This window comes from Paenibacillus sp. JT22N15, from assembly GCF_059383755.1.
On record NZ_JBXENV010000002.1, the window covers coordinates 403,700 to 519,042 of the forward strand.

The window sequence follows — 115,343 nt, forward strand, 5'->3', positions numbered from 1 at the left end:
CAAAATAACAAATACTCCCTAACCTTCAAGCGTTCATAAAGTCCTTCGTCCAAACAGCTGAATCCGACCTGTCCAGCTGCTTCGTTGCTGCCCAAAGAAAGCAGCTTCCCGCGATAGGAGATTTTGCAGCCAGAGGATACGCCCTCTCCTCTAACCGACCGAATGAACGTACGACCAATATCGTGATGGCATTGTATAACTACGCATTGCCCCGCCTCCAGCTCAATGACATCTGAGCCAACTCCATTGCTTAAGGCTGTATTCGCAGCTAATTTATTCATATATATAGCGCCTCCTGCCGAGTTGATTTTTCAGGTTACCCATTTGCTTCCTTATCTGCCATTGTACCACCGACGCACGCATCGGAGCAGCAAGCAAAAGTTCAGCAATAGCTTCGGCTAGGGGGAAGCTTCGACAGCGAGCAGCGTTAGCGCTGAGCGGACGAGCAGATGAAATAAAACAGGGCCGGCAGCCACTCGTTAGAGTTGGACTTCCGGCCCTGCTTGTGTTTATGCAAAGTGAGAGGGAGCAATAGGAGCCACTTAGTCCCTTTTTGATTCATGCTTTATTTCCGTAATTTATACCAATGGATGTGGAACATACCGTTCTTCTAAACTTGTGATTTCTTCAGGGTTCCATTTAACCAATAAGGCCGAAACCGCATCCTCGAAATGACTGATTTTAGTCGACCCGATAATCGGGGCTGCATCTTCTTTTTGCAACAGCCATGCAAGACCCACCTGTGCGCGTGAATTCCTCGATTAGCGGCTACCTCCGCAACTCTTTCCACGACTTTGCGATCAGCCTCTTCCGTTTTAGCAAATAACGCATTAGCTATCTGGTCATTCTCTGAGCGCGGGGTCTGCTCATTCCAATCGCGGGTCATTCGGCCTGCAGCCAGAGGCAAGTATGGAGTGACGCCAACGCCCTCGTACCTTACGATCGTGATCTAGGGCCTCTCTCTCACTGCCAAACGAAATCGCTGTCAGAATCACACTCAAATTTTAAAGCGAACAACCAATGTTTGCAGATTTTGGGCCAAATGAGCCAGCTCTTCCGCCGACGAAGCGATTTCTTCAATGGAAGCGACCTGCTCCTCTATTGAAGCTGAAATACTTTCTGTTCCTGCAGCGTTCCGCTCGGACACCTCACTAAAGAACTGAATGGCCTGAACAACCTCGACGGTGCTGGCGGACATTTGTTCCGAAGCGGCAGCAATCCCTTCTACCTGGGAAGTCAGGTCATCAATAGCCGCGTTGATGCTCAAGAAAGCTTCATCTGCTGTGTTACAGCGCTCTGAATTTTAGCAGTACCCGTACGTACTAGCCCGGTCGCTTGCTGGGCAGCCGCGCTCACTTCGCTATCGTCGATAACCCCCACCAGCACCCAGCTTGTTTTTTCATTTGTCGTAATAAATGCATGCTGCTTGCTTCCATCCGTAGACCATAGGCGAGACTTCCTTGCTTTTGCTCGAAAATATCAGGATACGGCGAAGCTGTCGCTTCACTGCCTGCTTTTTCATTGGGATGCACAATAAATTCATTAGATTTATCCAGCACATATACATAGCCCTTCGTCCCGATATTGGTGGAATTCACTAAATCGCTCAACGCCTTGAGCGAGAGGCTGACCGAAACAACACCATGCCCGTCCTTGGAAGTCTGGGCGACCGACACAACCACATTGCCCGTATTGCTGGAAATGTACGGCGAGATAATCGTAGGCTTTCCTTTATTTTCCTAAGCGCTTATGTACCAGGGCCTCTTGCGCGGATCATAATCTGCCGGATTTACCGCACTTTTCGGAACGTTGGCGTATACGCCTTGATCGGTGCCCACCGAAGCCAGTTCCACGTCGTCGTGTTTTTGTTTGTAGGCGTCCAGTACCGCCCGTACGAATGGGTCCTCATTTCCCTGAACAGGACCGATATTGCCGGCTGGCAGCTGATCAGCCAAAAAATCCACATTTTTTTCGGTAGCTCCAATCATCTGATTAATCGTTTCATTAAGCACCGCCAGCTTCCCCGAAGCACTTACAAACATTTCCTCCTGCACCTTGGCGCGGGCAGTATTAACATCAAGCGCCCGCCCCTGTATTTTGAGAGCAGCTTTCCGCGCCAAACAAGCGGGGGATGCTGAAAATTTCGCCCGGCTTGCGGTACGGTTCAGTCCGCTGTTTGCAACGGCAAGTTATTGCTTTATTGCATATAAATTAATTGCTTTCTTTGAGAGTCCCAGCGCCATACTAAATCACCATTTAGTCGCAAACCGCCATACCACTCATTTATTCCCTTCACCTTTATCCAGTCCTTCAATCCCGCGACTACCTCCACCCCAATCTCAGTTAATGCAATTTTGCCATTTTCAAAGGAGGGGGTAGTTTTCTTCCGATAATCAGGAAACGTATGGGATGATCCTAGTATTTTTATCAGTGCATGCGGTTGTTCTGACATACTCCTTAACCGATACCATAATTCCAAATCACCCATGCCTAGTACACTTAAGCGGTTCCCGATCTCTTGCAATAACTTGCATGGGGTATCCACACCTTGCCGAATAAGCTCCAAAATGGTTTGCTCTACGATTCCCAGCCCATTTATTGGGGAAGGCAGGCGTGATAAGTGCAGTTCAAGCGCCGCGTGAGCAAAGGGCAGCACCGATGTGTCTTTATTCAAAATTTCAACATGTGATTCAATATTTGGCGATGTGTACGCCTCCCAGATTATGCTGCCCGTCTCAAGCTCCTTCTCTCCCACCCTTTGCCAAGTACCTGACAATGTTTCCAACTGCTTTGATGTAAGTTGCCCCAATCCCCTAAACAAATTAATACCTGGGTAGTCGCCGATGCACAGCAAATTCAGCTTGGTATGACCTAGGGCCTGATTTGAAAACCAGTGCAATAAATAGCTCAGCATGAGTTGGTCAAACAAATCATGCTCGAACCATAGTACGATCTCATCGTATTTGTGAAAGTTCCGCAGAATCTGTTCTTGCGACTTACAATTTGTCACATAGTCATCTGCTGGAATGCCTAGAGTTCTCTCTAAATATTCCACTCTGGGCGACCTCTGATGGAGCTCCCCCGTTTCTACGAATACCGGACCTACCGGATATACTTCTCTCCAAACCAAGATATCTCCGCGAACGTTTCCCTTCCTTAACTTATCGCTGACGATATCTCCATTTACTATATGGAGCATGGATACTCCTCCTTCGTAAAGATCATTGAACATGGATACAAAGTCGGTAACAAGCAGCGACGTTCTTAGCTTATTACGGGCGTCGAACAACCGTTTTTTTAATGCAGAGGGAGATACTTTAAGGTAACCTGATATTTCTTTTATCGAATATCCATGAAAATAAAATAATTGGACTACCAGTTTTAAATTGCCCGACAAACCCTCGATGGAATGGTGAATCCTCTCCTGCCATTCCTTTCTTTCAATAATGGACTCCACATTCAATTCCTCTGCATCCATTATAATTGTTTCATCCATTGGCATTGTGGCATGTATTTTTCGGCGGAGAATACGCTGGCATTGCCGTTCGACTATAGTCTTGAACCATCCCGGGAATGCATCCGCCTCTTGCAACTTAGTGAGATTGGCGAAAGCCTCCGCGAACGCTTCTTGTACCGCATCCTCCGCATGCCCCCAGTCACCTAGCTTTCCATATGCCACAGAAAATGCCATGCCACTAAAATGCTGCACGATCCGCTCCCAGGCGATTTGGTCGCCAAGCCGGGCTCCCTCGATCCACTCCCGCACCTCTTGCACCTCCGCTGTGTTCAGTTTCTATATACAAAGTGCCAGTATCGTTGCAAAAGGTTACTTGGTTCTATTGATAAGATAGTAGTAACATGCCGCTGCTTGTGGCACGGTTCTCTTCTATATAATTTTAACCTTCATATTCTTTGCATGAAATTTCAATTACTCGGTAATACCCCTTACAAAACACAGTTCTATTAGGCTTGATTAAAATTAATACTGAGTTTATTACATCCGAGGAAGATATAATAAAATTTATCCAACAAATAAACAAATTTCATATAATGCTCTCGAAACCAAGTACTGTGTATGAATGGCGGCCATTCTGCTTCATCCATATACTTATACGGCAAATGTCGAAACCAATGAATCATATCTTTTCCCCTTTCTCGGGCTATTGTATTGAGATAACCTTCCACGCCGTGTTCAACCAAGTTATCTGATAACATTCTGATCTCACATTAACTCGTGAAAGCAATTTTTGTCTACATCCTTGGCAAGGAGTCTTTCACTATGAAAAGCACGAAGCACAAGGTCGGCATGGCTCGAACGAATATTGAAATTCCCCCTCATTTTTCAACCTAGTTTTGGTGCGACCCGAATGCATATTTGACAAAGGATAGAATGCTAGAAGCCCGGGAAGCATGATTAAGCAGCTATGCAGACAAATTGCTCGGAGCCGCCAAAAAATCAGTTGTCAACGTTTAACCCCCATGCGTCAACGACGGCAGCAGCGCAACAGCCTCCGAGCCAGCGGCGACCGTTGCTCCCACGGAAACAGCAGATGCAGCAGCAGGCGATGGCGAGACCGTTACGTTCAAAGCTGCCAACGGGGATATCGAAGTCTCGCGCAATCCGTAACGCATCGTGGACGGAACTGCGTTTTATACAGGCTACTTCCTCGCTCTCGGTGTCACGCCGGTCGGCGTTCAGTAAGAAGTTCTAGCCAGCCCTTATTTGAAAGATGAGCTTGCTGGCGCGCAAAGCCTGGGCGACACGCCGATGCCCGAGAACGTGCTTGCTCTGCATCCCGACCTGATCGTCGTGTTCAGCGGTACGGAAGGCATCGACGAGCTGCAAAAAATCGCTCCGGTCGTTGCCATCGACTACGGCGCCAAGACGTATAAGGATCAGCTGATCGAATTCGGCCAGTTGACGAACAAGGAAGCCGAAGCCCAAGCTTGGATCGAGCAGTGGGAAGCCCAAATTAACGAGTTGAAGCCTAAGGTACAGGAAGAAGGAAGTCATCGACAGCGGCACGGGCTGGGCATCCATTTCGCTGGAGACGCTCCCGCAATTCGCCGGCGATATCATCTTCACTTCACCCTGGTCCGGCGATACAGCCGATCCGAAGCTCGTGTATGAGAACGCGGTGTGGCTGGGCCTTCCTGCCGTCAAAGCGGGTAACGTATTCCAGCTTGATTCCAAGGCGGACACGTTCAACGATCCCATCACCATGCAATCCCAGCTGCAATATATCGCGGATAGCTTGATCTCATCGAAGTAGACGAATAAGGGGCGTTCCAGAAGTCAACAGCGACTTCGGAACGCCCCTTCTTATTGCGCTGGTGTAGACTTTCGCGCCCCAAAGCACAACGCTAAGAAGTACATCTCCTCATAATCAATGTACTCCTTGCACCGTACTATGCTTTTTTTCAAGTTTTCTCCTCATCCCCCATTCCGCAGCCACCGGATTCCCCTTATCTGAACTCCCATCGCTTCAGCGAAAAATCTCCTTTCATCGTATTTTTCCGACCTATGCTAGGTATGAATAGAAACTGACAAAAAAGGATCCCCACCTTATAATTGTTCAATATATCCTATAGCGGAACTGACCAGGAGGACGGCATGCAATTTGAACCAGTGTATGATGATGGGGAACTATTTCTACCAAAGATTGAATTAAATTTGACATCGAACCAATCGATTGGCATTATAACGGACTTGAAGCGAAAGCAGCTTTTAATGAATCAATTAGTGAATCATTCCCACTATTATTTATTTCGAGCTCAGCAAAACGAGTATATGCGTTTAACGGTGGAAGAGCTAATCACTTTTCTAATCAAAATAACCGAGAAGAATGAGCGTGTCGCTTCGTTAATGGATTATTTTGCTTTAAAAGAAGAACGGAAGGTAAAAATCAAGGATCTAAGCTCATCGAAAAGGATGTATGTGACATTGCTGCGTGTCTATTTTGCGCATCAGCCTACACTTGTACTGGAGGAGCCCTATTTTTACTTGGAAGAACAAGATCGTCGTCAGTTTAAACGGATTTTGGATGACCTTTCGAAGGAAAAGCAAATTTTAATTTTAACTTCGAATTTAGAGGATGCCCTCATTTCCTGTGATGTCATTTATCGATTGAACGAGCTCGGTTTTCATTCATTGGATATTCGGGACTCAGACGAGGATAAACAGGAAGTGCAGGAACAAGATCGGGCCAATATAACGTTGCAGAAGATTTATACGAAAAGAAAGGACAAAGTGATTTTATTTAATCCGCCTGAAATCGATTTTATAGAAAGTGTAGATGGTTCGATTCTTGTTCATGTGGATGGAGAAAACTATGACTGTGCTTTGACGCTAACCGAGCTTGAGCAGAGATTATTAAATTTCGGATTTTTCAGGTGTCATCGATCCTATATCGTTAATCTGCAAAAAGTAAGAGAGATTATTACATGGACGAAGAATAGCTACAGCTTGCGATTAAATACAGGTAAAGATGCCGTAGTTCCATTATCCCGTTCAAAATTGCAGGAATTAAAAGCACTTCTTAACCTTTAATTCCGAGGGACATGTGGAACCAATCAAGCATTTGCTGGTACCATTCAGGCGATAAAAGCTACATTTCGGCGGGTTTTGATGGCTGGAAGCGTGCAATCTTTATATATTTAAGCCATCAACTCTAAGGAAGTGGTATTAATGGATGTTATCCAAGTCGAACATATTCGAAAGAGCTTTGGAAATAAGGATGCATTAGCAGATGTGTCTTTTTCAATTGCGTCAGGAGAAATTTTTGGGTTTCTAGGTCCGAGTGGTTCAGGAAAAACGACATTAATAAAAATTTTAACTGCGCAATTAAATTCGACAAGTGGACAGGCAAGTGTATTTAACAAGCCAGCAGAGATGATGAATCAGTCTGCACAGAAGATGCGCTTTGGCATTTTGACGGATAATAGCGGTCTATATGAGAGATTATCAATTGAGGAAAATCTGGAGCTGTATCGTAAGTTATATGATCTTCCTAGATCTTCGATCGATAAGGTGCTGCAATTTGTAAACTTAAGCGGAGAGCGCAAAAAGAAAGTCAATCTCTTATCGAAAGGGATGCGTCAGCGTGTCCTGTTGGCAATCGCGATTATCCATGAGCCGGAATTATTATTTTTGGATGAACCTACTTCGGCTTTAGATCCGGTAAACTCCGCACATATTTATAAAGGGTTGCGCCGCTTAAATGAGAATGGGACAACGATTTTTTTAACGACGCATAATATGGCCGAGGCAGAATTGCTATGCAACCGTGTAGCGATTTTGTATAAAGGACAAATCCAAACCATCGGCTCGCCCAAGGAGCTTAAAAAACAGCATCGTGAAAACGTCGTTTGTGTGGAGTTAATCAATAGGCAAGCCTATGAGCTCCCGATTAATAATGGAACGGCTGATCAAATATCCGACTGGATGAAACGAGGGTTAATTGATCGATTAGAAACGAAAGAGCCTAGTCTAGGGGACATTTTTATTAAAATGACAGGAAGTGAGCTGCTATGAGTATCTCATTGAAACGTGCGCAAGCGATATTTGTGAAGGATTACAAAGAGTTTTCACGCAATTATGCCCTCTCCATTATGTTGATTTTCCCAATTATCCTCGCACTTCTTCTTCGAGCTGCTGGCGCCGCCTCGTCTTTGCCTGGATCTTTCGCTACAGTTCTTAATCTTTCGTTTGTGTTCCTAACATGTTTCGTACAAGCATGCTTGATTGCGGAAGAAAAGGAGCGTAACACTTTACGATCATTAATGATGACTCCGGCCACGACCATGGATGTTTTAATCGGTAAAAGCACTTTAGTCTTGGTCATGTCTGTTGTTGTTCTGGTTATTGCTACGTACCTATTTGGCTATGAACCAGCTAGTATATGGGCGTTTGTGGCAGCAATCCTTCTTTCGATTATTTTATACACAGCAGTCGGGACGATATGTGGTCTATTCTCCAAGACGTTGCTTGATGCGTCATTATCTATAATTCCTGTGACGATCGTATTCTCTGGAGCACCATGGGGAGCATTTATTGTGGATGAGTATCCAGTCTTCAAAGTGCTGGATTACATGCCCAGTAGCCAGCTTGTTCATTTGCTAGGTTTACCCCCTACAGACTTTACGACGGGAGAGTTATTAAAACCCCTCCTTATTATTTTGGCATGGACGGTTGTATTAACGATTGTATCGGTTGTTTTGTATCAACGACGGTTAAAGGATGAGTAGGGAAAAATGACAAAAGAACGGCCACACGGTCTTATGGATTCGTCGATGCCGTTAGCCACTATAATCGTGTATTTCTACCGAGGAGGGATCAAATTCCGATGAATTTAGCCGTCAAGTTGATGCGAGAATTCAAAGACCGCGATACCCGGCATAAGCTGAAAGGCTATCGGGACAAAGCGGAGCTCATCAGGAAACGGAATTTGGGAGCTTGGGACGATCAGCGGCTGCAAGCGGAGTCTCTCCGGCTGAAAAAGGAAGCTGCATCGGGTACGCCTTTGGACGGGCTGCTTGTCGATGCCTATGCGCTAGTCTGCGAGGCAGCGAAGAGAACGCTCGGATTGCAGCCCTACGATGTCCAGATCATGGCTGCCATCGCTCTGCACGAGGGATTTTTGATCGAGCAGCATACCGGTGAAGGAAAAACGCTCTCTGCTGTTATGCCTGCTTATCTACATGCTCTAACCGGTGAAGGCGTTCATGTGCTGACTTTCAACAATTATTTGGCAAATCGGGATGCGGATTGGATGGGGCCGATCTATCGTTTCCTCGGGTTAACGGTAAGCGCGGTTCAAGCGGGCATGAGCTTGCCCGAGAAACGGGAAGCGTACGCCGCCGATATAACCTATGTTACGGCCAAAGAGGCGGGATTCGATTATTTGCGCGACACGATTGCTTTAGACGAAGCCGATACCGTGCATCGTCCCTTCCACTACGTCATCGTCGACGAAGCGGATTCACTGCTTCTTGACGAGGCGCGGGTGCCGCTAGTCATCGCTGGCGAGCCGGGCTCTTCCGACAACAACGGCATTCTTTTTGCAGAAGTAGCTAGGCAGCTCGCGCAAGATGAGGATTACGATTTCGACGAGTTCCAGCGGAACGTTTACTTGAATGAAGCAGGCTCTGCGAAAGCAGAGTCGCTGCTCGGATGCGGTAATTTGTACGATAGCCATAATAGTCATTTGTTAATGTCGTTAAATAATGCGCTGCATGCGGAATTGTTATTGAAAAAAGACGTCGATTACATCGTCCGGGACGGTAAAATCGAGCTGATCGACGAATATACCGGCCGCGTGGCGGAGAACAGGCATTTGCCGGACGGGCTGCAAGCCGCGCTTTCGGCCAAAGAAGGGCTGCAGGCGAAAGCCGGCGGGATCATTCTCGGTACGATCACCCTTCAACATTTCCTTAGCCTATATCCAAAAATTTGCGGAATGACGGCTACCGCGCAAGCTTCCGCGGTGGAATTCGAAGTTATTTATGAGCTTCAGGTCGTGCATATTCCGCCGAACCGGCCAAACATACGGATCGATCATCCACACCGGATTTATACCCATAAAGAAGCTAAATTTAAGGCGCTTGTACAAGAAATCTCGTCCGTCCATAGGGCAGGGCGTCCGATTCTCATTGGTACGTCAAGCGTCGGGGAGTCTGAAATGCTGGCGGAAGCGCTAGCAGTTGCCGGCGTACCTTGCCATGTTCTGAATGCGAAAAACGACGCAAAAGAAGCCGAGCTCATCGCCAAAGCGGGAGAGATCGGCGCCGTGACGGTGTCCACGAATATGGCGGGACGCGGCGTCGACATTCGGCTCGGCGGCGGCAGCCCCACGCAAGCAGAAGCTGTCGCCAAGCTGGGCGGGTTGTACGTGATTGGTACGCATATGCACCAAAGCGTCCGGATCGACAACCAGCTGCGCGGGCGATCCGGACGCCAAGGGGATCCGGGAGCTTCTGTATTTTTCGTAAGCTTGGAAGACGAGTTGCTGCTTAGGTTCGGCATCGATAAAGCGATACGGGGTCTTAGGCAGGATGAGACTCTCGAAGAGTCGGTGCTCCATAGCAAAATTGACCATATTCAGCGTGTAATTATGGGTCAAAACTTCCATATCCGTCAGGAGCTGAACGGTTATTCGGATATGGTGGAGGATCAGAGGCGTATGCTATACGAGGAGCGGCTCGGAATTTTGAAAGGCGAGACACCGATGAGCCCTTCGGAGCAGCGGGTACGGCTTTATTTTATCGACAAGCTCTGGGCTGACCATCTGGCATATGTTTCTTACATTCGCGAAGGCATCCATTTAACGAGCCTTGTTAACCATAATCCGCTCGACGAATTTCATGCGCAAATCATCCAAGCCTACGAGCAAATTCCGGCTAAAATAAATAGAGAGTCGGCGAATATGCTCGCAAAGCTCGGAAGTTCGAATGATCCGGCGATGTGGGAAAAATTCGGACTGAAAAGCCCTGCTTCCACTTGGACTTATATCATCACCGATCAATACAAGCAATACTTGCAGAATCCCGGTACATGGACCCCGGAGACAATAATTGCTTACTGGATGCGCAAGATTTTGAGGCAGGTATTCGGGTGGTCAAAATTTTGATGCAGCGTAGCTTTTTCGAGGAATAAGAGATAATTAAAGCAACCAAATAAAGCCGGTATAGCTCCCCCAAGTATAGAGGCTACCGGCCTTATTTGTGTGCTGCAGCACTTACTAGAACATCGATTGGTCAATCCCATGCCAATAGGTTCACATTATATGCCATTATTGTAGCTGCTGGCTGATTATTGAAAACAGAATCCCTGGCTCTTAATAACGGCGTAAAGCTCGGGACGCAAACGGTTCTGACGAAGCCTCGCCTCCATCTCGCCTGACCAACTGGCCTGCTTGCCTTCACCAGTTCGACTGGAATAATACTGCCCCAGTGTCTCATCATACGCATGAATATCGCCGGCAAATCCAGAGTCGCTATAGCGCTCGTCATGATAGACTGACTGTACAGGAAGGCGCGGGCGCTTCGTTGGCATCTGGTCCGAGATGCCAATGCACATGCCGAATACCGGGTAGACAAGCCGCGGCAAGTGAAGCAAATCGACAACCTGCTGCATATCGTTGCGAATACCTCCGATGAAAACAGTGCCAAGCCCTAGCGCTTCTGCCGCTACGGCTGCATTTTGCGCAGCCAAAGCGGCATCCACTGTCGCGACAAGAAATGTCTCGACGTTCTGATGCAGTTCAAGCTCGAAATCGGATGTATGCATTCGCACAGCAACTTGTGCGCGATGTAGGTCAGCGCACCAGACCAGAAACAGTGGGCATTCCTCAACATGCCGCTGCCCTCCGGCCAGTTTCGCCAGATCGCGCTTCTTGCTGGTATCGCGAACGCCTATAACACTATAGGCTTGTATATTTGAAGAAGTTGAAGCAGCCTGAGCACTAGCCATAATCTGCCCTAACTGCTCCTCCGAGATTGTATCCGGCTTGAATTTGCGAATGGAACGATGGGATTGCAAGTGCTTGACTATGTCATTCATTGTGACTCCTCCTTCACCAGGATCGTAACGCTAGACACCAGGCTCTTCAAGCGCTCTTCGGGCGAGCTCCCTCAGCACAAGGTCATCGAGCGGCGGGTTGTGCACACCTGCCCGGATGTCCCTGTATATTCGTTCCAGTGGATTGGAGCGGAACATGCTGGAGCCGCCAACCACCCGCATGGCACGATCAGCAATCTGCAGGGCGCGATTCGTCGCCATATACTTGGCAAGCCCAAGATCGGCCTTCAACTGTGCGCGTTGCTCCGGTTCCTGATCCCACCTTCTCGCCATCGTGTACAACATCGTTCGTACGGTGATCAAATCCGCCTCTATTAAGCCAATCTGCTGCTGGATGAGCGGCAGCTCTCCAATCGCAGTGCCCAGACTGTCAGGCTTATACGTGCGAGCGAATGTTACTGTATAATCCCTTGCGGCAGAGGCTAGCCCTGTGTAACAAGCAGCTATGAACAATAGATAGCCCAACCCGTCATTCGGACGCTGGCGACTCTGCCCGTCAGGGGTTAGCGAAATGAGCGATGACTCGGGGACGAACACCCGATCCAGCAGCAGGTCATGGCTGCCTGTCGAACGCATGCCAAGCGTATCCCACGTCTCCTCCATGCCCACTCCCTCCGAGCGGTCCACGTAGAAATCCCCTGTAGCCCCCTCGCCTTCCAGACTGGCACTGACACTAAAATGATTAATAATCGGGAGAAGCGTGCTGTACGTTTTCCTGCCGCTAAGCAGCCATCCCCCTTCTGTGCGCGAGGCGACTGTTCTTGGCTTCATTCCACGGCTAGGACTGCCGACCCCGGACTCGCTAGCGTATCCGTTGTACAGCTCGCCAGCCGTCACTGCCCTTCTGCACAAGCGTTCAAACAGATGCGCCGGCCAGTGGCGTGTCGTACGAAAATGAAGAATGGAGCCCAAATGCCAGCCGAGAGCGATTGCCGTAGAGCCATCGCCCTTGGCGATTCGCTCCAAGAACAGCACCAGCTCATAGAGCGATAATTCATCACCGCCGAATTCACGAGGGACAGTCAGCTTCATGCAGCCCTCTTGCCTCAATTCCTCGAAGTTCTCGATTGGGAAGGAGCCTTCCCGGTCATGCTTGGACGCCCGCTCGGCGAATCGTACAGCGAGGCGGTCAGCCAAGGCCACCAGCTTCGCTTCCCTCTCCTTTTGAACAAAATCCTCTACCTCAATCCTCTGATACATTTCCAATTACCTGCTGCGGTAGTCTTGCAGACTAACGTCTATTTGTTCAATATGGCCCTGCAGGTGAGCGATTTGGCCAGCAATCAACCCTTCCAGCGTTATCAAACCATTCTCAGGATGTTCTCCGGTACGAGTCCATGCTTCTTCATTTAATCGCTCCAGCAGTTCGCTGTTGGCCGCCCTCAGCAACTGGAAGCGCTGCAGTGCAGCCTCAAGGTCAAGCGCCTCATAATCAAGCGTATTGGTCCAATTATCCTGTTCAAAGACTTGCAGAGGAGGAGAGTTCTCCGAGAGAATGTTGCGTACGCGGAAGGATACTGCCAGCTCCGCATCCGCCAAATGAATCGCGATTTGCTTAATCGACCATTTCTCCGGCAATCGATGGTGAAGCAGTTCCCCTTCGTTCAGGCCCCGTACCGCCTCTGCCAGCGCTTCTCCTCCCGAACGATAATTGGCAATTAATTGTTGCAGTTGTGTTTTTATAGCCATAACAATAGCCCTCCTTGAAGTTGTCTTCTTGTAATTAACTTTCTATATAGGCATGCGCCGTGTTATAAGCGCTTGTCCAGCCTGCTGACGAGATAGTTTCCCGTAAACTGGAATAGCTGTACGCACACCACAATAACGATGATTGTGAAGGCCATCGTATACGTCTCATAACGTTGGTAGCCGTAACGCAAGGCAAAGTCCCCTAGCCCTCCTCCTCCAACAAGACCCGCCACAGACGAGTAGTTAAGGAAGCTAACCAAAATAATGATAATGGAGTTGGCGATACCTGCCCTCGCTTCGACATACAGCACGCTCCAGATGATCCGCGGCCAGCTTGCGCCCATCGACTCGGCCGCTTCGATGAGCCCGCGATTGACGTCCAGCAAGCTTTGTTCAACGAATCTGGCAAAATAAGGCGTGGAGGCAATAACGAGCGGTACAATGACAGCCGTAGTCCCAAGCGCCGTACCGACAATTAATCGCGTTAAAGGAATAATGGCCACCAGCAGCACGATAAACGGGAAGGAACGAATTATGTTGACGATCCCGTTCAGAATGACGTAAGTTCTAGGCGCTTTAATCCTTGAGCCAGGACGAATAAAATAGAGGATTGTGCCCAGCGGCACTCCTATTGCGACCGTAATTGGAATCGAAATTAAAAGCATGTACCATGACTCGCCAAATGCAACCCAAAAGTCAGGCATTGCCTTTGAAATCTCTTTAATGGCCTCATCCATGCAAGCTTACCCCCACTTCGTCCGCATAAAAATTATCCCGTTTAAACAGAAAGCTGGCAATTTTGGACTTTGGCAGATAGTTCTGATCATTCATGGAAAAATTCTCTACTATGATGCCTTGCTCCATAACGGCTACCTTATTGCATATCGCCCTGACCACATCCATCTCATGCGTCACAAGTACAATCGTAATGCCAAGCTGGCGATTAATTTGCGCAAGGTACTTTAGAATATCTCCCGTTGTCTGCGGATCCACAGAAGAGGTAGGCTCATCGCATAGCAATACCCCAGGGCGATTAGCAATTGAACGGGCGATTGCCACACGCTGCTTCTGCCCTCCGCTCAGCTTGGATGGATAGGTATTGATTTTGTCGGCTATATCCAGGATTCCTAAGCACTCCTCGACGCGCCTCCTGCGCTCTGCCTTAGGCATGCCGGCAACCTTCAGCGGAAAGGCGACATTATCAAATACGGTAAGGTTGTTCAACAAGTGAAAATGTTGAAAGATCATGCCGATTCCCTGCCGTTCCTGCCGCAATTGCCCCTTGCTAAGCTCTGCGAGCGGCTTGCCATCGACGATGACCGTGCCGCTATCCGGACGCTCAAGCAAGTTAATCGTGCGCAGGAGGGTTGATTTGCCCGCCCCGCTAAAACCTATGATTCCGTATATATCCCCTTTCTCAATATTCAGAGATACATCCTTCACTGCAGCAAGAGACCCGGAAGGCGTGTCAAAGCTCTTATTAATATTGCGAAGTGTAATCATCTGCCGCTATCCTCCAATCTATACATGTATGGCTAGCGCAGCTTCTACTTAATGGGGACCATCGAGTAACGATTCGGAGGAACAGTCAGCCCCAAATGCCCCCGCAGCGTTCCTGCGCTGTACTCCGAGCGAAATAGTCCACGATTCTGCAATAGGGGGACTACCAGATCAACGAACTCATGGATGCCTTCAGGGACTATCGGCCCTGAACTGACAATGAAGCCATCCGCCGCCTCTTCTTCGTACCATTGCTGAATCGTATTTGCTACATGCTCAGCCGTCCCGGCAAAAGGATTGCGTCCTGACCGTGCAGCAAGACGCAGAGCCAGCTCGCGAAGTGTCAGATTCTCCGCGCGAATCAGCTTCTCAATACGCAGCACCTCAGACTGAAACCCATCCGTAATTAACGCATCCAGATGGGGCAGCAGCGGTGCATCAAGCGGAATGCGGCTGAGCGCCGTATCCTTGAAGTACTTTCCAAGGTCCTTCAGTGCCTCCTCAATATTAGCTAAGCCGTCGATTTCCGCATGCTTGCGTTGCAAGTCTGCTTCATTGTCCGCTACGATGGCGCTTATGCCCGGGAGGACAAGCACCTCTTCCGGGTTGCGCCCGAATCGCGCAACCCTCTCCTTAATGTCCTGATAGAAGCGCTTGGCATCTTCAATTCCATGCTGATGTGTGAAGACGATTTCCGCATGCTTAGCCGCGAAATCCTTGCCTGCCTCCGATGAACCCGCCTGAACGATGACCGGTCTGCCTTGCGGGGTACGCTCCAGGCTCAGAGGACCGCGAACCGAAAAGTATTTGCCCTTGTAGTTTAGAGTGTGCAGCTTGCTTGGATCATAATATCTGCCGCTATCCTTATCTCTAACGAAGGCCCCTTCCTCCCATGAGTCCCACAGACCCTTGACCACATCAAGGAATTCATCAGCAAGCTGATAGCGTTGATCATGCTCCATATGACTGTCACGGCTAAAGTTGGCTGCCGTCCCCGGAAGCGCGGAGGTGACGACATTCCAGCCAGCCCTCCCCTTGCTAATGTGGTCCAATGAGCCAAACATCCGGGCAGTATGATATGGTTCATGGTAAGTTGTCGACAGCGTGCCGACAAGCCCGATGTGCGAGGTCGCACCAGCGATTACCGAGAGCAATGTGAGCGGCTCCAGCCGGTTAATAAGCTGCGGCGCGGAGAGATCATTCACAAACAGGGTATCTCCGACAAAGACAAAGTCCAACTTCCCCTGCTCCGCCTTCTGTGCAGAGGAAACAAAGTAGTCAATGTTACTGGAAGCATCAGACCAGTAGCTAGGATGCCGCCACAGCCCGGAGTGGTTGCCTCCGACGCTTAATGAGCAAGCTAGAGCCAAACGTCTAGTGCGATTCATGCTCAATCCCTCCCTCTCTACCAGGCATAGTAGATGCTTCCTTCATCATATCTGGTCTTATAAAACTCCTTAACGGCATCAGAGTAGTAAGCTTGCTTCAAAGCCTCAATCTTGGGCGTGCCGACAAGCTCGGGCCGAGTAGCGGCAATAATATAGAAATCCTTAACCTCATCCGTTTCAAGTCCCAGCGCATCCTCCAGCTTAAGTCCGCCACTGACGCGCTGGCTTTGGTAGAGGAAGCCCGCTTCCACATCATCGAGAGCGCGCAATAGCACCCCGGTATCCAGCGTTTTAAATTTGAACTTGTGATTGTTTTCTATAATATCCGAAGGGGTAATTTTCGTTACATCGACGCCTTCCTTAATCTTGATCAGACCGGCATCCTGCATAATAAGGAGCGGGCGACCTCCGTTGGCCTGGTCGCCAGGAATGCTGATCGTCGCTCCGTCCGGCAGTTCGTCGAATGAAGCGTATTTTTTGGAATAAATGCCGTTTGGCGCAAACGTCGTTAGAAAAGCCGGAACAAGATTGCCATTATTAGCTTCATTAAACGAATTAAGCGCAGCCGTATGGTTTCCTATTGCAACATCGTAGAAGCCTTCAAGCACTTCCTTGTTTGCAATAATACTGTCGGTCGGCACCTCGAATTCTAGCTTAAAGCCGAGCTTCTCCACTTCCTTGGCCAAAATCGGCGCCACCTCGTCATTGTGATTAGGCGTATTGGCCAGCAGTTTAATGATACGATCCTCTGGGTTGGTCTCCTCCGTTGCAGCCACGCTTGCAGGAGCATCCGTCTGGACAGGAGGCGAGGCTGAACTTCCATTGTTTGGCGCTTTTGTTCCGCATGCTGCCAGGGCAAGGATGACGATAGTAAGAAAAATAGCGGCAAAGACTGGTTTTTTCAACATAGTTCTCCCCTTAAAAGATGATGGTTTGTGTGAGTAAGGTTAAGGTGCGAACCTCTCCTTCGAGGAGTACGTCCAAAATTAATACCAAGTTATCCGCTGCGAATATTTATAGTATATCAGATTTTTTTCATTATAATAGTCTATGTTATGTAATATCTATCATTAAATATTTTAATGATTGCGATAAACCATACCGCCTATTGCGATCAGTACGCCGAGCATAGCCAGTCCCCAGAACAGCCATACGAAAGCAGCCCCTGCCGAACCGGCAAACATTGCTGCCATCAAGCTGCCGCACACAGCGGCACTCCCCGCTCCTCCTATGAACTGGAAAAGTTGCTGCAGGCCAACCGCCCCGCCCAGGCGAGCCGTGGAGACGAGCTTGGGCAGCTCGGATGCTACGCCAGCATTCAATGCCGTACAGCAGACGATGGTCAACAAATAAGCCGCGCCCGCTACCCATGCATAGCGGGTACTGAGCAGGGCCAGCAGGGCATCCCCCAAGACGATCCCCCATGGAGCAAGCATCATCACCCTGCGCTCGCCATAGCGTATGAGCGCCAAGCTTATAGAACGGGCAAGAATGACCGAGAGTAACGCTCCCGGAAATATCATTAGCCCGGTCTGGAGCGGCGACAGACCATGGATATCCGCCAGCATTTGCGGCAGCAGAAAAAGCAGAGTGAAATTATTCATATGGGCAGCCATGCCAATGCCATTCAATAGCATTAAGGGACGGTCTGCCAGAAGCGAAGGATCGATGAAGGGATGGGCACTGCCCTTGATATGGCGGCCTAACCATGCCACAGCCAATATGAATGCCAACGTTGCAGCAAGCGAGCCATGCGAGATAGCCAGCATTAACATTGAACTGCAGCAGGCAACAAGCCATGCGCCGCCCCAGTCGAATTGTCCGGGACGACCCGCTTCGCTTGGGAGACTTCGGTATAAGGGCACGATGAGTAGAAGCACAACTGCCGTCACGATAAAGAGACTCCGCCATCCGCCGATCTGGGCCAGGATGCCGCCAGCGAGCGGACCAAGACCGAAAGCCAGCGAAGTCGCGGAGACAATTAACGCTACTGCCTGCCCTCGCCGGGCTGCCGGGACATGCCGGCCGATTAGCACAAGCGCAAGTCCTTTGACGCCTCCGGCGCCGATAGCCTGAATTAGCCTGCCTGCCAGTAATAAACCGGCATTCGTGCTGCCATAACCAATTATCGAGCCAATGCCGAAGCATAACAGGCAAGCAACAAGCAGCGCTCGCAGCGAGCGGAAATCGGCCAGCCTGCTATATGTAATGGAAGCAATTGCGTACATGATGGAATACCCGCTGACAATCCAGGATAAGGATGATCCCCCCATGTTAAAGGCTTTCGAAATTTCCGGCAGCGCCACATTAAACATAGTGGTGTTCATAATAGCCAGCAGCACGGCCAGCGCAAGAAGCGGGACGGCGGCCTTTTCACGAAAAAGAGCTGTAGTTGCAACTGAATCACGCATAATGAAATCCCTCTCTAGTTCGCTATAGTTCGCTATGGATTGCTCTTCCCGAGCGTTCATGTCATACTATAACGTAAATAGATTCATATGTAATCTCTATGGTTTGCAATATTATTCATTGCCAATTTTAATGATTGAGGCGGAGCTTATGGACATTCAATATTTCATTACTTTTCGCGAGGTCGCGCGCTGCCAGAATCTGACGAAAGCTGCCGCGCGGCTCGGTTACGCGCAACCGACTGTCAGTGTACAGGTACAGCGGCTTGAGCATCATTTTGGCATAAAGCTATTTGAACGCAGCAGCAGAAAGCTGAAACTGACAGCAAGCGGCATGCAAATGCTTGTCTACGCCGATCAGATCGTGGAAGGCTATAACCAAGCGCAGGAACACTTTAGTTCAGGGGCTAATATTAGTCTGGCAATCGGCACGACCGAAACTCTTGCCGCCTTCTTTTTGCCCCCTTATTTCCAGGCGTTTCGCAGCCGCTATCCCCAAGCGAACGTCGTCTTCTTCCCTACATCCGATCATGAAGTTATTCGCAAGATCAAGAACAATGAGTTGGATATCGGCATTTTACTTGATATGCCTGTAATAGACCCGGAGCTTAAGTCTATCACCGTGCGCAATGAGGAGCTTATCTTCATCTGCTCCAAGGATCACCCGCTGCATGGCAGAAATAACATAGGCATTCATGAGCTTGAGAACAGCTCTTTCATTTTGACGGAAAAGGGATGCTGCTACCGCAGCGCCTTGGAGAGGTCGATGGACAACAATGGGGTATCCTACAAGGTCGTCTCTGAGATGGGCAGCCTGGAGGGAATCAAGCAATGCGTGCAATATGGGATGGGCATTGCCATGATTCCGAAAATCGCGGCGGCAGACATGCTTCGTAAGGAGCAGTTGGCAGGATTCACGATACACGAGGACGCACTGTCCTCCTTCTACACGCAAATCATCCTTCACAAAAACAAGCATTTGGCTTCGCCTATACGTTATTTGGTTGATCTGCTGACCGCTAAGCCGCCCCAAGCCTCTGTCCAATCGTTACTCCAAGCGGAGCCAACGGAACTGGGCAAGCAACCACCGTCTGCTATTAGCACATAATCTTTTTGGGTCGGAAGCAAGCCATTTGAACAACGCCCCTTACCTTAAGCAAACTCTTCCGGCTTGCAACTTCCCCGTACCCGTAGCCCTAAACTAAAGAGAAAAAAAGCGCTAAGTCGTCTGTGAAGAACGACTTAGCGCTTTTTTCGGGTTTGTTATTATCGCATCAAGCTCCTCGTGCTTAACGAGCCAAACTTAATAAGTCCGAATGAAGGTCAAGCCTTTCGGCTAATCTGGAAGCAAAGCCTCCATCACTTGCTCAATGCCTACGAGGAAAGCAACACCATTATGATGGAAGGGCGCTTTCAAAAAAGAAAGGGACTTAAAACAGCAGTTGAGCCGATACTGGCTCCATCCCAACATCATGACTGAGGAAACCTTTCGATCAGAGGTTTGCCAAGTTTACAACTTGTATCAAAGCAGCCCCTGCCTTGTGCGAAGATCGCATCCACGTGCATTAGATGATCGGCATTCAAGTCAAACGCTGTCGCACAAGCACGAAGCCTTGTCGTACAAGGGGGAGAGCAGCGACATGCGAGAGTCTGTACGATGTATAAGAGAGCATACAAACAAGCGACCGGTCCAAAGATTCATGAAAGCGTGTTTAGAGAGCGAGCGTTGACTTTTTGTTGACTTTAAGAAAAAAACACACATCGCCGTGAGCATTCAGCCCACATTACGATGTATTCAAATCTTAAATACTATTTTACGCTTTTCGGAGTTTGCTCGTCTCCGGTAGCGATTGGGTTAGATGAGTCCGCACTCCAATCGCTCCAGCTAAAGATTCTTCCTCGGGCATCCATGCTGCCTTCACTATGTTGAAGATATGGCTTCGTATACCTCAAAATCATAAATTCTTGCCGCAGCGTTTTGGGTTTGGGTAGGCGTCGTAACGACCAACTTAATATATCGAGCTGGTACTACAGTAATTTTGTCTACGGTAATGCCGCTCGTATTATTAGTTACGTTCACTACTGTAGTCCAATTTGTACCATCAGTACTGACCAGAATCTGTACAGTGAACTATAGCAGAGAACATAAGAGCATACGCTCAGTTTCGGCCTCTATGAAAATATTTTCAACGGTTACATGTTGATTCCATGTTAACTCAAAACATAAAGAATATATCGCCTAAGGCACGAAGTCCACATGGTGATGTATTATACTTTTACATACTATTTTATGCTTCTCAGTTCTTATTGTTCCCCCGGAGCCACCAGATTCCCGCTATCCGAGCTCCAAACACTCCAGCTATGGGATTCATTTCTTCTCCGGATCTCTGCCAACTTTTTTGTGAGTGCATTCTCCATATTCAGATACTCATTGCGCGCTTCAAAATCCCTTGATCTGAAGCTTTAAGCGGTCCTGTTCATTGAGCTCCTCTAGCGGCTTCTTTCGGCCCCGGAGGTCCTGTACAGCCTCTGCGCCACTTGCTTAATATTTACGAATCCATGCACATACCTGGTAAGAGACACTGTATTTATCTATTTATTTCTTTTAATTAAAAAAATTCCCATAACGATAGAAGTAGGGGTTTTGTTTTTCTTCTGTCTACTATGATGGGAGCATATCACAAAGAGAACGGCCCAGATTTATTTCTAGTAATATGCATTTCTATTTTGAGAGGTATGCCCTCTCCTCATACAGCCTCGTCTTAGGACAACCGATGAATCGACCATACCGCATCCATATTGAGATTAATGGTAAGACCGTTAGCTTCATAATATAATCCAACTTGATCGCCTGCTTGCAACTGAACATCACCAGATAGTGTCACCGTTGCGCTCTCAAGTAGGGCTCTCATAGTTAAGACTAAAGGCATATTAACATTTAAAATAGGCAAGTTACCTTTTATTAAATCAGAGTTGGCATTTTTCTTTACGGTGAAAATTGGGTTGACACCGCTGCCTAGGCTTACGCTGAGTGAAGCAGTTGTATTATAGTTAACAGTTGCATTTATGGCATACTTGCCGGTCTCCGGCGCCGTAAATATCCCAGTAGCAGCATTAAACGTAGGACTCGAATAATGTGGGGAAGCCACACTCCAACTTATAAATTGCATACTACTATTTGCAGTGGTTGCACCAGCAGCCGAAAACCCTTCAGATGTATAAGAAGTCCCTGCTGGTCCAGTTGCACCAGCAGAACCCGTCTCGCCTATCGGACCCGCTGGGCCTACTGGACCTGCTGCACCTGGATCGCCTTTATCTCCCTTATCACCTTTGGCACCTGCCGCTCCTGTTGCACCCGTTGCTCCCGGATCGCCTTTGTCTCCCTTATCACCCTTGGCGCCTGCTGCCCCAGTTGCTCCCGTTGACCCCGTTTCGCCTTTGTCACCTTTATCGCCTTGGTCGCCTTTAGCTCCAGGCAGAGCAGGCTCCATTGCTTCATCCATTGTAATATGTAATGTTTGAAGCGTCTGATCCCACACCACCTTGCCTCCGTATAACTCCACTAGGAAACGAGCTGGAACCATCAAGCTGCCATTCACTATTTGTGCCGACTGCTCTAATGCTACCTCCGTAGTCTCCGTACCGATAGTAACGATTGCCGATGCGCGTTCAAGAACGAATAACACGGTAAACTTGTCATCAGACAGCGTCAATGTCTTGGTTTGATTGTCCCAGCGATACTTAGATTCAAACATATCCGCAGCATTTTTAACGGAAATAAGAACCTTCCCATCCTTTACGACAGGAGGAACCTTCTGTTCTATTGAACTTCCATTCACGATCAACGATATTCCAGCTGCCTGCACATATTGCACAGAGATCATCATTAAAGCTAATAATGCGATTCCTACAGTACTTAACCATTTCTTTTTCAGCAAGTTAATTTCCCCTCTCAAATATACAAGCTATAATTAATCTTAATAAATTGTACCATATTCTTATCTTTTTCCCCGTTATTTCCGTAAACCGATAGCATTATCAAGTTACATTGAAATTTATGAAACTTTATTGCATATTATCATTTGCTAGAATTGCTCCGTAATTGGGTTGATCGCAAAAAGAGAGTGAACATTGCCATCAGGATCGGCAGCTATTGACTGTCCCTATTCAGCTTATTGATCATGCTGTTGCCGCTCATTAATATCAGGAGTTGCATAACCGTTCCACAGTGCAACTTTTTCTTTCGAGTTTAATTTCCTTTTTACATTCCCACCTACTTGTCAAATTCTTTTTCTCATTTTTCACACAAAAAAAAGAACGGGCTATCTTTTCGATAACCTGCTCTTGTTCTTGATAGTGAACGTCCTAGATGCCTAATATGTTCTTCTAATTCTTGTGGAATCTTCAATGTAATCAGAAGGTTATCATTTAAAGCGTCTTAATCAGCTCTTCCAACTCATCAACCAATACTTTTGCAAGTTCAAAATCAGTATCTTTTAAAGCCAACTCTATTTTCATTTCAACTAATCTTTTATTTTGTTCCGATTCAAGATAGTCCCTATCGAAATGACTAGCATAAATCATCTGTCTAAATTTTTTAATCGTCATTTTCCTAATCGTCTTATTCTCAATGATTAAAACATAATCCATACCATTTACAACAGAATAAAAATCATGAGAAATCATCAGAATCGCACCTTTATAGCCTTCAATAGCTTTCTCCAGTGCTATTTGGGAATAGATGTCTAAGTGACTTGTCGGTTCATCAAGAAGCAATACGTTTGCTTTACTGGCAGCAGCTTTAGCCAATTGAAGCATATTTTTTTCTCCACCAGATAGAGATTTTATCTTTTGATTAACGATTTCTCCTTCAAAACCATAGTTTGCAATATACGTTCTAACTTCATCATAACTCTTAAATCCAGCGTCGATGAATTCTTCTAGTATTGTATTAGATACCTTTAGCACTTCGCCTTGATTTTGAGATAAATAAGCCTCTTTAACATCAGCATTTATTTCAATTGATTCATGATTATTTTTAAAGATATCTCGGAGTAAAGTCGTTTTCCCGGTACCGTTCGAACCAATAATGGCTACTTTATCCGTAGATTTTATCTCGAAGTTAACATTGTCTAAAAGCAATTCATCAAAGGCAACACAATAATTTTTTACATTTACAACAATGGCGTCTTCAATTTCATTATCGATACCAAAGCTAATATTCGGTTGCTTAATATCAACAAATGGCGCTTTAATTCTACGTGCTTCCAATCTTTCTTGAAACTTGACTCTAGCTTTTAATGCTTTGCCTCTAGAAGCTTCTGAATTATAAGTTGCGATAGCTCTAAGATTATCAATGATTTGCTCGTTTCTCTCTATTTCTTCATCCTCAGCAACTTTGAGCTCTTGCAACTCAACTTTAGTCTGAAGTAATGAGAAGGTATAATCCATATATCGCCCATCAAACTCTTGGATTTCTGTATTTTCAAGGTGTATAACTTTGTTGAAGCAATGATTCAAAAGATATCGGTTGTGCGTAACAACTAGCAGCATTCCCTTGTGAGAATTAATAAGATTCTTAAGCGCATTTAGGTTTTCAAAGTCTAGAAATACATCTGGTTCGTCCATAATCATTAAGTCTGGACTACTAAGCATTTCCTTCATCACTTGAATGAGCTTGAATTCCCCACCGCTCAGGTCAGATACGCTAAGATTTTTAAGCTTCATAAGGTTGGCTAGATTAAGTTTTTTATTAAGGTTGCTTTCAAAATCCTCCCCGCCAATTAAATCCAATGCGTCTAAAGCTAATTGATATTTTTCTAATAAGGAATCAATATCCGATGATGTTTCCATCTCCGTACAAATAGCTGTTATTTCATTTTGTATCTTAATAAATTCTTCCCCTATATATTCATAAACGGTTGTTTCTTTCGTTGTGTCGATTTGTGGAAATTGACTTACGTGTCCAATCTTGCAAGTCGGGTCTATTACTAACTTGCCTTCGAACAAGTATCTTTCTGGATCCATTAAAATATCTATTAATGTACTTTTACCATTCCCGCTTGTTCCTATAAAAGCGCAATGTTGTGCCTCCTCAAGCGTAAATGATATGTTTTTATATAGTTCTTTTTGCGGAAATGAGAAGGATAAGTTATCAACTTTTATCATAGTATTTCCTTTCTCTATAACTAAAATAGTGACTATTACTAGGTGTATGGCAAGCTATAGATCTTTAGTTTACCGTTGTTAGAGTAACACTGTTCACAACCAACTTCAATCGGTTTATATCCTATCCCTTGGTGGTCCAAGTGGCATATTACTTTGAAAGTATACTAACACGCTTAGGAGAATAAAAAGAATTGGTAAAAATCACGCTATACTGACAGCCCGATTTATCCGATAAAGTAAGAAGAGCGGCATGGGGCATCCAATCCACTCATTCTGCATCAATACCACCTAAAGGAGATGTCTGCGCATGCAATACCAGTTTTGCCAACAGGTCACGATTGTGGATATGAACGATGAAATTATTTCGGAAGTGTTGTTCGATCATGGGAAGTTCGAAACGGCTGCCTTGTCGATCGGGTCCTCCGTTCTGATTCAACAAGTAGGATTGAAGGAATTCAATGTCGTTTACGATAAAAGGGATGGTAAAATCGCTCGTTATAAAATCACGGATATCGAAATCGATCTCATCGCGCGACCGCCGCTCACGCGAGTTTACCTCGAGCCGGTGAAGCTTATCGTCGGCCAGCATGATATCGGAATGATGCTTTAAACGAATTAGCAAATTTGGGCCGCTGCAGCCCTTCAAACCGCGTCCGGCGCGGTTTTCCATCTCTTATTATTAGAGCAAGCAAGTCCGATCAACATGCTTACATGAGAAGGACCGCGTGCCGTCTAGACTGCACGCGGTCTCTTTGTTGATTTCAAGCATAAAAATACATCGCCCCAGGCACTCGGCCCACATAGCGATGTATTCAAAATCCGCATACTATAGTCGCCTGTGGCGACAGAGTTCCGCGGGTCGCTACTCCAATCACTCTAGCTCCCCGCATAAAGCTTCACATTCTTAAACCCGGCTTCCTGCACTGTTGATTATCATTCGTGTGATGCAACAATACAATACCTAATTGTATTTAACTATGACCAAGTTATACCCAGTATCGTATAACCCCTCATTAAGCCTATTAAAAAAGCGAATACCAAAAACGTAACAAGCAGGATGTACCTCTGTCAATAGAGTAGACACAAGAAACCGAGAGAGTTAAGCAGCCATTCGGTACCTGCGTTCGCATTCATTAGGTGTGAGATACCCGATGGTCGAATGAATACGTTTGGCATTGTAGAAGCAGAGAATGTATTCAATGATGCGTCTGCATGCTTGTTCGAGTGTCTTGAACCGCTCCAAATAAATGAGTTCCTTTTTAAGAACGCTATGGAACGCCTCGATGCAAGCATTGTCATAGCAGTTGCCTTTGCGACTCATACTAGCCTTCATTTTGTTTATTTTTAGACGGGCTTGGTAGTCATGAGAAGTATACTGACTGCCTCGATCGGAGTGATGCAACACCTCACCAGATGGACGCTGCTGATTACACAAACCAAGTTTGGCTGTCCAGTAAATCCGTACTATTTTGAATCCCGCTGGCGTGATATGCTTCAAAAATCTAGACTACCTAGAATCCGATACCACGATCTTCGCCATACGCACGCGAGCCTTCTGCTCCAGCAGAACGTACACCCTAAGCTAGTTAGTGAGCGATTGAGCCATTCAAGTGTGGGCATCACTTTGGATAGGTACAGCCATACATATGGAGTGGACTATAAGGCTGCAAATGAGTTAAGCAAAATACTGACTGGCAGGTAAAATAACTAAGAAACTACAGTACGTATTGAATTAAGGTGGAAAGGAGGATCTAGTCGGCTGATTAGTTACGAAATCAGAGGCTCTTGTAAAACTCTTATATAATAAAATTAGCGATCAGGAATATTATCCACAATAAACCACTTATTATTATTCCTACCTTCTCTTTTTTTGTTTTATATTTCTTATATATAAGTGTATATAAAATAAACAAAGGCCATATACTAACCAAAATAATCATTAATATTTCCGAAGTAATATCCATTCACCTCCAACTTATTTAAGTATTTTTCCATTTCATAACACTTGATTTACCTGATTCCAATATGTGTAGTTTAACATGAAAATTGCACATAAGTAAAAATGATTAGCTAATCAGTTTTACTTATGTGCTTGAAATTACCGTTTTCTATTCATTAGATGCTTTGTAGAATTGCATAAGCGCTACCCATCGAACTATTTGCATCGCTACCCGCAGACCAAATAGCAGTAGCGAATCCAGCAACACCTATTGCTCCTCCAATAGCACCAACGACACTAGCTGCTGTCAAAACTGTTAACCCTAATGCGGCCATAAGTAAGGGAGCATTTATATTAATGGTATTTCTAGCTGCGACAACATCGCCAGCATAATGCTTGAAATTTATTACTGCTAATTTATTCGGACCATCTGTAAGTACTGACTTGGTGACTGCATCATCTTTTGCTCCACCAGTATCTAAAAACATTGCGCCGTCGATTGATAGCCTATTTTTAATTCCAGAAGCAGTTGTCATAGTTGTAGTATATGGAGTAGGGAGAAGTATATGAGTATAACGATCCTCCCAAGTAATGTAAGAGTAGCGTCCTCCGCTCCCGAGAACTGTATATGAAAATCTTTGATTCATTGGTGTGTTCTCATAGCTTGAATCACTGTAAATCACCTCATTTAGATCGTACTTTTCACCATTTATTTCTGCCTCATTCTCATTAATTACTTCGATTGTTGTTACATCTGAATTTTCTGTAACACTACCATCATTAAAGTTATTAATTTCTTTAGTATTTAATAGGATCTTATTATCAATAATAGTTCTAGTTATAGTTCTATATGTTGTTCCAATAATTTCTCCATCTTTAAAAATCTCCTTCTGTTGTTCCAGTAGCACTAATTCTTGACTTTTCGCTGCAAAAGTCTGCATGGGAGACAGCGCAAATATCAAAGATAACGTTAAAATAAATGCAATTGCTCTTCTCATATTTTATTCCTCATCTCTTCATTTTTTGCATTCAGTTCCACAAATAAATCAACATCCCCTCATCGTGGATAAATTAGAATGTTAGCTCAATTTTCCCATACTTATCCATAAATTTCAACAAAGTATATTTGTATTTCCGAAAGACCGCATGCGGGACACAAAATGGAGTTTTAGCTTATTCAAGCTCACACGGTTGTTGATTTCTTGTTGATTGGTTTTGAAAATGTGAGGGCTATTGAATCGCTTCTGAGTTTATAATTTAGTTACAATGCATGAAACAACGCCTGTATCGTGAATAAGGGGCCCATACAGCATTTTCCTACGAGGAGGTTGGCAGACCGGCCTTCTTTGTGTGCGTACAACGGCAAAAATGCTCATGTCTGGTGGCCTGTACGATACATGAAGAAACACACAAACAAGCGCTCGGTTCTGGGCTTTCTGAAAGTATTTACAAGAAGCGAGCGTTGACTCCATGTTGACTTCGAGCGTAAAAAAATACATCGCCCCGAGCATTCAGCCCACGTGACGATGTACTTCCAGACACATACTATAAATGCTTCTCGGCCCTTACTCCTCCCCCGTAGCCACCGGATTCCCGCTATCAGAACTCCAATCACTCCAACTCCCCGCATAAAGCTTCACATTCTTAAACCCTGCCTCCTGCAGCGCAAAAAAGTTAGGCGTAGCGGTCACACCTGATCCGCAGTACACGATAATTTCATCGTCCTTCGACAGCGCGGCAAAGCGTTCCGCCTGCTCCTCCGGCGACTTCCACATGCCATCCACATGGCGGCTTTCCACCCAAAAATGATTAATCGCCCCCGGAATATGCCCGGCCGCCGGGTCCATCGGCTCGACTTCCCCCCGATAGCGAGGCGCTTCACGCGAATCAATAATGACGATCCCGTCCTTGCCAATGCTCTCCTTCACATAAGAGCGGCTTACCAGTATCTCGTCCCGCAAAGCTGGTTCAAAAATAACCCCTGCCACCGCCTCCGGCTCTTCTGAGCTAACGGGATAATCTGCTGCCTGCCAAGCGGTGAATCCGCCCTCCAGCACATACACTTGCCCCTCATGCCCCATCCACTCAAGCAGCCAGCGCAGGCGTGAGGCCATAGCCCCACCTTGGTTATCGTAAGCCACTACTGTCGTATGATTGCCAATTCCAATCCGTCCCAAAAAAGCGGCCAATACTTCCGTCTCTGGCAGAGGATGGCGTCCACCTTCTCCGTTCGGGCGCTTCGGTCCCGACAAATCATGGCTTAGATCGGCATAATAGGCTCCCGGAATATGGGCCTCTTCATACGATTCTCGGCCTGTTTCAGGCTCAGTCAGCAAATAACGCGTATCGACAATTACTGTATTTTCAGCACCCAAACGCTCAAGCACCCAATCCGCCTTTTTAAAATAAGTCATCCCGCTCAGCTCCTCCAACATATTTTCTGGCTTAACCCAGCTATATACCGCCATCGTACCCGATAAATCCCTTGAGGAGCAACCATTTGCCCACTATTTCCTTTGCAAAATCACATCTTCCAGCGAGCCCTCTTTGTCTATTACCCTGGCAGCCTTGCCTTTAAGATATTTATCGAAAAAATCGACCAGCAGCGCATTCATCACGCTCTCCATCCGCTCCGGATCAATGGTACCCAGCAGTGCAATCTCGACCTCTACATCGCCAATTTTGCTTTTCGAAATCAGATTCTCCGCCATAATCTCGCTGTAATCGGTAAAATTGCTGTGAGTGCTGTTTAAAATCGTTGCTAAATAAGCTTCGCTGGCCGCATTTTGAAAAGGAAAGCTGAGATAATGTCCGGCTAGCGGGCTGTCATTTTGCAGCAAAAGCACGGGCTTATTCATCGGCCTATGCCACATTGAGCTATAGCAAAAACCATCCAAATTGGCAATGGCTTTGACCCGCTCAGATACGAACGCCATATTTAAAGCCGCGCTTCCTCCGAAGGACATGCCGAAGGCACCAATCTTTTCAGCATCAATATGGCTGTAAAACGCAGCATTCTCCTGCTCGGCATCCGCCAAAAAATGCTCAAGAGCAGTAAGGCTATCCGTCACCCACAGTTCATTGCGATTGATCATATTGGGCTGGCTATCAATGATTCGCTCATAGTAGTCATGATGCTCCTCGAAGCTCGCTTCTTTCCCTTTTCCGCCAAGCCATGCTGCGTATGTCCGGAATATCTCCACGCCTTTTGTCGCGTCCGCGACCACAGCCTCCGGCAGCCCGCTCACATCAAACTTCGAAATGCTGCCATCAGGCAGCTCATAAGACCCATCCCCCAAATGCCCGATGCTGAGCACGATATAACCGTGGGACGCAAGCTCCTCGAACTGAACGGTGTTAGCTTCACAAGAAAGGCAGTAGCCATGGCTAAAAAGCAGCAGCGGATGCTTGCCGTCAGCAACGGGCGCATTCATATAGGAATTCGTTTCAATGCCGCTCGTGCCGGGCAGAATCTCTTCGCTTATATATTTTTTCAAGCGCCCTTCCTGAGTCTCTCCTGCTGGATAAAAGCATAGACAAGGAATCAATCGTTTTTCATCCTGTTGTTCATCCCGTTCATACTCATAATATAAGCTAGAGCAGCCTACGTCATAAGCCCCGCTAGGTTTTCTGAGCTTGTGTTTCTCTTTGATTTTCATCGTTTTCCCCTTCCGGTATGAGAAATGGCGGAGCTGCAAGCTTTGGACTGCAACGACAGGTAGAAAGCGACCACTCACACTATCTATTCAGTCGTTCCTCATCCCTCAAACCCACGCATCATTCGCGTATCCGCGTTGTTCCCAATAACCGACATGCTCCCCTTCGATCAGCTCAATGCGGTTCAGCCATTTGACCGACTTGTAGGCGTACATTTTCGGCACAATGAGCTTAACCGGGCCTCCGAGATCGCTTGGAATCGGCTTGCCGTCGTGCATGACCGCGACCATCACATCGTCCATATCCGCCTGCTCCAGCGTCAGCGTATCGGTGTACACGCCGTCGCCGGAATAAAACTTCACCGTCCGCGCTTTCGTCTGAACGCCTGCGGCTTTTAGCAACTCCTTAAGCGGAATGCCTTCCCACGTATTGTTGTAAACGGACCAGCCCGTCACACAATGAAAATCGCTCACCTGCACCGTCCGTTTCAAAGCGACAAATTGCTCCCAATTCCACTGCAAGCGCTGGTCAACCAAGCCATCAATTATAAAAGACCAATTGCTATTGTCGAATTTCGGAATCGGCGTTACCGTATATACGCGAAAATTCCCCTTTGCCCCGCCGCCCGTTGGCGGCAGAGATGCAGGAAGCGGCTGCGGCGCAGGCAGCAGCTGATTGTCATCCTCCGCAACGATTTCATCCAGCGACTTCGTTCCGCCAAAGCCTGTCCCAAGCGCCCCGCCAAGCCACTTGAGAAAAGAAGGCCCTATCGCAATCGCGATCCCCGCGCCCAGCGTCCATTTTATTACCTGTCGCCGTGAATATACCGCCTGCGGCCCTGCCGCTGGGTGAATCTCTTCCTCATGAACCGGCTTTATCGTACGACGATGAGGCTGCTTGAGCCATTTTGTCCGCGTAATGGAATGGTAGATAATATAAGGCAGACCGATCCAGGTGAGCAAATCATGCACGAGCAGCGCTGCGTTCGATATTCCGGGCCCTACTAGTCTAAACTGCCACAGCAATACACCAGACAAAAACCATCCCGCGAGCAGCGCCAGCACGACGATTACATTAAATTTTTGCCACGGCTTTTCCTTTATTTGCTTCCAGTGCTTAGCGGCAAGAAATAAGTAATAAACGACGGGCAGAAGCGAAGCGATGCCAACGACGATATGGAGTCCTTTTAGCCATACGCGGCCTTCGCCCAGAAATCCGCGCCAAAAACCGCCCAGCAGCATCAGTCCCGTCAATGCCAAAATGACAACGATCCAGCCATTCCATGCGTGGAGCGAAACCAGCTTTTTCCCATAGCCCTTGCGCAAACGCTCAATGAATGAACTCATTTGAAAACGTCCCCTTCCCAAGCTCCATATGTATAACTAAAATGTGCGGCTTTTCATTCTCGTTCTCATTCTCATTTTCGTTCGTCCCAGCCTTCTTAATTCTATTATAACGCCTGACGCACAACATTACGAAACGATGGGTCAAGCATAGCAATCTGCGCTAAACAGCTAGCAACGAAGCGCTTACAAAAATATCAACCGCTGTTTTTAGCATGAGCCTGCTCTTAAATAAAATAAATTCGGTCTTGCTATAAGGCGCAATTTAAGATACATTATTAATTAATTGATCAGTTATTTAATTAATTAAAACTTCGTTTAAAGAGAGGGGAATCCATTTGGCTAGACCCGTCAATGAAGAAAAAAGACTGGAGCGGCGCAAACGCATCCTAAAAGAAGCGGTTATCCTGTTTGCAGAAGGCGGCTATTCTAATACCACAACGGCCATCATTGCGGAGAGGGTGGGCGTGACTCCTGGAACCATTTTTCAATATTTCGCTAGCAAAGAAGCTTTATATTACGCCGCCGTCCTTGAGCCGCTTGCTGATATTCAGCTGAAGTCGCTTGCTTGTCTCCAACAAGAGGGGACACCGGGCGCATTGATTAAGAACATGGTGAAAGAACAATTCAACGATATCTATTCCTATACCAATGAATTGCGGCTTGCCCAATCTGTTTTAGGACAACGAACCAGATTTCCTGAACTTACACAGAAGGTTCTTGAAAGCATAAAGGTCATGACCGATGCGATCGAATCCGTCTATGCCAAGGGTCAGCTAATGGGAGAGTTCGACAAAAGCTTTTCTCCAGCAATGATCTCTCGCAGCTACATCTCTTTTTTAAATGGAGTGGGCTTAACTCTTGGAGAAAATATTATCCATCATCCCGAGTGGGAAAATCTGAAGGGGCATGCCTATTATTTGTTCGCCCCCATACAACCTAGAGAATAACTGGAGGAGTCAGAATGAGCCAACTATCCTTACAACCGGACCAGACAATTAATGTGCGTGTGAAAAAACGGAAGAAAATTTTATGGAGCCTAGGAATTGCGCTTTTGCTTGTGGCGGCTCTTGTATTTTTTATCTCTTATAAAGTAGTAGACACTTTGCTGCACCATCCTAGAGACACTAATGTCAGCTACGAATTGAATATCGAGAAAACTCCCTTCGAAGAGGTCGAGTTCCCAAGCTTGAAAAATGATAATACGATTAGAGGCTCCTTTTTTCCTGCAAATAATCTTTCTGGTGAAGCAAGCAATAAGACCATTATTGTCGTCCATGGCTATACGAGCAATCGTTTAGTTAAAGGGCGGACCCCAAAGCTAGTAGAGCATTTCGTTCCGAAGGGCTACAATGTATTGGCATTTGACCTCAGCTCGCAAGGAAATTCCAATGGTGATTTGATTACACTGGGCCTCAATGAAAAATACGATCTGCTAGGAGCTGTAAGCTATTTAAAATCCAGAGACCATACGGGTGATAGCATTGGCGTTATCGGCTTTTCAATGGGTGCTGCTACTTCCTTGCTAGCCGCAAGTGAAAGTGATGACATTAAAGCCGTCATTGCCGATAGCCCTTTTCGTAATGCTGGTCTATTTTTGAGAGAAGGTTTGCCTTTCTTTTCAGGCTTGCCTGCGTTTCCATTCAGTTATACATCTACATGGATGGCAAATTGGGCCTTTAACGTTGATCTAAATTCCATATCTCCGATGGATGCGGTAAAAAAGATGCAAAACAAGCCCGTTATGCTCATTCATGGTACAGGAGATCAGCAAATTAGTTATAAAAATACGGAAGTGATTTTCGAGTCCATAAAAGATAATCCAAGTGCAGAAGTATGGTACCCGCAAAATACGGAGCACATCGATGCTATTAACCATTACCCTACTGAATATTTTCAAAGAGTAGATCTCTTTATGGATGAGTATTTAGGGAAATAAAATACCCTTCCTTATATAGAAGCAAGGTACAGACTCCTCAAGAAATGGAGAAGAGCTGTACCTTGCTTTTGGTAAATGGGCTTTTAATGGTCTCTGGGCATTCTATGAAAAGACGACATGCAGCTTTTATGCAAGCAAAAGAGTTCCTAATTCAGCACCTTTATTGCTCACAAAGAGCGCGAACGGGACGCATATTGCAAAATAGCGGCGGCTGCCCGTTCCCGGCGCTCTACATCTTCACTCTGCATCGCCAGTCTTAAAATGTCCACCGCTTCCCTTATTGTCGCATGATCTATGGCAAAAGTCTGCTCACTCTGTCCGCCGCTTTCCCCAGCACCGCTCAACCAGAGCTCCATCTGCCAATCGGTTACGGGATGCTCGTACATAGCGGGAAATTGCCCTTCGGCTATAAATGACTTTAGCTCTGGGGCGGCCATGGCTTGCGGCAAGCTTTTGAGCCAGGTCACACCTCTTCGATGGCAGCTGCCGTCCTCCCTATTATCCGCGTCCAACACATAATAATAGTCGCCCAAATCGCCAAAATGCACCTTGTCCCCATCCACTAGAAGCACATAATCGCCATCAGCCATCACTTCCACGAACAAACGAAGCTCCACGATACGGCTAACAAGCGCCGCACCCTCCAGAGCATCGGCCTCAATCAACCGTGCCTTGCACGCTTCCTCGTCGAATGGCTCCAAATTTCCAAGCCCCGGGCCATACAAGCAAACGAAGTTATCCTCCAAAAACGCCTTGCTCCGGCTTATTCCGCCTACATCCGCTTGCATCACAAACAACTGCAGCCTGCTCACCTCCGCTTCATTCTCTTTGAGCCTATTATATCTTTTTATCCGCTTCAGGAAAAAGCCGCTCAAACTAGGGCGTGCATGAAAACGTAAGTAAATCCTATCTAATAGAAGCCGGCGTCAAACGTATCGCCTCTACTACCATGCCTCTACTGGGAATGTCACACCTCATATTTGTAGATTTACGTACCAAGAGGCAGCATTATCTTCTTCGTTTCAAGGGTTTTATATTGCGGCTTGCACAAATATAAATTTGGCGGACACAGCAGCAGCTATTTTAACAGAAACAGGGTTAAACCACAGTTCGCGGACTCAGGAGCAGCTATTTCGCTGCAAATGCCCATTTTGCCGGGATAATGAGGGCAATAACGGATCTCCTGTCCGCTTACGGCCTGAAATCGGTTCAAAAGCCAGAATAGCGGAACCTCAGTCCGCCAAAAGCATCAAGTGCCTCGAGCTGCCGGGAATCAGCAACAGTAACAACAACAATCACAAGTTGCGGTTCACAAGCCTTGAATCGGCGGATGTGATTGCCCTTGAATCATGGCGAACCTATTGAAGTTAACCAACGACCTCTGCTGGGAAAAATAAATCCCGCGCGTTCCCCATCATACGAGGAAGCGAGCGGGATTTTAGAGCCTGCAAGCTGCGATGCTGACCTGTCTTGCCGATTATCCTTGAAGCATGGAGCCTATAGGCACATGCTTGCTTAGTTCTGTTCCGAGCATGCAGTCTATCGCCGCATTTTTGCTTATTTCTGCTTCAAGTATGCGATCTACTGCCCTATTCTTGCTTATTTCTGCTTCGAGAATGCGGCCTATCACCCGCATTCTCCTGCTCCTAAAGCTTCAGCAGCTTGAAAATCACAGCTGCTGCCTGCGCTCTAGTCGTCTGCCCTTGCGGACGGTAGCTGCCGTCTTCGAAACCGTTCACTAAGCCCGCCTGCTGCATTGCGCTGACGGCCTCCTGAGCGAATCCGCTAATGGACTGCTCATCTGCAAAGGAAGGGAAAGGCTTCGTGCTTGCTGTGCTTTCCCATGCGATCTGCTCCGTTGCACGGGCCAAAATAACAGCCATTTCCTCGCGCGTAATCGCGTCATGAATGCCAAACGTCCCATCTGGGCGCCCTTTCACGAGGCCCAGCTTCTCTGCCGAAGCAACGGCCGCTTCATACCAAGCGCCCTGCAACACATCCCGAAGGCTGCTAGTCGCCTGCTCGTCAATCAACCCAAGCGCGCCCAGCAGCAGCTGGACGAACTCCGCTCGCGTGACAGCCCGCGCCGGCTCAAACCTGCCGCCGCCCGTTCCGCTCACGATTTCGCGCGCTGCCAGCGCTTCAATCATCGTTTGGGCCCACTTCGCTTGGCCCAAATCTCCAAAAGCCACATCCGCATAAGCGATCGCATAGCGGCTGAAATGCTCCGGCTGGAAGCGAACGACTCCAGCCGCCTCATCAACCTTCACGTTGCGCACGACTTCCAGTGCGCCGTCCTCGCCTACATAATAGACGACGACTTTGTGCGCTTTTTCGCCTGCTTTTAGCGTATATGCAAGCTCCACCGTTACTGGCGCATTATGCTTCTGCCCAAAGGCATGAATTTCCTTGCCGTCTACACTCAGCTTGAAATCATAAACGGGGTGATCGCCTAATTTCGTCTGCACATTAGCCGGCAGCTCCGCAGCTGCCACTTGGACGGCTTCCAGCGTTAATTTCTTGGCGCCTGCCGCCACAATTCCCCCGGCCTTCGTAATATCCACTGTAATCTGCACAGCACCCGCCTGTACGATGATGAACCGTACTTTGGGCTGATCCCCTGCCAGCATCAATTCCATAGGAATCTCCACTTTCGCTCCTGCTACGGCTCCCGCCTTGCTTGGCTCAAGCTGAATGCGCAGCGTATTAGCCGATTGCAGGCTAGCTAGCGCTTTCGCCATATCGCTTGCGCTCAGCTGCGCTTGCAGCAAGCCGCTCGCATCTGCTGTCACCTTCACGGTAAGCCCGTTCGCTCCCGCTTCAACGCTCGCTCCACTGCCCGTCGAGCCTGAACCTGATCCGCTCGACGTACCGCCACCCGTTCCACCACCCGGCGTACCCGGATCTGTTCCACCACCCGGCGTGCCCGGATCTGTTCCACCACCTGGTGTTCCCGGATCTGTTCCACCGCCCGGTGTTCCCGGATCTGTTCCACCGCCCGGCGTGCCCGGATCTGTTCCGCCACCCGGCGTGCCCGGATCTGTCAGCGTCTTCGCCGTCAATACGGCTGATCTATCCGATTCGCCCGCAGCGTAAAGGGCGGACACCTGATAAAAATAATCCGTATTGGCGCTCAGGCCACTATCCGCATACGATGCTGTGCTGATTGGCTGGGCGTTTGCCAGCACGTACGGCCCATTTTCATCCGTCGCACGATAAACGTTGTAGCCGCTCACGCCAGAGAGCGCTGTCCATGCCAGCTCAATCGCTTTGCCCGTCGCCGCGTTCACTTTCAGGCCAACTGGCGTCTCCTTCGTCTGCTCCTCCTGAACCGTCGTCCCATACACCTTCACCTCGCCAAACTGCGGCGTATACCAGTTGCTTGGATTGTTGCGCAGAACGGCATCGACCATCTGCACCCTTACGTACCTTGCTTTGCCGCTCAGCTTATCCGAGGTAAAACCATAGGTTTTATTGTCCGTCTTATCTAGCGCCGTCGTAAAGGTAACGCCGTCCAAGCTCGTTTCGATTTTGTATCTGTGATAGCCCTCCGAGCCATTATGCAAATACCACGAAAGCTGAATGTTCGTCAGGCTGTACACATCGCCAAGATCAACCTGCCACCATGATGGCCAGCTGTTATTCGCTGCGATCCAGCTTGTCGTGTAATCGCCATCGTTGGCGTAGGTGGCTGGACTGTTTTCCAGCTCGCTCTTCGCTATGGCTGGCTTGCCCTGCGACAGCAGCTCGCCGTTTTGCTCGGGAACGACTTCGCCCGTTGCCTGGTTGTAGTACACTTTTTCATAATAATCATATTTCGCATAGCCATTGCCCAGTGTAATCGGCAGCCAGTGCTGCTTCGCCTCGCCCGCCCCTGCTACCCAGCGGTTCGCCATATTCACAAAGCTGATCCCCGCGGAGTCTTCCATTTTCCAAATAAAGCCGGATTGCGCCGAGAAGTTCGAATTATTGCCGATTCTGCGCAGGTCCGTCCAAGGCCCTGCAAGCGAAATGGCGGAAGAATACATGCCCTTGCTCGGGTACCAGCCTGCCGCCTCAGAGGTGAACAGGTAATAGTAGCCGTCTTTCTTAATGAGCGAAGGAGCCTCCCGATGCTTGCCCTCATATACCTTGAGCACGACGCGCTCTACCGACAAATAGTCCGCAGACAGCTCATAAATAAACAAGTCCGCATTCGTGTTGCCCGAGGAAACGATATAGCCTTTGCCGTCATCATCCTTGAAGAAGGTAATATCGCGGGAATCGTTGCCTGCCGGACGCACACTGCCATGGAACGTCAGCACCCCGCCGGGATCGCCGGACAGCACCGCCGCTCTGCCGAGCGAGTAGTCCTTGTTATTTTCATAATGCAGCCAAATGACGATTTTGCCCGTTGCTTCGTTGTACGTGAAATTCCACGCCTCGAATTTGCTAGCCGCAAGCTCTGGATGAGAATCGCGGGTCAGCACCGTATCCACGAACGTCCAGTTGACTCCGTCTGCCGATTGATGCAAATTCACCTGCTTGAATCCGTCTGTATCTGATACATATTCATAATAGTAATACAGATTTCCCAGCTTCAAAAAGCCGTCATGCGTTATCGTTGGCGTGTGCGTCACATTGCCCGCATCATCAAGCCACACATTTTCCTTCGTATTATCGTACGTATCCAGATCAGCTGATGCAATAAATGTCCTCGCATGTGCGGACTGCGAAAGCTCCGAGCCGCCGCCCGGATGGGTCGCCTTCACCTTATAAAAATACGTTTTGCTGACCGCAAGCCCGTTGTCGTCATACGCCATCGCTCTTCCGTTATACACCTGCTCATACGTGCCGTTTTCACTTTCCGAACGATATAGCGTGTAGGCCGTTGCACCCGGCACGCTTTGCCAGTTCAGGCTGATGGTCGTAACCTCGGCAGCAGCCGATGTTTTTACAGCAGTCGCCAGCAAACCTTGCGGCACATCCAGCTGCATGTCGGACGAATAAATTTTCACCTCATGCAGGCCTCGGTACCAGGTAACCGGCTTATCGGCGTTGTTCGTATGTCCAAACTGCCCCAAAATCGTCAGCTTCACATATCTGTATTTGCCTGTAAGCTTGTCGCTGTTGAAGGAAGGCGTCTTATTGCCGCTCTGGTCAATAATCAGATCATACTGCTGATCATCTACGCTGCCTTCCACCTTATACGTGTAATAAACCTCCGAGCCATTCCACTCTTTCCAGCTCAGATCAATGCGGCTCAAATCATATTCCCGCTGCAGATCGACCCGCCACGTTGTCGGGAACGAGGTGCTGCCAGAATCGAAGAAGTTATCATTGCCGCCATCATTGTTCGTATCCTGAAAATACATCCCGTCATTCGCCATCGTCGCCGGGTTGCTGGACGCTTGCGAGCTCGCCACTACAGGCTTGCCCTGCGACACAAGCAAATCGGTCGCCGTCTCAAAAAGTCCCGTCGCCGCATTCAAATCCAAATCTCCGCTGTTCGTAATGGATGCGATGCCTTTATCCATTTCTAGCGGCAGCCAAATATATTGCGAGTTCATCAATGCCGACGGATTCCAGCGGTCACCTACATAGACGTAGGAGGTCGTTTCGCTGCCGTAGACGCTGAGAATGAAAGACGGCTGCGTGTAATACGTCGCCGGATCACCGAATCGCTTAAGCTCGGACCAATCGCTAAGGCTGTTAATCGACTTGGCGCTTGAATAGTAGCCTTGATTCGGATACCAGCCGGACTGCCCCGAAGTGAACAAGTAGTAGTACCCGTCCTTCTTCACAACGGCTGGCGCTTCCCTTCTGACACCCGGGAACAGCGTATACATATACTTCTCCGTGTACAAATAATCGTCCGTCAGCCTGAACACATTCAGGTCGGCGTTATTGTTCGAGGATGCGAATAAATACGCGCTGCCATCGTCATCCTGGAACAGCGTAAAGTCACGAGCCTGCATCGCCCCCGGCTGGAAACGATTCACGTACTTGTAATCGCCGTCTACGGTGTCGGATACGGCTACGATCATATTCGCCTGATTGTAGTTGCCCGCTTCCTCCCAATGTCCCCATAACACATATTTGCCTGTTTTTTCGTTGTACAGCACTTTAGGCCGCTCGATTTTCGCTGATGCGAGCTCCGGATGGGAGGCGGTCGTCAGCACATTGTTGCGGAACTCCCAATGCTTAAGATCCTTGGATGCATATACCGAGACGCCTTTCAGCACCGCCGAATTATGCCCTTTATCCTCGCCGAACCAATAATACGTGTCCGCTACTTTGAGGATATAGCCGCCGTGAGCCTGAATCATGCCGCCCTCGTCATCAAACCAGTATTCGCCGTTGCGAATAACGTCTGCTTTGCCAGTATTGTCCTGCACCTTAATATCTGCCTTGATGCGGGTAGACGTGCCTGTCACGGTTCCCTCAGCCTTGAAGCTGCCCACACCTGCATAAGCGGAAGGAGCGAGGGTATCCCACTGTACAGGAAGCGTCGTATACTGATTGTTCGTATAATCGATTTTCACCCGATCCGGGAGCCTTGGCGCGCTGCCCTTTTCCGTATAGATCGTCATGATCGGATCAAGCGTCCTCGGTACAGATAGGCCATGTACTAGTCGGCTCCAAGCCGCTTCATCGATGCGCTTGAAGCTGCCCGCCAGCGCACCGGACGGGAGCGTATAGGAGCTAGCTGCCTCCTGCGTCCACACGCCCGCCACATCCGTAGCGGAAGCTAGCGTCCACGCGCCGCCTGAATACGTATATTTCAGCCATTTATCTTCGGAATTCAGCTTGAACGTATCGGCTCCATCCGCGATAGGCGAAACGAATGCCGCGTTCGTGCCCAGCTCCGTCCAGCTTTTCCCGTTGCGGCTCACCGCATAATGCAGCGTTTCCGTGCCGCTGACCAGCTTGTTATAAGCAAATAAATAAGCGGTATTTGCATCCTGTTCCAAAATTTTAACGTCGAACACTCGCGTTTTCGATACGCTGCCGCGCGTAATGGTCGCCGTCAGCTTAACGAGCAAATCTCCTTCGCCAATAGCGGGACGGCTAACCATGCCGTCTGGGCGCAGATTAACCGGATGATCCGACTGCCACGAAATTCTCGTGCGGTTCGCCCCTGCATCCGGCAGGCTGAGCTTCGCTGTCGCCCCATCGGCATGCGCGACCGCAAGCGCGTCCTTGTCGTTTTCGACCGCTGCCTCGTCTGACAAATCTGCCAGCACCTTGAGCTGGAACAGCTTCGTGTCTGACGCATTGCCTCGCTTAATCGTCATAGTCAACGTTACGTCCACGTCTGGCTGTCCAAAGGCAGGACGCGTGACCTTCCCAGCCCTATCAACAACTGCCGGCTGGTCAGATTCCCATGCGAGTGTCGTGCCGTTAGCACCTTTAGCTGGCAGCGCAAGATCGGCCATCACCTTGGCCAAATCGCCGGGCAGCGTCACAGCCGCCTTATCTGCCGCTACTTTAGCCTGATCCTCCGGATACGTGAACAAGGCCACCTCCTTCGGACCCAACGCCCGATTGAACACATAAAAATCATCGATTTTGCCGTCAAAATACGGATCAGAGCTAAACATCGATCGGCCGATATAGTTCAGCGTCGTTTGGCCCAAATCCTTAGGCTTCAGCGTCATATTCGCATTGCGCCCCACCTCTACGCCGTCCACGTACAACACGCCTGTAGAGCCCGAAAGCGTCATCGCATAATGAACCCAGCGATCAGTTGCCTGCTGTGCAGGGCTGACGCCGACAATTTGCTCGCTGCCGCCATTTTTCAAGACGAATCGCGACTCATTAGCGCCCGTTGCTGGGGTAAAGAATATATAATTGTTCGTGCCGAGCCCGATATCGAACACACGAGTCCACTGCTTGAGCGTGTCCTGCTTCACCCAGAAAGCAAAGCTGACCTCGTTCAAATCCTTCAGCATGCCCGCAGGAAGTGATACATAGCCATTCGAGCCATTGAGATCGACGGCTCCGCCCGATCGGCCGGTTGTCCACGATGCCCCGCCGGTAAGCGTTGCTTTACCCTGATTGCTGCTGGCGCCAAGCGGCGATACCTGCGTCCCTGACGTTTCATTGAACGGGTAAGCCGCTACTATGCCCGGCAGCAAATCTGGCGATTCCGGCAGTACCAGCACCGTCGTCAACGAGATGGTTGAAGAAACGACCTCATATTTGTTGACCTCCGCTGCAACCTGATAGTAATAGGTGACGCCGGAAGCCAATCCCTTGTCCTCATAGTGCTTATCTGTTCCGACATACACTGGAGTAAAGCCCGCGGCCGCATCGGTCGAGCGGTACACACGATAGGTAGCTCCCGTTACCGTACTTTCCCAGCTAATCGTTGCCGCAGACGATGTGATGCCCGTTGCCTGCAAATCGCTCGGAGCCTCCGGCTTCGGACTCGGAATTTGCCAGATGCCTACATCATCCAGCGCGCTTTTTTCCCAGCGGGAGCGGAAGCCCGCTTTCCCTGACGTAAGGGAAGTATCTGTTACATTAAAAATAAGCTTATCATCCACGTAGGCTTTCATTTTGCTGCCTTCGACGATTATGCGCATCGTGTACCATTGGTTCACATTAATTGTAATCGGATATTCTCCAAGCGTTGTTGTAGTACCGCCTACCCGTTTGGATAGGGAGAACCGATTATCCCCCAACTGGAACATATAAAAATTGTTCACATCGCTGTATCGTGCCAAAATGCCGGGAAACGCTCCCGCAGCCACTTTTTTCACCTTGGCCTCGTACACGTAGTCGCTGCCAATATCCTGATTGACGGATGCAATGGCCTCGTCCCCCGCGCTTACGTACAGCACCTGATTGCTAGCCGAAGCCGGATCAGCTGCTGCTTTAATAATGCTGCTGTTATTAACCGTCCACCCTTGCAAATCTCCATCCTGAAAATCATCCGTAAACAGCGGTTCGTTGGCAACAGCTGCTGCCTCCTGAGCGACGAGCAACTGCTGCTCTACCGCTCCTCCTTGTCCCTCTTGCGACTCCCCTGTTTCACTTTGCTGCTGCGATTGTTGAACTCCTTCTGCTGTAGTTACCGTTTCTTCTAAGGCCAGCGCAGATTCTGCCGATGCCGTTGCCGTATAGACAGGCATGATCCCAGGCAAAACGATCATCAGTGCCAGCATAAGCTTGGATAGTGCAGCTATGGATTTTTTCAATTGCGACCCTCCCCAATTTTTTTCACGTTGACCTTCAACCCAGATAAATGGTAAGCGCTTACAATTGTTGGAGGAAGAGAATGGCTTTCCCCCAACCCGGCGCCTTCCGGTCTGTATTTAGCTTAGCCCAATGCTTGTACAACCCGGAAGAGCAACAATACAAGCCTAGTGAACAATGTGGCGTTTTCACGACTGAACTATTTTAACTTTGGTGAACTCTTGAAGTATGTTGTACAGCCTTTCCCATGTTACTATAATATGGCTTCTATCAGCACTCTGTTTATTAGGAGGAAAATGCCTTATGAAAGCTGTAAACGCCACAAAAGAAGATATACAGAGCTGGCTGGCACTGGCTTCCGAGGTCGAGCATCTTTTTGGCCCAATGGTAGACAGCCCCAAATTCCTGCAAGCTTTGGAGAAGAACATACAGCAAAATCGTGCATTTTGCGTAAGAGAAAAGGATGGTCCGCCAGGTGCGCGCTTGCTAGGGGGCTTGTTATTTTCTTCATCACAGGCCCCTCTCTATAAAATTGGCTGGTTGTCTGTAGCAAGAGAAGCCAGAAGCAAGGGGGTCGCAACTTTGCTGCTAAATCATATTTTGATGTTAATCCCGACATCATCAGAGCTGACCGTCACGACATTTGGCGAGGATGTATTAGAGGGTCTGCCCGCAAGAAGGCTCTACGAGAAATTTGGATTTGTGCCTTTGCCATTGGCCATACCGGCTGGGCCAGAAGGCGGCTCACGGCAAATGTTCAGGCTGGCCATCAGCTCCTGACGGGCTGAGACAAAAGCGCATAAAAAGCAAAAAAGATCACCCTCTCCTTCCGTGAGGTGTGATCTTCTTTTTGTCTGCTTAAGCGTACAGCGTCATCCGCTTCATCTGGTCAGTACTATAGGGCCTGAGCGGGTAACCGCGACGGTATGCTTGACATGCGCTGTCGCAAGTCCCGGCTCGACACTAGCAGCGTCACCCGCCAGTGCGCCTAATCCCACAATCAAATCAATCGTCAAAATCATGCCTTCTGCCAATAGCTCCTCCGGCTGCTCCACCGGGCGCATCTCTCCCTGCTGAAGCCGCTGGAGAATGCCATGGACCGCAATATCCGGCATGCTGTTCATGACCAGACAGCCCGACTTGGCCGCCGAAGTATGGATAGCCACGATGATATCTCCGGCGCTTTTGCCTACTCTCGCTTCGGCAATGCCGCGATTCAGCGTGTGCTGCGCCGTGCGCAGCAGCTTGCGTGCCAACGGGGACGGCTCACCTATTGCATACGTCCAGGCAAATTCAGCTGCTCCGCCATCCACCCCGGCTATCATTTCGATTTTGACCATATCACCGCTGGACAGAGGAGCCGTTCCGGGAAATCCTCCCCGCAGCATCCCGTTTACCGAGGCATAAATGGCGAACGGATAACCTTTGCGCCCCTTATAGGCCGGAAATGCCCCTCTCTCCAGCATGAATCGCTCCGTAAACCGCTCAATCTCAAGCGTCGTCACCCCACAGGTAATCCGCTTTGACAGCTCCTTGTGGCATGCAGCTATAATGCTCCCTGCATGCTGTACATACTGCTCTTCCATGCCAAGCGCAAGCTTCGTCAGCATATCCAAACCTCCCTCCTCTATTCACCATATTCGAGGAGCAAAGCGGTCATTCTCACGAATGTGAACAAATTATGGATTGCGGTGTTTTCTCTCATTCCCTTCAAACAAAAGGGCCCTATTCCCCTTGAAGGGAATAGAGCCCGTATAACCATGCGATTAGCCGACTGAGGAGTTGAGCTTGCCCATTTCATCTTCCACCAGCAATGTTAATTCTTCCTCGTAGCCGCCGGTAATCCGGTACTTTCGAATGTAATCCCTAACAAATTTGCGTGAATCCTTGGGTTGGAAAATTCTCGTTAGTTCTTTCAGGCTTTCCTTGACTTCATTCTGGCTGTGCTTCGCCATGAAATCTCCTCCCTTAACGTTGGATGGTCGTCCTAAACAACAAATTCCGAGAACACATTCGGCTAAAACACCGCCGGACTCCCATCGGTCAAGCGTCACCATGGTTTGATGATTCAAAATGTTTGAACTTTTCTTACTATTATAACATTTATGCTACACTTGGGAAAGCATGCATTTGACGGTCTCGTCTACCAAGCGTATAATTTATGCGAAATCAGCGCTAGTCAGGCGTCCTGTCCAGACGTGAATCACGCTCCTCCTCACCAGCGGAAGCCTCGTCAGCACTAGCATGACGCTCTATGGATGAACGGACAGAAGCTGCGCTCCGGTCTTTATGAAACATTCGTAAATAGGCGACAACTCCGAAAATAGCGACCGCAATACCGAATGACAGCACCAGCGCAGTGACCCAGCCCTGAACCATTATCCCAACTCCTCTCTGATAAGGTGAAACGGCTGTCGCTTGCCCTTGGCCGCGAAGCGCGTTTCAGTCCGAGAAATACAGAGAAAGGATCACGTTAGGATATCCTTTCCTATATTTTAAGGTGAAACGGCTGTCGCTTGCCCTTGGCCGCGAAGCGCGTTTCAGTCCGAGAAATATAGAGAAAGGATCACGTTAGAATATCCTTTCCTATATTTTAAGGTGAAACGGCTGTCGCTTGCCCTTGGCCGCGAAGCGCGTTTCAGTCCGAAAAATATAGAGAAAGGATCACGTTAGGATATCCTTTCCTATATTTTAAGGTGAAACTTATATATGCTTATAATCTTACATATCGGCAAAAAGCCGCTTGTTTTCAAGCTACAGATATTTCCAAATATAGGTTACATTATAGCGAATATCCAGCCTAGCTTCAACTGTCCTAGGAACGATCTTGCCTAGCCAAACCATAATGTAAGCCCTTTCTTTTATTTGGCCGAAAAAACCTCCGCTTCCACACTTTCCTCGGAACGAAGGCTCGGCCTCAAGCATCCTATAAGTCTTAAGCAGCAGCCGGAGCCTGTTTGCCGCAGCTATGCAAAGTCCGGCATAATCTCCTGAATGCAATCCGGCGACTCGTACGCTTCATTGCCTACCGCATTCGTTACCGGATATGCTCTGAGCTGATACGATTCCAGCGGGTCGAGATGCTTGCGCAGCGAACGGAAATCATGAATGCGCGGATTGAGCCAATCTTCCAGCCCTTCCTCGTCGAGCACGATGGGCACGCGCGGCTGCCAGCCGGATAACGCACCTGAAGAATTAGCCGTAATCATCGTAAATGCGCGTACTTCCTGTCCCTGATAATTTTTCCAGGCATCAAAGAAACCCGCTACTCCAAACAATCGCTGGCTCGGTACCACAATATGCATCGCCCGCGGCTCGCGCTCCTGGCCATATTGCTGCCAGCCAAAGAAGCCGCTGCACGGTACAACACAACGCTGCCTGCGCAGCATCCGCTCGAAAAACGGCTTTTCAGACAAACGCTCGCAATCCGCATTTACGGAATCCTTCGCCCAGAACGGAAACAAGCCCCATCTGGCATCCTGAAGCGTCCGCTCGCCTAAACGGTCATTCATCACAATCGATACCGACTGGGTCGGCGCTATATTAAACCTTGTCACATCGCAATCAATTACATTCCCAACCTGAAACGAGCGAACCAAATCATCGACACTTGCCTTTACCGAATAACGTTCAATCATCTGTATATCCCCCTCGAAGCTGTGCGGGCAAGCTTTCCGCAACGCTCAAAATATCGTCTTGCCCATTATTTGCATAAGAGGAGGGTTTTTATTCGCTTCTTGGCTTAATTTGTCGTAAAACGCTTGCGGAATTTAAGCGGCGGCATTCCGGTATGGGAGGCAAACAGCCGCGAGAAATGCGGGGTTTGCCGGAAGCCCGTTTCCTCCGCGATGCGGGCGATCGTCCAGTCTGTCTTAATAAGCAGCAGCTTCGCCTGATCCAGCCTATAGTAGAGCAAATATTGCTGCGGCGTACAGCCGAACACCTCGGTCATACAGCGCGTAATATAATTGGTATGCAGCTGCAGCACTTCGCTGAGCATGCCATTGCTGATCGGGCTGCGGTAATTCATTTTCAAGTAGGCAGCTGCACGCTCCGCCACCGATACGCCTGCTCTGGCAGCATCCGAACGCCAGCCTTCATCGAGCATTTGCAGCAAATGCAGAAAACGCTGCTGGCGCTCCCAAAATGCACCATGCGACGAGCTTTGCGCGGCATCATGCAGCTGTCCGAAAATGAGCTTCGCTTCGTCTGGATAGGACAGATGGATTTTTTTCGGCAGCCGAATAGCATACGTATAATAATCTCCCCGTAAGGAGCCCGATTGACTCCCCTCTGTCTCTTCCCATGCACCCACCGTTTGAAAATGTACCCAGTCAAACACGGTCGTCTCCTGGCAGGGCTGATACGAATAATGATAGCTGTCCGGCCGCAAAATTAGCACATCCCCAGGGCCCAGCAGCCATTTACGCTCCCCTTCCGAAAGATGCAAAGCGCCTTCATGGACAAACAGCATATCGAATACGCCAATATTGGTCCGGTTCGGATGTTCCTCACCCGCTTGATACGTCCTGCGGTTTGATTCTATAAAAAAGGGCAGCGGCGGCGAACGAAACGTTAGCAGCAGTTCCTCTGACACGACAATCTCTCCTTGTGCAACTATGTAAGTTAGTATTTATGTATTGCCCCATGTTACATAACTAACAATCGTTTGTCTACCTTTGCCGCCGGATGCGTCATAAGGGAGCAAGTGGCTTGCACGGCAAAAAAGCTTGACGGACATCGTTGTCCCGCCAAGCTGGCTCTCGCCTTATTTTTCCATCGGTTATTGAAGCGCCTGAAGGCCGCCTTTATCGTAAAAAAAAGGGCCTTTGGACCAAGCTGAAGCCAAATGCATCAGCAGCTCCGTCTTAAGACGCTCCCGAGTGGCCGCATGTTGGTCATCACTATATAAATTATGCCATTCTCCTGCGTCGCTCGCCAAATGATACAGCTCGCCCTTCGTTTCGTCTACGCGCGCCGCTGCATCCCGCACCGAACCATCGATGTAGAGGATCAGCTTCCATTCCTTCGTTCGCCACATATAGACGGGCGCCGAATGCGGTGCGGTTACCCCCTTGCCGTGAAATTCGCAGAAGCTTCCCCGCCGCACCGTCTCACCGAGCAGATCGAAGCCCGGCAGCATCGGATTGCGCTCAAGCCCTGCAGCCGCAGTCAATGTAGGCACCAGATCAATTAATTCGGCTGGCCGCTCATCCTCAGTGCCCCACTTATGCTGCTGAATATAGGAGCCCGACAAAATCATCGGCACCCGCACGCTGCTGTCATACAAATTATATTTATTGAAGCGGTAGCGCCGTTCGCCCAGCATTTCGCCATGATCAGAGACGAATACAATGAGTGCATTTCCGAGCCGGCCCTGCTGCTCCAGCTTGTCCAAAGCAAGGCCAAAATAATGGTCAAGCCACGAGCAATTGGCCCAATACCGCAGCGTTGTCCGTCTCTGCTCAAGTGGACTCATCTGCTCCCAAATGCGCTTTTTCTCCAAATAAACCTCTTTGCTGTTCGCATTTAAATCATCGGTTGCCTGTAGATGCGTGTTCTCTTCCACCTCCCAAGGCGGCTGCGGAATATCGGGAATTTGCTCCAGATCATACAAATCCTCAAATTCCTTCGGCACATTCAAGCCCGCATGCGGTTTGAGAAAAGATAGGTAGAAAAACAAAGGCCGCGAAGCATCCAGCCCTTCATCGATAAAAGCAAGCGCCTGCTCCGCCACCCAGCCGTCGCGATGATGGTTCAGCGGCAGCGTACTGGTTAGGCCAATGTAGCCGTTCGAATTTTCCTCGCCGCCCCCGAAGGAGGCCGTTTCCCGGTGATACGCTTCGAGCGCCTCCGGGTTGACATCGCCCATCATAATCGCGCCTGCCTCATAATGCCCGCTTGTACGGGACAGCCCTACTGCCCGCACCTCAAAGCCTCGCGTATCCGGCTCTTCCACGCCCTGGCCGTGGTTCCAGTGGGTTTTGCCAAAGCCCGCCGTCTGATAGCCGGCCCGCTGCATAATAGCCGGAAGCGGCTCCGCTGGCAGCCGGCTCTCGTCGAACAGGCCGCCGTAATTCGTGCGGACGCCCAGCTGCGAAGGGTAATAGCCCAGCATCATGGAGCTCCGGCTTGGGACGCACATCGGCGACTGGCATACCGCCTGATTGAACGCAATCCCTTTTTCTGCCAGCTTGTCAATGTTTGGCGTATGAATATGGGCATTGTATTTGCCGATACAATCCCATCTCTGCTGGTCGGTCATTAGAAATATAATCGTTGGCTGTTCTTCTGATTGATTGGTCATCGTTCACCTCTTCTTCCTGCTTTTATGGTTACTATATGGTTGCCTTATGATTGCTTTAAAGTTAGGCTCGGGCCTTATTTCCCCTGCCCCAAGCTGTGCAAGCGGGTCGGCTCTCCCGCACTCCGAACGACATCGCGGTAGCGGCTTGGCGTAATGCCCTCGCTTTTTTTGAACGTTCGATTGAAGTAGCTCGGCTGGTAGCCGACCAGCTCCGCGATTTCATTCATTTTCAGGTCGGAATGCAGCAGCAGTTCCTTCGCATGGTTTAAACGAACCTTCGTTAAATAATCGATAAAATTGCAATCAAACGCCTGCTTAAAGGATCGGCTAAGCGTATAGGAATTCATGCCGTAGGCGTCAGCAAGCGCTTCAAGCGACAGGACAGAGGCATATTCATTGTCCACATGCTCCTTCATCTTATAGATGGCCTGCTGAATTTGCTTCTCCTGCTTGCCTGCAACCTCGTGAATAAACACGTCGACCACTTGATGACGGAACCACCATAGCACATCGTGGGTATGGTTCAACTGCTGCAGCTCATCAAGGAGCAGCCTGCCTTCGAACAGCTGTACAGGATTGGCGCCAGCCTGCATCATCGCATGCTGAATCGTTCCAAGCAGCTGCAATAGACGATACCTGAGAGCCTGAGAGCCTGCCGCTTCGCCACCTTCCCCAGATGCCTCTGCAGCAGAAGCCTCTCCGGAAGCCAACTCGCCGATGAAGCGGCTAATGCCTTCCATCGCTTCATCCCCGCTGCCGCTGCGTATCGCATAGACGATGTCATTTTCGAGCGCAAAAGGATAAGGGCTATCTGCACCGGAGGCTTGCTGCTCCTGCTGCGCTAGATCGATAACCGTTTGCGTGCTCGCAAGCAGACGGTGGCGCAGCGTCTGCTTCGCTTTCTCGAACAGCGTGGGAACTCGGCGCAGCTCAAGCACGGTACCCGCAACTACAACCGTCAGGCGTAGACCAAGCGTCTGCTCCACCTGAGCAGTCAACTCGCTGGCTAAACCGAGCAATTGCGTATGCTGCTCATCGGCATTCGACTCGCTGGCATGCCGTTGACTACCGGATGGCCCAGCTTCGCTCTGTTGATCAGCTGGCTGATCGGCTTCCTGCTCTAGTGCAGCCAAATCGCTAGCCGCATCCAGCTTAGGCAGCGCCAGCAGCACCCCAATCGAGCCATCGTGAAAATGCAGCTGCTCAGCAGCATAACCCTGCCGCACTGCAAGCTCCGCCAGCAGCTCGGATACTTCAAGTGAAGCGATATCGCCTTCACTTTGCCGCGGCGACGACTCGCTGCTTCCGAAGCCGCTACCGAAGGAGCCACCTCGAAACTGCACGACCAGCGCCGCCCAGCTGCCGCCGTCCTGCGCAGCCGCGCCCCCGAGCTGCTCCAGCCGCTCCCGCAGCTCCGCTTCGGCAAGCTCAGGCAGATGGCCCTGCGCCAGCTGCAGCAAGAAGCTCTCGCGGATGACTGGAATATGATGCTCCAGCCTGCTGCGCAGCGTCTCACGCTCCCTTTCCATTCCCCGCCAGCGCCGCTCCAGTGCGCCCAACTCGTCGCGTCCCTCCTCCCGCTGCCTCAAACCGCCGCCGCTGCGCTTGTCCCCGATCAGCCTTGCCAGCAGGCCGGCCACCGGAGAATAGATGCGCAGCGAGCCGATCCATGACAGCGCAAGTGCCAGCAGCAGCCCGCCTGCGCTAACCGCTAATATAAAGCGCGAAATAAGCAGCGATGGCGCAATAACCGCCGTCATGGGCGCAGCGGACACATAAATCCAATCCGTACCGAGGCGGCGAAAGCTGCCGTAAGAGACGGAATATGCCTCATCGCCATATTCCATGCGCAAGGACTCGCCTGAGCCGCGATGCTGCAAGTAGACTTCGCGCAGCTTTGCCGCAAGCGGCGATGCGGGCTCGCTGCCATTCATGAGCCAATTGCCCTCGCTATCGAGCAGAAAGGTCTCTCCCTCTGTATAAGGCGTGAGCGTATCCAGCAGCCGGTTCAGCTTATTCTCGTCGAGCGTCGTCGTCACAATGCCCAGCGGCTTCTCCTCTCCGCCCGGCAGGCGATTGACCAGCATTGGCGCTTTGCCGCCTTCGGATCGGGTCCAATAGGCGCCCACAGACTGACGAAGCAGCGCTTTATATTGCTCGAGTTTGTCCAGATCATCGATAAAATCATAGCGGTCCGGCTTCATGACTAGCGGCTGCGGATACAGCAGAAACAGCTCCGCCTGTTTTACTAATGTATGCGAATTGTTCATAATGAGCAGCGTGCGGTACAGCTCATGCACCTGCTTGTATTTATAGACGAAGTCCAGCTGCCGCAGCCGATTATCGAATACGGGATCGAAAGCCCATTGCGAGAAGGACAGCTCAAGCGCCGACAGCTGCTCATCTATCGTCCGCGCCCGCTGCTCGATCTGCGCATGGTGCAAATGCTGGAGCACCGTTTCCATTTTCACCGTAATCGATTTATGCATGACAATTCCCATCACAAGGCCCGGAATGCAGGCGATGAGCAGCACAAGCGCCAAACTCCGGCGAAAATAAGAGCCGCGCAGCATAGCCGCCGCTTCCGTGCGCCTGCCTTTTCCTAAGCCTTCTGCAAAACGTCTGATTCCCATCGCCATCGCCTGCCTTCCTTCGTTTTTTATGCCTCAATGCTTATGGCATGCAGCATGGGCCATGTGCCCGTTGCCTATCCTTTCACAGAACCGACCATCGCGCCCTTGGCAAAATGCTTTTGCAAAAAAGGGTACACCAGCAAAATCGGCGTTATCGCGATAATGACGGAAGCCATCTTGAGCATTTCTGACGGCGGAGCCTCCACAGCCTGGCCTGGAATGGTCAGGTCGATGGTTGAGGCGCTTTTCAGCATATTTTGCAGCAGCACTTGAATCGGCCATTGCGCCGCATCATTCAAATACAGCAGCGCCGAGAAAAACTGGTTCCAATAGCCGACGGCGAAAAATAGCCCGAATGCCGCCAGCGCCGGCAGCGACAGCGGCAAAATAATGGTCAGCCACGTCCGCACCGCGCCACTGCCATCCATCGCTGCCGATTCGCCAAGCTCGGCGGGCAGGCTGTCGAAGAAGCCCTTCATCAGCAGCACCGTCCAGCCGTTCGCAAGCGATGGCAAAATGAGCGACCACAGGCTGTTGATCAGCCCCAGCTCTCTAACGAGCAAATAATGCGGAATGATGCCGGGGCTGAACAATATCGTCAGCAGCACCAGAAGCATCAGCGGCCTGCGCAGCAGCATCCGACGCTGTGACAGCGCATAGGCGAAGGACGAGCTGATCGCAAGGCTGCACAGCGTGCCGATGACGGCCAGAAACGCGCTATTGCCGAGCGAGCGCGGGAAAGCCTTCGTCGAAAGTAAATATTCGTACGCCTCGAGGGACCATTTTTGCGGAAACAAAACGAACTTCTTAAGCAGAAATTCGCTCGGATCGGTGAACGAAACGATAAACACATAATAAATCGGGAATACCGTCACCAACGCCAGCAGCCCGAGAAACAGGCCATTAGCCGCTTGGAACACACGGTCGCCGAAACGTTGCTTCATATTGCATTGCTCCTTTTAGTAGACGCCATCCTCGCCCAGCCGCTTCGCCAGCTTGTTGGCAAGCAGCACCAGAATAAGGCCGATGACAGATTTGAATAGCCCGACGGCCGTACTGTAGCTGAATTGGCCCTGCTGAATGCCGACCCTGTACACATACGTATCGAATACTTCCGCTACCTCGGATACCGCCCCGTTATACATGAGGAAAATCTGCTCGAAGCCCACATCCATAATGTCGCCCAGCCGAAGAATGAGCAAAATTACGATAACGCCGCGGATGCCCGGCAGTGTAATATGCCAAATTTGGCGCAGCCTGCCCGCTCCATCGACACGTGCCGCCTCATAAATTTGCGGATCAATGCCCGCAATCGCCGCCAAAAATACAATCGTGCCCCAGCCGCCTTCCTTCCACACCGCTTGCAGCGTCACGAGCATCCAGAACGAATCCGGGTTCGTTAAAAAATCAATTCGCGGTTGCCCAGCGGCTTCAAGCATCGCATTGACAAGCCCCTCCCCCTTGCCCAGCAGCAAAAAGGTCAGGCCGGCAATGATAACCCATGATAGAAAATGCGGCATATAAATGACCGTCTGCACGATCCGTTTGTACAGCATGCTGCGCAGCTCATTCAAACAAAGGGCCACAATAATGGGCACGGGAAAAAAGAGCAGCAAATTCAGCAGGCTGATCGCCAGCGTATTGCGAAACAGCAAAATAAATTCCGAATGAGCGAAAAAACGGGCAAAGTGGGCAAACCCGACCCACTCGCTGCCTAACATTCCTTTGAACGGAAAATAGTTTTGAAAAGCGATCAGTACGCCCCACATCGGCACATATTTGAAAAGAATGAAAAATAACAGCCCTGGCAAAGCCAGCAAATAAAGCGATTGGTCGCGCCGAAGGCTTGAACGCAGGCTTTTCCAATATTTTTGACTGCCGCTGCTTCCCGCGTTCTGCTTGTTGCCATCAGCCACTGTTATAGCTGCATCGGCATCGGTTGCTATTTTAACTGTCGTTTTAGTTGTCGTTTTAGCTGTGTTCTCCGTCGTCGTGTCATATGAATGTATTGGGCTCATTAAACGCTGCCCCTCCTCACCCTGCCGCACCGCTCCATGAAATGGGTGGGCGCAGCAGGTTGATTTTATATTATTCCTATGCACTTAATTGGTTTTAAGATAATAGCATAGGTGTTTTGCTTTGTAAATCTTGTACATCTACTTCGCGTTTCGATTCAAATACGATTCCGTAATTTCCTCGGTCATTTTCAGCACCTGAGGGTCCTTGCGCGTTGCTTCTACGAACGCCGTCCAAGCGCTGAGCGGCTCGCGTCCGAGGATGATTTTCGCCTTCAAATCCTGAATTTTTTTGTTCAGCTCTGGCAAAATCAGTTGGCCCGTCTCCGATTGCAGCCCCGCGGCAATGTTGGCAGCGTACGTTTTCGCCCGCTCTTCATTGACCTTCTGGAACAGTTCATTCGCTGCCGTCTCTTCTTCCGTTCCAGCTTTCGTATCCCATACGACATCGCTCACGTTCACAATATGGTTGAAGTCGGACGCATTATCGGCCTTCAGCTTCTCGCCATCGACGATTTTTTCGCCATTTTCCACACGATAATGGATACCCTCCAGCCCATCGCGCTGAATGGCATATACATCCTCATTCATCCACGTATCAAGCAGCTCCAAAATCCGTTTCATCTTCTCTTCCGGCACATTCTTCGGAATGGCAAGAATCCCGTTGTAGCCGCCGCCCTTCGGATTGTAGCCGTTCAAATTCGCCAGCGGGTAAAAATCGGTATATTTAAAATCAGGAGCCACCTTCTTAAGCTCATCGGCATAAATATTTTTCATCGTTCCCGTCTTGTCGACGATAATGCCTGCTTTATTCGCCTTGAACAAATCGCGCACCTGCGTCAGCTTAAGCGACAGCAAGTCCTCCGGCATCATTTTATTCGCATAGGCCTCTGTCAAATACGCAAGCGACTGCTCCGTTTCCGGCAGGAACGCGGTAAAGATCATTTGCTTGGTCGCCTCATCCCACTTCCAATTGCCGTTCACTCCTGTAAAAGAGCTCTCGATCGCGCCCAGAACAGGCCCGATATTGCCGCCAAAGCCAAGGTCTGCCGGATCAATGTAGGCAGCAAGTGCCGTCGTATCTGCCACACCGTTGCCGTCCGGGTCATCTTGAACAAATGCCTTCATAACGGTTTTCAGCTCATCCGTCGTTGTTGGCACCTCAAGGCCGACCTTATCCAGCCAGTCTTTGCGAATAATAAAGAACGATTCTCCATCGACCGAGCGTGGACGCGGCACGCCGTAATTGCCGCCATCTGACAGCTTCGTCGTCTCCCAAGCGATATCCGGAATGCGGTTTGCGAGATTCGGGTAATCCTTAATATAATCGGATAAATTCCAGAAAGCGCCTTGCAGCGCCATATTCATAAACGTGCTTGCGAATGGATCATTAACCATAATCAGATCGGGAATTTCGCCCGAGGCGAGCGTTAAATTCAGCTTCTCTCCATATATGTTGTTGGAAATCCACTGAATGCTCATTTTCGAATTCGTCGCCTTTTCAATTGCGCGTTTAATGACATTATCATCGGCAGCTGGCGTTGCGCTTGGCGTAATCGTCATAATGCTTAGCTCAAGCGGCGCTTCTGCGCCTTCATTGCCCGATGAAGCGCTTGGCGAGCTACTGCTGCTCTGCCCTCCTTGGTTCGCACCTGCAGACTCAGAAGCTTTTCCGCAAGCAGATAGCAGCAAGGTCATGACGAGCAGCGCCGCCATCCCTCCGCGAGCCCATCTTTTTTTCCTTATTCCTGAACGTATTGCCATATCCACCTGTCCCCTTCCATTTCCTCAAAATTTTCATTTATCCCATGGGTATAATCGGCTTTAATGCAGCACATTCCCGCCCGCAACCTGTCTTGTACTTTATACAATACGGCAATTTCCTGCAACTTCACTTTTTTGCACAGCCGTATTTCCCCTGTATTTTCGCGGTATAATGCGTATTTCAGCTCATAGTGCTACCTGATAGCAGGCATGAAAAAAGAGCATCATTCGATGAACCATCGAACGATGCTCTAGCTTACATAGTAAGGCTGGCTGACTTTTGCAGGACGGCCTCGGCCGCTGCTTCAGCCGTCTTGGTGAAGCATTCGCTGCGCAGCGGGCAGCTCCGGCATTCCGCCGCATTGTTGCTTTTGCGCAGCCGCTCGGCTTCGGGCAGCATAGTCTGCACGAGCCTCATATAATCCAAGGACTGCGGAATATCTGCGCCGCTTGGATAATAGGAAATCCGCTGGCCGCTCATCACCGACAAGACGTCGATCCGGCTCGGCAGCTTGCCGAAGGCGCTGTTACAAAATACGGCGGTCATGTGCTGGAACGTCAGGATGACATCCTCATCCTCGTCCACAACAAACTTTTGCACAATATAGTCGGTATTCGTCCCGTACGGATCTTCGGCGACAATTTGAAAAATTTGCGTCAGCTCCATATCGAGCGGCTCCACAAAGGTGCGATGCTGCTCGAATCGGATAATCGGCGCCGCCTCTTGCTCCTCCATTAAAAATGCCGTCAAATGTGCAACCGCTTGCAGCTTCGAATCCCAATAATGCTCGGCATTATCGAATTTAGCTACTCGCGCTGTCCACCAGCGCTCTGCCAGCTGCTTTACTACATCGGCTGTACGGGCTTGGGGCGGAAGCTCATAAAAATCATTCACAATATGGCTGACAGCGAATTGCATAAGCTGGCGACCATTCACTTCGCCTGCCCGTTTCTTCGCCGTCTGCCTTTTTATGAACCGATAGGGGCAGCGCAGCAGCTCTTCCAACTTGTAATCCTCAATCAGCTTTACTGCTGCGGATTGCTCCATAATCGGCCACCTTCTCTCTTTCAGGTCTTAACAAAAGAAGCAGCAATAGCTGCCCTGTTTATTATCCAGCTACGGTTACAAGGCCAGCTACTTGCTTGCCTAAGTTTTTGCATTGTTCTTTCTCATCATCAGAAGGGTTGTATTCCACCTTCAAGCTCTCGGATACAATTTCCGCCCCCAGCTCCCGCAGCTTCGCTTCGATGGTATCGACCGCTCCGCAAAATACGGGATAGGAGGAATCGCCCGATCCGAATACCGCGGCTTTGCGACCGCTGAGGTCAAGTCCTTCAAGCTCTTCGTAGAAATCAAGAATTTCGTCTGGAAGCTCGCCGTCTCCCCAAGTATACGCGCCGATAATGATGCCATCGTACTCCAGCAAATCAGCTGCATTTGCATCGAAAGCTTCCTTCGATACCACTTCAACGCCCGCTTCCTGTGCTCCAGCAACAATCGCCTCAGCCATTTCCTCTGTATTTCCCGTCATGCTCGCGTATACCACAATTACCTTTGACACCTTTACATTCCTCCCAAGTGTAAATAGCCGTCGCCATTTTGGACAATCGGCCGCTTCATTTCCCATCAGCTGGCGGAGAGCAACCTATCCTCCGCGCGCCAATGGCTAAATTTATATGAACTAGGCATCCAACATTTGAATACCTTGAAACAACGTTGCCATATACAAATTGTCGCCCTGCAGATCCACATCCGTTACCGGAATACCCAGCTTCACAGACAGCAGCGTCACCTGATTGCGGATATAAGCGAGCTGGAACAAGCCTTTATCCGTACATACATAAATATCTTTCCCCTTCGCAACAATGGAGAAAATAAACTGCTTGCTAAAGCGGATGCGGTCGAACCGCCCCTTCTTGTCGCCAATCATCAGCTCGCCGCGATCACTGACGCCAATGAGATGGCCCCGGTATACAGCAAGGCTTGTAACCGCACGGTCCAGCTCAAACTCGGACCATTCATCCATAAAACGGTCGTACAGCGCGACTCCGCTTTCATGGCCAACGACGAGATATTGCGGCAGGTTCATGAAATCATATACCCGCTTGTCGGCGCAGGCTGTCTTTTCCCAGCGGCTTCCCGAATTTGACCACAGCCCATAATCCGTTGCAGCATAGCCCGTGCCGCCAAGCATCCGGTATTGATAGCAAGGAATGGCGAGACCATCATTTACCCATTCGCCATTCGTATATTGATAAAGCCCTTCGCTCGTACAGGCATGAAGCACGCTGCTTTGCAGCTGCAGTCGATTAACCATTGCCGATTGCGGCATCCCTGCGCCAAGCTTCATCCACTGCTCTTCACTGTTAATCTGATAGACGCCATAACCGACAGATGCCACATACAGCGCATCCTCGCCCGCCTTCACTGATGAGAACGGGAACAGCTGCCAATTCCACGGCTTGCCCGTTTCGGCTGGCGCATCATTCATTTGATGCTCCTTGCGATTAAACTCTGCCACGATTAAACCAGCTCCATCAATATATACTATCGTATATTATTTTTCATCATTGTATAGGTAGACAAACTGATAATGATTATCACTTTCGTAGTTTATGATAGCTATTCTCATACCTAATGTCAATCATTATCTATCGGAATTGGAAAATATCCCGGGCCGTCGCCAGCATTCGCCCTTTGTTCATTCTTTTGCCATACTACCTAGCCCTTCCCCTTTAATTCCATGGTTATGCATTGCCTGCGATAATGCTATAATGAGCAACAACAAGCAAGCTGAAAGGTGAAACGGCTGTCGCCGTCCTCTGGCGGCGCAGCGCGTTCGGAAGCTTTCGCAAAATGTTAATCCCGGAAGGTGGCTGCACATGGAATATTTATCATCACATTCGCCTAGAGTTGGGCTTGAAGATATCGTTCATGCTCAAATGCATTTGAAAGACGTCATTCTCCGCACGCCGTTGCAATATAACCGCGTGCTCTCCGAGCGCTACGGCTGCAACGTCCTGCTGAAACGCGAGGACCTGCAAATTGTGCGCTCCTTTAAAATTCGCGGAGCCTACCATCTTATGCGCTCGCTGCCGCCAGAGCGGCTTGCCGCTGGCGTCGTCTGCGCAAGTGCAGGCAATCATGCGCAGGGCGTTGCCTACTCCTGCCATGCGCTCGGCATCCCAGGCAAAATCTATATGCCTAGCACAACGCCGCGCCAGAAGGTGAATCAAGTGTCCTTCTTCGGCGGGGATAGTGTTGAAGTTATTTTGACCGGCGACACGTTTGATGATGCTTATGCAGAAGCCATTAAGGAGAGCGAACGCAGCGGAACGGCTTTTGTTCATCCTTTTGATGATTTGAAAATCATTGCCGGCAATGGCACCGTTGGACAAGAGCTGATGGAAGCGTCGGATACGGTACCGGATTTTGTGTTTGTAACCGTTGGAGGCGGCGGCCTGGCAGCTGGCGTAGCTTCGTATGTAAAAGCCATTTCGCCGGAAACGAAAGTCATTGGCGTTGAGCCGGAAGGCGCACAGTCGCTGCGAGAATCGCTCGATGCCGGGGAAGTCGTTACGCTTGAGCATATCGACAAATTCGTCGATGGCGCTGCCGTGAAGCGGATCGGCAAGCTGACGTTCGCGATCTGCCGCGAATTGCTAGATGATACCGTGCCTGTTCCCGAAGGCAAAATTTGTACGACCATGCTCGATCTCTATAATGAAAATGCGATTGTAGCGGAGCCAGCTGGCGCGCTGCCCATTGCCGCGCTTGATATGTTCAGGGATCAAATCGCCGGAAAAACAGTCGTATGCGTCATTAGCGGAGGAAATAACGATATTGACCGCATGCAGGAAATTAAAGAGCGTTCGCTCATTTATGAGGGATACAAGCATTATTTCATGCTAAATTTCCCGCAGCGCGCGGGTGCGCTGCGAGAATTTCTCGATGATGTGCTCGGTCCGACCGATGACATCACCCGCTTCGAGTATACGAAAAAGCACAATAAGGACAATGGCCCGTCACTCGTCGGCATTGAGCTGAAGCACCGCGAGGACTATGAGCCTTTGATCAGCCGCATGCATATGAAAGGCTACTCCTTCATCGAGCTGAACAAAGACCCTGTGCTGTTCAATTTATTAATTTGATGAACGGCTTTTCATTCACCGATTACCAAGCGTAAGCTTTAGGTGCGTCGCCGCCCGGCCCTGGGAAAATCTCATCAATGCGGGCGAGCGTCGCGCTATCAAGCTCCAGTTCAACCGCACGAAGCGAGCGCTCGAATTGCTCCAGCGTACGCACCCCAATAATCGGAGCCGTAACCGCCGGATTCGCCAGCAGCCATGCGAGCGATACGAGATCCTCAGGCTCACCCAGTTCATCACAAAGCTTCGCATATTCATCCAGCTGCGCACGATGCTTGTCCAGACGTTTGGTGTCGCCACTGCGGCGTCCGCCATTATCCCGGCGGTGATTTCCCGCAAGCAGCCCGCCATCCAGTGGACTCCACGGTATAACGCCAAGACCGAGCGCCTTCGATGCAGGAAGCACTTCCAGCTCCGGCAGACGGCACAGCAAATTATATTTGTGCTGCTCGGATACGAGCCCCAAAATCCCTCTAGCCTTTGCCTCGCCCTGTGCTACCGCAATATCCCAGCCAGCAAAGTTGCTGGAGCCGACATACCCGATTTTGCCTTGCGAGACTGCCGTTTCAAAAGCGCTCCACAATTCATTCCAATGTACGTTCCGATCCACATGGTGCATCTGATAAAGCTCAATATGATCCGTCTGCAGACGTCGCAGCGAGCCTTCCAGATGGCGGCGAATTTTATAAGCGGACAAGCCGGCTTCCCGGTTCGGGCCATCATGAATATCACTCATATCGCCATATACTTTGGTTGCCAGCACGGTGCGCTCACGGCGCCCGCCGCCTTGACTAAACCATTTTCCGATAATTTCCTCAGTACGTCCGGCGTTTTCACCCCAGCCATAAATGTTTGCCGTATCAATAAAATTAATGCCCGCATCTAGCGCAGCATCCAAAATCCGGAACGCTTCCTTCTCATCTGTATCCACACCAAAATTCATGGTACCAAGGCATAAGCGGCTAACGCGCAAACCCGACTGACCCAAATAAGTGTATTGCATAAAAGAAAGTCACTCCTTCAATTTTTTTATGATTGCCATACCCTTCCTATTATACATGATCAAAATTCCGCCACCAACCTGCAAGCGCATGCAAAACCAGCTCATCCCCCAATGAAAGCATTTAGATGGATTATGGGTAAAATTTTGATACACAGGCGAAAATAAGCCCGTTATGAGCGACAACGGCAGTTGAATGTCGTTTACAAGAGAGGGTGATGGCATGGCTATATTTTCTTCCATAATAATTTTGCTTGCTTTGATCGGGCTGTCCAATATTATCAATCGCCATCTTCCGGTTGTGCCGGTTCCGCTGATCCAAATTGCGCTTGGCATTGCGATTACCCTTATTCCGTCCGGCGTCCATATGACGCTGGAGCCCGAGCTATTTTTCATATTATTCGTAGCACCGCTGCTGTACAACGATGGCAAGCATACGCCGCGCAATGAATTATGGAGGCTTCGCGCTCCGATTTTTCTGCTCGCCGTCGGCCTTGTGTTCGTCACCGTGTTTCTTATCGGCTATGCGATCCACTTTATGATTCCGTCCATTCCGCTGCCGGCAGCGTTCGGGCTTGCTGCTCTGCTTTCCCCTACCGATGCCGTAGCAGTCAATGCTTTAGCGGGGCGGGTTAATCTGCCCAAGAGCCTGCGGCATTTGCTGGAGGGAGAAGCGCTGATGAACGACGCCTCCGGGCTCGTCGCCTTTAAATTTGCGATGGCAGCTGCGCTAAACGGCACTTTTTCCTTAACGAAAGCAAGCATCAGCTTTGTCGTTATTGCGACTGGCGGCCTTGCGGTCGGCTGCGTGCTGGCCTTCCTGATTACAGGACTTCGCGCTGTTTTGCGCAGGTCAGGTCTGGAAGATCCAACGCTGCATATGCTTATTCATATGCTAACGCCATTTGTCCTTTATTTGACCGGCGAGCATCTTGGCGTATCCGGCATTTTGGCAGCTGTAGCCGGGGGCGTCGTCCATGCCGTCGAACGCGATGAATACGATAAGGCGCGGGCCCGGAACGATGAGATGCCTGATCATACATGGCCGGTTATTTTGTACATATTGAACGGGCTTGTTTTTGTTATTTTAGGACTGCAAATCCCTGTTGTCTTCAGCACCGTTTTCGATAATCCCGCGATTAACTCACTTCGAGTGACGGGTTATGCATGCTTGATTTTCGTTATGCTGCTGCTACTGCGGTTTTTATGGACGTACGCCTTCTCAAGAGGGGGCCGTTTATTCGGCTCTGAGCAGCAGACTGAGAAGCTGTCGTTTAAAATTTTGGCCATGACCTCGCTTTCTGGCGTACGCGGCGCCATTACGCTTGCCGGCGCCTTTTCTATTCCGCTGTTTCTTATCGATGGAAATCCGTTTCCTGAGCGGAATGTCATCATTTTTATTGCGACAGCGGTTATATTGTTATCGCTGCTCATGGCGAGCACCGTGCTCCCGCTTCTGGCAAGCAGCAGCGATACGGGCAATGAAGCAAAACGGACGGAGAAAGAGCGCCAAGGGCAGCTCAAAATGATGAATGCGGCCATTGAAGCCATCCATCAGGCGGCGAGCAAGGAAAATGAAGCAGAAACCTCTGCCGTCCTTGCCGAATATGAGCGCTGGTTCCGCATGCTGGAGCTTCAGAAGCCCCAGACAAAGAAACGAGCGGATGAGGGAATCATTGATATGCGATTTGAAGCGTTCCGTATCGAACGGGAAGCTGCCCGCCGCATGCTGGCACGGGATGAAATCAGCAAGCCGCAGTTTGAGCTGTTCGAGCAAAGCCTGGAGCAGCTTGAGCAAATGCTGGCAGGGCGCCGAAGCTTTTGGCCGATTATTATGAAGAAGCTGTTGAATTCCCTGCTGGAGATGTTATCCCTCAGAAAAACCAAATCGCATGCCAAGCTGGGGCAATCCGATCGCGAGGCGCTGAGAAGGCTGAAGCTGCGAGCCTGTGATGCGGTTATCGGCACTTTCGACAAGCAGCTGGACGAGCATGGTTCGGAGGAACGAAGCGAGCTGATCAGCCATTACCATTTTATAAAGGAAAAGCTGCAAAAGCCGAGATCGCCGAAAAAGGATGGAGGCGACGCCGACGTGCAGCGCGATTTGCATTGGGTTGCGATTCAGGCGGAGCGAGTCGAGGTGCAAAGCTTGTATGAGCGCGGGGAAATCAATCGGGACATTGCCAATAAGCTGCGGCAGTTTATCCGCAACCGCGAGGCGTCTATTTTGGAGGAAGGATAACAAGCTGGCTGATCGGTCAGGAGTCCGGGCTTGTTCCTCATGCGAGAGCTTGGCATCCACCGCTATTTTCTGGTATTGTTTAAGCCATACGATGTCGCTTTGAACGGCTGATATTTTGATCAAGTGAGTGAGGGTGTTAACGTATGGCGTTGCTGCAAAATTGGATCGAACAAATAAAGCATATGGATTTGGAGCATTTGCAGCGAACGCTGGAAAGCTATCGGGAATTCGGCCCGCTGCTTGGCATCCTTTTGCCTCTGCTGGAAGCCTTTCTGCCTTTTCTGCCTCTGCTGGCGATTGTGGCGGCGAATGCGAATATTTTCGGCCTATGGTTCGGCTTTCTCTTTTCGTGGATTGGCGTTTCCGCTGGGGCCATCGGCGTCTTCTGGGTCGTGCGCAAGCTTGGAAAAAATGTCAAAGCCAAAGTCGAGCGGCGCTTCCCGAAATCGGGCCGCTTCTTCGAATGGATTGAGCATCGCGGCTTTACGCCGCTGTTCCTGCTCGCCTGCTTTCCTTTTTCACCGTCCTCGCTCATTAACATTGTGTCGGGCTTAAGCGCTGTCCCATTCCGCACGTTCATCATCGCCACCTTGCTCGGAAAGGCGGTCATGATTTTATGCGTGTCGCTGCTCAGCTTTGATATTGGAAATTTCGCGCATGAGCCTTGGCGCATCGTCGTCGCCTGCATCGTCATTGTGCTGATGTGGTTCGGTGGCAAGCGGCTGGAAAAACGATATATTCATTAGCACTCATATATATTCCCTTTCGAGGCATGCTATAGCAGAATGACCCGCCGTCATGTTGGACGGACTATGCATGCCAGGAAAGGGAGATACGATGAACGAACAGCAGTTGGACCAGGAGCAGCAGCATCAACACAATGAGATGGAGCCGATGTCGGGCGAGCCTGTAGAAGTGGCGGGTGTATACCGCAATGAGTGGAATCGTGAAGAGAAACTGGAGCGCGGCGAGGTGTTTCCAGCCGATCCCCAGATGGGGACGGCAACTTGGCGGCTGGTGGAGCTGGACTTCGACAACCATCATGAAGGGCGGACCGATCCGCGGCTCATTCCCAAAGACGATGACAATGATCCCGAAGCCCATATGCAGCATCCAAGACGCCATAAAGGCAGCAATAAGACCGAATAGCGTATGGATTGAGATTGACTTACAGCAGCTCTGTGAAAAATAGCCATGCAAAAGAAACCGCCTCTTCGTCAAATGATCAATCATTTGAAAAAGAGACGGTTTTTTTGTTACTCCTGGGCGCTGACCTTAGCCTCTCTGCCGCTCGCGTTCGTTTCCGCTTTCCATTCCTCGGTCGACATGCCGCGCTGCTGAACCTGATCCACGAGCTTCTCCAGCCTCCGCAGATGGTAGGCATATTCGAATATAGCCGACGCGACGAACACGAGCCGCTTATGCTCGTCCCGCCCCTCGCGGAAATAATCCGTCAGGTCGGTAATCAGGCGCGCTTCACGTTCCTCCTCCGGCTCGAAGCTCAGGTTCGGCTTCATCTTGCCTTCGATTTTCAGCAATATCGATTCGTGGTATTTCGTCAGCTCCTCGATCTGGTTATCGAAGCGCTGCGCCCATTTCCCCGCACCGGCGGCGGCAAAATAATGCTCCTCTACAACCTCAAGCAGATCAACGCCCTTTTGCAGCGCCTTAATCGTCTGCTTGGAGACGAGCAGCTGTCTGGCATGGCTTTTTTTGGCATGGGCGAGCACCTTGCGCTCTTCCTCAAACAAGGTGTAGCGATCCTCCAGCTTGCGCACAGATACATGCAGCGTTTCCTTCTCCTGCCGGAACACGCTTTCCTTCATCTCGTTCGAAACCGCCGTTCGCAGCAGCAAAGACATTTGCCCATAAGCGAGATGCACCTGCTCGGTAAATTGCTTGCGCGGGCGTGGGGGAAATACGAGCACATTAATCGTAAAAGCGGCCCCCATGCCGGTAAGCACCATTAAAAATCGCTGCAGCGCCACATCTAATCCTTGTCCATGCGCTTCCATAATAGCGATAACCATGACGAGGGTCACTCCGATGGTCGCTTCCATCTTCAGCCGGATACAAATAAGGATAACAGCGATACAGACGAGCCCCACCGCAATCGGCGTATGGCCGAATACCTTCATCGCAGCAAGCGCGATTCCTGCGCCAAGCAGGTTGGTCTGAACCTGATCGAGAATTTGCTGCCAGGAACGGTAGATGGAAGGCTGAATGGTTAAAATAGCAGCTACTGCCGTAATGAGGCTGGACGGAAAGCCGAAAAACTGGCTCAGAAAAATCGCCAGCGTAACGGACAAGCCGGTCTTCAGCACGCGAGCTCCAATATTCATTTGCTGTCCGCCTCCTCCAGCTGCAGCTCCGTCTCCGCTGCCTGCACGCCATTTACCCATAGCGTAATGCGGTGAAGTCCTGGATAATGCTTGCGCGTCGTCAAATCGGCGAAGCGGTGCACACGCGACAGCGCGACTTCCGCTCCTCCCCCATACTCGCGGTCAGACAGCAGGAAACGCTTCTGGGAAGGCTTGCCTGAAGCTTTAATAAAATCAATGCCGTATTCGATGCGCAGCTTGAGTGCGTCTCCATCCCGCAGCTTCATCTCGCAGCTAAACCTCGCCTCTTCGCCAATATGGACGACCGCAGGCACTGCCCGAAGCTCGGCATGCACCGTCAATGGTACGCGCTCCTCGCCCTCTTCGCCTTCTCCAGCTGCATAGCCGAACAGCTCCATCAGCGCCGGATTAGCCTGCTTGACTAGCGTGCGGCAGCCACGCCGAATAATCCAGTCTGTCAGCGGATTGTCGCCCGACCACCGCTGGGCCAGCGCAACGACCACATCGGGATGGTCTTTGGCGATGTCATTGAGATTGTTCGCCACGCTTTTGCGGACGTACAGCGAAGGATCGGCCTTCAGCTTGTCCAACAGCGGAAGGATCGGCTGTGGATCGCGCTTGAACATCGGCAGCGCCTGCGCCCAAGGCAGACGCGGGCGCGTCCCTTCGCTCGCCAGCCGGCGTACATGCTCATCCTCATCGTCCGCCCATATCAGCATTTGCTGCATCATGCGCTCTGGCTCAGCAAGCAGAAAGGGGCGCACGGCAAACTCCCCCGTCGAATAACGGGTGAACCGTGCCAGCGCCTGCATCGACCGGTCAAAGTGCTCCGGTGCCATTCCGTACACCTCCACAAAATCCGGGAAGAAAATATAAGGCAGGCCGCGGCACTGCGAGTCGATCTGAATCAGCACATCAAGCGCGGCCTCGTAATCACTTGGAAGGAAATCGCCCAGTGCTTCGGTAATTCGGCGTGAGCGCGCCTTGAGCGCCAGCTCCTCCCATTCTCCAGCCCGCACTGCCGCCGCAAAGCCTGCCAAGTCGAAAGTCGGCAAAGCCGAGCGCACCATCGCTCCGAAATTTTCTATAAATAAGCCATCGTATAAGGCTTTTAGCGGTTCTGCCATCGTAAGCTCCTCCAGTATAATCATTCATGCTCCATCTATTATGCCATAACCCGCAACCGGAAGTAATAGCAACTAATCAAACCGCCTAGCCCTGTCTTTCTATTGAAAAAAAAGCCTGCCCGCCGCGTCATAAACTCGCGGCGGGCAGGCTGCTGCCTTTTGCTATGGCGCTTCTGGGCTCGGCACCTTTACTTCGGCGCCATTAGGGTGTGTATGCAAACCGGAGTAGCCCTGCTACTCCTTGCCCAGAGCCTAATCGAGGCCAAGCTCATCTGACGCTTCAAGGCTTGAGAAACGAAGCGTGCGATTGTTACTGAGAACACTGTGACGGAGCCGCTTTGACTGCGACCGCGCAATTCGGGACGCTCGCTCCTTTTTTGGAGGACTGAGGTTCCGTTATTCTAGCTTTTGACCCGATTTCAGGCTATAAGCGGACAGGAAATCCGTTATCGTGCTCATCATCCCTTGAAATTGGCTAAAGGCAGCGCATTAGCGGCTCCTGAGTCCGCCACCTGTGTCTTTCCTGGTGATTCAGTTGAAATAGCGGCTGCTCTGTCCGCCAAGTCTATCTTTGCGCTGGGAGTAACCCCCTGAAACGATGAATAAGAAGCTGACTTTTTCGCTTGTCGGTTAAGCGTGGCGCGCGATTATTTTTTCGAGCTGGCTCGCAATCGCTTGCGTACCAGCTTGCAGATGCTCCTGCGTAAAAGCGACGCGGACGAATGTTTCGTCTGTATTCATCGCTTCAGCGAAGAAGCCGCCCAGACCGCGCGCTTTGCGGTCGATTTGCAGCAGCAGCTCCACCTGATGGGCATCTGGATAGAAAATAACCTCCAGCTCATCAAGCTTGCCGCGGAACGGCCCTCCAGCCGGTACAAATTCCAGCTCTTGTACGAAAGGCAGCGAGCGTCCCAAACGCGAAGCGTATTCGCAATCTGCTTCACGCAGACGGAAGCCTAGCTGCTCCACCGCTCCCAGCACCATGCCCATCGCTGCATTAGGCACGACCTCAATGCGATCGTTATCGCCGGGATCGATGGCGCCGCGAATGTCGAGCTCGGTTTTCACCCATATTGGCGTTTTCCCTAATGTGAGCGGAGTTTGGAAAGGCAATTGAAAGGAAAAAGGCACTTCGCGATTTTCACCGGCTTTCAGCTCAAACGGCTGGCTGACCGGATATTTTCCAATGACGCAGTTATGTCTGTGCTTCTGGTCATTGCTCTCGCGGATGTATTCGGTCATTACGGACAGCTCAATCTTCTCAATGCGCTGCTCCACGCTGCCGCCGCGAATTTGCACGACGCCGCGCACTTCTTCACCTGGCGCATAACGGGACTTTTCCAGCAAAGTATCAATTTTTGCCGAGCCAATGCCAATGCTTGCTAATAACCGATTAAACATAAGAACACCTCACCGAATAATTTTTTTCTCGCTATTCGGTTGTACGTCGAGCCGTATCCTCGCGTTTCAAAAATTGTGCTGTTTATTATTCATGCCTTTTCTTCCGGGTCCTTGCGGTAGGGAAACTGAATAATAAAGGTCGTACCTTGCCCCATAATACTGTCCGCCTTGATGCTGCCGAGATGGTTGTCGACGATTTTGTAGGTGACCATTAGGCCAAGCCCCGTCCCTCTATCCTTCGTTGTATAAAATGGCTGGCCAATCTTGGACAGCTGCTCCTTCGCAATGCCAGGACCCTCATCCTGAATGCGGATGATGATTCGCGCCTTCTGCGCAAGCTCAAGCGTAATGCGAATGAGGCCGCCGCTTGCCATCGCCTCGATTGCATTTTTGATGACATTGATAAATACCTGCTTGATTTGATTTTCCACGCCGAAGACGTAAAGCGGCTCCGCAGCCATATTCACCCGGATTTCAATATTGTGCATTATGGCCTGCGTCTCCAGCAGCGTCACCGATTCCGCCATAATCTGGCGCACATCCCGGTAGCACAGCTGATAAGCCTGAGGCTTGGACAGCATCAGCAGCTCGCTCACAATGGATTCGATCCGTATCAGCTCGGATTTCATAATGTCATAATAATTATTGTTGCTGCGCCCAGAGGCAATGAGCTGCAGAAAACCTTTCAGCGAGGTGAGCGGATTGCGAATTTCATGGGCAATTCCCGCAGCCAGCTGGCCTGCAATATACAGCTTCTCAGAATTAATCAGCAGCTCCTCATTCTTTTTGCGCTCCGAAATATCGCGGATAATGACTTGATAAGCAAGGCTGCCCGTGTGGCTTGTGCTCGTTCGAACCAATTCCGTATGCAGCAGCTTGCCATGCACCGTTCTCCACTCCAGCTCGACTGGCTTTTGGCGCAGCAAATCCTCATTTTCCTCCTCGCCTAGCAATTGACGAATTTCCTCATGATGCTTCTCATGAAGAAAATTGTAGATCGACTCGCCGATGATTTCATGCTCGCTGTCTGCCTCAAACATCCGCAGTCCGGAAGGATTGAAATATTGCCACTTCCCCGCTTTGATAATCGCAATCGTATCCAGGGAGTTTTCGACCAGCAGCTTGTAATTCGCATCGACCATGCTGTATTTGCGGCTGATCATCCAGGTGGACAAGCAGAAGCTCAATATGAGCATCGTTGCAATGCCGAGCAAAAACGACATAAGCATCATCGAGTCGTTCATGCTATCGGTCGTGTAGATGTTCCAATACTCCACCTTCATCGCCTGCATGCCAATCGTGTGCATAACAATCATCGACAGCCCCAGAATGAGGCTGCTGATCAGCTTGCCATCCTTGCCCCTGCTTTCATACAAATTAAAGGCGACCAGCGCTCCGAAAAAAGCAACCATGATCGACACCATGAACAAATAGCGATCCAGCTCATAGCTTTTCACCTGACTCCCCAGCAGGTTGAAATAATGCAGCATCGTTGAGCCAACAGCAAGCAGCAGGCTGCTTAACGCCCTTCTAACCGGCCCAGGCCAGACAGATTCGTATACCGATATCGAAACATAGGTAAGAGCCATGCAGCACAATAAAGTGTAAAGCATAGTCCAATCCAGAACTAATGGATAAGTCGAACCGAATATGGCTAGCACATGCATCGCCCAAACCCCTAGCCCAAATACGAAAGAGCTGCCAAACTTGCGGCTAAACGCTACTATTTTTTTGCCTGACGGCGGGTAGCCAATCATGCTGAACAGTGTAAAACAGGCAAAGCAAACAATCATAAATGAAAACAGTGTAAAAAAGGGATTCCCTATAACGAATTGGTGATTCATAAAACTCCTCAAATATCCAGTAATTTACTCACAATACTGAAATTCGACAATATCCAATAAAATCCTCTCTTTTTACATATCTTTTTTCACAAAAAAAGCAGAAAATGATGCAAAATGACGAACAAGAGTCGCTCCCAGACTGGGAAGTCATGGCCTTTTTTCAAAAAAACACATCGTGCCTCTGTCAATACCTGTATTCGGAATGGCAAAGAAAATTGTTATTTTATGTAATTTTAGTATTATCTTTTTATGCCGCTGCTTTAGGAATGGTGTTTCTGGCTTGTTTTATATACAATAAAGAGCAATCAGAGCTTTTGCATGGCTGCGTTTTGCTGCGCTCGCTAATGCGATTTTTCCGGGCAAGCTTATTTTATAAAGGAGAGATTTATGATGAAAATTGTACAGGAATTTAAGGAATTTGCGATTAAGGGCAACGTTATTGACCTGGCCGTCGGTGTCATTATTGGTGGAGCCTTCGGCAAAATTGTCACCTCGCTCGTGAACGACATTATTATGCCGCCGATTGGACGGGTTTTGGGCGGTGTTAATTTCAAGGACTTATTCATTAATCTCGATCCGAAGCATACGGAGCAATTGGAGGCTGCCGGTACCGTTATCCGATCGCTCGACGATGCATCCAAAAACGGCATTGCCGTTATCGCCTATGGTCAGTTTATTAATGTGATGCTGGATTTCTTTATTGTAGCCGTCTGTATTTTCTTCCTCGTTAAAGGCATTAATATGCTGCGCCGCAGCAAAACCGAGGAGGCTCCCGCCGAAGCTGCTCCTACGGAAAAAGACTGCCCTTACTGCTTGTCCAGCATTCCGCTGAAAGCGACTCGCTGCAAGCACTGCACGTCCCAGCTTGAAGCTGTCGATACAGGACGCTCTCACTAAGGAGCTGCGAGGAAATGAGTACCCGCTTTTGTCGACAAATTAGCGGTACTTTATTTCGTCGCAGTCTCTAAACGCGCAAACTGCCCTATCTTTTATACAAAGGAGTTCGTGCAATGACAGAGGAATATTTCGATATTTATGATGAGCAGATGAATCACATCGGTACAGCCACACGCTCGGAGACGCATGCCAAGGGTTACTGGCACCGCTCCTTTCACTGCTGGCTCACACGCAAGGAAGAAGATCGCCGCTACGTCCGGTTTCAGCTGCGGCAGTCCATCAAGGATACTTGTCCGGACTGCTATGACATTACCGTCGCTGGACATCTCTCGGCAGGCGAAACGATGCGCGACGCCGCACGCGAGCTGCAGGAGGAGATTGGCGTAACCGCCAGCTTCGACGACCTGATCCCGCTTGGGCAGCTGCGTGAGGATACCGTAGGTACGGCTGGCGGCGCCAGTTTCATCGACCGTGAGGTCAGCGATGTGTTCGGCTTCGTCTGCTCCTTGCCGCTGATGGAATTACAGCTGCAAGCCGAAGAGGTGGCCGGCGTGTACGAGGCCGACCTGGAAGAGCTGCTCCAGCTGTTCGAGAACGAGCGGTCGGAGCTCGTGGTATCAGGGGTAGCTGTAAGCCAGGACGGCGGGCAGACGCCTTCCGTAAGGAGCGTGCGGGTGGAGCAGTTCGTGCCGCGCCAAGCGGAATATTACGCAAGCGTAATGCGCGCCTTGCGCGATTGCACGTAGCCGCTAAAGCAGCGACGCCAGTGGAACGCTGCTGCCGCACAGAGCGGCTTTGATTTTGACTTTGAATCTGGCTGTTCTGGCTTTGGCTTTGGCTCTGGCTTTGCCTTTGGCCTTTCGCGTCAGCGCGTTGGCCCCAAGCATTTTCCCAGTTGCGATACCACTGGTCAATTAACCCGTGAATTTGATAAAACGTCGTATGGCGCGGCGCCAAGTCAAAGTCATTGATTTCCGGCTCGTTCATCAGCTGGGCAGAAATCATATGCATACAGCCATGAATGCCGCTGGATTCGATATAGCTGCCCAGCTCATCCAGCGTAGCAAAGGAGCGCGGATTATTTCGAATGCGATTTTCCGCAGCCGGATTATAGCAAGGAGCGCGGCGTATAGCTTCCGGGATTTCCGGCCACGCCGCAATCAGCCTAGTGTCATAGCCTTGGCTGTTATACCAGCTGTACACACGGTTAATGAAGTCGCGGTGAAAACGCATAAATTGATCACCGAACCCGCGAGGCGGAATGGTGCCGGGTATTACATGATGCGTATGGTGCCATACGGCATGCTCCTGGAGCAGCGGCGCGGGGAAATTCGGGATTAGCGGCATCGTTCGTCCCCTCCATTTATAGTTGTTGTCCATACTCGTTATGTCGGCCTAACCTTGCTGTCCTATCGTATGCTGATTCGCGAAGCGCGGTGACAGATTATCAAGCTATGGAAACACGTTTGAGCCATAGAGCATAGCAAGAACCGCCAAGCCCTCGGAGGGGCTTGGCGGTTCTTGCTTATTTTGGCTTCTGCGTGCGACTAGAAACGGTTGCGGTTTTCTCTTCTGATACAAATGTCAAACGAGATTGTAACCGCGTGGTCTCTACCAAACGAACAGCAGATTCTAACGCAATCGGAACGATCTGTGCAGAAGAAGTGAACGACTCGGCAATCGCAGCCGATAATGTTCTGAACCGCCCGAGCATCGTGACAGCGGATCGCTCTGACCAGCCTCTCAGCAACCTCTTCATGCTCCAGTCTTTTGAAAATTTTGCTTAATTCTTTTCCTGCATCCTGAATTCCTTCAACTGCTGGATCTCTGCGATGACAACCATTACTTCTGTTATCATTTGCTGACTCTTGGCGTTGACAGGAACAAGAAGAAGTGCGAGCCCGTTTCGATTGGCGCGATGCTGATTTAATGTTTTTCACTTGAAACTTCGATTTTACTGACATATTAAATGCCACCTCTCTCATGGTTTCTGCTATATCATATTCAAATAGAGTAAAGAGGTATGGACATGTATTCCCCGACAAACACATATCTGCTATTCCTTAATTTCCGTATAGGCCGGCGATTAGCGGGACATATTAAATGGCATCACTGGAAATGGAGGAAAATTTGTGTTTATCCAAAAAACAATCTGCATCACAACGCTCTGCTTAGCGCTAGGAGGCGCTTCCCTTCCCTTAGCCCATGCCGCTGGAAAAACGGTACCCTCTGAGGAAATCAAGCTCGACCTCATTAATAGCAAAGGAGCCGTCATCGGCAAAGCAACCCTGCAGGAGCAAGCTGACGGTGTACATATCCGCCTTGCGGTGGACCAGCTCGCACCGGGCATGCACGGCATTCATTTTCACGAAACGGGGAAGTGCGAGGCTCCCGAATTTACGACCGCTGGGGCGCATTTCAATCCGCTAAGCAAGCAGCACGGATTCAGCAACCCCAAAGGCTTCCATTCTGGCGATTTGCCGAATATTCAAGTTGACGCGTCTGGAAAAGTAGAGGCCGAAATCATTTCGAAAAATGTGACGCTCGCCAAGGGCGAACCTAACTCGCTAATAAAATCAGGCGGCGCTGCTCTGGTTATTCACGAGAAAGCGGATGATTACGTCACTGATCCTTCCGGCAATTCCGGCGCTCGCATCGCATGCGGTGTGATTAAATAGCGATAATAGGATGCTGGATGAAAAACGGGTTAATACGTTACGATGAAACAAATCATTACACGATACTCCAACCGTATGAAAAAAGCGCGGGCTCTGGGTTTTCAGAGCACCGCGCTTTTTTCATTTCCATAACGATGAATAAACTGTTCCATCACGTCCTTCTCTCCATTCATAATTGGAAGGCAGACCCGCGTCCTTCTTAAAAACCAGCATCATCCCCGCCCCTCCCGCATATAGCTTAATTTAGGATGAGACTCCCTGCTGGCATGCTGCGGGGCAAAGGAGCGATGTTCATATGTCAGAGCAATCAAAGGCAGCGGAGCAAGCGGCAGCTGTGTTGTACCAGGCAGAGCCTGAACATACAGCTATGGTGCAACAGGTGCAAGAGCAGATTCATCGTCTGTGCCACGGACATATGCATAGGCCTGTGCGCGTGCATACGATGGATGGCCATGTATACGAGGGCTATATTGCACATGTGGACCGCTGCCTGCTGTATTTGCACTGTACCGTGCAAGACCCGCGCGCCTTCATTCCTCCACAAAACGCCATTCTACCACTCGTTCTCTACGAGCTGCTTGTCATTACCCTGCTTTACACCTAAAACGCTGTTCTTCTCCCGTTCATACCCCCATGCTATAATAGTCACAGCTTAGGGGGATGAATATGCAAATTATCGCAATGGTTACGATGCTGCTTGATCATATTGGATTGATCTGGTTTCCCGAAGATGATACATGGCGAATTATTGGCAGGCTTGCTATGCCGCTTTATGCTTATGCGCTTGTCATTGGATATTTCCGCACCAAAAACATAAACCAATACTTATGGCGGATGACGGCCATTGCGGCTTTGTCGCAAATCCCATATTCTCTAGCCTTCGCCACTTGGGAAATTAACACCGTGGGCACTCTGCTCGTTTGTCTCGTGTCCCTGAAGCTTCTGGACCAGTTGAGATCGAGTCCTGCCCTTCAAGTGTCACTGGCTGCCTTCCTGCTGCTGCTGCTCGAAGTCATTCCATGCAGCTACGGCGCTTATTTGCTAGTGCTCGTCCTCATCTACCGTTATGTCCCGAAACACGGTATGGCTCCGGCCCACCTGCTGCTCAACCTCTTTTATTTATTCTACATGGGCTGGAGCATTCAGATGTTCAGCGTTGTCGCAACCTTGCTGCTTGTCTACTCGCCAAGCATGCTGCTAGCAGCCGATACCATCAAAATTCCTCGCAGCCTATGGCGCAGTTTTTACCCGTTGCATCTTGCCATTATTGCAGCACTGCAGTATGTAATCCTAGCTGGAAAGTAGTGTTTTCCAGCTGACACAATATGTTAGAAATATATAAGCAAATTAAACAATATTCTTACGGCTGTTTCATAAGCGGCTAAAACGTTTAGGATAGAATAGGAAAAAACGATCGGAGGTGGACAAGGTCATGATGAAAATCATTACCTTCAAAAGTCGTTCTGTACCTGTTTATTATACTAACGAACAAGCCGCGTCAGTTGAGCAGCTTCATCATAAACTGCGTGAAATGGAACTCAATTTCGACTTTCGAAAAAAATGGAAACGAATCTCTAAAGTTGAAGTCGTACGTGAGGTTGCTATTTTTCAATACAGCGATGGTACTAAACTTTATCTGGAAGTTAGCTAAACACCCTCTAGCCCCCACTGGACTAAAAGGAACATCATCCCCAACCTAAACAAGCGTAAACGATTTTTTCGCTTTTTATCGACGAAACCGGTACGCGATGGAACCGAAGCATATACGGATCGCATCACTCATTTATTCCAATCGTTTAGAAAAGCCTCCTACCGCTGCGATAGTGGATTTGGAGGCTTTGTTGCGTTTAGAACCATGATCTTTATTCTAATAAAAAAAAGAGCCTGCCCTATCGCTTTCGCTTGGGCAAGCTCTATCTCAGAAGACTATGCGCCTGTTCGTTCAGGCTTGCGAATCATCGATAAATCCAGCATATCTGGCTGTGCGGGCTGGCCCAGCAAATATCCCTGCATGTAATCGCAGCCCCAGTCTCGCAGCAGCTCATACTGCTTCACATATTCGACTCCTTCAGCAATGACGCTAATGCCCAGCTTATGCAACAGCCCAATCATTGCCTCCACGATATGATGCTCAGCGCCTTCCTTATCGATTTCTCTAACAAAGGAGCGATCCAGCTTCAAAGCATGAATCGGCAGCAGCTGCAAATTGGCCAGCGACGAGTGCATGGAACCGAAATCATCCAGCGCGATCAGCACACCGCTTGCATGCAACCTAGTCAAGGCTTTAATGGATCGCTCGCATTTCGCATAATTATAGCCCTCTTTGATTTCCAGCTGCAAACGATGCGGCGGTATTCCGGTCTCCTCCAGCGTATTTAGCACCATGTCAGCATAGGCGCAGTCTGCCAGCTCTGTCGGCGAAATATTGACGGACATGACCAGTGCAGCTTGGTCCGGCAGGCTGGCCAGCATGCGGCAGGCCTGCTTGATCACCCAGGCGCCAATTGGCAATATCATGCCGTTTTTTTCTGCAAAGGGTATAAATTCAGCTGGTTGAATGTTGCCAAGCTCTGGATGATTCCAGCGCAGCAGCACTTCGAAGCCCCGCAGCTTACCCGTTTTCACTTGATAGATGGGCTGGTAGTTCAAGTGAAACTGCCCTTTGTACAGCGCCGTTCGAATGGCAGCCTCCAGCTCAAAATGCCGATTAATTTGCTCTGTTTCCGCCCGCGAATAATAGGAAATCTGGCCTTCTCCCTTTAAAACACCGCTATACAGTGCTGTTTCCGCATGGCAAATGAGCTGCTCGCTTGTCGTACCATCCTGCGGGAACAGGCTCACGCCAATGCTGGCAGTTAAATGATAACGATCGGAGCCAGAGCCTACGGGCTGCTGCACCATTCGTTTGAAACGTTCTAGCAGGCTATATCCATCCGCTTGATTAGCATCCAGCACCACAGCAACCAAAAAAGTACTGTCGCTCATTTGCCAAATTGCAGCCCGGTCCGCTCCAGCCGCCACCAGCCGCTCTTCAATCTGCTGTATCACCTCGCTACCATAGTCCAATCCTCGAGCTCCGATGATGCGGTAAAAATGGTCAAGCTGCACCAGCACCGCGGCAAGCTTATGGCTTGCATTTTGCACTCGCAGCAGCATGTGGCCCAGCTCGCGGCAGGCATTCAGCTTTGCAGGCCATAATGCAATGACTTGTTCCTTCATATTTCCCATCCTTCGATCCAATAGTAAGTTAAATCTATGTTCTCATACAATAATTAGGAAATTTCAGCAATTACCTTTAGATAGTTGTTAGAATGTCATTTTCCATACAAAAAACCGTCTGCATAAGCCAGACGGTCCCTAAAAAATGCATGCTATTATTTCTCCTGGCTGACTGAGGAATTCTGGGCTGTGTACTTGTAGCCAAAGCCCCAAACCGTTCGAATCAGACGAGGCTCCTTTGGATTTTGCTCGATTTTTTTCCGCAGATTCACAATGTGTACATCAATAGCACGGTCGGTGACAAAGGAATCAAAGCCGCGAATGGCATTGATTAACTCTTCCCTGCTGAATACCTTGCCTGGATACGCCAAAAATAGCTTCATAATTTCATATTCCGAAAATGTTGTTTCTACCAGCATGCCTCTGACAAGCAGCAATCTCCGTTCAAAATCAAGCTGGATCGGATCCCGCTCCTCTTCGCCTTGCTCTTGCTCAACCTCTGCTCCGGCCGGCTTAATATTAGCTCTGCGAATCAAGGCCTCGACTCTCGCCGTCATCTCGTGCATGCTGAATGGCTTGCACATATAATCGTCTGCACCAGACTTCAACGCCAGCACTCGTTCTGACACTTCATTTTTCATGGATAAAATCATAATAGGCACATTCGAACGCTCGCGAATCAATGCACATATCTCCATCCCATCCATATCCGGGAGCATAAGATCCAGCAAAACCAAATCAGGTTCGAATTCCGAAATAATACGCAAGCCGTCATTTGCCAATCCCGCTTGTTTGACAGAATAGCCTTCCTCTGACAAATACATAGACAGCATATCACTCATCATGACGTCATCTTCTATAACTATAACTTTATACACTGGCGTCACCCCTTATTGGGATTGAAGATTTCTGTCGAATTTAGTCTGTCTTCTTACTATACAATATAGCTGTGACAGACTACAATAATTTGTTAGAGAATTGTTAGGGTTTTTTGTCGAACTTTTGTCACTTGTCTTGTTGCAAACATTTGAGCAAATGTGTCAATTCTTCTTCCAGATTTGTCAGCCGCTGGCTCCATTCCTGCTCATCTATTTCCTCCTGATTGAACAGCAGCTCCAGCTCTGTCGCCGCATTCGCCACTTGATAAGCGGATAAATGGCTAGCCGCTCCCCTAAGGGTATGCACGAGACGCTTGGCGGTCACGAGATCCCTCTCTGTCATTGAAGCGATTAATCTGTCGATAAATGAAGGGTAATCGGCTTGAAATTGTTCTAACATATGCATCAAAATCGGAAGCTTGCCATTCACTCTGGCGAGCGCCTCCGGCAAATCTACTCCCGGAATGACCGGCAGCGAGGAATAAGCCGTCTGTTCATATTGCGGCTGCACATGGGGCTCATCCTCCCATAACGTCGATACCGGCAATATCCCCGTCTGATTCAACCAGTGCGAGAGTACGGAATGGAGAAAACCGGCACTGATCGGCTTCGTTATAATATCATCCATGCCAAGCTGCCTGTACTGCTCATGATCGGCGCGCAGCACATTGGCGGTAACCGCAATAATCGGCAGCCCATCATATTTGGGATTGGCCCGAATAAATCGCGTCGCCTCCATGCCATCCATTTCCGGCATATGAATATCCATGAGAATGAGATGCCATTCCTCCCGCTCCAGCATTTCCAGCACCTCATGACCATTTTCGGCCAGACCTACTTCGTAGCCCCGTTCTTTTAACATTTCCAGAGCGACGATTTGATTGATTTTATTATCTTCGGCAAGCAAAATTTTCGCATTGCGCCCTTCCCGCTGTTCAACGGCCACTTCGCTCATCGCTCGGTTCCAAGGGGGAATAAAGGAACGCTCCGTCAAAACTCCTCTCAGGCCGTTAAGCATAGCTAACCGGGTAACCGGCTTTGTAAGCAGGGCAAGCGGACGATCCTTTTCTGGCATTTGCAGCATTTCGTCCCGCCCGAATGAAGTCGTCAGCACAGCCGTCTTCACGCCTGCCGCCACAGCCTCCTGATGGAACTCAAGCCAAGTTTCCGCCCCGTACATATCAGGCATTTCCATATCGAGCAAAATCAGCTTCGGCATCGCTCCGGCACCGATTCGGCGCAGCCGCTCCCGCGCTGTCTTCCAGGAAGCGAAGGGAACCGGGGCCATTTCGAACGATTCCAGCCTTTCGCACCAATGGTGGCGCATCATTTGGCTGTCCTCCACGATCCACACCGGCTGTCCAATCATCTCCTCGCCTAGCTCCATGCTGTAGGACGGCGCTTCTTCAAGCATAGGGAATGTAATGACGAAGCTGAATTTACTGCCGCGGTCAGCCTTGCTCTCCGCGATGAGATTTCCGCCCATCAACGTGACGAGCTTTTGGGAAATAACAAGGCCAAGCCCTGTGCCCCCATATTTCCTCGTCGTAGATCCATCCGCTTGGCTGAATGGCTGGAACAGCCTATCCAACTGCTCCTCGCTCATGCCGATGCCTGTATCTTCAACGACAAAACGCAGCTGCACTTCCGCTTCACGAAGCTCTACCACTTCTAATCGAAGGCTGACATGGCCTTTTTTCGTAAATTTAATCGCATTGATGCATAGATTCAACAGCACCTGCTCCAGCCGCAGCAAATCCCCAAGCAGCGTGCTGGGCAGATTGTAAGCCGTATGGATCAAAAATTCGAACTGCTCCTTGCCGCCCATAAAGACGCTGAGCTGATCCGCTACCCGGCCAAGCAGCTCCTCCGGATGGAAAGCTAGCAGTTCAACCTCGATTTTCTCCGCCTCTACTTTGGAGAAATCGAGAATATCATTAATGATGCGCAGCAGTGACTCGGATGACGTACTGATTTTGTCCACATAATCTTTCTGCGAATAGGATAATCCCGTGCGCTTGAGCAGCTGGGTCAGTCCGATGATGCCGTTCAGCGGCGTTCGAATTTCATGGCTCATGAGGGCAAGGAATCTGCCTTTGGCCGCATTTGCCTCCGCCGCATCCTGCGACGCCTGAAGCAGCTCCTCCTGAATGATTTTTTGCTCCGATATATCCCGCGCAATACAGGAGAAATAATCCTCTCCTGTTCTGCGATTATGATGGGATACGAGCACGAGCGATACATGCTTCAATTGCTTTTTCTTCGTCAAAATTTCGACATTGCCTTCCCAATACCCGTACTGCTTGGCCAGCTCTGAGCCATTCATGAGATAAAAGAACATTTCACTGCTTAGATGCCCACTCAGCGAAGAAAGATCCATTTCCTCCTCATGGATGCCGAGCATCTCCTTGCCCGCCTGATTAATGTAGATCATTTCGCCCTGGGAATCGACCGAAGCGATCAAATCTTTGGCAGAGCCAACGATATCAAGCAGCCGATTGCGCGATTTTTCCACCTGCAGCTTGTCGGTTATATCCAGAAACATACCAACGGCTCCTGTAAATTTCCCATTTGCATCCCGCAGGCCATTCGTGCTGAGCAGGACGGGAATGCGTTTGCCATTTTTCGCAATAAAGGTCCATTCCCGCTCGTAGGAAAACTCGGCATTGCGCAGCTCCTTGAGCACATCCAGTCCCGGTATCACCTCGCGGCCCAATTTCTCCCTAAGCTCCTCGGCCGTTATCCGGATTTCCTCCATGTCCATGAACAGCAGCGGCGTCGCATGCCCCGACACTTCTTCTGTCTTATAGCCGATCATTTCCTCAGCCTTCTTATTGAGATAGGAAATACGGTAATGCTCGTCGAGGACGACAAAGGAATATTGATTTTGATTAATAATCGCTTCCAGCCGTTCAAACATTCTTCTTAGACGCACAACCATGACGTTCACCGAACGCGACAGCTTGCCTACCTCGTCCCCTGGCATTTCTGACAGATGCTCGGCATCAAACTGGCCAGCGGCTGCCTGTTCGGTGACGATCAATATATTTTTCAACCGATTTACCATATTGGCAAAAAAGAGATAGCACAGCAGCACAATGACAAGCTCTGAGCCAACGAGCGTCAGCAGAATGCTCAGCAGAACGGGCAGCGTCCCGATCTCCAAATCCGACATCGGCATTTCAAGCATAAAATGCCAAGCGGCCACACCATCCACCTTGGAGTGAAATACTGCGTATTCATTCATATTTGAGGAAATGATCTCCATGCCATCCTTATTGGACAGCAGCTTTTCATTCACCTGAATTTCCTGTAAATTCCCGTTCATCATGGCAGTCTGCGGCAATACCCCATCATCCGAACAGAACAATACTACGCCTTCCTCGTTATACAGCCAGAAGGTGGCTGCATCCGGCTTGTCCAATTGCAAATAAGGGATAATCATATCCATATCAATAGCTGCATAGACGATTCCGGCAATTTGATTTTCTTCATTGTAGACCGGAACGGCTATGACAAATTGTTCTTTTGGCGAAAGGCTTGTTTTGAAAGGATCGCTGATCAGCACCTTCCCTTTAATCGACGTCTGGAAGAAGGAATGGTTGCTCAAATCAAACGGCGTGCCATCCGTACGTATGGCCATGCCGTCCTTGCCCACAAAGCCAAGGGAGCGGAAGGCAAAGCCTGCCCGCACAAGCTCACGGTTAAAATAGCTGAGCTTCTCTTCGTCTTTTCCATAACGTACGACATCGGTTCGGCTAATGACCAATACTTCCGCCCGCCTGATTGCAAGCCAAGCAGACAGGTTATTCGCACTGCTGTTTAGTTGGCTTAATGTTTTCTCTGTTGCGGAATCAATCATTCCCTGTCTTAAGCCCATATAGTTAATAATGCCGGCAAACAGCAGCGGAATAAAGGTAATTAATACTATAACCAGAAGTCCCTTGACCCTAAGAGACGTGTTGTTCAAGCGGCTCACTTCCTATCCGACAAAGTTTGTCAGTTGTCCCGTTTATTATACAGCCTTTACGAAAGCGGGAGAAGCAAAAACGCCAAGGCGGAGGGCCCTGGCGTTCAAAAAAGACAATGGTTATTTTAGATCGTGCCTCATTGCTAAATTCGCTTGCCTTAATCTTTTAAAATCGATTCAATACGAGCCAGCTCATCGCTAGAGAAGTCAAGCGAGCTGAGTGCCGCAACGTTATCATCAATTTGCTCCACACGGCTTGCGCCGATCAATGCCGATGTTACCCGGCCGCCGCGCAATACCCATGCGAGCGCCATCTGTGCAAGCGTCTGCCCGCGCTCGGCAGCATGAGCGTTAAGCAGCTTGATTTTCTCAAGCTTGCCTTCCGTAATTTGATCGGATTGCAGAAATAAGCTTGGTCCTGCCGCGCGGGAATCCTGCGGGATGCCGTTCAAATAACGGTTCGTCAAGAGGCCGCCAGCGAGCGGCGAGAACACGATGGAGCCGATGCCTTCCGTATCAAGAACATCCTGCAAGCCATCTTCAATCCAGCGATTGAACATCGAATAAGAAGGCTGGTGAATGAGGCAAGGCGTGCCAAGCCGCTGCAAAATAAGGGAAGCTTCAGCCGTCTGCTCCGCACTGTAGTTGGACAAGCCAACATAGAGCGCCTTGCCTTGGCGAACGATATGGTCAAGCGCAGCCATCGTTTCTTCAAGCGGCGTGTTCGGATCTGGACGATGATGATAAAAAATATCTACGTATTCCAGCCCCATACGCTTAAGACTCTGATCAAGGCTCGCCACCAAATATTTGCGCGAGCCCCACTCGCCGTAAGGGCCTTTCCACATATAATATCCGGCTTTTGTGGAAATAATAAGCTCATCGCGGTAAGCAGCCAAATCCTGCTTGAGCAGTTGGCCGAATGTCTCTTCAGCAGAGCCAGCAGGCGGCCCGTAATTGTTAGCAAGGTCAAAATGGGTAATGCCCAAATCGAAAGCGCGGCGAACCATCGCCCGTCCATTTTCCAGACGATCCGTACCGCCAAAATTGTGCCAGAGGCCCAGTGATACTGCCGGAAGCAGAAGTCCGCTGCGGCCGGTACGATTGTATTTCATCCCGTCATAGCGGGAATTTGCAGGCAAATACGTCATCGATTAACATCCTCTCTACTATTAAAATTAAAAGTTGGAAACTTTCATTTTATACTTCAAACCAAATATAAAGCGCTTGCCTCCTTCATTGTACACCGCTAAGACGCATGGCGCAAAAAAGCAGCTCCTGCTGAAATCCCTTTATTTTTATTTAAGATTAAGGTTTTTTAACCTGAGTTTTGTTATAGTAGGTTAGACAAGCGTAAACGGTTACGGTGAGCTGGCCTTGATCACCGCAACGTTTCGCGAAACCATTATAAAAAGCGTGTAAGATGATGAAGGGAGTTTGAAGAATGGATAACCAAGAATCGCAGCGTAAAGAAGAAGAGTTAAAAAATGCTGCGGAGCAAGAAACCAACACACACGAGGACAATCAACATACGACTGAATCAACAATAGCTTCACCGAATGCGGCAGGAGGGGCGCCTTTGGGTGGTTCAACTCCCCCGCCACCCCGTAAAAGCGGCAACGGAGCATGGATTGCACTTTCAGCAGTTTTAGCTATTTTGCTAGTAATCGTCGCTATTAAACCGGTATTCGGCGGTGGCAACAATGCAGCCGTTGCAACGGTTAACAAAGTCGACATTACGAAAGAAGACCTTTATGAGGAAATGCTGAAATCAGGCGGTAAAACAACGCTCGACAATCTGATTACACAGCAGTTGATTACGCAAGAAGCTAAAGCTTCCAATGTTACGGTTACAGAAGCAGATATCGATGAAGAAATTAATACGCTGAAAGCAAGCTTCGGCACGGACGAGCAGTTCAACGCCGCGCTGGCACAATACGGCGTAACGCTGGAGAGCCTGCGTAAAGATGCTGAGACGCAAGTGAAAATCCGCAAGCTGCTTGAGCCATCCATTACCATTACCGATGATCAAATTAAAGAAGCTTATGAGCAAAACAAAGCTTCCTACGGCACAGGCGAAGAAATTAAAGCTTCGCACATTCTGGTAGCTACGCAAGAGGAAGCAGACGCTATTTTGAAACAATTGAAAGATGGCGCTGACTTCGCAACGTTGGCGAAAGAAAAATCAACCGATACAGGCACGAAAGACAACGGCGGCGATCTTGGCTTCTTCGGCAAAGGCGTCATGGACCCTGCTTTCGAGGAAGCAGCCTTCGCACTGGAAGTTGATCAAATCAGCGACGTCGTTAAATCGAGCTTCGGTTTCCATATTATTAAGAAAACCGGCTTTAAAGCGGCAACTTCCCCGACTTTTGAAGAGAAGAAGGAAGAAATCCGCAAGCAGCTGCTGAATCAACAAATTCAAGAGAAATCAGCTACTTGGATTCAAGAGATTCGCGACAAAGCAACGATTACGAATACGCTCGAAGAGAAAACAGAAGAAGAAACAGACGCAAGCGCAAATCCAGACGCAGCTGTTTCTCCAGAAGCAAGCGCGGCACAATAAGCCCAACCGAATAAGGTTCACATGCTTATGAACGTGCTTATGAAGCAAAAAAAATCGCTGTCCGCCAGGCTTAATGCCTTTGGGACAGCGATTTTTTAGCTTTGCAAGGCAGCCCCTTTGCTCACGGTCACTTCCTTGCCGCTGGCCTTCAGCCGCTCTACCACTTTATTGAGTGCCAGCTGCGCCGTATGATCCCAAATGCGCGACTGGCTAAGGTCGATATGAATTTCGTCAGCTTTGCAGTCCAGCTCGATTAGTTCTTCAAGTCCAGAGGACGAAGCGAAAAACAGCTGTCCATACACCCGATAAGTCCGCTTGCTGCCTTCCCATTCGCTATGAATGTGCAGCTTGCGTGACACCGACACAACGAACCATACGAAGCTGATCAGCACGCCGACCAGCACGCCAGCAGCCAAATCATGCGTGAATAATACGGCAGCTACTGTCGCTACCATCACGACCGTTTCGGCAAGCGGCACGCTGCGCGGCTTGAACACAGAGCGCCAATCGAAGATGGCGACACAGACCATAATCATAATGCCGACTAGCGCCGCCATCGGCACCTGCGCCAGCAGATCGCCGAACAGAACGGCGAGCAGCAAGAGGAACAAGGCGGAAACGAGTGTAGACAGCCTATGCTTCCCGCCCATTTTCACATTAAGCACCGATTCCGCAACGAGCGCGCAGCCTGCCATACCGCCGAAGAAACCCGCGACAACATTCGCAACGCCTTGTCCGCGCATTTCCTTATTTTTGTCCGTACGCTCCCCGGTCATTTCATCGAGCAAATTATGCGTCAGCATCGTCTCCGTATATCCAACGACAGCCAGCGACAAGGAATAAGGAAAAATGATAGCTAACGTCTCCCAGCTAAGCGGAATATTCGGCAGCAGAAACGATGGCAGCGAAGCGTCAATTGCACCGACCCGGGTTACACCGTCCATGCCAAACACCCAAACGGCAAACGTTAGCACGACGACTGCCACAAGCGGCGAAGGAATCGCCTTGAAATAACGCGGGAGAAAATAAATAATCGCCAGCGTCGCCGCGACTAACGCATACATCAGCCACGACTCGCCCTGAAAATAACGCAGCTGCGACAGGAGGATGAGAATCGCCAGCGCATTAATAAATCCGGTCAGCACGCCCTGCGGCACATATCTCATCAGCTTGCCCAGCTTAAATACACCCATTAAATATTGCAAAATTCCGGTCAAAATCGTAGCTGCAAACAAATATTCGATGCCATGCTCCTTTACAAGCGTCAGCATCAGCACCGCCATCGAGCCTGCGGCTGCGGAAATCATGCCGGGACGACCGCCAAGAAACGTCGTAACGAGCAGGATACAGATTGAAGCATAAATTCCGACAACAGGCGGTACTCCCGCCATAAACGAAAAAGCCAGCGAATCCGGCACCAGTGCGAGCGTCGCCGTCATGCCCGCCAGCACATTCACCCGCACATCGGTCATCCACTGTCGTTTCCAAGATAAACTGCTCATACCCTTTTCACCTAATATCCTTCGCCTTTGCCGCCGTTCGCGATGGCGACGCTTGCGCTTGCACCAATGCGGGTGGCGCCAGCAGCAAGCATTTTGAGCGCGGTTTCCAAATCTCGTACGCCTCCGGAAGCTTTAACACCCATGTCTGGCCCAACTGTACGGCGCATTAGCGCAATATCTTCCTCTGTTGCGCCGCCTTTGCCGAAGCCGGTCGACGTTTTGACAAAATCGGCGCCAGCCTCCTTGCAAATTTCGCAAGCCCGCACCTTTTCCGCATCCGTCAGCAAGCCTGTTTCCAAAATGACCTTTACGATCGCCCTGCCCTTGCAAGCAGCCACAACCGCCTCAACATCGCGCTTCACGCCTGCTTCGTCACCTGACTTCAGCAGCCCAATGTTCAGCACCATGTCCACCTCGGTAGCCCCGCAGGCAATCGCATCTTCCGCTTCCGCCGCCTTCGCCTTTGAAGTCGTTGCGCCAAGCGGGAAGCCCGCTACCGTCGTAATGCCTACGCCAGAGCCAGCCAGCTGAGCAGCCGCAAGCGCGACCCAGCCTGCATTCACGCAAACGGTGGCAAAATGATACGTTTTCGCTTCGGCACAAAGCTGAATGATTTCCTCTTTTGTCGCGTCGGCCTTTAGCATTGTGTGATCAATAACTCCAGCTACATTCGCTGCATTCGTACTGCTCATTAATAAATCCCTCCACCTATCGTCTCTCTAGCCCGTCCCGTTCACGCCTCCGGCTTGTAATCCAGCAGATGCTTCGCCGTAATGTGATCAGTAATCAACGTATTCGCATATTGACCAGCAAGCGCACCATACACCGCTTCGACCTTGCTTGGGCCGCCAGCTACCAGCACGGACCATTCCTTGCGCTTCAGCTCGCCCAAATCAATGCCAATCGTGCGCAAGTCCAGCTCCTCGCTGACCAACTGCCCGTTAATATCTATGAATCTTGAGCAAATATCCCCTACGCCGCGCGAGAAAATAATGCCCAAATCCTCATCGGAAAAATAATTCGCCCGCATCAGCACCGAATCCTCGGTTGGCGCTCCTACGGTAACAACAGCGATATTCGCTTTTTTGCCCATATCAAGAATTTTGCGTATATGACGATCCGCTTCAATCGCATGCTTCACAACCGCATGGTCAACAATAGCTGGAAGCGGAATCAAATAAGGCGACGTTTGATAAGCTTTAGCGAACAGCTGCGCGATCTCGTGGGCATACGTATCGGTCTCGGAATGGCTGACACCTCCGTTGAGCTGCACCACCTTGACCTTCTTCGCATGCTTGTTCGGCAGACGGGTCGCTACTTCATATAACGTCGTGCCCCAGGTAACGGCTATCGTATCGCCATCCTGCACCGTTTCATTCAGAAACGCAGCGGCAGCTTCTCCAATTACCCGCTTGGCCATCGCATCCTCATACTTAGGTACCGTGGCTACAATTGCGCGCTTCAAGCCGAAGCGCTCCTGCAATTGCCGCTCGCGGTCCGCATTGTCTGCTGCCGGGTCCATAATCTTGATCTGTACGATACCGTCAACCTTCGCCTGCTGCAAAAAACGCGAAACCGTTGGACGTGACACGCCGAGCTTCTTGGCTATTTCCTGCTGATTGTAGTCAAGCTCATAGTACATGCGCGCTGCTTCAATCATTTTCATCTTTTTGTCGCTGAGTTCCTCCATCGGGCATCTCCTTTGGTGAGTCGCTCTTCCACATTTATCTATCTTGAGAATATGTTCAAAGAATTGTAAGCAATATTTCAGTTTCATTATATAAGGAAAAAAGCAAAACAACAACTACAGCTTTTGGACAGGATTTTCATGTCAACATGTGGAATACGTATAAGGCGCGACCATAAACGACATTCTGATGGGAGGTATCACCTGCTATGTTGAACAAGTTTAAGTGGTTCACATCCATTCTTTTGACCGCAGCCCTGCTTCTAGGCGCTGCAAGCGTCTCGGCGGCTGCATCCACCCCAGAGAAGGCCGGCAAGCATATTACGCTGCTGCATACGAACGATATGCATGCCCGGGCGGTAGAATCCGAAAGCAACGGTGAGCTCGGCTTTGCACGGCTGGCCGGAATTATCGACAGCTACAGGGCCAGCAATCCGAACACGCTCCTGCTTGATGGCGGCGATGCCATTCACGGCACTACCTTTGCCACGCTCGTAGAAGGCGAAAGCGTCGTACGCGTCATGAACGCAATGGGCTACGATGCGGCAGTCCCCGGAAATCATGAATTTAATTATGGCTACAACCGCCTCGTCGAGCTAGAACCCCAAATGGAATATCCGCTTCTGAGCGCCAACATTAGAGTAAAGAAAGACGATTCGCCGCTGTTTCATCCTTATGTCATTAAAGAGGTGGACGGCGTGAAAATCGGTATCTTTGGCCTGACCACACCCGAAACCGCCTACAAGACGCATCCGAAAAATGTCGATGGACTTGTGTTCACCGACCCAGCCGAGGAGGCGAAAACGATCGTCGCCGAGCTGAAGGACCAGGTCGACGTCATCGTGGCACTCGGCCATATCGGACAGGATGAGTCGAGCGTCGATACGAGCATTGGCATTGCCAAGGAAGTTGCCGGCATTGATGTTTTTATTGATGGGCACAGCCATACGGTGCTGGAAAAAGGGCTTGAAGCTGGCCATGGCACCCTTATTGCAAGCGCCGGTGAATATACCAAATACATTGGCGTCGTCGATTTATGGATCGATCAAGGCAAAGTAATCAGCAAAGAAGCCAGGCTGATTGATTACAAAGCTGCTGCAGCAATTGCCCCTGATCAAAAAATTGCTGAGCTGGTCGATTCCATCGTCGCTGAGCAACAGGAAATCCTCTCAACCGAGGTTGGCGAAACCGCTGTGAAGCTTGATGGCGAGCGCGAGCAGGTTCGCGCGGGAGAAACGAATTTAGGCAATTTGATTGCCGACAGCCTGCGCTCAATCACGAAGGCCGACATCGCCCTAACGAATGGCGGCGGTATCCGCGCTTCAATTGATGAAGGAATCATTACGCAGGGCGAGATCATTACGGTGCTGCCTTTCGGCAATCAAATCGTGACGCTTAACGTCACAGGCGCCGATATTAAAGCCGCTTTGGAAAATGGCGTTTCGGATTATCCGAATCCGAAGGGCGCTTTTCCGCAAGTATCCGGCATCGCCTTCAAGATCGATACCGCCAAGGCAAAAGGCTCGCGTGTCCATTCCGTTACGGTAGGCGGCGCTCCGCTCGATGCGAAAAAACAATATTCGCTCGCGACGAATGATTTTATAGCAGCCGGCGGCGATGAATATACGATGTTCGCCAGCTATCCGCAGGCCGGCATGTTTGGCGCACTGGACGAAGCGCTCACGAGCTATTTGCGGGAGCTTGGGACAGCAGCAAATCCAGCTGTTGAAGGACGTATTACGGAGGGAACAACGTCTAGCTCCGCTTCCCCTTCTACCAGCACGAAGCCTAAGCCGGAAGTTATCCAGCCCGGCCCGTCGTCTCCGGCAGGCACCACTCAGGAGGAGCCTGCGAAGGCTGCCGACTATGCCAACTACACGGTGAAAAAAGGCGATACGCTCTGGTCGATTGCGAAGCGCTATAATACGACGTGGCAGGCGATTCGCGACGTAAACCAAATTAAAAATCCCGATCGCATTTACATCGGACAGCAGCTCAAAATTCCGGCATAGCAGCAAAACAGCCCTCCGCCATTTTTAAATGGTGAAGGGCTGTTTCTATTATATCTCTGACATGTCCCGGCTAGGCTTGCATTGACTTGCTGCTGGACTTGCTGCTGGAATTGCGGCGCAGCCTGCGTTCAAAGCCTACATACAGCACAATGTACAAGATGAAAAAACCGCCAGACAGCAAATACATCGTCGAATAATTGGTCACAGCCGCTACAGCTCCCAGCAATATTGAACCGCTTCCGATGCCGATGTCAAAAGCATTGTAATAGGTCGCCGTCGCTACGCCTCTGCGCTCTGGCTCTACGAGATCGATAACCCAAGCCTGCAGCGCTGGGAACAGGGCCCCAAAGCCAAAGCCATAAAACAGCCCCGACAGCAGCAGCATCGCCGTAGAATGCGTAAAATAAAGCATGACGCTAGCAATAATGCATAGAATAGCAGCAGGCAGCAGCACCCACATGCGCCCTTTGCGATCAAACAACGGGCCGCTAATAAAGCGGATCAGAAACTCGCTGATGGCCACGACAAGGAAGAAAATGCCGACACTGCCCAGGCCCTGCTCTTTGCCAAACAAAGCGATAAAGCTGAGCACCGTGCCGAAGGGGATGCCGATAATCAGGCCAAGCAGCGAAGGCATAAACGCCTTGCGCTCCACGACGTTGTCCATCCAGCTTCCCGTTTCCGCCACAGGAGCGGCTGCGGCTGGCGCCTTCTTCTCCACACGCGGAAAACGGACAAAGCAGGTACTGATCAAGCTAAGCAGCATAACAACTGCCCCGATTAAAAACAGTGCCTTAAAGCCATATTCCGTCATAATCCAAATGCCAAAAAAGGGTCCTAAAGCGAATGAGATCGAATTCCCTGTCGCAAAAAAGCCCATGCCTTCCCCTCTTCGAGAGGCTGGCACTAAATCGGATGCCGCTGTGCCGAACAGCGTCGTTGCAATGCCGAAGCCGACGCCGTGCACGACGCGCAGCACAAGCAGTACGGCAAGGGTCGCAGCTAAATAATAGCCGGTAAGCGCGATAAGACTGATGGCTACTCCAAGAAGCAGCAGCTTCTTCTGGCCCAGCCGCTTTATGCCATAGCCTGTTCCAAGCCGGGAAATGACGGCCGTAAACGTAAATAAGCCCATAATTAGGCCAATTTGTGTTTGGCTGCCTCCCTGCTCCGCGGCAAACACGGGAAGTGTCGGCAGCAGCATCTCAAGCGCCATAAACAGCAGCAGATTAGAGCCCATTAATAAAATGAAATTTTTTGACCATAGCGCCTCGCGCATTTTTCTATCTCCTTTATGATTTCAATCTAAGTATGAGAAGTTCCGATCCCCTTACGATTCGTTCATCATATAGCAGTTTGAATACCCTGTCTACGATGAAAACGACTGTCTTCAATTTTCTATTGCGGTCTTCGGCAAGTGTGATAACCTGTAGGAGAGGTTGTCTTCAGAAATCTCATTTTCCATGCGAAGTGAGGAGCCTGTCTATGAAACAAATGATAAGCGATGAACGGCTCGATGGGATTATTTTCAAAAAATTTATTGTTCAGCTTATCCGTAATTATCTGTTTGGCGGGGCTGTCGCTGTCCTTGGGGTAGGAAGCATCCTCATCTTTTCAACCTTGCAGCTATCCAGCATTGAAATTTTTCGGCTGGCGCTGCTGCTCGTCGTTTCGCTGATCATCATGTTCAGCTGCGAATGGTTGGCTTTCAAACGGCATATTAAGCCTATACGCGATATTTTTTACATAGAAGCTACTTCTGCCCAGCTCCGAGAGGCATATTTACAAGTACATAACTTTCCGCTTTTATCGGTTAAACGGATCGCCGGTCCCCATTTTCTAGGTTTGGCGATTCCCGTTGGCAGTCTCACTTATATAAGTATAAAGCTGCAATGGATCGTATTTCCTTATTACTATATTGCGATAGGCGCGGCATGTGCGGTGCTGATTGCGGCGATGCATGCCATGCTTGAGTTTTTTCTGACAACCAGGGCGATACCGCCGCTCATTACGCATATACGCGCGATGCATATTAAACGGTTTAACGCTGATTTGACGCTGGAGGGGCAAGTTCTGGTGACAATCAGGCGCAAGTTTCTGCTCAGCGCTTTTATTATCGGAACGCTGCCGATGCTTATGTTCAGCCTGGCGACTCAAATTCGCATAGAGGGGTACGCCAGTACCAGCTCCGCTTCTGCCGCCTACTGGCAATGGGCCGTCCTCATTCTTATTATTGGCATTTTATTTTCCTGGCTTAGCGCATCGCTGCTCTCCAAGGATATTCAGTCGCCGATCGAGACGCTTCAGCAGGCGTTGGTCAGCGTTCAGGAAGGCAATCTCGACCATAAGGCCGAGGATATTTATTCGGATGAGTTTTCCAAGCTTGTGGCCGGATTCAACCATATGGTCGATGGGCTGAAGGAGCGCGAGAAGCGCAACGCCCAACTGCTGCAAAGCTATTTCATTACCCTAGCTGCGGCGCTTGAGGCTCGCGACCTCTACACCGCCGGGCATTCCGAGCGCGTAGCTGAATACGCTGTGCTCATCGGGAAGCTCGCTGGCTGGGACGATTCCGTATTGGATACGATTCGCAAGTCGGCGCTGCTCCATGATATTGGCAAAATCGGTGTCCGTGACGCCGTGCTGCTGAAGGACGGCAAGCTGACTGACGAGGAGTTCGATCAAATCAAGCAGCATCCGATTTTGGGTGAAAATATTTTACGGCGCATTGAGCCGGCTGATGCGATGGAGCATCTGCTGCCGGGCGTGCGCTCCCATCATGAACGTTTTGATGGCAAAGGCTATCCCGACGGGCTCGCAGGCGAAAATATTCCGCTGCTCGGCAAAGTCATTGCCATCGCTGATGCCTTCGATGCGATGACCTCCGATCGCCCCTACCGCAAGGGCATGACTGTATGCAAGGCGCTCACCATTTTGGAAGAAGGCAAGGGAACCCAGTGGGACCCTGGCCTTGCAGAGCTATTCATCCGCTGGCATAGGGAGCAGGAGCAGCAAGCTTCAGAAGATACGCGTGCAGAGGCGTAAGCGAGCTCTGACGCTCGATGCACAGCAGCATAAAGACCAAAAAAATCCGCCTGCATGAGGCGGATCTTTTTATAAAATCGTTTGAATATTTGGATTAACGTTTAATTAATTGGAAATCATCATAATGGAAGCCCGGGGAAACAATACAGGAGAACAGCGATGGCTCATCGCCAATCGGCTGCGACATTTGCCACTCGCCTGCTGGCACTACCGCTTGCGGCTGCTGGCCATTCAGCACATCGCCGCCTACAATAATTTCCTTTCTAAGCGTTGGGTCGTCTGAAGTGCCGCCCAGGGAAAGGGTAATTGGGCCGCCTGAATGCCAAATCCACAGCTCATCAGATAGTACTTTATGCCAATCCGACATCTCATGCGGATGCAATAAAAAATAAATCGAGGACGCTGCGGCACGTGGTCCGGAATAAGCCTCACCCAGCAGCTCCTGCGGAATTTGGAAGGAAGCCTTCCACAATTCTTTATACCAACCGCCCTCTACATGCGGTTGTAAGCCCAATGCTTCAACTAACGGCGAAATCGCCTTGTTCGCTTCACTCATCATTCAATCTCCTTCCAGCTGGAAAAAATGCTTATTTCATTTAATTCCCCCAGTGTATCCAACACTTGGGACAACGTCAATACCTTTCGCAGCAGCCTTGTGACATTCGGCCTACAATCATTTATAATAGTAATAAGAGACAGGGGGTGAATAGATGAACAACAACGTTTTGCAGCAGCCGGCAAGGCAAAGCCGGTTAGTGAAAGGCCTGATCATACTAGCATTGCTGTGTACAGCCATACTATTTGCTTATCAGGCGGAGGACTTGCCCGAGCTGAAATCTCCCTCCGACCAACTGACGATTGCAGCAGGGGACCATCATGGTGTCGCGATCCGATATCAATCCGGTATTTTGAAGCAGCTTTTCCAGATGACGCTTATAGGCATCACCATTATTTTAGGAATACTCGCATGCCGAAAGCAGCGGCTGATTCCACTATCCATTCGCCGTGCCTTTATACCGCAGCAAATAAAGGATTTATTTTTGATGCCTGTTAAATTCACCGGAAGCTTTATATAATCTATTGCCAGCATTATACGTATCCGTCCTATCATGATACCCACACAAACTCACGATATAGGAGCTGGCGAATATGAATATTAGAGAATCGGATTTACCAGGCATTGGACGTAAGTATCAAATGGAGACGAGAGGCGGCGACAAGCTCGTTGTCGTCATCCATGATGACGGAAGAAGAGAAATGTACCATTTTGAATACGATGATCCAGATGACAGCATTTCCATGGTTTCCATGGATGACGAGGAGGCCCGTCAGGTTGCTGCCATTATTGGAGGAATGACCTATACGCCGAAGGCGCTTGAGACGATTGAAGTCGCGCTCGACGATTTGACTATTGAGTGGTATAAAGTCGAAGCCGGAGCAAGCTGCGTAGGCAAAACGATCGGAGACTCTGATATCCGCAAGCGGACGGGGACGACGATTATTGCCGCGATCGACAAGGACGGCAAGCATATTAATCCGGGTCCGGATTATATTTTCAAAGCCGATTCTACACTGATAGTTGCAGGTGAACGCCCGCATCTTAAGACGCTTAAGCAGCTGCTCGTGAATGGGAGCCGTTAATTATGGATCATCTGGTGCTGGAGATTGGTCTCGCCGTCACTTTGATTGCCCTAGTCGGCTTAATAGCAAATAAAGTAAAATTTTCAGTCATTCCGTTTTATATTTTGATCGGGATGGCTGTGGGGCCGCATGCTCCTAAATTCGGCGTTTTCGACTTCCGCTTTATCGAAAGCGCCCCCTTCATTGAATTTCTCGGCCGCTTAGGCGTGCTGTTCCTGCTCTTTTATCTCGGTCTGGAATTTTCGGTCGGACGCCTGATGAAATCGGGAAAAAACATCGCCGTCGGCGGTACGATTTATATTATTATCAATTTCACGCTTGGACTTGTCTATGGCTTCTCCCTAGGCTTCCCGCTTGAGGAAACGCTCATTATGGCCGGTATTACAACGATTTCTTCAAGCGCCATCGTTGCGAAGGTGCTCGTGGACTTGAAACGAACCGCGAATCGGGAAACCGAGATGATACTCGGCATTATTATGTTCGAGGATGTTTTCCTCGCTGTGTATATTTCCATCCTCTCCGGTCTTGTACTCAGCGGCTCCAGCTCGCTTGGCGGCGTACTCCTCTCCGCATCCTATGCGCTTGGATTTATGCTCCTTGTACTCGTAGTTGGACGCAAGGCTGTTCCTCTGTTGAATAAAATATTAAACATCCGCTCGAACGAATTGTTTCTTCTGCTGATCTTCGGGGCTTTATTCCTCGTCGCAGGCTTCTCCGAAACGATTCACGTCGCTGAGGCAATCGGCGCCCTTCTAGTTGGACTAGTGCTAGCTGAAACCGCTCATATGAAGCGGATCGAGCATCTGATTTTACCTTTCCGCGATTTCTTCGGTGCGATTTTCTTCTTCAGCTTCGGTCTGACGATTGATCCGACGGCGCTTGGAGGCGCAGTATGGCTATCGCTAGGTGCTGTTGCCATTACGCTGTTCGGCAACGTGCTTGCAGGCATGCTGGCGGGGAAAAGCGCAGGACTTTCGCCTAAAGCGTCCGCGAATATCGGTCTGACGATCGTCTCGCGCGGCGAGTTTTCGATTATTATGGCGAATCTCGGCAAAGCCGGAGGATTAATGGAACTGCTTCAGCCATTTGCTGCCTTGTATGTTCTGCTGCTTGCGATTTTGGGGCCATTGCTCACCAAGGAATCCAAGCTCATCTACAACGGCATGAACAAAGTATTCCACTTTGACCGCAAGAAGGCTAAAGACAAAGAACCCATCAAAGAGCCGGACGTTTCCAATTAAACGACGGGTCTGCCTTTGCAGCCTAAAAATTTAACAAGCCTGCCCCAACCGACGAAGTGTTATTTTCGCGGGTCAAGGCAGGCTTGCTTTTTTATAGTTGGGTTATTTAGCTTGGCGTTTTAGCTTGACGTCCTAGTCGATGCCGTCTTTAAAGTTTTTGTTCCAATTTTTATCGCCTTTGTGAACGTAGTCCTCCACTGTCTTATGCAAGGTGTTCACAAGCTCTTCCTTGATCTTGGCAATTGTGTCGTAAAAGACAATTTCCTCCGCGCCCGAAATTCTCACTCCGGCTACTGCCTGTGCAGCAGCGAAACGGCGATGCTCTGACTCAAAGTTTTCCAACGCCTGCAAGGCATGCTCTACATAATGGGATAATTCCTGATGTTCCTTCGGAAGTTGAGCTTTAAGCTCTTGAATGCGTGTTTTTAATGGCATTAGAATCACCTCAGCGTTAGTATTTACCTCTGTATAATTACTATAACTGATTTTTATGCTTCGGGCATCCCAAAATATGCTAAATCGGCAATGAAGCGCCTATTCACGACGGATTGACCTGTACCATTACTTGCTTGCCGCTTACTTGAATGCCTGTCTGCGGCTTGCCTTGCTCTGTAAGATCAGCGAGCAGGCGCTCCAGCAGCGTCTTGCCAGCAGCCCCCTGCTTGCCTCCTTGAACGCGCACGACGAGCTGCACCGCATGGCCCGACTCCAGCAGCTTCACAGCCTGGCGCTGCTTAGTGTCGTAATCATGCTGCTCAATATCAATGCCGAGACGCAGCTCCTTTACCTTCGCTGGCTGGCCTTGTGCCTTCTCCTGCCGCTTGGCCTGGCTGGCCTCCTGCTTCGCTGTACCGCGCCCCATCAGCTTGCAGGGAGGCGGACTGCTCATAATGGACAGGCATACGAGATCTGCCTTGTGCTGCTTCGCCAGCGCGAGCGCTTCTGCGCGGGAAACGACACCAAGCGGCTCGCCGTTCAAGCCCGTCAGCTCCACCTCAGAAGCTTTGATTTTCTCATTCATCAGCATCGTAACAACCTTCTTTCTGCTGCTCTGTTCTATTCTCATTACCCAGCTAATCGCACAGCTACTCTTGATGCTGCTGAATCAGGTCCATCTTCATCTGCCACGTTTTCTCGCTTAGATGAATCGGATAAAATTCCGGATTCAGCTTGCGCTTCACTTCCGGCAGGAAGCTGCTTAGCTGCTCCTGATGAAACTGCCTAACCTGCGAAAGGGACGGCAGCTCATAAACGAGACTGCCCTTGTCGAAAATACATTTCAGCAGCGGGACCGCTTCGTAGTTGCTCACGTATTTGTATATATACGGGTGCAGCGGATCAAATAGCTTAAGCCTGCTGCCGTCCGGCTTCTCTTCCTCGCCGCATAACGCAATATAATCAGCCCGCGCCAGTCCCGTATTCAGGTTGCGGATACGGAACACATCCTTGCGGCCCGGCGTCGTCACCTTCTCGGGATTCGCAGACAGCTTGATGACGGGCACGTAACGCCCGTCCTTCCAGCGTGCGGTCAGCTTGTACACGCCGCCCAGCGAAGGCTGGTCCGCAGCGGTAATCAGCTGCGTGCCCACGCCCCAGATATCAATGCGCGCCCCTTGCGCCTTGAGGTTAAAGATCAGCGTCTCATCGAGATCATTCGATGCGACGATCTTCACATGCGGCAGCCCCGCAGCATCCAGCTGCTTGCGCGCCTCCTTGGATAGTAGCGCGAGGTCGCCGCTGTCGAGGCGAATCGCGCTGAGCTGCTTGCCTTGGCTCTCCAGCCAGCGAGCCGTCTTAATTGCATTCGGCACGCCGCTTTCCAGCGTGTCGTACGTATCGACGAGCAGCGTCACTTGATCCGGCAGCGCCTCGGCATATTTCATGAAAGCCTCTTCCTCCGTATCATGTCCCTGCACCCAGGAGTGGGCATGCGTTCCTTTAGCCGGGATGCCGAACAGCATCCCCGCCCGCATATTGGACGAAGCGTGGAAGCCGGCAATATAAGCGGCACGCGCGCCCCACACGGCAGCATCCGCCTCCTGCGCCCGTCTTGTCCCAAACTCCAGCAGCGTATCGCCGTCCGCAACCTGCACAATACGCGACGCTTTCGTCGCAATCAGCGTCTGGTAATTCATGAAGTTCAGCAGCGCCGTCTCAATAAGCTGCGATTCAAATATGGTGCCCTCCACGCGAATGAGCGGCACACCCGCAAAGACGACCGTGCCTTCCTCCATCGCGTACATGCTGCCCTTGAAACGGAACTGCCGCAGCCGTTCGAGAAAAGCGGGCTCGTACTGCTCCTCCTGCTCAGCCAAATACGCAAGCTCCTCTTCCCCGAAGCATAGCTCTTCTATATATTTTACAATGCGTTCAAGTCCCGCAAATACAGCATATCCATTGCCAAAAGGCAGCTTGCGGAAATACGCCTCGAATACCGCTGGCGTATCTGCCGTTCCATTTTTCCAATGCGCATACATCATGTTGATTTGGTATTTATCCGTATGCAGCGTTAAATTTGCGCTATTCACAGACACAAGTCACTCCGTTCTAAATGATGTCTGACAGGGGCTGCGAAGAAGGAGTGTCCATGCCTGATGAACGGCGGCGCTTTCAAGGTGAAACGGCTGTCGTCATCCTTTGGCGGAGCAGCGCGTTACAGTCCGAGAAATATAGGGAAAGGAAGTGAAGATCATATCCAATCCTATATTTTAATTTAACGCGACCTTCCTTTTCTGTATAACAGCTTTACCATTGCCAGCAGAAGCAGGCACACCACAATTCCGATGCACGCTCCTGTAAAATCAACGACCACATCCATACGATTGCCCGTTCGGTTCAGGCTGGTTAATTGGTTTCGCTCATCGAGCGCTGCCAAGGTCACCGCCGCTAAAAGCGACAGCATCGCTGGCGCAAGCATACGTCCCTTCATGACGACGCGCAGCAGCATAAACCAGATTGCTCCTAGCATAGCATAAACGAACAGATGGGCGCTCTTGCGAAAAACAAATTCGACAAAATGATACGGATTCGTTTTGGCCTCAATCGTCTTGCCTAAATACGTGATCGACAAATCAGGCAACAGCCGGATCAGCTGCTCCTTCCCGATCCACGCTTGCAGCTTTGGCCTAATCGTCTGCTGGTCGAAGGACTGCGAGGAGAGATGAAAAACAAACAAAATCCAAGCTGCCAAAACAACAAGCCATATTCCTATTATATAACGATTGCTCCTAGTTTCCACCTTGATCAGCTCCTATCCCTTCATTCCGCTCTTTCGAAACAAAACGTTTCATGATTGATCCTAATTGTATCAAATTTTCTTTCCGACCTACAACTTGCGCACGCATAACCTGTTAAAAATAAACGAAAAGCCCCCGACTTTGGATCGGGGACCTTTCATCGACTGGCTATACATCGCTCAAAGCGACCTGCCCGCTTTAGAAGGAGCTTCTTATGGCATTCAGGGCATTACGCCAACGATTCAGCATAGGAAAGCACAGTCGCCAAATCCTTCTCAAATGCGGCGCGGTACTCCGCAATAACAGCTGTGCTGTGGCCGTTAGCCGTCAGCTTGGCTGCCGTATCCGCTAATATCGCTTCGAAATCGCTTTTGATCCGGGCAACCTCCGTCTGGGCCTGCAGCTTCAGCTGCTCCTTCGTTGCTTCATCTCGCGCTGCCACAAACGACATATACAAATTCGTCAGCGTCGAGGTCGCTTCGGTTTTGAGCGTATCAAGCTTGCCCTCTGCCTCGCTTGTAATAACCTCATACGCCACCTTCGGCGTATTGTCGACTGCTCCGCCGCCGCCTGTACCAGGCTGGCTGCTTCCTCCGGTGCCTGGCTGGCTGCCTTCCCCGGTACCTGGCTGCGTGCTGCCGGCTCCCGCCGAGCCTTCGCCGCTCCCTCCACTGCCGCCTGCTTCGGCCTGCTCCTGCTGATAAGCGGCCGTTTCGCCAGTTACAGCGCCTGTCTTGCTATCCCATTTAATTGCAGCGCCGGATGCTTCCGCCATAAAGCGGATCGGCACATAAATCGACCCTTTGTAATAAAAAGCGGACTGATTCGCAGGCAAAGCCTGCTCCTTTCCTTCAAACACGAAGGAAGCCTGCACCTCTGTCAGTCTAATTGATACTGGTGAAGCAGTCGCCGCAGCGGCAGCCTCATCATCCGCAATCGCGCCAGCAAGCTGCTTTTTCAATGCCGCCGCTTCTTCCGCCGTTGGTTCAGCTACCGTTACCGTCGCCGTCTCGCTATTCCATTTCACCGTCTTTTGAAGCGCATAAGAGACGAATCTAACTGGAACATAAGTCCGGCTCTTATATTCAAATACGTATTGACCGCTTGGCAACTCCAGCTTCTGTCCATCAAAGGCCAGGCTGACGGGAAGCGGCTGTGCAACAATCGCTTTATTGGAACTGGAATCGCCCTGCGCCGAGGCCGCATGAGGCAGCAGCATGCAAAGCATAAGGCCGAGAAGCATAACAGATTTAATTTTAAATGTTTTCATTGGGTAGTCGTTCACTCCATTCCTCGCCCGGCTCCCTTGCTCCCAGATGGCTTAGCCAGCAGCAAGCAAAATAGAAACCGTGCTTTTCCTAAAATCATCTCTTAAATGGGAAGCAGCAGCAAGGGACTCGGCTCTTATATTCAAAATCGGGTTTTGTCCGCATTCAGTCCGCATTCAGCCCTCATTCGATTGGATTCGACATTATTCTCGCCACCTATTGCATTTGGCCCCCATTGTCCTAGCTCCTTTCAGCCCACTGCAAGGCATTGCGAAAAAAGGAAAGTCTCTTGCGGCAAATTTTGCGCATGGTACAATAACCTTATAATGTAAGAGACTGCGACGAAATAAAGTACCGCTAATTTCCTCGCAGCTCCTAATCCACATGAAAAGATAAGGCGGGATGTTGTATGTCATATTTATCGCTGAACAGCTGGAGCCTGCATAGACTGCTTGGCCCGCTTCATTGGACGTCCTGGGATGCTGAAACGCAAACCCACCAAACGACTGATCATGAGCAGCCCTTGGAGCTGACACTGCTGGAGCTGCCAGCTGTCGCAGCAGCCAAAGGCTATCAAGCCATCGAGGTATGCCATTTCCATTTCCCATCTACGGAAGCCGCTTATTTGCAGCAGCTAAGAGATTCTTTTTCGGCTGCATGTCTATCCTTTGACACACTGCTCGTCGATTATGGCGATCTAACTTCTCCCGAGGCGGCACGCCGAGAAGCTGACTATCAGCTCATGCAGCAATGGATCGACGTAGCGGCAGCTTGTGGGGCCAAGCAGGTCCGCATTATCGCCGGCGAAGCAGAGCCAACCGATCACGCGGCCATTCGCCAGTCTGCCGAAGCTTTAATTAAGCTGGTGGATTACGGCGCCGCGCGCGGGGTGAAGATCGTAACCGAAAACTTTAAATTGCTTACGAGTGTCGGCGACAGCTGTATGGAGCTGCTGGAACAGGCAGGGGATTCGCTTGATCTCATTACGGATTTCGGAAATTTCAGCGGACCAGCCAAATATGAGGATATTGGCCGCACAGCTGTGCACAGCGTATCCATTCATGTGAAAGCGATAAATAATGAGCATGGATATCCCGATCAGGACGAGCTTCGCCGCTGCCTTGATCAGGTACAAGCTTCCGGTTTTGATGGCGCATACGTGCTCGTCTATGATGGGCCGGGAGATATGTGGGAGGGGCTGGAGCGGGTGAAGGCTGTGGTTCAGCCTTATATCGCTTAGTTATTCATAAGAAAGACAGCTAGCGAATAGGCTAACGGCTACCACTAAGTGGTCTGACGCATTAAATAAATAAGCAATGACGTATTTGTATCATACATAGCGTTGCTGCTCGCATAGGGAAGAAGCCTTTCTCTACCGTTATCCATACGGGAGGGAAAGGCTTCTTCTTGCTTGCATGCAACTTACATGTTATATCCAATACACCCATGGTGAGCCGGAGGCTTCAATCGTTTATGAGCCGGAAGGCTTCATTTTGCGCCACAGCGTCGAGCGGTTAATGCCCAGACGCTTGGCAGCAGCAGATTGGTTCATATCCTCCTGCTCCAGCACTGTGCGAATAATATCATATTCAATCTCATCAAGCGTCTTGCTCAAATCAAGCCCGCCTGCTTCAGAAGAATGCTCGGAGCTTTCATGGCCCCCGGCACCTAAGCCGGAGCCCGCCTGCTTCAGCAGCTCCACTCGCTCCGCTTCCACATATTCGCCGTCGGAGCTTCTGACAAATTGATCAATGACGTTGCGCAGCTCAAACAAATTGCCGTGCCACTCATGTGTGCGCAGCGCCTCCATTACTTCCGGGCGCAGGCCGACAATTTGCTTGCCATAACGCTCGTTGTACATAATAAGGAACGTGCGGATGTATTCGTCCAGATCATCCAGCCGCTCCCGCAGCGGAGGCATGCTGACAATTCGCCCGGCAAACGTATCACAGAGCTTGCCGTCTAGCGCATTGCTGCTTTTCAGTTCCAGTGGACTGCGGTCAAACGATAAAATGATTTTGCCCGGCGCTGCGGCAAGCACTGGCGCCAGCTCGCGCTGATCAGCCAGCGACAGCTGGTCAACACCGCGGATATAAATAATAAGCTCCTCATTGTCCGTTGACAGCAGCTTCCTTAACGCAGCGAGCGCTGCTGCATCATAACGCTTTGTGACGGACAGTTCAATCATTTCACTGCCGCTCTGCGGCATGGAGCTCCAGCGCTTAATCGCAAACAGCCGCTTGCCTGCTCCCGTCTCGCCAAACACAGCAAGCGGATAAGCACGCTCGGAAGGCGACTGCCCAGCAAATTCATGATCGGTCATTACGAGCGGCGGGAAGGCATTATCCTGCTTGCTTGTGTACATCATCGTTATGCCAGAGCCCGGCTGATCTACAGGGCGAACCTTCAAATAAAACATGCCGCCACCAGCATCATCATTCATTTTGCCGCCAGATACGGCGACCTGGCGCTGCCCATCCAGCTGCACGAGCAGCTCCAAAGCAACGCCCTTGTCCAAATCAGCCATATAACGGCTGAATACGGGATAATCGGCGTACAGCCCGGTTTGATTTTCAGGCAAGTGGAACCACGCATTAAAAGCTTCATTAGAAAATTGGATAATGCCCTTGTCATTCACAATGGCATAGCCGGTATCCATCGTGTCCAGCAGCCGCTCGAAAGCGAGCTTCTTCTGCTTGTAGCTTTCCGACACTTTATAAATTTGCTTCGCCTGAGCGAACGCTTCAAGCACCGACTCGCGCCCAGACGTAATGAGCACGCCCTGCATGCCATGTTCATTGGCTTTGCGCACCGTAATGTTATCGCCTACTATGACTTTGACGCCCTCAGCCTTCGCAAGCCGCAGCGCCTCGTCCACCTCGCTCTCCTGTTGAACCGAGGCATAAGGAATATCAACCTCCATTAAACCGGATACCGAAATAAAGCCCTCTATAATATTAGGAAAGCCGATCATTTTGATCTTGGCCTGATAGCCCTTCACAACCATTAAAATCCGCATAATATCAAAACCGGACACCTGAATGTCAATGACGGGCAAATACGAATGCTTGCGCAGCAGTCGAGCCGTTCCGCCCCGGCTAATAATGACATCGTAACCGTCCAGATGGATGCGGTTCATGAGCGGCAGCACCTCGGACAAATCGCCCTGCAGCACCTTGATTTCGAATTCCTTCAGCTCTTCCCGCAAGCTTGTTGTCAGCTCCACGAGCCCCGGGTAAGGGGCAACTACTACTATTTTTATTTTCATCCTCATCATCACCGTTGCAGTTTAATACACTCATTATAGCTAAACGCGATCCGAATGAACAGTATTGTGCCCGGCAGGGTGCGGCGTGCTGCCACCCCCTCCTCCTTGCAGCAGGTGCAGCGTGCGGACGAATACATCGCCCGAGCCGAAGCCGCCCGCCTTCGTTACCCCATACACTTCTTTTGCTCCTGAAAATAACCCAATCGGCACGCCCGTCTCCACTTCGCCCTGCAGGCGGAACTTCTCCATACCGGCGAAGCGGCAAAACTGCTTCGCCGTATCGCCTCCCGTCAAGATGAGGCGATTCAAGCCATACGCCTCAACCAGCTGTGCGGCCGTACGGCCAAGCGCTTCCGCAATCCTGTCGCTGACTTCCGTCTGTCCCATGCCCAGCTTGCTTCCAGCTTCCATTGCAAGCTTGATCTCTTCTTGTTCGCCGGAGGAATAGAGCACGACTGGCCTCCCCTGCTGCAAGGCAAGTGCCGCCGCAGCGTATACGCGCTTTAGCTCGGCGTTGCAAGCCGCATCAGGTGCAACCATGACATGCGCCGCCAGCCGAATACCAGCAACCTGCGGCTCAGCAAGCAGCAAGGCGAGCTGCTGGCGCGTCTTAAAATTGACGCTCCCGATAACAGCAAGCACTGGGGCATCACTCGTCGCCAGCTCAAGCACCGCTTCATGAACGGTACCGCCAGCTGTTGTCAGGCACCCTGCCAATCCAGCCGAACCTGCCCATATGATGCGATATTCAAGCCCCTCAAACAGCGATACGATCCCGCGCAGCTCCTGCTCGCTTTGCGCATCAAATACGAGATAACGGCATCCTTCAGCAGCCAGTTCAGCAAGCCTTTGCTTCAAATGCGCGTGACCAAGCGCCATATCTGCGCTCGAAATCTGAGCCACTGCACGCTCGGATTGCCTGCGAATAAGCTCAGGAATGCCGGAGATGGTAATCGGCGTCTTCGGATCAAGCGCAAATTCCGTCTCATGCAGCAATTGTCCATTTAAATATAAAGAACCGTCCCTCACCGTACGGTTGTATTCCGGATAGGCAGGCGTACAGACGATAAAATCCGGCTGAAGCACGTCCTGCAGCGCATCGAATTCTGCGCCAAAGTTGCCTCTGAGCGTCGAGTCCACCTTTTTGAAAATCACATCAAATGGCTTCGTCTTCACATATTCAGCCGCCGTCCGCACGCGATCATAAGCCTCTTGAGCACCAAGCGAGCGGCTGTCCGTATCTATAATCACAACGTCGTCATCGAGGGCTGCGGCTGTGTTTTCATCAAAATTAAGCAGAACCGAAGCTTTGAGACCGCTTCTTGCGAACTGAACGCCCGAGTCGTTAGCGCCTGTAAAATCATCTGCGATTATTGCAATTTTCAAGTCATCACCCCGCGTCCAAGATCAGCCTTTGACCGAACCAAGCAGCATTCCTTTCGTGAAAAACCTTTGCGTAAACGGATAGATAAGCAAAATCGGCACAACCGCAAGAAAAATCGAGGCCGCTTGCAGGTTTTGCGGCAGCAGCTGCACGCCGTTTACCGTAATATTTTCAAGCGAAGTACCGCCCTTGCTGGAATTAATAATCATATTGTAGAGAATGACCGTAATCGGCTGCATGCTGCGGTCCTGCAAATAAATCATCGGAATGAGGAACTGATTCCAAATGTAGACCGCATTAAATACGCTGATCGTTGCAATAATCGGCTTGCTGAGCGGGAAAAACACCCGCCACATGATTTGCCAATCGTTCGCGCCATCGATAACGGCCGCCTCCTCCAGCTCATAGGGCAGCTCGTCGAGGAAGGATTTTGTAATAATGAGCAGAAAGGTGTTGACCGCCATCGGCAAAATCATGACCAGCCAGGAATTGACCAGCCCCAGCCCGTTATAGACGATATAGTTCGGAATGATTCCCGCCTCGAACACCCAAGTGAATAGAAACAGGAGCATAATCGTGTAGCGCCCAACCAGCCTTTTGCGCGACAGCGGGTAGGCCGTCATGAACGTCACCAGCACCGCCACAAAGCCGCCAACGACCGTATAAAATAAAGAATTCAGCAGCCCTGCCGTTACCCCAAGCCGTTCATTGCCGAGTATATATTTGTATGCTTCGAGATTGATGCCCTTCGGCAGCAAATATACCGAGCCTGCCACGACCGCTTTGCCGTCGCTTAAGGATGTAGCCATAATGAGCACGAACGGGTAGACGCACAGCAAGGCGACAAGGACAAGCAAAGTGTTGTTGATCAGATCAAACCAGCTAAACTTCTTCATCTTGCCGCCTCCTAGAACAACCGGGACTCGGAATATTTTTTCGACACTTTATTCGCCATCATCACGAGCACGAAAGCAATGACAGACTGCATCAGGCCAACAGCCGCGCCAAAGCTGTAATTCGGGAAGCCGTCGCTTGCGAACGCTTGGCGATACACGTAGCTTTGAATGACATCCGCCGTATCGTAAATGCTCGGATTGTACATAAGCAAAATTTTATCCAGATCGACGGTCAAAATTTGGCCGATAGCCAAAATGAACATGACGACAATCGTGCTGGAAATCGACGGCAGCGTCACATGAATAATTTTCTTAAATCGGTTCGCGCCATCAATGTCCGCTGCTTCATACAGATGCGGGTCGATGCTCGTCATCGCCGCCATATAAATAATGGCGCTGTAGCCGAATAGCTGCCATACGTTAAGCATGACGTACAGCGGGCGGAACCAGCCGGGATCAGCCATGAAGAATACGCTTTCAAAACCTGCGAAATTCAGCATTTGGTTCACCAGTCCACCCTGCGGCGACAGCACTTTATACAAAATCGAAACGATAACCGCTGATGATATAAAATAAGGGAAGAAGCTGAGCGTCTGCACGAAACGCTTCACCGCCGACAACCGCACCTCGTTAACGAACAAGGCGAAAATAATCGGAAGCGGAAACACAAACAGCAGATTGAAAAAAGCGAGCAGCAATGTATTTCTGACCAGCTTCCAGAAATAAGGGTCGCTCATGAACTTGCTGAAATGCTCGAGGCCGATCCATTTGCTGCCCATTATGCCTTTGAATATGCTGTAGTCCTGAAACGCAATGACCAGCCCGAACAGCGGCAGCAGCTTGAATAGAATTAAATGAACCAGACCCGGCAGCAAAATCAAATATAAAATTTTGGCGTCCCACATCCGCTTAAGCAGTCCGCTGTTTTTGGATGTTGCCCGTTTTACGATTGAGCTCATCTCAGCCCACCTCTGGATTCAAATTGAAGGGCAGCCCCTCTCTTCCCCTACGCCGGAGCGAAAGGAGCCGCCTAAAGCTTATTTAGACATAGCGTCGTATGCGGCCTGGTCGATTTCGGTCAGCTTTTTGTAGCCTGCCTGCTCCATTTCGCCAAGGAAAGCATCCCACTCCGTCAGGCTGCGCTGGCCGCTGATGAATTTCACAAGCGATGCATTAAGTGCCTGCTTCACATTCGCGAGAAGCACCGTTCTTTCTTTCAATTGATCCGTTGAATATTTCAGCGAGTTGAATTCCTTGGATGTATATTTATCGAAAAACGTTGTTGCAAAAGACTTCGTCAAATCATCCATCCACTGGTAATACGCTTCATTGTTGACAGGTACCGGGAACGTCAGGCGATCCTGAAGGAAGTTCCATACCGGCGTGCCAATCGGCTTATTGCCCTGCTCCTCGAATTTGACGGTAAATGTCTTCTTGCCGCCTTCCTCCTTATACGACTTGCCTTCTACACCGTAGTCCATCAGCGTTCTGCCCTCATCCGAGAACATGTAATCCATAAATTTGATAATGCCTTCCGCTTTGTCCTCCGCCTTCTCATTAATGACGAAAACCCGGTCCATTCTGTATTTCTCCTCAGTTGGGGGCAGCATCGTCTGATTGCCGTCAGCGTCTTTGAACGGTTCCATTACTTTAATGCTGTATTTCGGATCATTTTCCGGTCCGCCGTTGTTCATGAACCACGATGGACGTGTGAAGAAGTCGCTGCTGATTGCGCCTTGGCCCGTCAGCATTTTCGTCTGCCACGATTCCTCGGTCGCAGTGCCAGCTACCCATTCTGGATCAATGAGCTTATCTTGGTACATTTGCGCATACCACTCGATGAGCGATTTAAAGCCTGGTGAATAAATATCCGATCCTTTGCCATTCTCATAAATGCCTTGCACTTTGCCATCGACGATTTTGTCATTAGCCGCAAAAGCTTCCTGAAACTTCAAAAAGCCGTCTCGCCCTGTGAATGGGTAAAAATTGGCCGTGTCCTTGTACGCTTCCTTCAGCTTTTTCAGTACATCTGTAAACTCCTGAACCGTCGTCGGGTTCGCCGTAATGCCCGCCTTCTCAAACATATCCGCCCGGTAAAAGGTTACATTCGATATCGTCGGATATTCCTGCGCCAAGCCAAAAATTTCGCCATCCTTCGTCGTCATCAGCTTGGCATAATCCGGATTCGCATCCAGATAAGCTTTAATATTGGGCGCGAATTTATCAATATAAGGCTTTAGATCAATGAACAGCCCTTGTCCGCCATATACCTCAGATTGTGCCAGCGAGACGATGCCGGAATCCGGGAACTGGCCGGAGCCGATTTTGAGCTCCAAATTTTTCTTGTAAGCATCATCATCTTCACCGCCATTCACCAGTTCAACCTTCGTATTCGTCTTTTCCTCAAGCACAGGGTACCAATTCAAATCCTGTAGCCAATTCGTATATTTTCCCGCCATCATATAGGAAAAGGTTGTCGTCCCTCCGGCCGATCCCTCATTTGTACCCGTTGAAGCTGACGGAGCCGCCTTATTTCCTCCATTGGAGCAAGCGGTCAATGCAAGAAGTAGTACCATCGACATCGTTGTAACGGATTTCCAATTCCATTTGTTGTTCATTTGAGCATTCTCCCCCAATTGTCATTTGGCTTGCATAAGTAAGCACTAACAATTTGAACATCTCCGCTTCATTGAATGTTGCTTATTACAACACATTCTGGTAAATTGATTGACCTCCTGTGAAATGTAATCGCTTTCTTGTATCTAAATTATCGCAAAATAGAGCAAATTGCAATCATTTTTTCTAAACTCCCGCTTCTGGTGAAGTTCACCTTTTGGCATTTGCAACAATTAGTAGTGATTTCCTTTCCTTTAGTTGAAGCATCATCGCTTCAGATGCCTCATTTTATAATGAAATTAGAGCATTGACTTTAAAAAATAAAGGCTGTAGCATGAAATTAAAGCGCTTACATATTGAGTCTGCATAGATTCTCCATTGTTTCGTTTCATTTAGCAACAGTAATGCCAATATGAACGAAAGAAGGTTTTTAGGATGGACCACACACAGATTGTTAACCTCAAAAAAATGCTGGCCGAGGGACAATGTTATTGGGATCATGAATCGGACATGATTGAGGCGATGCTGCCCACTGATCAGCCTTCCAATCATGCTCCCGCTTTAATTGAACTGGCTAATGGCGATTTGCTGTGCATTTGGTTTGGAGGATCGGATGAAGGGGCTGGAGATATTAAGGTGTTCCTCTCGCGCTTGAATGCGAAGGAATCGAAGTGGAGCATGCCGCTGCGGCTATCGGATGATTTCAATAAATCGGATCAGAACCCTTCGCTGTTCCAAGCGCCCAATGGAGGGCTATGGGCCATTCATACTTCAATGGATACGCGCGGCTGTACGCTTGAGGAGTGGCAGACCAAGCTGAGGAGCGGGGATGTGACTGGACCTTTTGCCATGCAGCATACGTCTACGGTACAGCGCCGAATTTCCTTTGATAATGGCTACACTTGGGGCAAGAGCGCTCCCTTATTCGAGAAGCCGGGTACATTCAGCCGTCATCCTGTTACGGTGCTCGCAAGCGGCCGCTGGCTGTATCCTGTCTGGTACAGCAGCCTGGATGAGACGATGCAGTTCGGCTATGACTACAGTTCTGTGCATGTTTCCGACGATCAGGGCGAGAGCTGGCGCGAGGTCGAAATTCCGGGCAGTAAGGGCCGCGTTCATCCGTCCATCGTAGAATTGGATGCAGGCAGGCTTGTCGTTTTTTTCCGCAGCCGCAATGCCGATTATATCTATATGAGCCGCTCCGAGGATGGCGGAGAAAGCTGGTCCGTGCCAGATCGTACTATCCTGCCTAACAATAACGCATCCATTCGTGCCATCCGGCTGCAAAGCGGCGGCATCGCAATTATTTTCAACCATTGCCGCGCAAATGAAGATCCGGATGTCGTTGTCTGGCCTTATGAGCGCGTGCCTGTCACGATTGCGATTTCCGAGGATGAAGGCGTTACATGGCCCTATATGCGGCATATCGAAACGGGCGATCATTATTGCGGGGAACTGAACACCCAATACAACCGGCGTTATGAATACCCGTCTCTCATTCAATCAAAGGAAGGAATGATCCATGCCTGCTTTGCATACGGGAACCGAACGCATATTAAATATGTCAGCTTCTCCGAGGACTGGGTACGGGGCGCTCACAAAAATAAATGGCCATGGGACAACTTCCCGATGGAATAAACGCCGAAGTAAAGGCCACTTAGAAACACAGCCTTAGGCTTAATACAGAAAAAATTCCCATTGAATATGCTATGACTTAATTAAATGTACAAATAAACCGTCTCCTATTAAATGGTTGGGTGGTACCTCCATTTTACTAAGAGACGGTTTCTTTTTGCTTTTTAATTTTGAAACAGAGCTGACCTTATAAACTAACCAACGACTCGCCTGATCCTGGTTAGGATCACAAATATCAAATATAATATTTCCGCAAAAAATGAATTATTTTATGTTCCACATATCATCTGCCTTGGATATTAACTCATCAACTGCGGCCTTGTTATCCTTTAGAAGTTTTTGTGAATTTTCATCTTCTTTGTCAATCGGCTCCATTTTCTCATTCACATAAATTTCATAGGATTGTCCATCTTTATTTAAAATAATTCCATATTCATAACCGCCAAATATTTTAGGCCAAACAATCAAAGACTCTTCTCTACCTTCACTAACAATCCCTAAATTCCCTGTAAAATGTAAATAATCCGGAATTTTCAGATTGTATACATCCCCGTCCTTGGTTGTAATATACGAGCCTGATATGGATTTAGGAGTTGCCTCGATAAAATCATGGTAACGAATTTGTATGAGCAGCAGCCATATCAAATTATAAATCCCAAATAGCAGGAGTGCCAGTAGAACCAACACCAGGGGTTTATTTTTCAACAATTTTCGCATAAGTTGACCACCTTGCTTCCTTGTTTCTTAATTTCCTCATCATGAGTAACGAGCACAATCGTTTTCCCTTCTTTATTAAGTTGCTTGAGGATACGTAGAACCATTTCAGCATTCTGTTTATCGAGTGAGCCTGTAGGCTCATCCGCCAAAATAATGTCGCATTTCTTCAATATTAGTCTTGCCAAAGCAACCCTCTGCTGCTCCCCGCCAGACAGCGTATAAACTTTCTTGTTTAGTTTATCCTGCAAACCTACTATTTCTAATGCTTGCTCCATAGTAAGATTCGTTTGACAGTCTTTACGAATCATTTGTAAATTTTCTTTGACCGTTTTATTATCTACCAGAGCAAAGTTTTGAAATAAAAATCCGATTTTTGTCCTAAAATAGTTCAGATGGTTCTTTTTAACCTTAATGTCCATTCCATCAACAACAATGCTTCCCTGTTCTATCTTTTCAATTGCTCCAATCATGTTAAGCAGTGTCGTTTTGCCACAACCGCTAGGCCCCGAGAAAATGACAAATTCTCCATCTTGAATAACTAAATTAAAATCAGAAAACAAAACCTTCTCTTCAAACCTTTTGGTCAACCCTTTCAGTTCGATCATAAGCTTCCGCCTTTTAGTATTTTTTGAATTTTAGCGTTTTCTAAGCGACGTATAAATAAAAAGATTACAGTCAATTCTAAGAGGAGAATGGCAACCCCTCCGAAGGTTAAATAATAAACCTTCTCTACACCAATTAGAATCGCCGTTGCTGCTGCCAAAGCTATGCTAACTACCGTTGTTATCAAGGTCATAAGCATAATTTTCCTGTTCTTCTCCCAGATACTATGCCCCAGCACCTTCTTAACAGAAAGCTCAACTGCATTCACATCATACTCCAATTTAATAATTGAACTAATTATAATAAATTCCAAAAACAAAACCAGCATACTAAAAATAAAATTCATGATTAAAATCCGCTTCGCAATATTCCAGCTTTGTGTAAATTTATCAAAAACATTCGTTTTTGAGGAAATATGACCGATCAATTGGTTATCTTTTATAAAAGAGTTAAATTGTTCATCTGTAATGTTATACATTACTTCAGCAGGATGACCAGTATTACGTGGCTTAATTTCAAATTGACCAGCATCCATCCTATTGAAAATAACTAACGGGTTACTTACCAGCTCACTCCCATACACTGAATCCTCATCAATACGCAGCAATTCAATTGGCCCCTCGTAATAAATGACTTCATAAGTGTATTGGAAACCTTCCTCTTCAAATTGATTAACCGTATCCTTGAAGTCTTCAATGACTTCCGGCTTACCTTTCATCGTTTGCGGCATTAAAAAGTAAATATCCTTATCAAGCTTCAGTCCTTGCAACTCCTTGATGTGTTCTGTCAAATAATTAAGGACATTCCGATTTGTGTATATGCCTTTTTCATACAAAAGTCCATGCGTCGTCACAAGCATACTAGCATTTGTTTTTCCAAAAAATTGCTTATAAAACGCGGACTGAACAAGCTCCGATTCCTTGCTACGATCATCATAGGTTCCATCACTATAAAATTTAATGTTATACTCCATTTTCACATAGGAATATTTCTTATGCTTCTCGAAAAACGGCTTCTGCTTGTATAGCTGATACGATTCGGAAATAAGAATAATGTTGCTTGAGATCACAACTATTGTAATGACTACTGTCACCAGTTTTAAACTGTAATTGATGGATAACAATTTGATAGAGCTACCCTTGGCATTTGAAAAGGCTTCCTTCAAATTATAAAAAAACAGACTGAAGTAAAGAGAGGCGTTTAAAGCAATCATAACAATTAAGCAGATGAGTGAAAGCTTAAATTCGAAATAAACGTAAGTATATGGAGCTAAAATATAAATGATGATTACGAATAACAATGAAAATACGAATGTATCTATGGCTATATTTTTCAGAATAATTCTGCTTATTGGCTCTCCCAGCGAAACTCGGATCAAGCTTTCCTTTTTTTGATAAATAGCATCGTAATAAGTGAAGAGCAAAATGACAAACACCATCAAAGCCCAGATCATGATAATATTGTTTTTTAATTCACTACTGTTATAGCCCTCTTTAGGATGATTACCAGCATATTTGTCAATTAATCCTATTTTAAACTCCTTGGCTTTATCGCTGTTTCCAATGACATAGTAGTCATTGATATCTTTAATATTTTGCAGACTTTCTATCCCTTTAAATGTAAATCGAAAGTCCTCCAGAAATAGACTTGGATACTCCTGTGCAAAAATATTCAATTGTTCATTTATATATTGTTCGACACCCGATGTGCCGTAGATTTCAATATCGGTTAACTGCATACTACTAAACGATTTGGTAAAAGCAAATACTTCGACCTCATTACGTGATGCAGAGTCCAGAATATCACGAATCATTTCATTTTCTGTAGTATTTTCTTGAATGTATAAAGTTGTATTTATAAAAGGGGTATAAAAGTTATTGAGTCGAAAGTTGTGGCTTTCTCCTATAATAAGCATTCCGACAAACAAAATACAAAAGCTGATAACATACTTGATCGTCTTCAAGCCACTAACCTCCGTGCTGTTATTGCCGCCGTTCAGCCCCCAACAAGGAAATTGAACGGCAGCCCTATCAATTTTAAAATTTAGAATTTAATTTTGTAGAATACTTTAGCACCATTATGAACTACTTCAATTTTAGCCCATTTTTGAGCGCTTGTCTCATTTTGAAATGTGTTAGTATCATTTCTTACAATAGCTGTTACTGATAATGAGTTATGATAAGCATGTGTATAATCTTCATTAATCCAGCTTGTGTTAAAACCATATTTGACTTCCCACACACCGACTTGCTGGTCACCCAATTGCCATGACTGAGAAAAAGTCTTTCCTGCAGTAACATTGTCGAAAGCCTTCTCAAATGCAAATGCATTAGATGCAAATCCTGATAAAGCACATACAGCAACCATAGTCGAAAGAAGTAACTTTTTCACGTCAAAATCCCCCTAAAAGTTTGTTTTATATGATAGCCGGCCAGCTTATCAACGGAGCTAAAAAGCACCTTGAAACACTTACATTTTCTATTATAAGGACAAATACATAATATTGTAAATACTTCTTTTGTAGTATTTTCCTAAATAGGGTATAGCGATAACGACTCACTAGTTAATAAAAATAATGGAAATAATTGATTATTCTTTGTCTTGACAAACTTCGCACGAATAAGCCTCCACTCAAACGAGGGGGGCTTATTCGTGCATCTGTCTCAGGTGAAAATCGTCTACACACTAGGCTTGAATGTTATTTTCATATACCAAACATCGCAGGCAAACTGCTCGGTTCCCGCCAAAGGCTGCACCAACTGCACAATACCATGCTTTTTATAAAATTTATTGGCGGCGACCATGTTCTCAAGCGTCTCCAAATAACACTGCTCATAATGGCGTTTGGCAAAATCCAAGGATACGTCCAGCAGCTGAAGAGCGGCACCTGTGCTACGCGACTCTGGCAGAGCATACATTTTTTGCAGTTCGCAGATGGCTGGGCAACCCTTAACCGGGCCGATGCCGCAGCCGGCAGTAAACTTGTTATTTTCCTCCACAACCCAATATTTCGCGAATTCCTGCTGATACAGATGGTAAAAGTCGCCGAGCGTGGGATCTGCCTAGGCTGTACTGGGCTTGTTCGCTCCAAACTCAATCAAGCAGGTCCGAATCAATGACTCCACCTGTGCATTGTCCCACTCCTCAATTTCTCTTAGCTGCATGAATTGTCCCCCTTTCTCCCATCATCAAACCTTTCAGCATATGAACCGCGGCGAGCAGTATGGCAACATCGGAATTAGCATGGCTGAGGGTCCTCATGTTCCTTCTTAAGCTTCATCACATACTTCTCCAGCTGGAAGGTGAGGCTCCTAAGCTCATGCTCCTGCTGAAGCAATCCAAGCAGTGCCTGAATAATGACCGCTTTTGGATGGTCACGTGCAAATTCCTCAGCAAGCGCCTCGGTCGCATCGACGAGTTGGATCCGTCTGGAGCCTGTAATGGCCAGCTCCTTAATGACAGCGAGCAAGGCGTCCAGCAATTGGCTGCGCTTCTCTTCCATCGATATCTGTTTGCTCTTCATTTCTTGGCTTATCATATCGAACATCAACACGTCCGTTAAAATCGGTTTCTCCTGCTTGGCCAAAATATTTGCAGCCATTTCCTCCATCCGCTCTAAAACAAAGAGGGTGATATCCCGGATGCGGATCGGTCTATTTTCAAAAATCATCAGGAAGTTAAACTCTTTGATGATCCCGCCATATACCGTCACCATATCCCAAATATGAGGCTTTATTTGTTCACCAAGCAAGCGGATCAGACTGTTTTTATGAAGGTCGTACATCATCGATCTCATTTGGATGAAAAAGGGCGCCAGCTCCTTTTTCGTTTTAATTAATTCCTTAATTTCCTGCATAATAAACTTATTGATCATAAAAAACTCCAGCGTCACTTCCGTTTCCCGCACAAAAACTTCACGAGGCGTGAGCCCCTCTTCCTTAAGAATCCCTGAAAGCTGATCATCCAGCAGCTGCTGCCGACTTTTATGAACTTCCTTGAATAGTTCTTCCTTCGACGGAAAATATTTATATAAGGAGCCTTTGGCGATTCCGCAATCATCGGAAATATCCTGAATCGATGTCGCCACATAGCCCTTCTCCATAAAATGGCGGACGGCCGACTCAATAATTCTGTCTCTAATCAGGCTCAATAAAATCCCTTCTCTCAAAATCATTTGACTTTCAGCAAAAAATCGATAAAATAAAGCCTAGCGTGACCGATCAGTTTTACAAAGAAACCATTAGTCAATCTTACGAAATCTGCTCCTTCTTCGTCAAGGAGCGGCTCGCTAGCCTGTCTATTTCTTTGAGCTAAGATCGGCATACAAAACCCAAGAGAGGGCGAGGAGCCTACACATGTCTACACCAAATGCTTCACAGTTAGCCTCAGAGCCGGAATTTTCCATCAAATCGATATTGGCGCCGCTTCTTGCCGTCATTATTGGGATGATGATGGTTATTTTGGACAGTACCGTCGTCAATGTTGCCGTTCCTAATTTGCAGCATTATTTCGACAGCTCGCTCAAGACGATCCAATGGACGATCACGGGCTATACCCTTGCTTTATCCGCCGTTATTCCGCTTGCCGGATGGATGACCGATAAATTTGGCGCCAAGCGGATTTTTCTAATTACCATTGCCCTGTTTACACTAGGCTCCGTGCTCTGCGCATTAGCGCAAACACCGGAGCAGCTGATCTTGTTCCGCGTGCTTCAAGGCATTGGCGGCGGCATGGTATCCCCGATCGGGATGGCGATGATTTTCAAAAT

At 49.3% G+C, this 115,343-nt stretch carries 100 protein-coding genes and 1 pseudogene (2 of these 101 running past the window's edge); 33 read left to right on the forward strand and 68 right to left on the reverse strand.

All coding sequences use genetic code 11. The features are described 5' to 3' along the window. The 6 genes from AC50X8_RS05400 to AC50X8_RS05425 all read right to left on the reverse strand — a co-directional run. Positions 1-281 carry the 5' end (the start) of a LytTR family transcriptional regulator DNA-binding domain-containing protein gene (locus tag AC50X8_RS05400; protein ID WP_494865271.1) on the reverse strand. It extends 760 nt beyond the left edge of the window, so the window shows 281 of its 1,041 coding nt (coding positions 1-281); the start codon lies at positions 279-281; its stop codon lies beyond the left edge, outside the window. 716 nt (positions 282-997) lie between these two features. Further along, positions 998-1,267: a hypothetical protein gene (locus tag AC50X8_RS05405; RefSeq protein WP_056031636.1), complete on the reverse strand. Its 270-nt coding sequence runs from the start codon at positions 1,265-1,267 to the stop codon at positions 998-1,000. Between the two features lie 85 nt (positions 1,268-1,352). Continuing rightward, on the reverse strand, positions 1,353-1,676 hold the full coding sequence (locus tag AC50X8_RS05410) for a Cache 3/Cache 2 fusion domain-containing protein (RefSeq protein WP_494878998.1): 324 nt from the start codon (positions 1,674-1,676) through the stop codon (positions 1,353-1,355). A gap of 63 nt (positions 1,677-1,739) precedes the next feature. Further along, positions 1,740-2,054: a hypothetical protein gene (locus AC50X8_RS05415; RefSeq protein WP_494878999.1), complete on the reverse strand. Its 315-nt coding sequence runs from the start codon at positions 2,052-2,054 to the stop codon at positions 1,740-1,742. A gap of 143 nt (positions 2,055-2,197) precedes the next feature. Continuing rightward, the gene (locus tag AC50X8_RS05420; protein WP_494879000.1) at positions 2,198-3,766 is read right to left on the reverse strand and encodes a sigma-70 family RNA polymerase sigma factor; all 1,569 of its coding nucleotides are present in this window, start codon (positions 3,764-3,766) and stop codon (positions 2,198-2,200) included. A 704-nt stretch (positions 3,767-4,470) separates the two neighbouring features. After that, positions 4,471-4,632 carry a hypothetical protein gene (locus AC50X8_RS05425; RefSeq protein WP_155972869.1) on the reverse strand — a complete coding sequence of 54 codons (162 nt, stop codon included), beginning with the start codon at positions 4,630-4,632 and terminating at the stop codon, positions 4,471-4,473. A 91-nt stretch (positions 4,633-4,723) separates the two neighbouring features. On the opposite strand from AC50X8_RS05425, the gene AC50X8_RS05430 reads away from it, so the two are divergent. From AC50X8_RS05430 to AC50X8_RS05455, 6 genes are all read left to right on the forward strand, one after another. Then, the gene (locus AC50X8_RS05430) at positions 4,724-5,131 is read left to right on the forward strand and encodes an ABC transporter substrate-binding protein (protein WP_494879001.1); all 408 of its coding nucleotides are present in this window, start codon (positions 4,724-4,726) and stop codon (positions 5,129-5,131) included. Then, complete coding sequence (locus tag AC50X8_RS05435; RefSeq protein ID WP_494879072.1) at positions 5,079-5,273, forward strand: hypothetical protein; 195 nt, start codon at positions 5,079-5,081, stop codon at positions 5,271-5,273. The genes AC50X8_RS05430 and AC50X8_RS05435 overlap by 53 nt, the downstream gene beginning before the upstream one ends. A 341-nt stretch (positions 5,274-5,614) precedes the next feature. Beyond that, positions 5,615-6,550: a LytTR family DNA-binding domain-containing protein gene (locus AC50X8_RS05440; protein ID WP_494879002.1), complete on the forward strand. Its 936-nt coding sequence runs from the start codon at positions 5,615-5,617 to the stop codon at positions 6,548-6,550. A gap of 138 nt (positions 6,551-6,688) precedes the next feature. Then, positions 6,689-7,534, forward strand: a complete 846-nt coding sequence (locus AC50X8_RS05445; RefSeq protein ID WP_056031654.1) for an ABC transporter ATP-binding protein — start codon at positions 6,689-6,691, stop codon at positions 7,532-7,534. 8 nt (positions 7,535-7,542) lie between these two features. Then, the gene (locus tag AC50X8_RS05450) at positions 7,543-8,247 is read left to right on the forward strand and encodes an ABC transporter permease (protein WP_494879003.1); all 705 of its coding nucleotides are present in this window, start codon (positions 7,543-7,545) and stop codon (positions 8,245-8,247) included. 98 nt (positions 8,248-8,345) lie between these two features. Then, positions 8,346-10,628: a preprotein translocase subunit SecA gene (locus AC50X8_RS05455; protein WP_494879004.1), complete on the forward strand. Its 2,283-nt coding sequence runs from the start codon at positions 8,346-8,348 to the stop codon at positions 10,626-10,628. Between the two features lie 182 nt (positions 10,629-10,810). Here the strand turns inward: AC50X8_RS05455 and nfsA are convergent, their stop codons facing one another. The 8 genes from nfsA to AC50X8_RS05495 all read right to left on the reverse strand — a co-directional run bounded on the left by nfsA (position 10,811) and on the right by AC50X8_RS05495 (position 18,566). Next, a complete protein-coding gene (gene nfsA / locus AC50X8_RS05460) occupies positions 10,811-11,560 on the reverse strand; it encodes an oxygen-insensitive NADPH nitroreductase (RefSeq protein WP_494879005.1) in 750 nt (249 codons plus the stop codon). A 30-nt stretch (positions 11,561-11,590) separates the two neighbouring features. Then, a complete protein-coding gene (locus tag AC50X8_RS05465) occupies positions 11,591-12,778 on the reverse strand; it encodes an acyl-CoA dehydrogenase family protein (RefSeq protein WP_056031666.1) in 1,188 nt (395 codons plus the stop codon). A gap of 6 nt (positions 12,779-12,784) precedes the next feature. After that, the gene (locus AC50X8_RS05470) at positions 12,785-13,267 is read right to left on the reverse strand and encodes a DinB family protein (protein ID WP_056031669.1); all 483 of its coding nucleotides are present in this window, start codon (positions 13,265-13,267) and stop codon (positions 12,785-12,787) included. Positions 13,268-13,329: 62 nt separating this feature from the next. Beyond that, positions 13,330-14,004: a methionine ABC transporter permease gene (locus AC50X8_RS05475; protein ID WP_056031672.1), complete on the reverse strand. Its 675-nt coding sequence runs from the start codon at positions 14,002-14,004 to the stop codon at positions 13,330-13,332. After that, positions 13,997-14,770 (reverse strand): methionine ABC transporter ATP-binding protein, encoded by a 774-nt coding sequence (locus AC50X8_RS05480; RefSeq protein WP_056031675.1) that lies wholly within the window; start codon positions 14,768-14,770, stop codon positions 13,997-13,999. Before AC50X8_RS05480 ends, AC50X8_RS05475 begins: the two co-directional genes overlap by 8 nt. Before the next feature lie 44 nt (positions 14,771-14,814). Beyond that, positions 14,815-16,155 (reverse strand): LLM class flavin-dependent oxidoreductase, encoded by a 1,341-nt coding sequence (locus AC50X8_RS05485; protein WP_056031678.1) that lies wholly within the window; start codon positions 16,153-16,155, stop codon positions 14,815-14,817. A gap of 17 nt (positions 16,156-16,172) precedes the next feature. Continuing rightward, entirely contained in the window at positions 16,173-17,060 is an 888-nt protein-coding gene (locus tag AC50X8_RS05490) for a MetQ/NlpA family ABC transporter substrate-binding protein (RefSeq protein WP_494879006.1), read from the reverse strand. Positions 17,061-17,234: 174 nt separating this feature from the next. Next, positions 17,235-18,566: an MFS transporter gene (locus AC50X8_RS05495; RefSeq protein WP_494879007.1), complete on the reverse strand. Its 1,332-nt coding sequence runs from the start codon at positions 18,564-18,566 to the stop codon at positions 17,235-17,237. Between the two features lie 118 nt (positions 18,567-18,684). On the opposite strand from AC50X8_RS05495, the gene AC50X8_RS05500 reads away from it, so the two are divergent. Then, positions 18,685-19,671 (forward strand): LysR family transcriptional regulator, encoded by a 987-nt coding sequence (locus AC50X8_RS05500; protein ID WP_494879008.1) that lies wholly within the window; start codon positions 18,685-18,687, stop codon positions 19,669-19,671. 813 nt (positions 19,672-20,484) lie between these two features. On the opposite strand, the gene AC50X8_RS05505 is transcribed toward AC50X8_RS05500, so the two are convergent. From AC50X8_RS05505 to AC50X8_RS05515, 3 genes are all read right to left on the reverse strand, one after another. Then, positions 20,485-20,682 carry a discoidin domain-containing protein gene (locus tag AC50X8_RS05505; RefSeq protein ID WP_081418660.1) on the reverse strand — a complete coding sequence of 66 codons (198 nt, stop codon included), beginning with the start codon at positions 20,680-20,682 and terminating at the stop codon, positions 20,485-20,487. 643 nt (positions 20,683-21,325) lie between these two features. Then, positions 21,326-22,501, reverse strand: a complete 1,176-nt coding sequence (locus tag AC50X8_RS05510) for a copper amine oxidase N-terminal domain-containing protein (RefSeq protein ID WP_494879009.1) — start codon at positions 22,499-22,501, stop codon at positions 21,326-21,328. A 490-nt stretch (positions 22,502-22,991) separates the two neighbouring features. Next, positions 22,992-24,731 carry an ABC-F family ATP-binding cassette domain-containing protein gene (locus AC50X8_RS05515; protein WP_494879010.1) on the reverse strand — a complete coding sequence of 580 codons (1,740 nt, stop codon included), beginning with the start codon at positions 24,729-24,731 and terminating at the stop codon, positions 22,992-22,994. A 307-nt stretch (positions 24,732-25,038) separates the two neighbouring features. Here AC50X8_RS05515 and AC50X8_RS05520 point away from each other — a divergent pair, with 307 nt between their 5' ends. Next, positions 25,039-25,341 carry a hypothetical protein gene (locus AC50X8_RS05520; protein ID WP_056031694.1) on the forward strand — a complete coding sequence of 101 codons (303 nt, stop codon included), beginning with the start codon at positions 25,039-25,041 and terminating at the stop codon, positions 25,339-25,341. A 489-nt stretch (positions 25,342-25,830) separates the two neighbouring features. Here the strand turns inward: AC50X8_RS05520 and AC50X8_RS05525 are convergent. Next, positions 25,831-26,154 (reverse strand): annotated as a pseudogene (locus AC50X8_RS05525) (integrase core domain-containing protein); the annotation flags it as partial. On the opposite strand from AC50X8_RS05525, the gene AC50X8_RS05530 reads away from it, so the two are divergent. After that, the gene (locus AC50X8_RS05530; RefSeq protein WP_327204909.1) at positions 26,128-26,433 is read left to right on the forward strand and encodes a tyrosine-type recombinase/integrase; all 306 of its coding nucleotides are present in this window, start codon (positions 26,128-26,130) and stop codon (positions 26,431-26,433) included. The pseudogene AC50X8_RS05525 and the gene AC50X8_RS05530 overlap by 27 nt on opposite strands. Before the next feature lie 413 nt (positions 26,434-26,846). On the opposite strand, the gene AC50X8_RS05535 is transcribed toward AC50X8_RS05530, so the two are convergent. From AC50X8_RS05535 to AC50X8_RS05550, 4 genes are all read right to left on the reverse strand, one after another. Continuing rightward, positions 26,847-27,668: a hypothetical protein gene (locus AC50X8_RS05535; RefSeq protein ID WP_056031699.1), complete on the reverse strand. Its 822-nt coding sequence runs from the start codon at positions 27,666-27,668 to the stop codon at positions 26,847-26,849. 567 nt (positions 27,669-28,235) lie between these two features. Beyond that, a complete protein-coding gene (locus tag AC50X8_RS05540; protein ID WP_056032982.1) occupies positions 28,236-29,084 on the reverse strand; it encodes a sulfurtransferase in 849 nt (282 codons plus the stop codon). A 93-nt stretch (positions 29,085-29,177) separates the two neighbouring features. Next, a complete protein-coding gene (locus AC50X8_RS05545; protein ID WP_494879011.1) occupies positions 29,178-30,329 on the reverse strand; it encodes an alpha/beta hydrolase family protein in 1,152 nt (383 codons plus the stop codon). Positions 30,330-30,434: 105 nt separating this feature from the next. After that, the gene (locus AC50X8_RS05550; RefSeq protein ID WP_494879012.1) at positions 30,435-31,673 is read right to left on the reverse strand and encodes a molybdopterin-dependent oxidoreductase; all 1,239 of its coding nucleotides are present in this window, start codon (positions 31,671-31,673) and stop codon (positions 30,435-30,437) included. A 335-nt stretch (positions 31,674-32,008) separates the two neighbouring features. On the opposite strand from AC50X8_RS05550, the gene AC50X8_RS05555 reads away from it, so the two are divergent. Then, the gene (locus AC50X8_RS05555; protein ID WP_494863874.1) at positions 32,009-32,620 is read left to right on the forward strand and encodes a TetR/AcrR family transcriptional regulator; all 612 of its coding nucleotides are present in this window, start codon (positions 32,009-32,011) and stop codon (positions 32,618-32,620) included. A gap of 14 nt (positions 32,621-32,634) precedes the next feature. Further along, a complete protein-coding gene (locus AC50X8_RS05560) occupies positions 32,635-33,609 on the forward strand; it encodes an alpha/beta hydrolase (RefSeq protein WP_494879013.1) in 975 nt (324 codons plus the stop codon). A 167-nt stretch (positions 33,610-33,776) separates the two neighbouring features. Here the strand turns inward: AC50X8_RS05560 and AC50X8_RS05565 are convergent, their stop codons facing one another. After that, positions 33,777-34,421: a hypothetical protein gene (locus AC50X8_RS05565; protein ID WP_056031741.1), complete on the reverse strand. Its 645-nt coding sequence runs from the start codon at positions 34,419-34,421 to the stop codon at positions 33,777-33,779. Positions 34,422-35,255: 834 nt separating this feature from the next. After that, positions 35,256-42,794 (reverse strand): immunoglobulin-like domain-containing protein, encoded by a 7,539-nt coding sequence (locus AC50X8_RS05570; RefSeq protein ID WP_494879014.1) that lies wholly within the window; start codon positions 42,792-42,794, stop codon positions 35,256-35,258. A 301-nt stretch (positions 42,795-43,095) separates the two neighbouring features. Here AC50X8_RS05570 and AC50X8_RS05575 point away from each other — a divergent pair, with 301 nt between their 5' ends. Beyond that, a complete protein-coding gene (locus AC50X8_RS05575; RefSeq protein ID WP_056031751.1) occupies positions 43,096-43,572 on the forward strand; it encodes a GNAT family N-acetyltransferase in 477 nt (158 codons plus the stop codon). Positions 43,573-43,673: 101 nt separating this feature from the next. On the opposite strand, the gene AC50X8_RS05580 is transcribed toward AC50X8_RS05575, so the two are convergent. The 13 genes from AC50X8_RS05580 to AC50X8_RS05640 form a co-directional block, all read right to left on the reverse strand. Then, on the reverse strand, positions 43,674-44,402 hold the full coding sequence (locus AC50X8_RS05580) for a M24 family metallopeptidase (protein WP_056031754.1): 729 nt from the start codon (positions 44,400-44,402) through the stop codon (positions 43,674-43,676). A 156-nt stretch (positions 44,403-44,558) separates the two neighbouring features. After that, positions 44,559-44,747: a hypothetical protein gene (locus AC50X8_RS05585; protein ID WP_046229494.1), complete on the reverse strand. Its 189-nt coding sequence runs from the start codon at positions 44,745-44,747 to the stop codon at positions 44,559-44,561. Between the two features lie 220 nt (positions 44,748-44,967). Then, on the reverse strand, positions 44,968-45,171 hold the full coding sequence (locus AC50X8_RS05590) for a hypothetical protein (protein ID WP_056031757.1): 204 nt from the start codon (positions 45,169-45,171) through the stop codon (positions 44,968-44,970). Positions 45,172-45,758: 587 nt separating this feature from the next. Beyond that, on the reverse strand, positions 45,759-46,430 hold the full coding sequence (locus tag AC50X8_RS05595; protein ID WP_056031760.1) for an SOS response-associated peptidase: 672 nt from the start codon (positions 46,428-46,430) through the stop codon (positions 45,759-45,761). A 104-nt stretch (positions 46,431-46,534) separates the two neighbouring features. Continuing rightward, positions 46,535-47,389, reverse strand: a complete 855-nt coding sequence (locus AC50X8_RS05600) for a helix-turn-helix transcriptional regulator (RefSeq protein WP_056031763.1) — start codon at positions 47,387-47,389, stop codon at positions 46,535-46,537. Positions 47,390-47,575: 186 nt separating this feature from the next. Continuing rightward, the gene (locus AC50X8_RS05605; RefSeq protein WP_494879015.1) at positions 47,576-49,099 is read right to left on the reverse strand and encodes a sulfatase family protein; all 1,524 of its coding nucleotides are present in this window, start codon (positions 49,097-49,099) and stop codon (positions 47,576-47,578) included. 74 nt (positions 49,100-49,173) lie between these two features. Next, positions 49,174-51,738, reverse strand: a complete 2,565-nt coding sequence (locus AC50X8_RS05610; protein WP_494879016.1) for a helix-turn-helix domain-containing protein — start codon at positions 51,736-51,738, stop codon at positions 49,174-49,176. Between the two features lie 68 nt (positions 51,739-51,806). Further along, positions 51,807-52,676, reverse strand: coding sequence for a carbohydrate ABC transporter permease (locus AC50X8_RS05615; RefSeq protein ID WP_056031773.1), 870 nt, complete (start codon positions 52,674-52,676; stop codon positions 51,807-51,809). A 15-nt stretch (positions 52,677-52,691) separates the two neighbouring features. Continuing rightward, positions 52,692-53,750, reverse strand: coding sequence for an ABC transporter permease (locus AC50X8_RS05620; RefSeq protein WP_494879017.1), 1,059 nt, complete (start codon positions 53,748-53,750; stop codon positions 52,692-52,694). Between the two features lie 138 nt (positions 53,751-53,888). Then, positions 53,889-55,511 carry an extracellular solute-binding protein gene (locus AC50X8_RS05625; protein ID WP_494879018.1) on the reverse strand — a complete coding sequence of 541 codons (1,623 nt, stop codon included), beginning with the start codon at positions 55,509-55,511 and terminating at the stop codon, positions 53,889-53,891. A gap of 256 nt (positions 55,512-55,767) precedes the next feature. Then, positions 55,768-56,559 carry a hypothetical protein gene (locus AC50X8_RS05630; protein WP_494863865.1) on the reverse strand — a complete coding sequence of 264 codons (792 nt, stop codon included), beginning with the start codon at positions 56,557-56,559 and terminating at the stop codon, positions 55,768-55,770. A 61-nt stretch (positions 56,560-56,620) separates the two neighbouring features. Continuing rightward, a complete protein-coding gene (locus tag AC50X8_RS05635) occupies positions 56,621-57,073 on the reverse strand; it encodes a flavodoxin (protein WP_056031783.1) in 453 nt (150 codons plus the stop codon). Between the two features lie 120 nt (positions 57,074-57,193). Continuing rightward, a complete protein-coding gene (locus AC50X8_RS05640) occupies positions 57,194-58,033 on the reverse strand; it encodes a hypothetical protein (protein ID WP_235533076.1) in 840 nt (279 codons plus the stop codon). A 361-nt stretch (positions 58,034-58,394) separates the two neighbouring features. On the opposite strand from AC50X8_RS05640, the gene ilvA reads away from it, so the two are divergent. Beyond that, complete coding sequence (gene ilvA, locus AC50X8_RS05645) at positions 58,395-59,663, forward strand: threonine ammonia-lyase IlvA (RefSeq protein ID WP_081418665.1); 1,269 nt, start codon at positions 58,395-58,397, stop codon at positions 59,661-59,663. Positions 59,664-59,685: 22 nt separating this feature from the next. Here the strand turns inward: ilvA and AC50X8_RS05650 are convergent, their stop codons facing one another. After that, a complete protein-coding gene (locus tag AC50X8_RS05650) occupies positions 59,686-60,663 on the reverse strand; it encodes an aldo/keto reductase (RefSeq protein ID WP_494863864.1) in 978 nt (325 codons plus the stop codon). A gap of 220 nt (positions 60,664-60,883) precedes the next feature. Here AC50X8_RS05650 and AC50X8_RS05655 point away from each other — a divergent pair, with 220 nt between their 5' ends. The 3 genes from AC50X8_RS05655 to AC50X8_RS05665 all read left to right on the forward strand — a co-directional run bounded on the left by AC50X8_RS05655 (position 60,884) and on the right by AC50X8_RS05665 (position 64,051). Further along, positions 60,884-62,902 (forward strand): Na+/H+ antiporter, encoded by a 2,019-nt coding sequence (locus AC50X8_RS05655; protein ID WP_494879019.1) that lies wholly within the window; start codon positions 60,884-60,886, stop codon positions 62,900-62,902. A gap of 143 nt (positions 62,903-63,045) precedes the next feature. Beyond that, positions 63,046-63,648 (forward strand): TVP38/TMEM64 family protein, encoded by a 603-nt coding sequence (locus AC50X8_RS05660; RefSeq protein ID WP_056031795.1) that lies wholly within the window; start codon positions 63,046-63,048, stop codon positions 63,646-63,648. 70 nt (positions 63,649-63,718) lie between these two features. Continuing rightward, entirely contained in the window at positions 63,719-64,051 is a 333-nt protein-coding gene (locus AC50X8_RS05665) for a transposase (RefSeq protein ID WP_442952506.1), read from the forward strand. 107 nt (positions 64,052-64,158) lie between these two features. Here the strand turns inward: AC50X8_RS05665 and AC50X8_RS05670 are convergent, their stop codons facing one another. The 4 genes from AC50X8_RS05670 to AC50X8_RS05685 all read right to left on the reverse strand — a co-directional run bounded on the left by AC50X8_RS05670 (position 64,159) and on the right by AC50X8_RS05685 (position 69,529). Further along, positions 64,159-65,244 carry an FUSC family protein gene (locus tag AC50X8_RS05670; protein WP_494879020.1) on the reverse strand — a complete coding sequence of 362 codons (1,086 nt, stop codon included), beginning with the start codon at positions 65,242-65,244 and terminating at the stop codon, positions 64,159-64,161. Next, entirely contained in the window at positions 65,241-66,371 is a 1,131-nt protein-coding gene (locus tag AC50X8_RS05675; protein ID WP_494879021.1) for a DNA alkylation repair protein, read from the reverse strand. Before AC50X8_RS05675 ends, AC50X8_RS05670 begins: the two co-directional genes overlap by 4 nt. Before the next feature lie 630 nt (positions 66,372-67,001). Further along, entirely contained in the window at positions 67,002-67,772 is a 771-nt protein-coding gene (locus tag AC50X8_RS05680; RefSeq protein WP_056031802.1) for a sporulation protein, read from the reverse strand. A gap of 89 nt (positions 67,773-67,861) precedes the next feature. Beyond that, positions 67,862-69,529, reverse strand: a complete 1,668-nt coding sequence (locus AC50X8_RS05685; protein ID WP_494879022.1) for an ATP-binding protein — start codon at positions 69,527-69,529, stop codon at positions 67,862-67,864. Positions 69,530-70,006: 477 nt separating this feature from the next. On the opposite strand from AC50X8_RS05685, the gene mscL reads away from it, so the two are divergent. Together mscL and AC50X8_RS05695 are read left to right on the forward strand one after the other, a co-directional pair. After that, a complete protein-coding gene (mscL, locus tag AC50X8_RS05690; protein WP_056031811.1) occupies positions 70,007-70,513 on the forward strand; it encodes a large conductance mechanosensitive channel protein MscL in 507 nt (168 codons plus the stop codon). A 113-nt stretch (positions 70,514-70,626) separates the two neighbouring features. Then, on the forward strand, positions 70,627-71,259 hold the full coding sequence (locus tag AC50X8_RS05695; protein ID WP_494879023.1) for an NUDIX hydrolase: 633 nt from the start codon (positions 70,627-70,629) through the stop codon (positions 71,257-71,259). 3 nt (positions 71,260-71,262) lie between these two features. On the opposite strand, the gene AC50X8_RS05700 is transcribed toward AC50X8_RS05695, so the two are convergent. Further along, positions 71,263-71,400: a hypothetical protein gene (locus AC50X8_RS05700; protein ID WP_494879024.1), complete on the reverse strand. Its 138-nt coding sequence runs from the start codon at positions 71,398-71,400 to the stop codon at positions 71,263-71,265. 34 nt (positions 71,401-71,434) lie between these two features. Between AC50X8_RS05700 and AC50X8_RS05705 the strand changes: the two genes are divergently transcribed. From AC50X8_RS05705 to AC50X8_RS05730, 6 genes are all read left to right on the forward strand, one after another. After that, the gene (locus AC50X8_RS05705; RefSeq protein WP_494879025.1) at positions 71,435-71,854 is read left to right on the forward strand and encodes a hypothetical protein; all 420 of its coding nucleotides are present in this window, start codon (positions 71,435-71,437) and stop codon (positions 71,852-71,854) included. 170 nt (positions 71,855-72,024) lie between these two features. After that, positions 72,025-72,300 (forward strand): hypothetical protein, encoded by a 276-nt coding sequence (locus AC50X8_RS05710; RefSeq protein WP_056031823.1) that lies wholly within the window; start codon positions 72,025-72,027, stop codon positions 72,298-72,300. Between the two features lie 351 nt (positions 72,301-72,651). After that, positions 72,652-73,191: a superoxide dismutase family protein gene (locus AC50X8_RS05715; protein ID WP_081418713.1), complete on the forward strand. Its 540-nt coding sequence runs from the start codon at positions 72,652-72,654 to the stop codon at positions 73,189-73,191. Between the two features lie 295 nt (positions 73,192-73,486). Further along, positions 73,487-73,795, forward strand: a complete 309-nt coding sequence (locus AC50X8_RS05720) for a hypothetical protein (RefSeq protein ID WP_494879026.1) — start codon at positions 73,487-73,489, stop codon at positions 73,793-73,795. Positions 73,796-73,857: 62 nt separating this feature from the next. Further along, positions 73,858-74,496, forward strand: coding sequence for a TraX family protein (locus AC50X8_RS05725; protein ID WP_056031833.1), 639 nt, complete (start codon positions 73,858-73,860; stop codon positions 74,494-74,496). 127 nt (positions 74,497-74,623) lie between these two features. Beyond that, a complete protein-coding gene (locus tag AC50X8_RS05730; RefSeq protein WP_046229519.1) occupies positions 74,624-74,842 on the forward strand; it encodes a hypothetical protein in 219 nt (72 codons plus the stop codon). 275 nt (positions 74,843-75,117) lie between these two features. On the opposite strand, the gene AC50X8_RS05735 is transcribed toward AC50X8_RS05730, so the two are convergent. The 4 genes from AC50X8_RS05735 to mgrA all read right to left on the reverse strand — a co-directional run bounded on the left by AC50X8_RS05735 (position 75,118) and on the right by mgrA (position 82,409). Then, positions 75,118-76,410 (reverse strand): putative bifunctional diguanylate cyclase/phosphodiesterase, encoded by a 1,293-nt coding sequence (locus tag AC50X8_RS05735; protein WP_056031837.1) that lies wholly within the window; start codon positions 76,408-76,410, stop codon positions 75,118-75,120. A 155-nt stretch (positions 76,411-76,565) separates the two neighbouring features. Beyond that, complete coding sequence (locus AC50X8_RS05740; protein ID WP_081418667.1) at positions 76,566-77,288, reverse strand: response regulator transcription factor; 723 nt, start codon at positions 77,286-77,288, stop codon at positions 76,566-76,568. A 127-nt stretch (positions 77,289-77,415) separates the two neighbouring features. Beyond that, positions 77,416-81,258, reverse strand: coding sequence for a response regulator (locus tag AC50X8_RS05745; protein ID WP_056031846.1), 3,843 nt, complete (start codon positions 81,256-81,258; stop codon positions 77,416-77,418). Positions 81,259-81,416: 158 nt separating this feature from the next. Beyond that, the gene (mgrA, locus tag AC50X8_RS05750) at positions 81,417-82,409 is read right to left on the reverse strand and encodes an L-glyceraldehyde 3-phosphate reductase (protein WP_056031849.1); all 993 of its coding nucleotides are present in this window, start codon (positions 82,407-82,409) and stop codon (positions 81,417-81,419) included. A gap of 293 nt (positions 82,410-82,702) precedes the next feature. On the opposite strand from mgrA, the gene AC50X8_RS05755 reads away from it, so the two are divergent. Continuing rightward, a complete protein-coding gene (locus AC50X8_RS05755) occupies positions 82,703-83,824 on the forward strand; it encodes a foldase protein PrsA (RefSeq protein WP_056031852.1) in 1,122 nt (373 codons plus the stop codon). Between the two features lie 95 nt (positions 83,825-83,919). Here the strand turns inward: AC50X8_RS05755 and AC50X8_RS05760 are convergent, their stop codons facing one another. Genes AC50X8_RS05760 through deoR form a run of 3 tightly spaced genes read right to left on the reverse strand, consistent with a single transcriptional unit; the run spans position 83,920 to position 87,016 of the window. Beyond that, a complete protein-coding gene (locus tag AC50X8_RS05760; protein WP_494879027.1) occupies positions 83,920-85,326 on the reverse strand; it encodes a SulP family inorganic anion transporter in 1,407 nt (468 codons plus the stop codon). A gap of 11 nt (positions 85,327-85,337) precedes the next feature. After that, the gene (deoC, locus tag AC50X8_RS05765; protein WP_494863845.1) at positions 85,338-86,018 is read right to left on the reverse strand and encodes a deoxyribose-phosphate aldolase; all 681 of its coding nucleotides are present in this window, start codon (positions 86,016-86,018) and stop codon (positions 85,338-85,340) included. A 41-nt stretch (positions 86,019-86,059) separates the two neighbouring features. After that, the gene (gene deoR / locus AC50X8_RS05770; RefSeq protein ID WP_056031859.1) at positions 86,060-87,016 is read right to left on the reverse strand and encodes a DNA-binding transcriptional repressor DeoR; all 957 of its coding nucleotides are present in this window, start codon (positions 87,014-87,016) and stop codon (positions 86,060-86,062) included. A gap of 209 nt (positions 87,017-87,225) precedes the next feature. Here deoR and AC50X8_RS05775 point away from each other — a divergent pair, with 209 nt between their 5' ends. Further along, entirely contained in the window at positions 87,226-89,025 is a 1,800-nt protein-coding gene (locus AC50X8_RS05775) for a 5'-nucleotidase C-terminal domain-containing protein (RefSeq protein ID WP_494879073.1), read from the forward strand. A gap of 70 nt (positions 89,026-89,095) precedes the next feature. On the opposite strand, the gene AC50X8_RS05780 is transcribed toward AC50X8_RS05775, so the two are convergent. After that, the gene (locus AC50X8_RS05780; protein WP_494879028.1) at positions 89,096-90,304 is read right to left on the reverse strand and encodes an MFS transporter; all 1,209 of its coding nucleotides are present in this window, start codon (positions 90,302-90,304) and stop codon (positions 89,096-89,098) included. A 206-nt stretch (positions 90,305-90,510) separates the two neighbouring features. Here AC50X8_RS05780 and AC50X8_RS05785 point away from each other — a divergent pair, with 206 nt between their 5' ends. Continuing rightward, positions 90,511-92,070, forward strand: coding sequence for an HD-GYP domain-containing protein (locus tag AC50X8_RS05785; protein ID WP_494879029.1), 1,560 nt, complete (start codon positions 90,511-90,513; stop codon positions 92,068-92,070). A gap of 94 nt (positions 92,071-92,164) precedes the next feature. Here AC50X8_RS05785 and AC50X8_RS05790 read toward each other — a convergent pair whose 3' ends face one another. After that, positions 92,165-92,626, reverse strand: coding sequence for a cupin domain-containing protein (locus AC50X8_RS05790; RefSeq protein WP_200931603.1), 462 nt, complete (start codon positions 92,624-92,626; stop codon positions 92,165-92,167). 154 nt (positions 92,627-92,780) lie between these two features. On the opposite strand from AC50X8_RS05790, the gene AC50X8_RS05795 reads away from it, so the two are divergent. The 3 genes from AC50X8_RS05795 (at position 92,781) to AC50X8_RS05805 (ending at position 94,952) form a co-directional block, all read left to right on the forward strand. Further along, a complete protein-coding gene (locus AC50X8_RS05795) occupies positions 92,781-93,146 on the forward strand; it encodes a hypothetical protein (protein WP_056031868.1) in 366 nt (121 codons plus the stop codon). A 73-nt stretch (positions 93,147-93,219) separates the two neighbouring features. After that, complete coding sequence (locus tag AC50X8_RS05800) at positions 93,220-93,711, forward strand: cation:proton antiporter regulatory subunit (RefSeq protein ID WP_056031871.1); 492 nt, start codon at positions 93,220-93,222, stop codon at positions 93,709-93,711. 2 nt (positions 93,712-93,713) lie between these two features. Further along, a complete protein-coding gene (locus AC50X8_RS05805; RefSeq protein WP_494879030.1) occupies positions 93,714-94,952 on the forward strand; it encodes a cation:proton antiporter in 1,239 nt (412 codons plus the stop codon). A gap of 132 nt (positions 94,953-95,084) precedes the next feature. On the opposite strand, the gene AC50X8_RS05810 is transcribed toward AC50X8_RS05805, so the two are convergent. From AC50X8_RS05810 to AC50X8_RS05830, 5 genes are all read right to left on the reverse strand, one after another. Further along, on the reverse strand, positions 95,085-95,387 hold the full coding sequence (locus AC50X8_RS05810; RefSeq protein ID WP_494863834.1) for a hypothetical protein: 303 nt from the start codon (positions 95,385-95,387) through the stop codon (positions 95,085-95,087). 103 nt (positions 95,388-95,490) lie between these two features. Beyond that, positions 95,491-96,018: a translation initiation factor IF-3 gene (infC, locus tag AC50X8_RS05815; protein ID WP_494879031.1), complete on the reverse strand. Its 528-nt coding sequence runs from the start codon at positions 96,016-96,018 to the stop codon at positions 95,491-95,493. A gap of 19 nt (positions 96,019-96,037) precedes the next feature. Next, positions 96,038-97,480, reverse strand: a complete 1,443-nt coding sequence (locus AC50X8_RS05820; RefSeq protein WP_494863832.1) for a nicotinate phosphoribosyltransferase — start codon at positions 97,478-97,480, stop codon at positions 96,038-96,040. Positions 97,481-97,665: 185 nt separating this feature from the next. Continuing rightward, a complete protein-coding gene (locus AC50X8_RS05825) occupies positions 97,666-98,142 on the reverse strand; it encodes a VanZ family protein (protein ID WP_494879032.1) in 477 nt (158 codons plus the stop codon). 275 nt (positions 98,143-98,417) lie between these two features. Further along, entirely contained in the window at positions 98,418-99,458 is a 1,041-nt protein-coding gene (locus AC50X8_RS05830) for a copper amine oxidase N-terminal domain-containing protein (protein WP_056031885.1), read from the reverse strand. 407 nt (positions 99,459-99,865) lie between these two features. Between AC50X8_RS05830 and AC50X8_RS05835 the strand changes: the two genes are divergently transcribed. After that, entirely contained in the window at positions 99,866-100,696 is an 831-nt protein-coding gene (locus AC50X8_RS05835; protein ID WP_494879033.1) for a sugar phosphate isomerase/epimerase family protein, read from the forward strand. A 231-nt stretch (positions 100,697-100,927) separates the two neighbouring features. Here the strand turns inward: AC50X8_RS05835 and AC50X8_RS05840 are convergent, their stop codons facing one another. From AC50X8_RS05840 to AC50X8_RS05860, 5 genes are all read right to left on the reverse strand, one after another. Continuing rightward, positions 100,928-102,724: a PrpR N-terminal domain-containing protein gene (locus AC50X8_RS05840; protein WP_494879034.1), complete on the reverse strand. Its 1,797-nt coding sequence runs from the start codon at positions 102,722-102,724 to the stop codon at positions 100,928-100,930. A 39-nt stretch (positions 102,725-102,763) separates the two neighbouring features. Further along, complete coding sequence (locus AC50X8_RS05845) at positions 102,764-104,110, reverse strand: four-carbon acid sugar kinase family protein (protein WP_494879035.1); 1,347 nt, start codon at positions 104,108-104,110, stop codon at positions 102,764-102,766. Positions 104,111-104,131: 21 nt separating this feature from the next. Next, positions 104,132-105,004, reverse strand: coding sequence for a carbohydrate ABC transporter permease (locus tag AC50X8_RS05850; protein ID WP_056031898.1), 873 nt, complete (start codon positions 105,002-105,004; stop codon positions 104,132-104,134). Between the two features lie 11 nt (positions 105,005-105,015). Further along, the gene (locus AC50X8_RS05855; RefSeq protein WP_494879036.1) at positions 105,016-105,963 is read right to left on the reverse strand and encodes an ABC transporter permease; all 948 of its coding nucleotides are present in this window, start codon (positions 105,961-105,963) and stop codon (positions 105,016-105,018) included. A gap of 78 nt (positions 105,964-106,041) precedes the next feature. Next, positions 106,042-107,622: an extracellular solute-binding protein gene (locus AC50X8_RS05860; RefSeq protein ID WP_494879037.1), complete on the reverse strand. Its 1,581-nt coding sequence runs from the start codon at positions 107,620-107,622 to the stop codon at positions 106,042-106,044. 433 nt (positions 107,623-108,055) lie between these two features. Between AC50X8_RS05860 and AC50X8_RS05865 the strand changes: the two genes are divergently transcribed. Beyond that, a complete protein-coding gene (locus tag AC50X8_RS05865; RefSeq protein WP_494879038.1) occupies positions 108,056-109,258 on the forward strand; it encodes a sialidase family protein in 1,203 nt (400 codons plus the stop codon). 261 nt (positions 109,259-109,519) lie between these two features. On the opposite strand, the gene AC50X8_RS05870 is transcribed toward AC50X8_RS05865, so the two are convergent. The 6 genes from AC50X8_RS05870 to AC50X8_RS05895 form a co-directional block, all read right to left on the reverse strand. After that, on the reverse strand, positions 109,520-109,972 hold the full coding sequence (locus AC50X8_RS05870; RefSeq protein ID WP_494879039.1) for a hypothetical protein: 453 nt from the start codon (positions 109,970-109,972) through the stop codon (positions 109,520-109,522). Continuing rightward, positions 109,957-110,577 carry an ATP-binding cassette domain-containing protein gene (locus AC50X8_RS05875; RefSeq protein ID WP_494879040.1) on the reverse strand — a complete coding sequence of 207 codons (621 nt, stop codon included), beginning with the start codon at positions 110,575-110,577 and terminating at the stop codon, positions 109,957-109,959. Before AC50X8_RS05875 ends, AC50X8_RS05870 begins: the two co-directional genes overlap by 16 nt. Continuing rightward, the gene (locus tag AC50X8_RS05880; RefSeq protein ID WP_494879041.1) at positions 110,574-112,538 is read right to left on the reverse strand and encodes a DUF1430 domain-containing protein; all 1,965 of its coding nucleotides are present in this window, start codon (positions 112,536-112,538) and stop codon (positions 110,574-110,576) included. Before AC50X8_RS05880 ends, AC50X8_RS05875 begins: the two co-directional genes overlap by 4 nt. Positions 112,539-112,618: 80 nt before the next feature. Continuing rightward, positions 112,619-112,966, reverse strand: coding sequence for a mediterrocin family bacteriocin (locus AC50X8_RS05885; protein ID WP_494879042.1), 348 nt, complete (start codon positions 112,964-112,966; stop codon positions 112,619-112,621). A gap of 287 nt (positions 112,967-113,253) precedes the next feature. Continuing rightward, positions 113,254-113,607 carry a GNAT family N-acetyltransferase gene (locus AC50X8_RS05890; protein WP_494879074.1) on the reverse strand — a complete coding sequence of 118 codons (354 nt, stop codon included), beginning with the start codon at positions 113,605-113,607 and terminating at the stop codon, positions 113,254-113,256. A gap of 206 nt (positions 113,608-113,813) precedes the next feature. Continuing rightward, positions 113,814-114,725, reverse strand: a complete 912-nt coding sequence (locus tag AC50X8_RS05895; RefSeq protein ID WP_056031914.1) for a TetR/AcrR family transcriptional regulator — start codon at positions 114,723-114,725, stop codon at positions 113,814-113,816. A gap of 205 nt (positions 114,726-114,930) precedes the next feature. On the opposite strand from AC50X8_RS05895, the gene AC50X8_RS05900 reads away from it, so the two are divergent. After that, positions 114,931-115,343, forward strand: the 5' end (the start) of a protein-coding gene (locus AC50X8_RS05900; RefSeq protein WP_056031917.1) for an MDR family MFS transporter. Its footprint extends 1,075 nt past the window's final position; only the first 413 of its 1,488 coding nucleotides appear in the window; its start codon is at positions 114,931-114,933; the stop codon falls past the right edge of the window.

What these genes read in the sequence shown, in the direction of transcription:
- AC50X8_RS05590 (WP_056031757.1), bottom strand. Translation starts at nt 45,171, where the DNA reads ATGGTTCAGGGCTGGGTCACTGCGCTGGTGCTGTCATTCGGTATTGCG.
- AC50X8_RS05865 (WP_494879038.1), top strand. Translation starts at nt 108,056, where the DNA reads ATGGACCACACACAGATTGTTAACCTCAAAAAAATGCTGGCCGAGGGA.
- AC50X8_RS05595 (WP_056031760.1), bottom strand. Translation starts at nt 46,430, where the DNA reads ATGATTGAACGTTATTCGGTAAAGGCAAGTGTCGATGATTTGGTTCGC.
- AC50X8_RS05850 (WP_056031898.1), bottom strand. Translation starts at nt 105,004, where the DNA reads ATGAAGAAGTTTAGCTGGTTTGATCTGATCAACAACACTTTGCTTGTC.
- AC50X8_RS05495 (WP_494879007.1), bottom strand. Translation starts at nt 18,566, where the DNA reads ATGCGTGATTCAGTTGCAACTACAGCTCTTTTTCGTGAAAAGGCCGCC.
- AC50X8_RS05475 (WP_056031672.1), bottom strand. Translation starts at nt 14,004, where the DNA reads ATGGATGAGGCCATTAAAGAGATTTCAAAGGCAATGCCTGACTTTTGG.
- AC50X8_RS05760 (WP_494879027.1), bottom strand. Translation starts at nt 85,326, where the DNA reads ATGAGCAGTTTATCTTGGAAACGACAGTGGATGACCGATGTGCGGGTG.
- AC50X8_RS05780 (WP_494879028.1), bottom strand. Translation starts at nt 90,304, where the DNA reads ATGCGCGAGGCGCTATGGTCAAAAAATTTCATTTTATTAATGGGCTCT.
- AC50X8_RS05575 (WP_056031751.1), top strand. Translation starts at nt 43,096, where the DNA reads ATGAAAGCTGTAAACGCCACAAAAGAAGATATACAGAGCTGGCTGGCA.
- AC50X8_RS05455 (WP_494879004.1), top strand. Translation starts at nt 8,346, where the DNA reads ATGAATTTAGCCGTCAAGTTGATGCGAGAATTCAAAGACCGCGATACC.
- AC50X8_RS05470 (WP_056031669.1), bottom strand. Translation starts at nt 13,267, where the DNA reads ATGGCTATAAAAACACAACTGCAACAATTAATTGCCAATTATCGTTCG.
- AC50X8_RS05630 (WP_494863865.1), bottom strand. Translation starts at nt 56,559, where the DNA reads ATGGAGCAATCCGCAGCAGTAAAGCTGATTGAGGATTACAAGTTGGAA.
- AC50X8_RS05620 (WP_494879017.1), bottom strand. Translation starts at nt 53,750, where the DNA reads ATGAGCCCAATACATTCATATGACACGACGACGGAGAACACAGCTAAA.
- AC50X8_RS05830 (WP_056031885.1), bottom strand. Translation starts at nt 99,458, where the DNA reads ATGAAAACATTTAAAATTAAATCTGTTATGCTTCTCGGCCTTATGCTT.
- AC50X8_RS05440 (WP_494879002.1), top strand. Translation starts at nt 5,615, where the DNA reads ATGCAATTTGAACCAGTGTATGATGATGGGGAACTATTTCTACCAAAG.
- AC50X8_RS05560 (WP_494879013.1), top strand. Translation starts at nt 32,635, where the DNA reads ATGAGCCAACTATCCTTACAACCGGACCAGACAATTAATGTGCGTGTG.
- nfsA (WP_494879005.1), bottom strand. Translation starts at nt 11,560, where the DNA reads ATGAATGACATAGTCAAGCACTTGCAATCCCATCGTTCCATTCGCAAA.
- AC50X8_RS05425 (WP_155972869.1), bottom strand. Translation starts at nt 4,632, where the DNA reads ATGCGTTACGGATTGCGCGAGACTTCGATATCCCCGTTGGCAGCTTTG.
- AC50X8_RS05550 (WP_494879012.1), bottom strand. Translation starts at nt 31,673, where the DNA reads ATGAGTTCATTCATTGAGCGTTTGCGCAAGGGCTATGGGAAAAAGCTG.
- AC50X8_RS05735 (WP_056031837.1), bottom strand. Translation starts at nt 76,410, where the DNA reads ATGAAGGAACAAGTCATTGCATTATGGCCTGCAAAGCTGAATGCCTGC.
- mscL (WP_056031811.1), top strand. Translation starts at nt 70,007, where the DNA reads ATGAAAATTGTACAGGAATTTAAGGAATTTGCGATTAAGGGCAACGTT.
- AC50X8_RS05700 (WP_494879024.1), bottom strand. Translation starts at nt 71,400, where the DNA reads ATGCTTGGGGCCAACGCGCTGACGCGAAAGGCCAAAGGCAAAGCCAGA.
- AC50X8_RS05680 (WP_056031802.1), bottom strand. Translation starts at nt 67,772, where the DNA reads ATGTTTAATCGGTTATTAGCAAGCATTGGCATTGGCTCGGCAAAAATT.
- AC50X8_RS05625 (WP_494879018.1), bottom strand. Translation starts at nt 55,511, where the DNA reads ATGGCAATACGTTCAGGAATAAGGAAAAAAAGATGGGCTCGCGGAGGG.
- AC50X8_RS05855 (WP_494879036.1), bottom strand. Translation starts at nt 105,963, where the DNA reads ATGAGCTCAATCGTAAAACGGGCAACATCCAAAAACAGCGGACTGCTT.
- AC50X8_RS05835 (WP_494879033.1), top strand. Translation starts at nt 99,866, where the DNA reads ATGTCATATTTATCGCTGAACAGCTGGAGCCTGCATAGACTGCTTGGC.
- AC50X8_RS05465 (WP_056031666.1), bottom strand. Translation starts at nt 12,778, where the DNA reads ATGTATCAGAGGATTGAGGTAGAGGATTTTGTTCAAAAGGAGAGGGAA.
- AC50X8_RS05665 (WP_442952506.1), top strand. Translation starts at nt 63,719, where the DNA reads ATGCCAGGAAAGGGAGATACGATGAACGAACAGCAGTTGGACCAGGAG.
- deoC (WP_494863845.1), bottom strand. Translation starts at nt 86,018, where the DNA reads ATGAGCAGTACGAATGCAGCGAATGTAGCTGGAGTTATTGATCACACA.
- AC50X8_RS05660 (WP_056031795.1), top strand. Translation starts at nt 63,046, where the DNA reads ATGGCGTTGCTGCAAAATTGGATCGAACAAATAAAGCATATGGATTTG.
- AC50X8_RS05725 (WP_056031833.1), top strand. Translation starts at nt 73,858, where the DNA reads ATGCAAATTATCGCAATGGTTACGATGCTGCTTGATCATATTGGATTG.
- AC50X8_RS05535 (WP_056031699.1), bottom strand. Translation starts at nt 27,668, where the DNA reads ATGAGAAGAGCAATTGCATTTATTTTAACGTTATCTTTGATATTTGCG.
- deoR (WP_056031859.1), bottom strand. Translation starts at nt 87,016, where the DNA reads ATGGAGGAACTCAGCGACAAAAAGATGAAAATGATTGAAGCAGCGCGC.
- AC50X8_RS05485 (WP_056031678.1), bottom strand. Translation starts at nt 16,155, where the DNA reads ATGAATCGCACTAGACGTTTGGCTCTAGCTTGCTCATTAAGCGTCGGA.
- AC50X8_RS05685 (WP_494879022.1), bottom strand. Translation starts at nt 69,529, where the DNA reads ATGATTGGCTACCCGCCGTCAGGCAAAAAAATAGTAGCGTTTAGCCGC.
- AC50X8_RS05520 (WP_056031694.1), top strand. Translation starts at nt 25,039, where the DNA reads ATGCAATACCAGTTTTGCCAACAGGTCACGATTGTGGATATGAACGAT.
- AC50X8_RS05530 (WP_327204909.1), top strand. Translation starts at nt 26,128, where the DNA reads ATGCAACACCTCACCAGATGGACGCTGCTGATTACACAAACCAAGTTT.
- AC50X8_RS05585 (WP_046229494.1), bottom strand. Translation starts at nt 44,747, where the DNA reads ATGGCGAAGCACAGCCAGAATGAAGTCAAGGAAAGCCTGAAAGAACTA.
- AC50X8_RS05615 (WP_056031773.1), bottom strand. Translation starts at nt 52,676, where the DNA reads ATGAAGCAACGTTTCGGCGACCGTGTGTTCCAAGCGGCTAATGGCCTG.
- AC50X8_RS05800 (WP_056031871.1), top strand. Translation starts at nt 93,220, where the DNA reads ATGAATATTAGAGAATCGGATTTACCAGGCATTGGACGTAAGTATCAA.
- AC50X8_RS05870 (WP_494879039.1), bottom strand. Translation starts at nt 109,972, where the DNA reads ATGCGAAAATTGTTGAAAAATAAACCCCTGGTGTTGGTTCTACTGGCA.
- AC50X8_RS05650 (WP_494863864.1), bottom strand. Translation starts at nt 60,663, where the DNA reads ATGCAATACACTTATTTGGGTCAGTCGGGTTTGCGCGTTAGCCGCTTA.
- AC50X8_RS05445 (WP_056031654.1), top strand. Translation starts at nt 6,689, where the DNA reads ATGGATGTTATCCAAGTCGAACATATTCGAAAGAGCTTTGGAAATAAG.
- AC50X8_RS05840 (WP_494879034.1), bottom strand. Translation starts at nt 102,724, where the DNA reads ATGAAAATAAAAATAGTAGTAGTTGCCCCTTACCCGGGGCTCGTGGAG.
- AC50X8_RS05695 (WP_494879023.1), top strand. Translation starts at nt 70,627, where the DNA reads ATGACAGAGGAATATTTCGATATTTATGATGAGCAGATGAATCACATC.
- AC50X8_RS05670 (WP_494879020.1), bottom strand. Translation starts at nt 65,244, where the DNA reads ATGAATATTGGAGCTCGCGTGCTGAAGACCGGCTTGTCCGTTACGCTG.
- AC50X8_RS05805 (WP_494879030.1), top strand. Translation starts at nt 93,714, where the DNA reads ATGGATCATCTGGTGCTGGAGATTGGTCTCGCCGTCACTTTGATTGCC.
- AC50X8_RS05860 (WP_494879037.1), bottom strand. Translation starts at nt 107,622, where the DNA reads ATGAACAACAAATGGAATTGGAAATCCGTTACAACGATGTCGATGGTA.
- AC50X8_RS05675 (WP_494879021.1), bottom strand. Translation starts at nt 66,371, where the DNA reads ATGGCAGAACCGCTAAAAGCCTTATACGATGGCTTATTTATAGAAAAT.
- AC50X8_RS05790 (WP_200931603.1), bottom strand. Translation starts at nt 92,626, where the DNA reads ATGAGTGAAGCGAACAAGGCGATTTCGCCGTTAGTTGAAGCATTGGGC.
- AC50X8_RS05720 (WP_494879026.1), top strand. Translation starts at nt 73,487, where the DNA reads ATGTCAGAGCAATCAAAGGCAGCGGAGCAAGCGGCAGCTGTGTTGTAC.
- AC50X8_RS05730 (WP_046229519.1), top strand. Translation starts at nt 74,624, where the DNA reads ATGATGAAAATCATTACCTTCAAAAGTCGTTCTGTACCTGTTTATTAT.
- AC50X8_RS05875 (WP_494879040.1), bottom strand. Translation starts at nt 110,577, where the DNA reads ATGATCGAACTGAAAGGGTTGACCAAAAGGTTTGAAGAGAAGGTTTTG.
- AC50X8_RS05810 (WP_494863834.1), bottom strand. Translation starts at nt 95,387, where the DNA reads ATGCCATTAAAAACACGCATTCAAGAGCTTAAAGCTCAACTTCCGAAG.
- infC (WP_494879031.1), bottom strand. Translation starts at nt 96,018, where the DNA reads ATGAGAATAGAACAGAGCAGCAGAAAGAAGGTTGTTACGATGCTGATG.
- AC50X8_RS05755 (WP_056031852.1), top strand. Translation starts at nt 82,703, where the DNA reads ATGGATAACCAAGAATCGCAGCGTAAAGAAGAAGAGTTAAAAAATGCT.
- AC50X8_RS05795 (WP_056031868.1), top strand. Translation starts at nt 92,781, where the DNA reads ATGAACAACAACGTTTTGCAGCAGCCGGCAAGGCAAAGCCGGTTAGTG.
- AC50X8_RS05540 (WP_056032982.1), bottom strand. Translation starts at nt 29,084, where the DNA reads ATGACTTATTTTAAAAAGGCGGATTGGGTGCTTGAGCGTTTGGGTGCT.
- ilvA (WP_081418665.1), top strand. Translation starts at nt 58,395, where the DNA reads ATGGAATATTTATCATCACATTCGCCTAGAGTTGGGCTTGAAGATATC.
- AC50X8_RS05480 (WP_056031675.1), bottom strand. Translation starts at nt 14,770, where the DNA reads ATGATTACACTTCGCAATATTAATAAGAGCTTTGACACGCCTTCCGGG.
- AC50X8_RS05545 (WP_494879011.1), bottom strand. Translation starts at nt 30,329, where the DNA reads ATGAAAATCAAAGAGAAACACAAGCTCAGAAAACCTAGCGGGGCTTAT.
- AC50X8_RS05610 (WP_494879016.1), bottom strand. Translation starts at nt 51,738, where the DNA reads ATGGCGATGGGAATCAGACGTTTTGCAGAAGGCTTAGGAAAAGGCAGG.
- AC50X8_RS05785 (WP_494879029.1), top strand. Translation starts at nt 90,511, where the DNA reads ATGAAACAAATGATAAGCGATGAACGGCTCGATGGGATTATTTTCAAA.
- AC50X8_RS05655 (WP_494879019.1), top strand. Translation starts at nt 60,884, where the DNA reads ATGGCTATATTTTCTTCCATAATAATTTTGCTTGCTTTGATCGGGCTG.
- mgrA (WP_056031849.1), bottom strand. Translation starts at nt 82,409, where the DNA reads ATGACGTATTTGCCTGCAAATTCCCGCTATGACGGGATGAAATACAAT.
- AC50X8_RS05515 (WP_494879010.1), bottom strand. Translation starts at nt 24,731, where the DNA reads ATGATAAAAGTTGATAACTTATCCTTCTCATTTCCGCAAAAAGAACTA.
- AC50X8_RS05605 (WP_494879015.1), bottom strand. Translation starts at nt 49,099, where the DNA reads ATGACCAATCAATCAGAAGAACAGCCAACGATTATATTTCTAATGACC.
- AC50X8_RS05580 (WP_056031754.1), bottom strand. Translation starts at nt 44,402, where the DNA reads ATGCTGACGAAGCTTGCGCTTGGCATGGAAGAGCAGTATGTACAGCAT.